The 115,343-nt window shown below is 61.5% G+C and carries 96 protein-coding genes, 3 pseudogenes and 1 riboswitch (1 of these 100 running past the window's edge); of the genes and pseudogenes, 40 read left to right on the top strand and 59 right to left on the bottom strand.

The window, feature by feature from the left end; genetic code table 11:
- Positions 1–275 precede the first annotated feature (275 nt).
- Positions 276–2,279: an RNA polymerase sigma factor RpoD gene (gene rpoD / locus M0D67_RS07220; RefSeq protein WP_175049914.1), complete on the top strand. Its 2,004-nt coding sequence runs from the start codon at positions 276–278 to the stop codon at positions 2,277–2,279.
- Positions 2,280–2,342: 63 nt separating this feature from the next.
- Here the strand turns inward: rpoD and M0D67_RS07215 are convergent, their stop codons facing one another.
- The 15 genes and pseudogenes from M0D67_RS07215 to tssD all read right to left on the bottom strand — a co-directional run.
- Positions 2,343–2,723 carry a hypothetical protein gene (locus tag M0D67_RS07215; RefSeq protein WP_266238258.1) on the bottom strand — a complete coding sequence of 127 codons (381 nt, stop codon included), beginning with the start codon at positions 2,721–2,723 and terminating at the stop codon, positions 2,343–2,345.
- A 381-nt stretch (positions 2,724–3,104) separates the two neighbouring features.
- Positions 3,105–4,127, bottom strand: a complete 1,023-nt coding sequence (locus tag M0D67_RS07210; protein WP_266238256.1) for a M48 family metallopeptidase — start codon at positions 4,125–4,127, stop codon at positions 3,105–3,107.
- A 19-nt stretch (positions 4,128–4,146) separates the two neighbouring features.
- A complete protein-coding gene (locus tag M0D67_RS07205; protein ID WP_266238254.1) occupies positions 4,147–5,253 on the bottom strand; it encodes a YjgN family protein in 1,107 nt (368 codons plus the stop codon).
- Between the two features lie 147 nt (positions 5,254–5,400).
- Positions 5,401–6,198, bottom strand: coding sequence for a YfaP family protein (locus M0D67_RS07200; protein WP_266238252.1), 798 nt, complete (start codon positions 6,196–6,198; stop codon positions 5,401–5,403).
- A 22-nt stretch (positions 6,199–6,220) separates the two neighbouring features.
- Positions 6,221–7,000 (bottom strand): YfaP family protein, encoded by a 780-nt coding sequence (locus M0D67_RS07195; RefSeq protein ID WP_211706667.1) that lies wholly within the window; start codon positions 6,998–7,000, stop codon positions 6,221–6,223.
- A gap of 203 nt (positions 7,001–7,203) precedes the next feature.
- Positions 7,204–8,832 (bottom strand): DUF2300 domain-containing protein, encoded by a 1,629-nt coding sequence (locus M0D67_RS07190; RefSeq protein ID WP_266238250.1) that lies wholly within the window; start codon positions 8,830–8,832, stop codon positions 7,204–7,206.
- 299 nt (positions 8,833–9,131) lie between these two features.
- On the bottom strand, positions 9,132–13,925 hold the full coding sequence (locus tag M0D67_RS07185) for an alpha-2-macroglobulin (RefSeq protein WP_266238248.1): 4,794 nt from the start codon (positions 13,923–13,925) through the stop codon (positions 9,132–9,134).
- The gene (locus M0D67_RS07180; RefSeq protein ID WP_266238299.1) at positions 13,922–14,593 is read right to left on the bottom strand and encodes a DUF1175 domain-containing protein; all 672 of its coding nucleotides are present in this window, start codon (positions 14,591–14,593) and stop codon (positions 13,922–13,924) included. The genes M0D67_RS07185 and M0D67_RS07180 overlap by 4 nt, the downstream gene beginning before the upstream one ends.
- Positions 14,594–14,653: 60 nt before the next feature.
- Positions 14,654–16,444 carry a DUF2138 domain-containing protein gene (locus M0D67_RS07175; RefSeq protein WP_266238246.1) on the bottom strand — a complete coding sequence of 597 codons (1,791 nt, stop codon included), beginning with the start codon at positions 16,442–16,444 and terminating at the stop codon, positions 14,654–14,656.
- 489 nt (positions 16,445–16,933) lie between these two features.
- The gene (locus tag M0D67_RS07170) at positions 16,934–18,130 is read right to left on the bottom strand and encodes a PLP-dependent aminotransferase family protein (RefSeq protein WP_266238244.1); all 1,197 of its coding nucleotides are present in this window, start codon (positions 18,128–18,130) and stop codon (positions 16,934–16,936) included.
- 123 nt (positions 18,131–18,253) lie between these two features.
- Complete coding sequence (locus tag M0D67_RS07165; protein ID WP_266238242.1) at positions 18,254–19,426, bottom strand: FAD-binding oxidoreductase; 1,173 nt, start codon at positions 19,424–19,426, stop codon at positions 18,254–18,256.
- Positions 19,427–19,582: 156 nt separating this feature from the next.
- Positions 19,583–21,082, bottom strand: a complete 1,500-nt coding sequence (locus M0D67_RS07160; RefSeq protein WP_154557799.1) for an aldehyde dehydrogenase family protein — start codon at positions 21,080–21,082, stop codon at positions 19,583–19,585.
- Positions 21,083–21,376: 294 nt separating this feature from the next.
- Positions 21,377–21,811: a type VI secretion system baseplate subunit TssE gene (gene tssE, locus M0D67_RS07155; protein WP_266238239.1), complete on the bottom strand. Its 435-nt coding sequence runs from the start codon at positions 21,809–21,811 to the stop codon at positions 21,377–21,379.
- Positions 21,808–24,579: a type VI secretion system ATPase TssH gene (gene tssH / locus M0D67_RS07150; RefSeq protein WP_266238237.1), complete on the bottom strand. Its 2,772-nt coding sequence runs from the start codon at positions 24,577–24,579 to the stop codon at positions 21,808–21,810. The genes tssE and tssH overlap by 4 nt, the downstream gene beginning before the upstream one ends.
- Before the next feature lie 118 nt (positions 24,580–24,697).
- Positions 24,698–24,982: pseudogene (tssD, locus tag M0D67_RS07145) on the bottom strand (type VI secretion system tube protein TssD); the annotation flags it as partial.
- On the opposite strand from tssD, the pseudogene tssF reads away from it, so the two are divergent.
- The 3 genes and pseudogenes from tssF to tssJ all read left to right on the top strand — a co-directional run.
- Positions 24,972–26,021 (top strand): annotated as a pseudogene (tssF, locus tag M0D67_RS07140) (type VI secretion system baseplate subunit TssF); the annotation flags it as partial. The pseudogenes tssD and tssF overlap by 11 nt on opposite strands.
- A 101-nt stretch (positions 26,022–26,122) precedes the next feature.
- Complete coding sequence (gene tssG, locus M0D67_RS07135) at positions 26,123–27,127, top strand: type VI secretion system baseplate subunit TssG (RefSeq protein WP_266238297.1); 1,005 nt, start codon at positions 26,123–26,125, stop codon at positions 27,125–27,127.
- A gap of 121 nt (positions 27,128–27,248) precedes the next feature.
- The gene (tssJ, locus tag M0D67_RS07130) at positions 27,249–27,716 is read left to right on the top strand and encodes a type VI secretion system lipoprotein TssJ (RefSeq protein ID WP_302272581.1); all 468 of its coding nucleotides are present in this window, start codon (positions 27,249–27,251) and stop codon (positions 27,714–27,716) included.
- Here tssJ and M0D67_RS07125 read toward each other — a convergent pair.
- The gene (locus M0D67_RS07125; RefSeq protein ID WP_266238232.1) at positions 27,697–28,539 is read right to left on the bottom strand and encodes a MaoC family dehydratase N-terminal domain-containing protein; all 843 of its coding nucleotides are present in this window, start codon (positions 28,537–28,539) and stop codon (positions 27,697–27,699) included. The two genes, tssJ and M0D67_RS07125, sit on opposite strands and share 20 nt — an antisense overlap.
- Positions 28,540–28,790: 251 nt before the next feature.
- Between M0D67_RS07125 and M0D67_RS07120 the strand changes: the two genes are divergently transcribed.
- A complete protein-coding gene (locus M0D67_RS07120; RefSeq protein ID WP_266238230.1) occupies positions 28,791–29,621 on the top strand; it encodes a 2OG-Fe(II) oxygenase in 831 nt (276 codons plus the stop codon).
- 274 nt (positions 29,622–29,895) lie between these two features.
- On the opposite strand, the gene M0D67_RS07115 is transcribed toward M0D67_RS07120, so the two are convergent.
- From M0D67_RS07115 to M0D67_RS07100, 4 genes are all read right to left on the bottom strand, one after another.
- Positions 29,896–30,705, bottom strand: coding sequence for a VOC family protein (locus M0D67_RS07115; RefSeq protein WP_266238197.1), 810 nt, complete (start codon positions 30,703–30,705; stop codon positions 29,896–29,898).
- Positions 30,706–30,762: 57 nt separating this feature from the next.
- Complete coding sequence (locus M0D67_RS07110) at positions 30,763–31,947, bottom strand: ABC transporter substrate-binding protein (protein ID WP_266238195.1); 1,185 nt, start codon at positions 31,945–31,947, stop codon at positions 30,763–30,765.
- A gap of 226 nt (positions 31,948–32,173) precedes the next feature.
- Entirely contained in the window at positions 32,174–32,920 is a 747-nt protein-coding gene (locus M0D67_RS07105; RefSeq protein WP_266238193.1) for a CbtA family protein, read from the bottom strand.
- Positions 32,921–32,931: 11 nt separating this feature from the next.
- On the bottom strand, positions 32,932–33,153 hold the full coding sequence (locus tag M0D67_RS07100) for a CbtB-domain containing protein (RefSeq protein ID WP_154557807.1): 222 nt from the start codon (positions 33,151–33,153) through the stop codon (positions 32,932–32,934).
- Between the two features lie 42 nt (positions 33,154–33,195).
- Positions 33,196–33,335: riboswitch (cobalamin riboswitch) on the bottom strand.
- A 54-nt stretch (positions 33,336–33,389) separates the two neighbouring features.
- On the opposite strand from M0D67_RS07100, the gene M0D67_RS07095 reads away from it, so the two are divergent.
- On the top strand, positions 33,390–34,082 hold the full coding sequence (locus tag M0D67_RS07095) for a histidine phosphatase family protein (RefSeq protein ID WP_266238191.1): 693 nt from the start codon (positions 33,390–33,392) through the stop codon (positions 34,080–34,082).
- A 77-nt stretch (positions 34,083–34,159) separates the two neighbouring features.
- Here M0D67_RS07095 and M0D67_RS07090 read toward each other — a convergent pair whose 3' ends face one another.
- From M0D67_RS07090 to M0D67_RS07080, 3 genes are read right to left on the bottom strand one after another with little or no spacing between them, the layout of a single operon-like run.
- Positions 34,160–35,170 carry an alpha/beta hydrolase gene (locus M0D67_RS07090; protein ID WP_266238189.1) on the bottom strand — a complete coding sequence of 337 codons (1,011 nt, stop codon included), beginning with the start codon at positions 35,168–35,170 and terminating at the stop codon, positions 34,160–34,162.
- 43 nt (positions 35,171–35,213) lie between these two features.
- Positions 35,214–36,572: an MFS transporter gene (locus M0D67_RS07085; protein WP_266238187.1), complete on the bottom strand. Its 1,359-nt coding sequence runs from the start codon at positions 36,570–36,572 to the stop codon at positions 35,214–35,216.
- Positions 36,569–37,645: an alpha/beta hydrolase gene (locus M0D67_RS07080; protein ID WP_266238185.1), complete on the bottom strand. Its 1,077-nt coding sequence runs from the start codon at positions 37,643–37,645 to the stop codon at positions 36,569–36,571. Before M0D67_RS07080 ends, M0D67_RS07085 begins: the two co-directional genes overlap by 4 nt.
- Positions 37,646–37,981: 336 nt before the next feature.
- Between M0D67_RS07080 and M0D67_RS07075 the strand changes: the two genes are divergently transcribed.
- From M0D67_RS07075 to M0D67_RS07050, 6 genes and pseudogenes are all read left to right on the top strand, one after another.
- On the top strand, positions 37,982–38,890 hold the full coding sequence (locus M0D67_RS07075; RefSeq protein WP_154557813.1) for a LysR family transcriptional regulator: 909 nt from the start codon (positions 37,982–37,984) through the stop codon (positions 38,888–38,890).
- Positions 38,891–38,990: 100 nt separating this feature from the next.
- Positions 38,991–39,086 (top strand): annotated as a pseudogene (locus tag M0D67_RS07070) (MarR family transcriptional regulator); the annotation flags it as partial.
- 45 nt (positions 39,087–39,131) lie between these two features.
- On the top strand, positions 39,132–41,234 hold the full coding sequence (locus M0D67_RS07065) for an FUSC family protein (RefSeq protein WP_266238182.1): 2,103 nt from the start codon (positions 39,132–39,134) through the stop codon (positions 41,232–41,234).
- 45 nt (positions 41,235–41,279) lie between these two features.
- Entirely contained in the window at positions 41,280–41,489 is a 210-nt protein-coding gene (locus M0D67_RS07060) for a DUF1656 domain-containing protein (RefSeq protein WP_054040146.1), read from the top strand.
- Positions 41,486–42,505, top strand: a complete 1,020-nt coding sequence (locus M0D67_RS07055; protein ID WP_266238180.1) for an efflux RND transporter periplasmic adaptor subunit — start codon at positions 41,486–41,488, stop codon at positions 42,503–42,505. The genes M0D67_RS07060 and M0D67_RS07055 overlap by 4 nt, the downstream gene beginning before the upstream one ends.
- Positions 42,502–44,040, top strand: coding sequence for an efflux transporter outer membrane subunit (locus M0D67_RS07050; protein WP_266238178.1), 1,539 nt, complete (start codon positions 42,502–42,504; stop codon positions 44,038–44,040). Before M0D67_RS07055 ends, M0D67_RS07050 begins: the two co-directional genes overlap by 4 nt.
- Positions 44,041–44,299: 259 nt before the next feature.
- Here the strand turns inward: M0D67_RS07050 and M0D67_RS07045 are convergent, their stop codons facing one another.
- The 3 genes from M0D67_RS07045 to M0D67_RS07035 all read right to left on the bottom strand — a co-directional run bounded on the left by M0D67_RS07045 (position 44,300) and on the right by M0D67_RS07035 (position 48,226).
- On the bottom strand, positions 44,300–44,761 hold the full coding sequence (locus M0D67_RS07045) for a (2Fe-2S)-binding protein (RefSeq protein WP_266238176.1): 462 nt from the start codon (positions 44,759–44,761) through the stop codon (positions 44,300–44,302).
- A 25-nt stretch (positions 44,762–44,786) separates the two neighbouring features.
- Positions 44,787–47,057, bottom strand: coding sequence for a xanthine dehydrogenase family protein molybdopterin-binding subunit (locus tag M0D67_RS07040; RefSeq protein WP_266238174.1), 2,271 nt, complete (start codon positions 47,055–47,057; stop codon positions 44,787–44,789).
- A gap of 281 nt (positions 47,058–47,338) precedes the next feature.
- Positions 47,339–48,226, bottom strand: a complete 888-nt coding sequence (locus tag M0D67_RS07035; RefSeq protein WP_266238172.1) for a LysR family transcriptional regulator — start codon at positions 48,224–48,226, stop codon at positions 47,339–47,341.
- 100 nt (positions 48,227–48,326) lie between these two features.
- On the opposite strand from M0D67_RS07035, the gene M0D67_RS07030 reads away from it, so the two are divergent.
- A complete protein-coding gene (locus M0D67_RS07030) occupies positions 48,327–49,748 on the top strand; it encodes an aldehyde dehydrogenase family protein (protein ID WP_266238170.1) in 1,422 nt (473 codons plus the stop codon).
- 59 nt (positions 49,749–49,807) lie between these two features.
- On the opposite strand, the gene M0D67_RS07025 is transcribed toward M0D67_RS07030, so the two are convergent.
- The 4 genes from M0D67_RS07025 to xylA form a co-directional block, all read right to left on the bottom strand.
- The gene (locus M0D67_RS07025) at positions 49,808–51,007 is read right to left on the bottom strand and encodes a sugar ABC transporter permease (RefSeq protein ID WP_171925850.1); all 1,200 of its coding nucleotides are present in this window, start codon (positions 51,005–51,007) and stop codon (positions 49,808–49,810) included.
- Complete coding sequence (xylG, locus tag M0D67_RS07020; protein ID WP_154557821.1) at positions 51,004–52,572, bottom strand: D-xylose ABC transporter ATP-binding protein; 1,569 nt, start codon at positions 52,570–52,572, stop codon at positions 51,004–51,006. Before xylG ends, M0D67_RS07025 begins: the two co-directional genes overlap by 4 nt.
- Before the next feature lie 88 nt (positions 52,573–52,660).
- A complete protein-coding gene (gene xylF, locus M0D67_RS07015; protein ID WP_266238166.1) occupies positions 52,661–53,689 on the bottom strand; it encodes a D-xylose ABC transporter substrate-binding protein in 1,029 nt (342 codons plus the stop codon).
- 175 nt (positions 53,690–53,864) lie between these two features.
- Positions 53,865–55,187 (bottom strand): xylose isomerase, encoded by a 1,323-nt coding sequence (xylA, locus tag M0D67_RS07010; protein ID WP_266238164.1) that lies wholly within the window; start codon positions 55,185–55,187, stop codon positions 53,865–53,867.
- A 277-nt stretch (positions 55,188–55,464) separates the two neighbouring features.
- Here xylA and M0D67_RS07005 point away from each other — a divergent pair, with 277 nt between their 5' ends.
- The 6 genes from M0D67_RS07005 (at position 55,465) to M0D67_RS06980 (ending at position 60,972) form a co-directional block, all read left to right on the top strand.
- On the top strand, positions 55,465–56,682 hold the full coding sequence (locus M0D67_RS07005) for a DNA-binding transcriptional regulator (RefSeq protein WP_171925885.1): 1,218 nt from the start codon (positions 55,465–55,467) through the stop codon (positions 56,680–56,682).
- A gap of 33 nt (positions 56,683–56,715) precedes the next feature.
- Complete coding sequence (locus M0D67_RS07000) at positions 56,716–57,801, top strand: aldose epimerase family protein (RefSeq protein WP_266238162.1); 1,086 nt, start codon at positions 56,716–56,718, stop codon at positions 57,799–57,801.
- A gap of 173 nt (positions 57,802–57,974) precedes the next feature.
- The gene (locus M0D67_RS06995) at positions 57,975–58,286 is read left to right on the top strand and encodes a DUF4148 domain-containing protein (protein ID WP_266238160.1); all 312 of its coding nucleotides are present in this window, start codon (positions 57,975–57,977) and stop codon (positions 58,284–58,286) included.
- A 794-nt stretch (positions 58,287–59,080) separates the two neighbouring features.
- Entirely contained in the window at positions 59,081–60,157 is a 1,077-nt protein-coding gene (locus M0D67_RS06990; RefSeq protein WP_233464703.1) for a polyamine ABC transporter substrate-binding protein, read from the top strand.
- A gap of 126 nt (positions 60,158–60,283) precedes the next feature.
- Positions 60,284–60,646, top strand: coding sequence for a cupin domain-containing protein (locus M0D67_RS06985; RefSeq protein WP_266238158.1), 363 nt, complete (start codon positions 60,284–60,286; stop codon positions 60,644–60,646).
- 86 nt (positions 60,647–60,732) lie between these two features.
- Complete coding sequence (locus M0D67_RS06980; RefSeq protein WP_266238156.1) at positions 60,733–60,972, top strand: hypothetical protein; 240 nt, start codon at positions 60,733–60,735, stop codon at positions 60,970–60,972.
- An 89-nt stretch (positions 60,973–61,061) separates the two neighbouring features.
- On the opposite strand, the gene M0D67_RS06975 is transcribed toward M0D67_RS06980, so the two are convergent.
- The 4 genes from M0D67_RS06975 to M0D67_RS06960 all read right to left on the bottom strand — a co-directional run bounded on the left by M0D67_RS06975 (position 61,062) and on the right by M0D67_RS06960 (position 65,390).
- A complete protein-coding gene (locus M0D67_RS06975; protein WP_266238154.1) occupies positions 61,062–62,072 on the bottom strand; it encodes an Ldh family oxidoreductase in 1,011 nt (336 codons plus the stop codon).
- Positions 62,073–62,226: 154 nt separating this feature from the next.
- Positions 62,227–62,967: a FadR/GntR family transcriptional regulator gene (locus M0D67_RS06970; protein ID WP_154558010.1), complete on the bottom strand. Its 741-nt coding sequence runs from the start codon at positions 62,965–62,967 to the stop codon at positions 62,227–62,229.
- A 257-nt stretch (positions 62,968–63,224) separates the two neighbouring features.
- Positions 63,225–64,232, bottom strand: coding sequence for a trans-3-hydroxy-L-proline dehydratase (gene lhpH, locus M0D67_RS06965; RefSeq protein ID WP_266238152.1), 1,008 nt, complete (start codon positions 64,230–64,232; stop codon positions 63,225–63,227).
- Between the two features lie 36 nt (positions 64,233–64,268).
- A complete protein-coding gene (locus M0D67_RS06960; protein ID WP_154557829.1) occupies positions 64,269–65,390 on the bottom strand; it encodes a branched-chain amino acid ABC transporter substrate-binding protein in 1,122 nt (373 codons plus the stop codon).
- Positions 65,391–65,534: 144 nt separating this feature from the next.
- Between M0D67_RS06960 and M0D67_RS06955 the strand changes: the two genes are divergently transcribed.
- The gene (locus M0D67_RS06955; protein WP_266238149.1) at positions 65,535–67,778 is read left to right on the top strand and encodes a N,N-dimethylformamidase beta subunit family domain-containing protein; all 2,244 of its coding nucleotides are present in this window, start codon (positions 65,535–65,537) and stop codon (positions 67,776–67,778) included.
- Between the two features lie 29 nt (positions 67,779–67,807).
- Here M0D67_RS06955 and M0D67_RS06950 read toward each other — a convergent pair whose 3' ends face one another.
- Positions 67,808–68,410, bottom strand: a complete 603-nt coding sequence (locus M0D67_RS06950) for an NADPH-dependent F420 reductase (protein WP_266238147.1) — start codon at positions 68,408–68,410, stop codon at positions 67,808–67,810.
- Positions 68,411–68,577: 167 nt separating this feature from the next.
- Here M0D67_RS06950 and M0D67_RS06945 point away from each other — a divergent pair, with 167 nt between their 5' ends.
- The 5 genes from M0D67_RS06945 to M0D67_RS06925 all read left to right on the top strand — a co-directional run bounded on the left by M0D67_RS06945 (position 68,578) and on the right by M0D67_RS06925 (position 73,919).
- Positions 68,578–69,507, top strand: coding sequence for a LysR family transcriptional regulator (locus M0D67_RS06945; protein WP_266238145.1), 930 nt, complete (start codon positions 68,578–68,580; stop codon positions 69,505–69,507).
- A gap of 321 nt (positions 69,508–69,828) precedes the next feature.
- Complete coding sequence (locus tag M0D67_RS06940) at positions 69,829–70,668, top strand: transporter substrate-binding domain-containing protein (protein WP_171925883.1); 840 nt, start codon at positions 69,829–69,831, stop codon at positions 70,666–70,668.
- A gap of 75 nt (positions 70,669–70,743) precedes the next feature.
- Positions 70,744–72,270: an amino acid ABC transporter permease/ATP-binding protein gene (locus M0D67_RS06935; RefSeq protein WP_266238143.1), complete on the top strand. Its 1,527-nt coding sequence runs from the start codon at positions 70,744–70,746 to the stop codon at positions 72,268–72,270.
- An 8-nt stretch (positions 72,271–72,278) separates the two neighbouring features.
- Positions 72,279–72,953 (top strand): GntR family transcriptional regulator, encoded by a 675-nt coding sequence (locus M0D67_RS06930; protein WP_266238141.1) that lies wholly within the window; start codon positions 72,279–72,281, stop codon positions 72,951–72,953.
- 111 nt (positions 72,954–73,064) lie between these two features.
- Complete coding sequence (locus tag M0D67_RS06925) at positions 73,065–73,919, top strand: DUF1989 domain-containing protein (RefSeq protein ID WP_054040108.1); 855 nt, start codon at positions 73,065–73,067, stop codon at positions 73,917–73,919.
- Between the two features lie 56 nt (positions 73,920–73,975).
- Here the strand turns inward: M0D67_RS06925 and M0D67_RS06920 are convergent, their stop codons facing one another.
- From M0D67_RS06920 to M0D67_RS06895, 6 genes are all read right to left on the bottom strand, one after another.
- Positions 73,976–75,247, bottom strand: a complete 1,272-nt coding sequence (locus M0D67_RS06920; RefSeq protein ID WP_266238139.1) for an RNA polymerase sigma factor — start codon at positions 75,245–75,247, stop codon at positions 73,976–73,978.
- On the bottom strand, positions 75,244–75,615 hold the full coding sequence (locus tag M0D67_RS06915) for a YciI family protein (protein WP_154557837.1): 372 nt from the start codon (positions 75,613–75,615) through the stop codon (positions 75,244–75,246). Before M0D67_RS06915 ends, M0D67_RS06920 begins: the two co-directional genes overlap by 4 nt.
- A gap of 126 nt (positions 75,616–75,741) precedes the next feature.
- Positions 75,742–76,824, bottom strand: coding sequence for a low specificity L-threonine aldolase (locus M0D67_RS06910; protein WP_266238136.1), 1,083 nt, complete (start codon positions 76,822–76,824; stop codon positions 75,742–75,744).
- A 153-nt stretch (positions 76,825–76,977) separates the two neighbouring features.
- Positions 76,978–77,793 carry an AraC family transcriptional regulator gene (locus M0D67_RS06905; protein WP_266238134.1) on the bottom strand — a complete coding sequence of 272 codons (816 nt, stop codon included), beginning with the start codon at positions 77,791–77,793 and terminating at the stop codon, positions 76,978–76,980.
- A gap of 73 nt (positions 77,794–77,866) precedes the next feature.
- Entirely contained in the window at positions 77,867–79,084 is a 1,218-nt protein-coding gene (locus M0D67_RS06900; protein ID WP_266238132.1) for an MFS transporter, read from the bottom strand.
- 113 nt (positions 79,085–79,197) lie between these two features.
- A complete protein-coding gene (locus M0D67_RS06895) occupies positions 79,198–79,632 on the bottom strand; it encodes a helix-turn-helix domain-containing protein (protein WP_093635082.1) in 435 nt (144 codons plus the stop codon).
- A gap of 157 nt (positions 79,633–79,789) precedes the next feature.
- Between M0D67_RS06895 and M0D67_RS06890 the strand changes: the two genes are divergently transcribed.
- Positions 79,790–80,788 carry an aldo/keto reductase gene (locus M0D67_RS06890; RefSeq protein ID WP_154557842.1) on the top strand — a complete coding sequence of 333 codons (999 nt, stop codon included), beginning with the start codon at positions 79,790–79,792 and terminating at the stop codon, positions 80,786–80,788.
- A gap of 201 nt (positions 80,789–80,989) precedes the next feature.
- On the opposite strand, the gene M0D67_RS06885 is transcribed toward M0D67_RS06890, so the two are convergent.
- Together M0D67_RS06885 and M0D67_RS06880 are read right to left on the bottom strand one after the other, a co-directional pair.
- Positions 80,990–81,604, bottom strand: coding sequence for an ankyrin repeat domain-containing protein (locus M0D67_RS06885; protein ID WP_266238129.1), 615 nt, complete (start codon positions 81,602–81,604; stop codon positions 80,990–80,992).
- Between the two features lie 71 nt (positions 81,605–81,675).
- On the bottom strand, positions 81,676–83,163 hold the full coding sequence (locus M0D67_RS06880; RefSeq protein ID WP_266238290.1) for a catalase: 1,488 nt from the start codon (positions 83,161–83,163) through the stop codon (positions 81,676–81,678).
- 855 nt (positions 83,164–84,018) lie between these two features.
- Here M0D67_RS06880 and mug point away from each other — a divergent pair.
- The 5 genes from mug (at position 84,019) to M0D67_RS06855 (ending at position 94,344) form a co-directional block, all read left to right on the top strand.
- Positions 84,019–84,600: a G/U mismatch-specific DNA glycosylase gene (gene mug / locus M0D67_RS06875; protein ID WP_266238127.1), complete on the top strand. Its 582-nt coding sequence runs from the start codon at positions 84,019–84,021 to the stop codon at positions 84,598–84,600.
- Positions 84,601–85,157: 557 nt separating this feature from the next.
- Positions 85,158–86,411, top strand: a complete 1,254-nt coding sequence (locus M0D67_RS06870; protein WP_266238125.1) for an efflux RND transporter periplasmic adaptor subunit — start codon at positions 85,158–85,160, stop codon at positions 86,409–86,411.
- Between the two features lie 15 nt (positions 86,412–86,426).
- The gene (locus tag M0D67_RS06865) at positions 86,427–89,558 is read left to right on the top strand and encodes an efflux RND transporter permease subunit (protein ID WP_266238123.1); all 3,132 of its coding nucleotides are present in this window, start codon (positions 86,427–86,429) and stop codon (positions 89,556–89,558) included.
- On the top strand, positions 89,555–92,866 hold the full coding sequence (locus M0D67_RS06860) for an efflux RND transporter permease subunit (protein WP_266238121.1): 3,312 nt from the start codon (positions 89,555–89,557) through the stop codon (positions 92,864–92,866). Before M0D67_RS06865 ends, M0D67_RS06860 begins: the two co-directional genes overlap by 4 nt.
- A gap of 2 nt (positions 92,867–92,868) precedes the next feature.
- The gene (locus M0D67_RS06855) at positions 92,869–94,344 is read left to right on the top strand and encodes an efflux transporter outer membrane subunit (RefSeq protein WP_171925880.1); all 1,476 of its coding nucleotides are present in this window, start codon (positions 92,869–92,871) and stop codon (positions 94,342–94,344) included.
- A gap of 23 nt (positions 94,345–94,367) precedes the next feature.
- Here the strand turns inward: M0D67_RS06855 and M0D67_RS06850 are convergent, their stop codons facing one another.
- Entirely contained in the window at positions 94,368–95,402 is a 1,035-nt protein-coding gene (locus M0D67_RS06850) for a trans-acting enoyl reductase family protein (RefSeq protein ID WP_171925823.1), read from the bottom strand.
- Positions 95,403–95,581: 179 nt separating this feature from the next.
- Between M0D67_RS06850 and M0D67_RS06845 the strand changes: the two genes are divergently transcribed.
- Positions 95,582–96,193 (top strand): TetR/AcrR family transcriptional regulator, encoded by a 612-nt coding sequence (locus M0D67_RS06845; RefSeq protein ID WP_266238117.1) that lies wholly within the window; start codon positions 95,582–95,584, stop codon positions 96,191–96,193.
- A gap of 88 nt (positions 96,194–96,281) precedes the next feature.
- Here M0D67_RS06845 and M0D67_RS06840 read toward each other — a convergent pair whose 3' ends face one another.
- The 3 genes from M0D67_RS06840 to M0D67_RS06830 all read right to left on the bottom strand — a co-directional run bounded on the left by M0D67_RS06840 (position 96,282) and on the right by M0D67_RS06830 (position 98,408).
- Positions 96,282–96,812 (bottom strand): carboxymuconolactone decarboxylase family protein, encoded by a 531-nt coding sequence (locus tag M0D67_RS06840; RefSeq protein WP_266238116.1) that lies wholly within the window; start codon positions 96,810–96,812, stop codon positions 96,282–96,284.
- A gap of 39 nt (positions 96,813–96,851) precedes the next feature.
- Positions 96,852–97,757 (bottom strand): NmrA/HSCARG family protein, encoded by a 906-nt coding sequence (locus M0D67_RS06835; protein WP_266238115.1) that lies wholly within the window; start codon positions 97,755–97,757, stop codon positions 96,852–96,854.
- 72 nt (positions 97,758–97,829) lie between these two features.
- On the bottom strand, positions 97,830–98,408 hold the full coding sequence (locus tag M0D67_RS06830; protein ID WP_266238114.1) for a YceI family protein: 579 nt from the start codon (positions 98,406–98,408) through the stop codon (positions 97,830–97,832).
- Positions 98,409–98,600: 192 nt separating this feature from the next.
- Between M0D67_RS06830 and M0D67_RS06825 the strand changes: the two genes are divergently transcribed.
- A complete protein-coding gene (locus M0D67_RS06825; RefSeq protein WP_266238113.1) occupies positions 98,601–99,503 on the top strand; it encodes a LysR family transcriptional regulator in 903 nt (300 codons plus the stop codon).
- 23 nt (positions 99,504–99,526) lie between these two features.
- On the opposite strand, the gene M0D67_RS06820 is transcribed toward M0D67_RS06825, so the two are convergent.
- Complete coding sequence (locus tag M0D67_RS06820) at positions 99,527–99,958, bottom strand: hypothetical protein (RefSeq protein WP_266238110.1); 432 nt, start codon at positions 99,956–99,958, stop codon at positions 99,527–99,529.
- Between the two features lie 132 nt (positions 99,959–100,090).
- Positions 100,091–100,459, bottom strand: a complete 369-nt coding sequence (locus M0D67_RS06815) for an antibiotic biosynthesis monooxygenase (protein WP_154557851.1) — start codon at positions 100,457–100,459, stop codon at positions 100,091–100,093.
- A gap of 95 nt (positions 100,460–100,554) precedes the next feature.
- Here M0D67_RS06815 and M0D67_RS06810 point away from each other — a divergent pair, with 95 nt between their 5' ends.
- Entirely contained in the window at positions 100,555–101,031 is a 477-nt protein-coding gene (locus M0D67_RS06810; protein ID WP_266238108.1) for a MarR family winged helix-turn-helix transcriptional regulator, read from the top strand.
- Between the two features lie 90 nt (positions 101,032–101,121).
- Here the strand turns inward: M0D67_RS06810 and soxR are convergent, their stop codons facing one another.
- The gene (gene soxR, locus M0D67_RS06805) at positions 101,122–101,610 is read right to left on the bottom strand and encodes a redox-sensitive transcriptional activator SoxR (protein WP_154557853.1); all 489 of its coding nucleotides are present in this window, start codon (positions 101,608–101,610) and stop codon (positions 101,122–101,124) included.
- 83 nt (positions 101,611–101,693) lie between these two features.
- Here soxR and M0D67_RS06800 point away from each other — a divergent pair, with 83 nt between their 5' ends.
- Both M0D67_RS06800 and M0D67_RS06795 read left to right on the top strand, forming a co-directional pair.
- Entirely contained in the window at positions 101,694–102,707 is a 1,014-nt protein-coding gene (locus M0D67_RS06800) for a questin oxidase family protein (RefSeq protein ID WP_266238105.1), read from the top strand.
- 149 nt (positions 102,708–102,856) lie between these two features.
- Positions 102,857–103,315: a hypothetical protein gene (locus M0D67_RS06795; RefSeq protein ID WP_154557855.1), complete on the top strand. Its 459-nt coding sequence runs from the start codon at positions 102,857–102,859 to the stop codon at positions 103,313–103,315.
- 136 nt (positions 103,316–103,451) lie between these two features.
- Here the strand turns inward: M0D67_RS06795 and M0D67_RS06790 are convergent, their stop codons facing one another.
- From M0D67_RS06790 to M0D67_RS06750, 9 genes are all read right to left on the bottom strand, one after another.
- Positions 103,452–103,835: a hypothetical protein gene (locus M0D67_RS06790; protein WP_154557856.1), complete on the bottom strand. Its 384-nt coding sequence runs from the start codon at positions 103,833–103,835 to the stop codon at positions 103,452–103,454.
- A 129-nt stretch (positions 103,836–103,964) separates the two neighbouring features.
- On the bottom strand, positions 103,965–105,422 hold the full coding sequence (locus tag M0D67_RS06785; RefSeq protein ID WP_266238101.1) for an NCS1 family nucleobase:cation symporter-1: 1,458 nt from the start codon (positions 105,420–105,422) through the stop codon (positions 103,965–103,967).
- Positions 105,423–105,590: 168 nt separating this feature from the next.
- Entirely contained in the window at positions 105,591–107,057 is a 1,467-nt protein-coding gene (locus M0D67_RS06780) for a trypsin-like peptidase domain-containing protein (protein ID WP_266238288.1), read from the bottom strand.
- Between the two features lie 279 nt (positions 107,058–107,336).
- A complete protein-coding gene (locus M0D67_RS06775) occupies positions 107,337–108,536 on the bottom strand; it encodes a porin (protein ID WP_266238286.1) in 1,200 nt (399 codons plus the stop codon).
- Between the two features lie 106 nt (positions 108,537–108,642).
- Entirely contained in the window at positions 108,643–109,131 is a 489-nt protein-coding gene (locus M0D67_RS06770; RefSeq protein WP_266238284.1) for a TIGR00725 family protein, read from the bottom strand.
- Between the two features lie 58 nt (positions 109,132–109,189).
- Positions 109,190–110,020, bottom strand: a complete 831-nt coding sequence (locus M0D67_RS06765; protein ID WP_266238099.1) for an ABC transporter permease — start codon at positions 110,018–110,020, stop codon at positions 109,190–109,192.
- A gap of 10 nt (positions 110,021–110,030) precedes the next feature.
- Positions 110,031–111,122 (bottom strand): extracellular solute-binding protein, encoded by a 1,092-nt coding sequence (locus M0D67_RS06760; protein WP_266238096.1) that lies wholly within the window; start codon positions 111,120–111,122, stop codon positions 110,031–110,033.
- A gap of 30 nt (positions 111,123–111,152) precedes the next feature.
- A complete protein-coding gene (locus M0D67_RS06755) occupies positions 111,153–112,199 on the bottom strand; it encodes an ABC transporter ATP-binding protein (RefSeq protein ID WP_266238093.1) in 1,047 nt (348 codons plus the stop codon).
- A gap of 4 nt (positions 112,200–112,203) precedes the next feature.
- Positions 112,204–112,935 carry an ABC transporter permease gene (locus M0D67_RS06750; RefSeq protein WP_257021158.1) on the bottom strand — a complete coding sequence of 244 codons (732 nt, stop codon included), beginning with the start codon at positions 112,933–112,935 and terminating at the stop codon, positions 112,204–112,206.
- Between the two features lie 287 nt (positions 112,936–113,222).
- On the opposite strand from M0D67_RS06750, the gene M0D67_RS06745 reads away from it, so the two are divergent.
- The 4 genes from M0D67_RS06745 to M0D67_RS06730 form a co-directional block, all read left to right on the top strand.
- Entirely contained in the window at positions 113,223–114,107 is an 885-nt protein-coding gene (locus M0D67_RS06745) for a LysR substrate-binding domain-containing protein (RefSeq protein WP_266238090.1), read from the top strand.
- Positions 114,108–114,220: 113 nt separating this feature from the next.
- A complete protein-coding gene (locus M0D67_RS06740) occupies positions 114,221–114,739 on the top strand; it encodes a helix-turn-helix transcriptional regulator (protein WP_154557862.1) in 519 nt (172 codons plus the stop codon).
- Between the two features lie 20 nt (positions 114,740–114,759).
- The gene (locus M0D67_RS06735) at positions 114,760–115,176 is read left to right on the top strand and encodes a VOC family protein (protein ID WP_266238085.1); all 417 of its coding nucleotides are present in this window, start codon (positions 114,760–114,762) and stop codon (positions 115,174–115,176) included.
- On the top strand, positions 115,173–115,343 hold the 5' portion of the coding sequence (locus M0D67_RS06730) for a hypothetical protein (RefSeq protein WP_266238083.1). 87 nt of this gene lie beyond the right edge of the window; the window shows 171 of its 258 coding nt (coding positions 1–171); the start codon lies at positions 115,173–115,175; the stop codon falls past the right edge of the window. Before M0D67_RS06735 ends, M0D67_RS06730 begins: the two co-directional genes overlap by 4 nt.

Here is a 115,343-nt window from a genome sequence, read left to right as displayed (position 1 = left end):
AACTTACGGATGACAGGCGATGAAGGGACCCTGCGACAAGAGCGCATGACAAATTGGTGTGCTCATAATGCGCGCGAAGGCGCAAGCTCGTATATAATGCGAGCCGCGCGAATTTCGCACATTTCTATCGGCCCGCTTCGCGTGGGCTCATCTTTTTTGCTCCCCAGAGCACAGCCAAACAACCGCGTTGAGTCACTCAGGTGATGTTGAGCCATGCTCGAAACGCCTGACGGTAGCGTCTTGCGTCTCATAGCGAAGCCTCTAGAGGAGAATACGTGAACCCTTTTGATCGCGAAGATTCGCAACACGAAACTGCCGGATACACCGCCAAGGCGCCCGCTGGCCGTACGGCCAAGGGCAAAGGCGCAGGCAAAGCGATCCCCGTAGCGGCTGAACTGCCGCCGCAACAAGCTGAAGAACGCCAGCGCCAGATGCGTGCGCTGATCCAGCTGGGTAAGGAGCAAGGCTACCTGACCCACGCGCAGATCAACGACCACCTGCCCGACAACTTCGCGCAGACGGCGGCGATCGACAGCATCGTCAGCGCCTTCAACGACATGGGCGTGCAGGTCTACGAGCAGGCTCCGGATGCGGAAACCCTGCTGCTCAACTCGAACGCCCCCGCCGTAGTGTCGGACGATCAGGCAGACGAGGAAACCGAAGTCGCGTTGTCGACCGTCGATTCCGAGTTCGGCCGCACGACCGATCCCGTGCGCATGTACATGCGCGAAATGGGCGCAACTGAGCTGCTGACCCGCGCCGGCGAAATCGCGATTGCGAAGCGCATTGAAGACGGTCTTCACGAAATGGTGCAGGCGATTGCCGCTTGCCCGCTCGCGATCTCCGCCATTCTGGCCAGCGCCCAACAGGTCGCGGACGGCGAACTGCGTATCGACGAACTGGTCGACGGTCTGAATGAAGATACGGTTGCGGCGGAAGACGCCAGCGCGAGCGCGGACGCCGCAGCAGACGTTGACGCCGACGCGACCGACGATGACGACAGCGATAGCGAAGACGACGACGATGCCGGTCCGGCCGACTCCTCGGCAGCGGACGAAGCACGCCTGAAGCAACTCACCAGCGATTGCCTGGAAATCTTCGCGCAAGTCGGCATTCTGTCCGACCAGCAGAACGCCTCGCACACGCGCGGCGACGTCAGCTCGAAGGCTTACCTGCGCGCCCGCGAAGAGATTCAGCAGCACCTCGCCAAGATCCGCTTCACGGCACGCACCATCGACCGCCTGTGCGGCGACGTGCAGCACCAAGTCGCGCAAGTTCGTGCGATCGAACGCCGCATTCTGCAAATCGTCGTGACGAAGAGCGGCATGCCGCGCGAGCAGTTCATCGAATCGTTTTCGGGTCATGAAGCCGATCTGGGCTGGACCGAGCGTGCCGCGCGCGGCGCGTCGACGTTCGGCGCGGCGCTCGAGCGCCATCTGCCGGCAATCCAGTCGGAACAGCAGAAGCTGATCGACATCGAAGCAACCGTTTCGCTGCCGCTCAAGCATCTGAAAGAGATCAATCGTCAGATGGTCGCGGCCGAGTCGAAGATGCGCAAGGCCAAGAGCGAGATGATCGAGGCGAATCTGCGTCTCGTGATCTCGATCGCGAAGAAGTACGTCAACCGCGGCATGCTGTTCCTCGACCTGATCCAGGAAGGCAACATTGGTCTGATGAAGGCGGTGGACAAGTTCGAATACCGCCGCGGCTGGAAGTTTTCGACGTATGCAACGTGGTGGGTTCGTCAGGCCGTGACGCGCTCGCTCGCCGACCAGGCGCGCACGATTCGCGTGCCGGTGCACATGATCGAAACGATCAACAAACTCAACCGCATTTCGCGCGAGATCCTGCAGCAGACCGGTCAGGAAGCCCATCCGTCGGTGCTGGCAGAACGCATGGAACTGTCGGAAGAGAAGGTGCGCGGCATTCTGAAGATCGCCAAGCAGCCGGTGTCGATGGAAACGCCGGTCGGTGACGACGGCGACGCCACGCTCGGCGACATGATCGAAGATTCGGCAGCTTCCTCGCCGGCCGACGCAGCAATGCAGGCCGACTTGCGCGCCGCCATCGACGACGCGCTCGACTCACTGTCGCCGCGCGAAGCGAAGGTGCTGCGTATGCGTTACGGCATCAACACGAAGTCGGACCACACGCTCGAAGAAGTCGGCAAGCAGTTCGACGTCACGCGTGAGCGGATCCGTCAAATCGAAAGCAAGGCCATGCGTAAGCTGATGCATCCGAGCCGTGCAGATCGCCTGAAGTCGTTCCTCGACCGCTAAGCCAAGCCGGTCGTTGCGCTTGTCGTGCGTCATGCACGACAAGCGCATCTCCCTCTCCCCATTTCAAGCAAGCAACGAGATGATCCCGCCAATGGTGATTCCCGCGGCCAGCCAACGCCCAGCCGTGTAGAACGCATTACGCTCTTCATGAGGCTGATCCGGGCGTTCGAGACCCAGCGTACCGTACGCGAACAACTTGACCGCCGAGACGTCGGTTGTCGATGCGCCCTCTCCCGCTGAATCGCTTACCGCACCGTCCTGAACCGTATTGCCCTCTTGCGCCGCCGTCGCTGCGCCTTCGGCGGAGATATGGACGGCGTCGTCCTGCCCGGATGTATTTGACGCAACCGTCTGCGTGGCCGTGTCGTCCGTTGCGGACCGGCTCTTCGTCATCGCGCGATCCGATTCCGGCAGTGTCGACGACAGCGCACTGTCGATTTGCATGGCAACCTCCGTTTATTTCGCCCAACGCATGCGCCGCCTCCGGTTCGCTGTGGCAATGCAAACAGACCCATTACGCTCGCACACGGCGGTTCGACGCACGACCGCTTACAGGACCTATCGACGGCAGCAAGCCAATACTTGAGCGCCGGAAAGAAGCGGTAAGCTCCATCGGATGGCATTGCGCCATCACACGCCGATCACTCGAAGAGCCTGCCAGAAACGCATACGACGACTGCGCAACACGCGGTTCTACAGAACGGATTCCATAGTTCGATTTGTCCACAGAAACTGTTCAGAAGCCTGTGGATATCCTGAGCAAGAGTCACCCAACTCGTTGAGTACATTGGTTTTCACATCTACGCTTCCGACAGGTCGAACGGCTCACGGCTTCCCGCACATTGCGCGAACCGCTGCCCATTGCTGCGCCGTCAACGCACTTTCGCCGACTGGCGATCCCTGACTCCGCTTTTCCCGGTCGAGCGTACGCGGATGATCTGACAGAAATTCAATCGCACCGCTGGCACTGCCGCTACGCTTCTCGGTCAACGCAAAAAATGCTGCGAGCCCATCGCTGCGCAATCCACTCGCTTGCAGATAGGCAACGCCGTTCGCATCGGCGAGACGTTCCATGTCACGGCTATACGACAAACCCACTAATCGCCCCGCCAGCGAAGAAACGTCTGCGAAACCCAGATGGATACCCAAGGTTGTGCTGATCAGAGTGATACCGGCGCTGCGAAACAAAGCGGTCAACGGATCGCGCCGCGCGATATGTCCCGTCTCGTGCGCCATCACGCCGGCCAGTTGATCGGGATTGTCGACATGCTGGAACAGGCCGCGCATGACGATCATGCGTGCTCCAGGTAGCGTAAGTGCATTGACCGTCTTGCTGTCGATGACCACCACGCGTACCGGCTGCGTTATCCCCGCCGCATGGGCGAGGCGCGCTTCGAGTTGTTCGAGCGCGCGTTGTCCGTCGTCGTCGCGGCACACCCGATGCTTGCCGACCACGACCGTCTCCACCATCTCGCCAAGCCGGTTTTCCGCGCTGCGCGGCACAAGCGCCGCGCCAGCCGCAGGGAGTCGCACGACGAGTACGAATGCAAGCGCCAGCGCCGCCACGCCGATCGTGATCCAGCCCAGATAGTGCCAACGCTGCCTGCGTGGCGCCGTCATCTGCACAGGTAGTGCAAAGGCATCGGTCAACACGCGGCCCGGTTCGCCCTTGCACGCCAACGCGACCCTGCCTTCCGGGTCGGGCTCGCTGACGATCAGCCGCGCACGCGGCCAAGCCGCCAGCTCGCCCTCAACACCGTCAATCGACAGAAACGCCTCGCTCCAGCGCAGCGTTGCCACGTGAGGCGCGGCGGTATTGCCGTCGTAATAGCGTGTGCCGGTCGGCACTGAAGGTTCCACAACGGCGTCAGAACGCGCCGCCATGATCGAGCAGGTTCAGCATGCCTTCGCCCGTGCGCGGCGGTTGCTGATCGCTTTGACCGAGCGTCTGCGGGTCGAGTTGACCGGACACCTGCAGCGTATCGGCTGCGAAGCGCATCACGCGATGCAACACGATCGGAAAACCCAGACCCAGCGTAAAGACGATGATCGCCAGATTGCCCAGCATCATTCCGAGCAGACGCCCGGCGGTAATGCTGCTGCCGAAGCGCAGTTGCGTGCCAAGCGTCGTATTACCCATGACATGGCGCGTCACCAGCGCCAGATAGAAGCACTGGATCAGCAACGCACCGACGATGAACAGCACGTAGAACAGAAATATCGAGCCGAATGCTGCGAACGCGGCGGGATCATGAGCCTTCAGCGGCGCATGCCCGATGGGCAGGAACGCCATGATGCTCTTGAGGAAAACTGCCCCGAGCACGACGAACAGCGCGACGACGCCCAAAAACGTGCCGACGAACGCGCCATACAGCGCACGCGCGCGGCCTTCAAAATGAAACGGCAGGCTGCCGAAACTGCTCGCGTTGATGCGTCGCTCCGCAAGGCGCATGGACACCCACGGCACCATCTGTCCCAGAGTGACGATGCACAGCAGGCCATACAGCAATGCATACGCGCCGTAGACCCACGACGAGCCGGTCATGCCTCCGCGAATCCCACACCATTGGGTGCGGCTCAAGCGGTAACGCTGCGCGCTGAAATACGCCCCTGCTGCGATCACCGCGATCACGATGTAGAGCACAATGATCGGCACGAGAGCCAGTGCAGCGCTCCCTGTGATGGCGCGCAGAATCGCGCTAAGAATGCCAGCACCGACAATCGCGCCAAAGATAATCGCAATCGCCAGTAGAAAACCTTTGAACAGTTCGCCGCCCGTTCCGGTGTACTCAAATCGCTCACCTTGAAAACGCATGCGCGACCAGATATATCGGCGGGTATTCGTGGTGGCCCAAAAACGATAAATGCCAAGCGTGATGATCTGCAGCAACAGATTCTTGATGAATATCCCGTACAGCTCTCCAACCTTGCCGTCGTAGCTCAACAGCGGCTGCTTCTGGTCGAGTGCGTTCATTTTTTCTTCCCCCGGCTGGCAAATATACGTTTTTGAGGCCCGCATGCGCATAAGCGCATATGCACGGCGGGCGGGTGGTCTTTCCTTCGCAAAACTGACTACGACAGCGTGAAAATTTGAAATCTGGCCCGCAAGAGAGCAACTGTTTTACGGCATCACGAATGTTTTCACGAGCGTCAGCTCGCCCGGCTTACGCATCGGCACCCGAATGGTTTCGCTCTTCTCGTTCGGCGTGTTCTCGTTCGTGATGATCGTCACCTGCGCGACGGTCATATCGCTGCCGCTGCTCCCGTTACCGTAGTAATTCACATAGACCAGATACGTGCCCTTCAAGGGCGCCGCCGACGAGTAAATCTCCGGCCCGTAGCCGGTAGTCACATCCACGTCGAGTGCGCCGCCGTTCGGCGCAACCCGGTCGCCATACCAGGTGTGCACGCCGTCCGGCGACACCACGTGCAAGTCCAGATCGGTGCCGTCGGTGTCCCATGCGAGCACCACGCGCAACTTGGGTTGCGTCTTGCCGCTGTAGGCGTCGTAAAACTGCACGCGCTTGCGCGAGCCATCCGGCGCCCGCAGTTCCACGCTGTTGCTGCCGGACGGAAACGCGTAAGGCCGCGAAAACTTGCCGTCTTCCTCCACCCGCTGCGGCAACGGCGTGCCGTCGACCACCAGCGTGCCCACCGTGGTGCTTTTCTTCTTCGGCGTGTTGCGGATCTGCCCTTCGATCAACGCGAACTTCGACTGCCCTTCCGGTGTCGATACCGACACCGCCGGATAGTGCACGTCCTGCGTATAGCGCTCGCTGTCACCGCTGGTGTTGCGCCAGCCGTTCAACGGCGCGCCGAAGTCGATATCGCTCGCGTGCGCCACCGTCGCGGCCTGCAAACAGGCGACGACGAGCATCATCCAGCCAGCCTTCACCCACCCCGTCGTCTTGACCTTCATTGTCACTGCTCCCATCCCGCTGTCAGAGTCGCTCGCTTTTCACGAGCTGCAGGTCGCCGATCTTACGCAGCGGCACGACCATCGTTTCACGCCGCTCGTTCGGCGTGTTTTCATTGAACACCAGCGTCAACGTCGCGGTAATCACGTCGCGCTCGTGCGCAGCGGCGTCGAAGTTGTAGCCGGTCGAATCGAAGTTGCCCCAGTAGTTCAGAAAGAACAGCCACGTACCGTGCTCGGGCGCCGCCGACGAAAATATCCCCGGACCCGCGCCGTCCACCGAATCGACATCGAAGCCGCTGCCGTCTTCGAGAGTCGGATTGGCGAAGAACGCGTGCAGACCGTCCGGCGTGATCACGTGCAGATCCACCTGCGCTTTCGGATCATCCCACGTGACGATCGCGCGCAGCTTCGCCTGCGGCTTGCTGCGGTCGGCTTCGTAGAACTGCATGCGCTGGCGCTGCTTGCCGTCGGCGGAAATCAACTCGATGCTGTTCGAGCCTGCGCCGAATGCCCACGGGCGTGCGAATGCGCCTTCGTCGTCGGTATAGAGCGGCGTTGGATTGCCGTTGACGACCAGCGTGGGCGGCTTGCGCGCGTGTTTGTCGATGTGCTTCAGGCGCCCTTCGATCAGCGTGCGATAGCGTTGCGCGCCACGGTCGACCGGCGGCCGGGGATACGCCGCGACGAAGTGCTCGCCTTCGTTCGTCAGCCCACTGTGACGCCAGCCGCCGAACGCGCCGGTGAGGTCGGCGAGCGCCCCGCCATTACCGTCCGCGCCGGCGGCTTGCACGTTCGTCGTCATACTCGCCGCCAGCACAGCCGAGGCCACAGCAATTGCCATGTGAACTCGAACACGGCGCATAAGAGGTGGCAAGGTAACTGCCACGCGAACGCAAACTCGAACGCCCTGCCTAAGAGGCGCCAAGGCAATGGCCGCAGGAATTCGAACGTGGCGCATCACAGGAAGCGCGCGGAACACGGCGGAAAGCGAGCGCGAGACGGTGTTCATTGGATCGGATTGTCGGTACGGATCAGCGTGCGCGCGGTACGTTCGACGAATTCTTCATCGAGGCCACGCGGATGATGCTGGAACGCGAGGTGAATATATTCATGCGCCAGCGCGATACGGTCTTCTTCGGTCTGCAGGCGATACACGTACACGCGATTGCGCTGCGCATCGGCATACGGCCGACCTTCGCGCACCGCGCACACGGCAGGCAGATCGGGCGTCTCGTAGCCCGCCGCGCCGTCCATGCGCCGCGCCCACAACGGCGCGTTACGCTGCAGCCATTGCTGGGCGCCGGCCACCTGGATGCAATCGCCGGACAACGGGCTTTCGAACGACGTCAAGGTCGCTTGCGGCCAGGTGCGCGAGAGAATGGTGTCGAACGTGAGGCCGGTTTGCGCGGACGCCTTCGCGGCGAGCCAGCTCATCTGAGCGGGCGCGGCCTTGTCGTGGTGATACTGGACCGGCACGCCGGTGAGCACCAGCGCGTCGGTCAGATCCGCGGCACGACGCGCGGCGGCGGTCGGCACGCGCGGCAGGACGCGCTGCGTGCTGCTGCTGTCATCGATACGGAAGCAGCCATGATCGTGATTGCCGTGCTGCACGACGTAGGAGCGCGCCGCCACCGCCAACGCCTTGGCCGCTTCCGGTTGGCTCGTGTCGCCCTCCCGCTCGACCACTCGCGCGACGTAGTCGTTCATACCGAAGCGGCCGACCACTTGCGGTGCGCCTGAAGCGTCGCGATCGAGGCGCAGTTCGCCTCGACTTTCCACACGTGCCCAGTTGCCGTTGACGAAGCCGATCCGGAACTCGCCACGCAATGGGCCGTCCGGTACCGCAGCCGGACCTTTGTCGCCGAGCACCTGGCGAATCGGATAGCGGCTGAAGAAGTCGACCAGCACGCACGCGTTGTCGTCCGGTACGGTGACTTGTGTGAGCAACGGCGCGATGCGCGGCGCGGCGGCCGCCAGCACGCGCGCGCTGCCGCCGGCGCCGCCGAGCCACACCGGCGTGCCGTCAGCAAGCCAGCCTGCCGCACCGCCGATCGAGGCGCCAGGCCGCGCCGGATCCGGCATCGTCCAGGTTTTGGCGCGCAGCAGGCTGCCGTATAGCGACACGGTGCCTTCGCCGCGGCCGCTGGTCAGCACCGACACCAGCGTGCTCGCCGCCGCTTCGCGCGGCTTGGCCGGCATCGCCTGCAAGGCCGCGAGCAAGTCGGGCACGGGCACGCGGTGCGTCGGCGTCATCGCGTGGAGGTCGCGCAGCCAGACGGGTGCATGCGCGGCAGTCCAATACTTGCGCCAATCGGCGGGATCGAGTTGCAGGCGTGCGGGCTCGAAAAAGCGTCCGCACGATTGCACCAGCGCATGTTCGCGGTCGATGTGACCGCTCGTCATGCAGCAATACACTTCTTCAGGATCGCCGCCGCTGCAGGTGTAATCCGGCGTGGCGATATTGCGATCGACCAGATAACCGTAGACGAACAGCTTCCACACGCTGCCGAGCGGCGTCTCCAGCGTCGCGGGCAAGGGACTCGCCGACTGCGGCGCGAGGCCGTCCGCGCCGCCGCCGGCGTTGAATTGCCAAAGCTGCGATTGACCGTGGCGCAACCAGGCGAAGCGCAGCATGTTTACCGACGGTGCGGCTGACGGCGAGGTTGGCGATATGGTTGACGCCGATCCTGGCAATGAGCTTGGCGACGACGTTGACGGCACATTTAGCGATGAGCTCGTCGCCGACCTTGACGACGCGTTCGGCGCCGAGCTTGCCACCGCAGCTAGTGACGCAGTCGACAATGCCATCGCCGCAGTCGCTGCCACACCCGCGCCACTCAAAACACACCCCACTCCCACGGCGAGCGCAATCCGCAGCGTAGCTGCCAGACGATCGCGCGAGTGCCGAAGAGCGGAGAACATAGCGGTCTCGCTTACTGAATACGCAGTGTCGTCATACGATCGCTCTTGCCGCCTTCGAACGCCTTGGCGTCCGGCTGATACATGCGGAAGTAGCGCGCAGGCGGCAACGCGAACGCGCCCGGCAATGCAAAGCGCACCAGTTGCCGCAGCCTCACTGGACGATCGAGCAAAGGCACCGGCTGGTGATAGGCCAGCTCGCCCATCTCATACGAAGCGGCACGCGCAAACGGCTGCGGACCGCTTACCCCTTCCTTCTCGCCCGGCAACCCGTCAATCGACACGCCCCAGCTTGTCGCCTCCACATCGCCGCCCGGCGGCAGCGGCACGTCGAGCAGACCGTAGTGGTACGCATTGCCGGAGCGCGGTGTGAGCGTGACTTCGTCGACGTACAGCGCATTGCTGTCGATCGCATCGCCCTGCTTAACCAGGCGCGCAGTAAATGCCGAGCGACCCAGTTGGCTCTCGGCGCCACCCGCCTTCTTCGGATCGACCTTCACTTCGAGCGGCTCCAGCTTGTAGAAACGACGTTCGACGGTGATGTTCAGTCGGCTGTCCTCGCTCGTATGACTGCGGAACGAAACCAGCGCGTTCACGTCGGTGCGCGCGCCGCCTGCATCGAGCGTGGCCGGCAATGCAGCGCCGGTCCACTTCCACAGCGGCGTGCCAGTCGGGGTCGCAGCGCGCGTCCAACCCGCGCCTTGTAACGACGGCAGCGAAGCCGGCGCCGCGTCGCCACCGAGCGCTTTACGCACCCACAGCAACGTCAACGCACGATCGAGCGTCGGGTAGTCGGCGCTGCTCTTCGCGAGCAAGGCCGATGCATCGATCGCCGCGCCGCCGCCGCCACCTGTCATGTAAAGCAGGCTTTGCACGAGCGGTGCGGGATCGTTGGCCAATGCCGTGCGCGCAGCACTCGCCGCCGCATCGAAGCCGTCCGGCAGTTGAGCACTCGTGCTACGCGCCATGTTGGTGACCAGCAGCGTCGCCATCTGCTTGCCACGCGGCGAATCGGCTTGCGCGAACACGATGCTGTCCGACGCGCCATACGTGCCGTTGCGCGCCGGGGTCGAAGCATTGGCCGCGGCCGTTGCATCGCTTTGCAAGTCCGCCGCAACACCCGACACCGGCGTTGCGACCGGCAGGCCCATTTGTTGCATGAACCACAGCGCCAACGCGCGATGCAGCAGCGGCTCTTTCGCACCGGCATCGCGATAGACGTCCATCGCATGCTGCCAGTTGTCGGTGGGCAGCGTAATGCCGAGGCTGCGGCTCGCGAGCCAGTCCGCGTAATACGCGTAGGCGGTGATCAGCGAACTGCCACCGGTCGTATCGCCCCACCAGCCGAACGTGCCACCGACACCGGCCAGCATCGCCAGACGTTGGCGCTGATTACGCAGCAACGCTTCGAGTCCCTGCGTCGAACTGGCGTTATCGCCATGACCGATGGCGTCGTGCGCAAGCGCCAAAGGAATCAGGCGGCTCGACGTTTGTTCGGCGCATCCGTATGGATAATTGATCAGATCGTCGGCAACGCGCGCGAATTGGCTCGCGGCACTGCCGATGAAACGCACGCTGACGTCCTGCGCATCTTGCGGCAGATTGAGCGGCTTGTTCGAGCCGTCGAGCGCCACTGTGTTCTGATGCAGATCGAGCCAGCCGCTCGCATCGAGCCGGATGGTGGTCTGCAAGCGATCCACATCCTTACCCGCCCGACGCAAGCTCGCGTTGATCACACCCGCCTTCAACGCACCGGTCGGCAAACGCAGGTAGTTCGCGCCGCGCTTGAGCGTGACCTTCTGGTTCAACGAGAGACCGCCGCCGTCGACCACCCACTCGGCGTCCATATCCGCGTCGGTCTGATTGAAGGCGATCATGTCGATGGCCGGCTGATCGTTGACGCGGAAATGCGAAGGCCCACTCCACTTGAGATACAGCGCCTTGTCCGAACGCACATACGCGGTACGTTGTCCGACCATGCCGTCCGGCGCCGCCGCGCGCACGGTGACGCGCCAGCGGGCCAGCGAGTCCGGCATCTTGAAGGTCATGGTGGCGTGGCCATTCGCGTTGGTCTTCAGCGTACCTTCCCACGCGGCCGTGTCCTGATCGTCACGACGCGGCCGTTCGAGCACCTTCACACCGCGCTCGTTGTAGTTGGCGCGTTGCGGACCGCCCGGCGCGCCCTTCAACGGCGAGCGCGCAAGGTCGTACGTAATGAACGACAGGCTCGACGACGTCCGCACATTGTTGCGACGCGGATGATAGAAAAAGTCGACGATATTCGGTGCGATTTCCGGCTGCAGCACGTAGACCATTTCATCGACCACGCTGACCGTCAGATTCGCCGCTTCCGGCTTGCCGTTCAGCGTGCTGTCGAAGTTGAGCGTGACCGTATCGCCCGGACCGTACACCGGCTTGTCGCTCTTCACGTTCAGTTCGATCTGCGGCTGCGCGACCACGATGCCCGCATTCTGGAACACGTATTCGCCGGCATGCACGTACAGCACCGAGAACGTCATGTTCGGCGCGAATGCTTCGCCGACCTTGATGCGCGCCTTCCATTGCGAAGGCGCCACGCGTTGCAGTTGCAGCCAGTCGCCGCCGGCCGTCAGCAACGCGCGATGTTCGACGTTGTCGCGCTCCAGTGTCAGGAGGGCATCGTCGACCGGCATCGGGAAGGTAATCAGCGCTTCGGCGGTATCGCCGATCTTGTACCTGTCGCGATCGAACACGATCTCGACGCTACCTGGAATCGCCTTCAGACCATCGCCCGCCACCCAATGACTCGCGGCGGCGAGCAGATTGCCCCTGTCGTCCTTGACCGACAGCATGTACGAACCCGGTTGGTCGAATTGCACCGGGAACGACAGCTTGCCGCCCGCCGTTGCTCCCTTGATTGCGCCTTCTCCATGAGTCTGCGATTCAAGGCGTGTCCATTCCCACTTGGCCGGCGCACGCGAAGACGGATCGATCGTGCCGAGCGCCTGCAGATCGAAATTGACCGCTTCCTTCGGCTGCGAAAACGACTTGGCCGTTGACAAGCGATAAGGCGTCGCGCCGCGCGCGATCAGCACCTCACGCGTCACACGTACCTTGTAGGCCGCGCTGTCTTGCGCGAACAGGGTCAACGCATAACGGCTCGGTTCTTTTGCAGCGGGCAGCGTGAGGCTTGCATTGCCGTCGCTATCGGTTGTGAGTCCCTGCTGTTCCAGCTTGACCGGAAACAGCCCTGCGTAGCGCAGTTCACCATCGACGATCGTCACTTTCTGCGCACGCAGCGTGACCGAGACCTTGCTGTCGCGAACCGGTTTGCCGTCCGGATAGCGCAACTGGATCTTGCCCTTCAGTTGCTCGCCCGTCGCATAGTCGGTTTTATCCATCGACAGGTTGACGTCGAAATGCGGCTTCACATATTCGGCGACGCGAAATGCGCTGCCGTATACATCGCCGTTGTAATCGAAGCGCAGCGTATAGCCACCGGCGGTAGCATCGGCGGGCAACGTGACGGACGCGTCCGCGCCCGTATCGGAAGCAAAATGCACCTTGCTGGTCGCCACCGGTGCGCCGTTCGGATCGAGCACGTCGAGCTTGATATCGGCTTCTGCAGGCGCGGTGGATTGCGTCGCGTTCTGGAACGTGCGGCCGATGAACTTCACATGCACTGCGTCGCCCGGCCGGTACATCGGACGATCGGTCACAGCGTAGATCTTGGTGTTGTAGATCTCGCTGTCGTAGTAGAAATTCTCCGAAACGAATACGCCGCCTTCCGGATCGGTGCCGAGCACGTAACTGCGCTCAGGGCTCACGTGTTGCAGCACCAGTGCGCCGTCGCTGCCGGTGGCGCCGCTTTGCAGCACACCTACGCCGTCGGTCCAGTTCACGTCGGTATTCGCCACCGGCTTGCCGTTATCGCGCCGGGTGGTCCACACCAGCATGCCACTCGATGCCGCTTTCACAACCGCAACCGTGTCCGATACGAACAGCAAGGTATGCGCGCGATAGTTGCCGATCACCGCCTCGACGATATACAGCCCCGGCGGCAGCTTGCCCACCGGAATCATCACGTTGCCCGAACTCGCTTCGATGAAGTTACTGCTGCTGCCTTCGAGATTCACACCCTTCGGCGGCTCGATCACCTTCGCGTCCCAAATCGGATAGCGAAAGCGCGCGACCATGTCATAGCCCTTCAGCGGCGCGAACTGCGAGTTCCGCTGGAATTGCGTCTGTTTGCCGGTCTGCTCGCCGAGCTTGAATTGCGGCTCGGCTTCGGTTGCCTTGCTTCGCGTCGCGAACGACAGCACACGTTGCCAGGCGCGGCGCGCTTCGGTGAACCAGCGGTCCCACAGATAGGCCAGCGTATTTGCCAGCCCTTCGCCCTGATAATTCGGCGCGACGTTCAGGCGATGCAGATTCTTCTGCGCCTTCAAAAAGTCCAGCGGCTTCGGCACGCGATACACGACGATATCCGCACCGCCATACGCTTGCAGCGCATCCTTGAACTCGCGGCCGGGCGCTTCGAGACGCACCTGCGCCAACTGATCGCTGCCGAAGCTCGCATCCGAGAGCAGGAAGAACGGCTGGCCGTCGACCTTCTGCGACGCGAAGTTGCTCGATGGCGCTGTTTGCAGCGTCGGGTTCGCGGCAATGTTTGTGTCGGCGGCGCTGCTCGAGGCGGCGTCGTCGGCATGGGCCGTTGGTGCGATGGCGAGCGTCAGGGCCGCAAAGAGCGCGACCACGGTGAAGCCTGCGCGGCGTTTCAGGTTGCCGAGCCAGGCGCGCGACGCGGTGACGGAGTTCATTCGGGTCATGGTGTGAGAAAGTCCAAACGAAACACGCCAACGAAATTCGGATTGCCGTCGAGCGGCTGCCAGCGGGAATCTTTCCATTGCATCAGGTCGGAGACGGCCACGGCGCGCAGACCGGTATCGGTCGGCGTAACAGTGCCTGTGTGATAAGCGATGTAGCGATCCAGCCAGATCATCAGATGCTGGTCGTCGCCCTGGTCGAAGAACAACAGGTCGCCAGGCAGCGCCTGGTTCACGTCCTTCGAAACAAAACGGCTATTGCGTTGAATCAGTGCGATCGCCGACGCATACGCGCCGGTGGAACCGTCGAGCCGCGTCCAACGATTCGCGATTCCGCGTTGCGACGTGGACAGTTGCAATTCGGGCGGCATGCTGCTGGTGTCCGTGAGACTGGTCATGCCGTTCGCGCGCAACCATTTGGTGTCATGCGGCTTGAGCGTCTCGCCGACGGCAAAGCGCACGAGGCCTGCGCAATCGCGTTGCGTCCAGCGCGGCGTCGGACCGCGGCGCATTTGCTGGTCGACGATGCGCACGAACCACGCGCGAAATGCGGCGGATTGCTGCGGGGAGAGCGCGTCGGGGTCGGGCGATGCGGTTGTGCTGGTGAGCGCGTTGGCGTACGGCGCGAGGCTAGCTATGACGAGCGCTGAAGCAGCGCGCGCGAGCCAGATGCGGCGTGCCGTGCGGGCATTCGTCGCGAATGCCACGTCGGGGACGTGAAGGCGGCGCACTTAGTCGCCCTCAGTGCCAGGCTGATCTGCAGGCGAATCTGCTACTCCCGCGGTGGCGCCGGCGTCCGCACCCGCCTTCGCGCGATCGAACCACCACTCCACCGGGACCCAAGCTGTCGACCCCGGCAAGTTCTGCGGCAGCGTCAACGAAACCGGCGGATAGTGCGCCAGCGCATGCAGCTTCGGCACGAGATGGGTGCGCGACGCATTGCGGAACACTGCTTCCTGATCCGCCGGCAATGCCGCGCCCGCTTCGCGTTCGATCAACGCAGCCGCGGACGAAGGTGTCAGCGTGAGAATCGTGCGCGGCAGACGCTGCGGCGCGAGCGTATCGGCCAGCGCCGGATAACGCTTGTCGAGCACGGCGAGCGTGTCGTCGACCAGACGTGAATCAGGAGAGAAAATCAGATAACCGTGCGCCAGTGCGAGCGTCACCGGGAAATAGCGCTCAGCCGACAGTTGCGATGCAAACGACGCCTTGCTGGACAGCGCCGTACCGGAGAGCGCGCTGACCGGCCGTTGCCACACGGTAACGCCGGCGCCCTGATCATGCTTCGTGACCGGCAAGCGACGATAGCCCGAATCGGCATCAGCGGATTTGGCGGCCTTCACCTCATACGCGCCGATCACGTCGCCAAAGGTCTTGCCGAGCGCGGTCTGCAGCGCAGCGATGCTCGCCGCGTCCTGCGCCTTCACGCGGGCAACGAACACCGGCGCAACCAGCGTGGACTTCGCATACCAGCAGACGGCCGCGGGACCGGTGAGCTGATCGCCGATCGCAGCGGCGCCATCCGCGCCCACATCGGCCACCTTGCCCAACAATCCCGAGGCTTCTTTCCAGTCCGCCGGCAAGCTCGTGCACGCAGCCGGATTCGCCGGCAAGGCGCGCCACAGGTCGGCGCTATTCCACGCCTGCGGTAACTTGCCCGGCTCGATCAAAGCGGAAGTCTGCCAGTTCGCCGCAGCACTGCCGTTCGGCGAAAAATCGAATCGCAGTGCGTCGATACCGGAGAAAAACGCTTGATAACCAAACGACAAATAATTGGCCGACACCACCAGCCGGTGTCCCTTCGGCGCATCGCCGGGCGCGTCCAACTGATAGGCACGAGCCGCATCGTCGCGGCCTGAAGAAAGCATCTCGGACACGGCGTCGGCTCGCTCGCCCAGCAAGCTGCCTTTCGCGTCGAGCAGCACGCCCGGGGCGGACATCACGACAAGCCGGTCGTCCTTCGTGGCGAACAGAATCGTGCGGCCAACTGCCAGCTTCAACGCGTAGACCGGTACGTCGCCGGAGAGTTTGGCGACCTGGCTCAACTGCGAATCGCTTGCGGCGACGTTGCCGAAGCTTTGCAGCAGTTTCGCCAGACCGTTACGGTGCATCGACATCACCCAGTAGCCGAGACGGCCATCCGGCGAGCGCCACAGCAGCACATGCGCCGGTTCGTCGAATACGCGGCGGATCAGTTCATCGCGCCAGTCGAGTTGATGTTCGAACGCGAGACGACGCAGCGCGCCTTCTGTGGACAACCGCGTGTCGTTCGATTCGTAATAGTCGACGAAATCTTGAGTCAGCACGTCGTGCAACAGCGGCACACGCAAGATGTCGCGCGGCAAACGCGAGAGCGCTTCGCTGTCGATCACCGCATCCGGGTGATGAATATCGAGCACGATTTCGCTGGTCCCGGCGGCTTTGCGGTGCCCGAATGGACGCCACACCGCCTGAATGACGATGCCGGCCACGACCAGAAGACCGACTACCAGGATTGCAATCTTTTTTCGCGACATCTTCATCTGATTTTTTCTGGTTCGATGCGACGGTATTAACGTGGATGCCCGATGAATTAACTCACCGAAATCATTCGCCGAAGGCAGCGATGATAACCGATATTTTTAGGCCAAAACCAGCGGTACTCTCCATTTAACATTCAGCCATGTTTCAGGAGTTTGACGGAAATATTGAACGGGCGAAATTAAATCTTTAGAAAGCGGGCTCGTTCGACGCAACGGCTTGAGTTAAACGGTGGAGCAAGGCGGCGGGATACAAAGAAGGGGATGTCTACACCCGCTGCCGGTTTGAACAGCGCATAGGAGAGCGTGCGAGCATAGTCAAGCCAGGCGCGGCCTTATGCTGCTTTACGGGATCGGGATGGTTATCCCAAATCTCCGTGATTTAGCACTTGCATAAAAAAACCCGGCTACGCACTACGTGCTCACCGGGTTATTTCAGGTATTGCCCTTACCGCTTTACCGCCAATACTATGTTAGCCGCGTTAGCCGTCATCAAAACAGTGCGAGCGCCTGCTTCATTCTCTGCACACCGGTTTCGATTTCGGCGACGCCGGGCGCTGCAAATGACAGACGCAGTGCCGTCAGATCAATATTGTCTTTATAGAACGCGACGCCCGGCACGAACATGACATTGCGCTCGATACAGGCGCACAGCGTATCGGACGCATTCTGTCCACCTTTCAATTGCGCCCACACGAACATGCCGCCGGCAGGACGATGAAACGCGATGGCGTCACCCAGATGCTCATCGAGCGCGTCGCACAGCGTGCGGCACTTCACGGCGTAGGCGTCGATGATCTTCGGCAGATGACGCTCCAGCGCTCCACTCGCGAGGTATTCTGCGGCGATCGCCTGAGTCCACGGTGAACTGCACAGGTCGACGGTCTGCTTGGCGACTACACAGCGGCGCAAAATTTCCGCGTGCGCGACCATCCAGCCGACCCGCAAACCCGGCGCGACGATCTTCGACAGACTCGAAAAATGCACGACCCAGTCCCGCGAACCGGGCACCTGATCGCTCAACGCGAGCAGCGACGGCAGCGCCGCGCCGCTGAAACGCAGATCGCCATAGGGATCGTCTTCGACGATCAGAAAATGGTGACGCGCCGCGAGCTTCAACAACGCCATGCGGCGTTCGAGCGACAAGGTTGCGCCGGTTGGATTGGCAAAAGTCGGCACGGTGTAGAGCAGCTTCGGCGGCCGCGCCAATGTGCCCGCTTCGAGCAACGCGGCGAGCGCGGTGACATCGAGTCCGTCCTGATCGACCGGCACCGTCACCACAACCGCCTCCTGCAGCTTCAATGCCTGCAAGGTCGCCGGATAGGCAGGCTGTTCGACCAGCACCACGTCGCCCGGCGCGACCATCACGCGCAACAGCAGATCGAAGCCTTGCTGCGAACCAGTCGTGACGAGCAATTCCTGCGGCGTGCACGGCGTACCGCGCCGCGTCATCAAATGGGCGAGTTGTTCCTTGAGGACGGCGAGGCCGTCAGTCGGGCCATATTGTAGACAGAGCGTGGGCTGCTGCGACGCACGCGCGGCGGCCGCATCCAATCCCTCGCGATCGAACAGATCGCTCGCCGGATAGCCGCCGGCAAACGAAATCATGCCGGGTTGCGCCAGATACTTGAACAGCTCGCGGATCGGCGAACCGGTCGGCGCTTCAAATGCAGGATTGAACTTGAACATGGTGACGGGCCGCTTATCTTATCGATGGAAGATTCGCGTCGATTGTGGCCATCGTCCGGGTGGGCGGCAAACGATATCTACGCACTACGTATTGCGTTTTCCGCATCACCTCGAACGCGCGAGCTAAACCACGTTCTTCTCGACGATCGGCCGGTTTTCGAGCACACGAGTGAAACTCAGCGAACCAAGATCAAGCGTCGTATAGCGGCCATGAAGGATCAATTCGCTGACACCGCGGCCGGTTGCCGGGCCCTGCTGCAAGCCGTGCCCGCTAAAGCCATTGGCAAAAATGCAGTTATCGACGTCCGGGTGATAGCCGATGATTGCGTTCTGATCGAGCACGTTGTATTCGTAGTAGCCGGACCAGCAGTTCTGCACGCGCAGCGCCTCGAATTGCGGCACGCGGTGCGCGAGTGTCGGCCAGATCACGTCGTCGAATAGTGCGTGATCGACTTCGTCGAGCGGTAAATCGTCGGGATCGTTATCCGCTGACGGCGACGTACCGCAGATGAACGAGTTGCCCTCAGGCCGGAAATACACGCCGCTCGGATCGATCAGCAAAGGGCACTCTTCGAGCCGCGCGGGCGACGTGACATTGAAAATACTGCGGCGGCGTGCAAACACCGGAAGATCGACGCCGGCCATCTGTGCGATTTTGCGCGACCAGGCACCCGCAGCATTCACTACGAAATCGCAGGCGTAGACCTCGCCATCCGCGGTTCGCACTTGCGTGACATGCTTGCCGTCGCGATGCAGCGCGGTCACGTCGGCGGCAATGTAGCGCGCGCCGAGCGCCTGCGCTTTCTTGCGCAGCGCCTGCACGAGGCCGTAACCATCGAACCAGCCCTCACCGCTTTCGCCGAAAGCGCCGGCAACGAGGTCGTCGGTATTGAGCCAGGGAAAGCGCGCTTGCAACGCGTCTTTATCGAGCAAACTGATATCGGCGCCAAGACGCTTTTGCAGCGCGTGATTCTCACGCAGCGTCGCCTCACCGGCGGGCGTGGCGAGAAACAGATAGCCGCCTTCGTGCAGATCGATCGAGGGCTTCGAGCCGTCGATTTCGAGCCGCTCGCCGATCGAGCGCAGAAACTCGATGCCAAATAGCGACATCTGAATGGAAAGCGGTGTAGAGAATTGCTGGCGAATGGATGCCGCCGATAACGCCGACGACGAACGCGCATACGTCGGATCGCGTTCGATCACCGTGACGCTGACCGACGGATCATTAAGCCGCAGAAAATACGCAATCGAGCTGCCGATCACCCCACCGCCGACGATCACGACTTTGGAACTCACGTCTCACTCCACGAGTAGCGTGGCCGCTCTGAAACGGCGGGCGGCGCAAACGAATTGCTGAAAGAAGTTGTGAACAGCGGCGCGTGGATGCGCCGCTGCTTTCTGCTGAATGCTCTACTGATCGACTGCTTTATCGCTGTATCGCTACTGGCCGGATCAGTCGATATTGAAGTCGATGCCCTGCGCGAGCGGCAACGCCGACGAGTAGTTGACCGTATTGGTCGCGCGGCGCATATAGGCCTTCCACGCATCCGAACCCGACTCACGACCGCCGCCGGTTTCCTTCTCGCCACCGAACGCGCCGCCGATTTCCGCACCGCTCGGTCCGATGTTCACGTTAGCGATACCGCAGTCGCTGCCCGAGTCGGACAGGAAACGTTCAGCTTCGCGCAGATCGGTCGTGAACACGCACGACGACAAACCGTGCACCGCCGCATTGTTTGCATCGACCGCATCTGCGAAATCCGAATAGCGCAGCACGTAAAGAATCGGGGCGAAGGTTTCTTTCAGCACCACTGCCGTTTGCGACGGCATTTCGACGATCGCCGGACGCACGTAGTAACCGCCTTCATGGCCCTTCACCTCGACGCGCTCGCCGCCGAACACCTTGCCACCTTCGGCCGTAGCCTGCTGCAGCGCTTCCTGCATGCGAGCGTACGATTGCTTGTCGATCAGCGGTCCCATCAGCGTGCCCTTTTCGAGCGGATTGCCGATCGGCACCTTGCTATACAACTGCTTCAGACGTTCGATGGTCTTGTCGTACACGCTCTCGTGCACGAACAGACGCCGCAGCGACGTGCAACGCTGCCCCGCCGTACCCACTGCCGAGAACAGGATGCCGCGCATCGCGAGTTCGTGATCCGCCGTTTGCGCGACGATGCCCGCGTTGTTGCCACCGAGCTCGAGCAGCGAGCGGCCGAAGCGCTTCGCCACTTCAACACCGACCGTACGGCCCATTTCCGTGCTGCCCGTTGCACTGACGATCGATGCGCGCGGGTCGGCCACCAACTTCGCGCCGACATCGCGGCCACCGTTGATCAGTGCGGTCAGGCCGGCCGGCGCGTCGCCGAATTCCTTCAGTGTTTCGCTGAGAATCTGGTTGACGGCAAGCGCGGTCAACGGCGTCTTTTCCGACGGCTTCCAGATCACTGCGTTGCCGCACACCAGCGCCAGCGCCGCGTTCCACGACCACACCGCGGCCGGAAAGTTGAACGCCGAGATCACGACGCACGTACCCATCGGATGCCAGGTTTCAGCCATACGATGGCCCGGGCGTTCCGAGGCGATCGTCAGACCGTACAACTGGCGCGACAGACCGACCGCGAAGTCGCAGATGTCGATCATTTCCTGCACTTCGCCCAAGCCTTCCTGCAGGATCTTGCCGGTTTCGAGCGTGATGATGCTGCCAAGTGCGTGCTTCTTTTCACGCAGACGGTTGCCGAGCAGGCGCACCAGTTCGCCGCGGCGCGGCGCCGGAACGTTGCGCCAGGCCGTGTATGCCTCTTTCGCATTGGCGAGGGCCGCGTCGACTTCCGCCACTGTGTTGCTGGCCACACGGCCGATGAGTTCGCCGGTAATGGGCGAATGAACCGCGATGTCGCCGGCTTGCGCCGCGTGGGCGATGCCGAGGTCGGCGAGGATGGTGGAAGCGTCCATGAGAATCCCTTTAATTTCCGATGCGAAACAAGAGTAAGTTCGGAAACTATACACGCGGGATTTTGCGGCGGCAAGGGTATTTGCCCCGGGGTTGGGTGGCGGATCGGGCTGGATGGGCTTGTGAGCTTGGTGCGCCGTAGAGATGGCGGGGCGTCGGGCGGTGTCGTGGGCCACGGCTGCCGACACCCCGGCAGCGCGGTGTGGGGCGGTCAATCGTTTCTTATTGGAAATTACTGGTTTCGGCTTGGGCTTGGGTAGCCGATCGCCGACGACCGCCGCGTTTCGGCTGCGCCGTTAGTCGCGATCATGATCAGCCTTCAGCATCGTGAGTCGCGTCTGCCCATCGAACGTGAAATGCGTGCCGAAGCGGACCAGCCCTGCCTGACACAGATGACAGCACATCGTGAAACTCAGCAACATGCCTGGTTCGGTGTCTTCGATATCGATGTCGATCGATTCCAGGCGAGGCTCATACTTCAGGAGCGTCGTCTCGATTGCGCCCCTGAGCTTGTGCGCAGACGACGGCAGATGGCGATAGATTTCCGACAAATCGTCGAGTCCGTAGTCTGGAAGGTGCGCGAGGCCGCCGCGACGGCTGTTCAGGATGCGCTGGACGTTGTCCTGCACTGACAGGAAGGTCTGCGTCGCGGCATCGAAGTCATCGACAGCTGCGCCGTTCGCGAAATGACCTGTCACCGCCTCAAAGAGAGCCGGGCCACCGCGGGTCACGCCTCTGCCTCAATCGTGCTGTCAAACTCCACCGCAATGCCGCTTTCCCCGGCGAACGACAGCGTGATTCCGCGTGGCAATTGCTGCGCAGCAACGCGCACTAGCAGTTCGCGCGACAGGACCGGCAGGATCTGCTGATCGAGCAGACTGTCGATATTGCGCGCGCCGGAGTCGGGTAGTTGGCACGCACGCACAAGTTCGCGTACCACCGAGTCGTCGCATACGAGCGGCACGCCAAACCGGCGCTCGATGCGCTGCGCCACCTTGTCGAGTTTCATTCGCACGATCGACGCCAGCGCCGCGCCCGAAAGTGGCCGGTATACGACAGTCTGGAAGCGCGCGAGCAGCGCCGGCTGAAAGTGCTCGACCAGCAGCGGCCGAATCGTTTCCAAGAGCATCGAAGTGGTAACGTCACCGCCGGCTTCGGCGACGGCCTCCGTCACGGCCATGATCTGTTCGCTGCCGAGATTCGACGTCATCAGAATCACGGTATTGCGGAAGTCGATCACACGGCCTTCACCGTCGCGCATCAAGCCTCGGTCGAACACCTGATAGAACAGATTTAGCACGTCTCGATGTGCCTTCTCGACCTCATCCAGAAGAACCACGCTATACGGGCGCTGGCGCACGGCTTCCGTCAACACGCCCCCCACCCCGTATCCGACATAGCCCGGCGGAGAGCCCTTCAACTGCGAGACTGTGTGCGCTTCCTTGTATTCGGACAGGTTGATTGTGATCAGCCCACGCTCCCCGCCGAACATCAGGTCCGCCAGCGCGCGGGCCGTTTCCGTCTTGCCCACGCCGGATGGACCGACCAGCAGAAACACGCCAAGCGGCGCTTCGTCGGACTTGAGGGCGGCTTTGGCGGCGCGCAGACTCTTGCCGAGCGCGACGAGAGCGTCATCCTGACCCACTACGGCGCGGCCGATGCGCGTCTCGAGTTCGAGTAGCGTCTCGAGTTCGTCCTCCAGCAGACTACCGACCGGCACGCCGGTCCAATCCGCGATCACGCGGGCAACGGCTGCTTCGTCCACTTCCGCTTGAATCAGCGCGTCGGCGCCGTTTCCGGCTAGTACATCATGGACAACGCGGATAGATTGTTGCAGGTCGCGACGTTCGCTTTCGTCCGCGGCTGCATGCCATTGGCCACGCAGCCTTTGCAGCATGGCGACGGCGTCTTTCTGTTCGGCGAACGTCGATTCAAGTGCATCGCGTTCGACCTTAAGATTGGCGAGGCGAATGTCGATCGCGACCAGCCGCTCGCCGACATCAACGGAGGTGGCGATATGATCCTCGACTAACGCCCTGCGTTCTACCTGGAGCGCAGCCTGTTCAGCATGACATGAGGAGATCGCGACGGGTGTGGCTTCTGAACTTATACGGACGCGTGCCGCAGCGGTATCGAGCAGATCGACGGCCTTGTCCGGTAACTGGCGGCCGGTCAGGTAGCGACGCGAGAGACGCACCGCCGCGGAGACTGCCGTGTCGGTGATATGCACGCTGTGGTGCTTCGCGTAGCGCTCCTTCAGGCCGCGCAACATCAGGCATGCATTGTTATCGTCGGGTTCGTCCACCTTGACCATCTGGAAACGCCGTTCGAGCGCTGCATCGCGCTCGAAGTACTGCTTGTACTCGGACCAGGTGGTCGCGGCAATCGTACGCAGTTCGCCGCGCGCCAGCGCCGGTTTGAGCAGGTTCGCAGCATCAGCGCCGCCTGCAGTGTTGCCTGCGCCGATCAGCGTATGCGCTTCGTCGATGAACAGCAGGATCGGCGTTGGCGACCGTTGTACGGCTTCGATCACATTCTTAAGACGCTGCTCGAATTCGCCTTTGACGCCGGCGCCAGCCTGCAGCAAGCCGAGGTCGAGCGTTAGCACACTGACTTCGCGGATCACCGACGGCACGTCGCCTTCGGCGATCTTCAGCGCGAGTCCTTCGACCAGCGCGGTCTTGCCAACGCCTGGCTCGCCGACGAGAATCGGATTGTTCTTACGACGGCGCGCGAGAATGTCGACCATCTGCCGGATTTCCACATCCCGCCCGAAAACTGGATCGATTCTGCCGTCGCGCGCTTTCTGAGTGATATCGACGGCAAAACGTTGCAGCGCGTCAGATCCCAGCTGACCGGGTAAGTGTGCCCGTGGCCTGGCGGCCGACGGGGAGGCTTGATCGCTGAGGGCGGCATGCAATGCGGTTTCGTCCACGGCCGAGCCGACCGCGGCATGGCCAAGCGTTCCACTCGCGTTGACCGGCGCACTATCGGTATCGCCGTCCGGCTGTAGGGATACGCCTGCCGCTTCTACCGATATCCGGTCGAGTGCGGGCATCAAACGTCCGATCTGCGCAGCGGACACGGAGAGCAGGGGCCACGCATCCGGCGCGCGCAACAGGTGCGGCGCGTCGGCGAGCGCTGCCAGCAGATGCGCCGAGCGGATCGATGTGACACCCGCTTCAAGCGAGGCGCACATCCACGCCGCCTCCAGCAGCTCTCCAAGCCGACGGGACATACTTGGTTTGCCGCGCAATTCGTGCGGAAGCCGGTCGATCGCGCAGATCAGGCCGTTCCAGATGCCATCCGCGTCGAGTTCGTAGCGGCGCACGATCGCGACGAGGTCGCCTTCGCCCAACTCCAGCAGCTTGATCAACCAGTGTTCGATTTCGATATCTCGATGGGCTCGCATTTCGCACAGACTCGCTGCTTCGGCGAGAGCACGGGCGCAATGATCGTTGAGGCGGCGCAGGAATTGGGAAAGGTCTCGGGCGTTCATATCAAGGGATAGCAGGAGCAATACAGACAAAGAGCGCACGAACCGGATTGAGAATGGTCCGTGCGTTACAAACGGTGCCCCCAAAAGCGACGTGAAAAAGCACCGTGACTCGTCCCTTCTATGAACGTTCGTTCCAGCTATCTGCGTGGATGATGTTGCCGTCCCTGTACGACCACGTGATTTTCTCGTAACGCAGTTCGACGTCTTCCAGATGGTTGTGCTTTTCGTAGACCGGGTTCTTGATGTCCAGCATCTTCGGCTTGACCGCTACGACCTTCACGTTGTCGAGCTTCGTGTTGAAGTATTCTTTTTCCTTCCCCGCGTCGTCGATCTTGTACCACTTGATCTCGATGGACTTGAGCGTCTGACCGCTTGTTACTGCCTTGTACAGATACCAACTGCTTCTGGAATATTTCACCTTCCCGGAAAAGTTCATGTTCGTGGACCTCGTCGGTCTCGACATGCAGGCGATCCCTTCGGCCGCGGAATACTTCGACGTCGAGGTGGTGCTGGCGAAGCCATATCCGGATGACATGCGTTTCTCGTCCGACAACGTGCGCCTCTACTGCACGCCGATCATCAATCTGTTCGCGCTGGAAGCAGATCCGATCGCAGCGTCGCAGCATGAGACGGAATACCGCATACACGCGCTTGAACAACGGGGCGATCACGTCGACGTGTATTCGGTCGAGAGCGTGCGGGGTTTCGAAGCGGGCACTGGCCAGCGCTTCGAATATGCGCCGTTCACCGCATTCCGTCATCGCGGCGGCATGCTGCGCCATGAAATGCCGGAACGGTATTTCCATACGCGTATGCGACACGGCCCATCCGGGCGCTTTGACACCTGGATCGTCCTTGGCGGCCATGCGTGGGAACACCAGGAGTCGCTACCGAAGGAAACGCTGTCATTGTCCGTCACCGGCACGAACGGCATGCTGCCGCGCAAAGGCTTGCGCGACGCAGGTATTAACCGTATGCGCGGCGGCTTCACCAACATCGGCGCAGTGCGCAACCTGACCGCGCCGACCCTACCCGTGTATCCGCCAACCGGCGACCGTTTCCAGTGGCGCGTGCTGTCACATCTCGCGCCAAACTACCTGTCGCTGCTCGATGCGGAAATTTTGCGCGGGAGCCTTGCGCTGTACGACTGGACCGAGGATGAACTTAACAAGCGCAGAATTGACGCGATCACCGACGTACAACACCGGCTGCTGCAAAAGCTCGTCAAGGGCGGGCTGCAACGCGGCGTCGAGATCGAGGTGACGCTCGACAGCGCCGCATTCGCCGGCGACGGCGATGTCGAACTGTTCGGCGGGATGCTGAACCGCTTTCTCGGGCTGTACGCGACGCTGAACCTGTTCACGAAGCTGGTGATCGTGTCACAGCCAACCGGCCGTCGGATCGAATGGCCCGATACGAAAGGCGAAGGAGCACCGTTTTGAACGGCCCGCAATGGAGGGGAGCGGAGCAAGAGCTCGCGTTGGAATTTGCAAAACACGCCGACCGACCGCTGCTGCCTGCGTTGCTCGTCGACGCGGCGAGGATGAATTTCTTCCGCTTCTGCGAGCTGATCGAACTCGCCGCCCCCGACCGCCCACCCATCGGCACGACCGATTCGCCGGAGGCGGAGCCGGTGCGCTTTCGCTCGCGGGCGCGACTCGGCTTTCCGAGCCGCGAAATCGATGCGGTTGAATACGACCTCGATTGTCCGGCGACGCCGCCCGCCATACGCACGACTTTTCTCGGACTGTACGGTGTCGACGCGCGCATGCCGTCGTACTTCATCGACGAAGTAGCGCAGAATCGCGAGGGTGCCGGTTCAATGTCGGCATTCCTCGACATCTTCCATCACCGGGTAGTCACGCAGTATTACCGCGTGTGGCGCAAGTACCGGTATCCCGCTGGTTTCAGGAAAAGCGGAACAGATGAAATTTCGCGCTATCTACTGAGTTTCGCCGGCCTCGGAATCGCTTCACCTGAACTCGCTACGGTCGCCCCGCAGGGGCTTCCTTCGGGCGTCGGCACGCGCAAGCTGCTGTCGATGCTGGGACTCGCAAGCCAGAAAACGCGCACGGCCGAAGGTCTGGTTGGCGTGTTGCAACACGCTGTGCCGGATGCGCGAATCACTGTGGAGGAGTTTTACCCGGTGTGGATCAGTGCAGCAGGTTACTCGCAGACCCCGCTAGGTGAGGAATGCCTGCTTGGCCGTGGATTTTATGACTGCGCAAACACGGTGCGGATCGTCATTACCCCGCAAACACGCGAATCGGTACTCGGACTGATGCCGGAGCGGAAAAATCACAATGAGGTAATGGCACTCCTGCGCTTTTACCTGGGTTACGAAGCGCGGGCGCAACTCGAAATGCATGTGAATCCCGAGTTGATGCCCGCGCAGGCACTGAATTCGAATCAGGTCATTCTCGGTTATACGACGCAACTATTGCAGCCTCATGTACAGGACCAGCCAGTCCCGGCTACGCGAGTACAACTGGGCGCGTGGACAGGCGGCAGCAACCGGCACGCTACCCATCAACACTCAATGCACTGATGCGGCAATTCACGAACACGGAACACAAACAAAAGGGATCAACAGAACGATGCGGGTACTTCGAATTGGCGCCGTGGCGTTGACTATCCTTGCCGTCGCAGGTTGCGGAATAGGACAGGCTGTGCAAGACAGCACTGTCGATGCTGCGAAATGGGCGTTCACCACGCAGGTCAAGATGATGAATGTGGATCTTGTCAGCCGGTCGTCATTAAACCCAAACGGCGGCGGCCAATCGTTGTCAACTGTCGTGCGGATCTATCAACTGAAAACGCCACAAACGTTCCAGCAGCTCGGCTACACGCAACTGCAAACGAATGATATCGAGGCGCTAAAGGCCGATCTGCTGGCAACGACGGACGTGGTGCTTCGTCCAGATGCCAGTGCGAGCCTCAGCGAACCGATGAACAGCGACGCGGAGTATGTTGGCGTTGTCGCGTTTTTCCGGAACGCTGGCAAGGATTCGACGTGGAAGCTGGTCGTCCCCAAAAAGATGTGGAAGAAGACCGACCCGGTGAAGATCGTGGTGCAGGGCAGCGCATTGCAGTTGGTGGGCGCGACGGCAGAAACATTCAAGCAAGCGCCGCCGTAGCCCGCATAGTCAGATAACCTTCATGGTCTTTGGCCCACAGGTCGACGGTCCTACCGTCGACAGCCGGTTTGCCGCATACCGTAAAAGGCTGGCCAGCGAAGGTAGGCCGCAGCGCCTTGAACGCAAAGCTCTGCACCACCGCGTCCGGTTGTTCACGGCGCACCAGATCGACCAGGAGTGTCGCGATCAGCGGCCCGTGTACGATCAGCCCGGGATAGCCTTCCACCTCGGTCACATATGGGTAGTCGTAATGAATGCGATGGCCGTTGAAGGTCAACGCGGAGTAGCGGAACAACATCACAGCGTCCGCATCGATCGTACGAGTCCACGTTTCGCCCTCGGGTGCGAGCGCCGCTTGCGGTGGCCGGGCGCCCTCTTGTGGCGCATCGCGATAGACAATGTCGTGCTCTTCTTCGAGCTTCAGTTCACCACCAACTTCAATCGCGTGCTGCACCGTCACGAACACGAGACGGCCCGAGCGGCCGGTCTTGTCTTCGATATTGGCGATGGTCGAGGTACGTTTCGCATGCTCGCCGACTTTGAGCGGCGCATGAAACGTCAGGCGGCCACCGGCCCACATGCGGCGCGGCAACGGCACCGGTGGCAGAAAGCCACCACGCTTCGGATGACCGTCCGGACCGACCTCGGACAGCGGCGCGATCGGCAGAAAGTACAGCCAGTGCCAGAGAGGTGGCACGGTATCGCCACTTTCTTCCCGGTCCAGGGTGGCAGCCATTGCCGTCAGCGGAAACGCGGTGATGTCGTCTTCGGTCACCGCTTCCTTGTTGAGCCAATCGTCGAGTTTCTCTAGGGAAGCAGACATGGGCAAAGTCTCCAAACACACTGATTGGACGAAATAGGTCTTACGATAAACCTTGCGGCAGGTTTCGCGAAGTTTGCATTTTCGAACCGGGCCTTCGCTTTTGCTTAAGACGCTCCGGACACCCACGCGGCGGATTGGAGCGGCTCGGTCATAACGATACGGGAATTGGAGAGCAAGAGTCGGAGTGCGTGGCCTTGGGCGTGTGCTTACACTCGGTCATCGTTCGATGAATCGCCTTACGGAGAATGTTCATGAATACGGTCGCGAAGGATCTGCAGTCGCCGGAGTTGGAACTGGAACTGGAACTGGAACTGGGGTTCGAGCCCGACCTGAAACACGCTGGCGCACGGGAGTCAGGCTCCAGCACCGTCACCGGCTCGTTTACGCGGCGCGTCGACGCGATCGACTGGTTCGATGTCGAAGAAGAACTGAACGGATATGGCTGCGCGATGCTGCGCAATCTGCTCAGTGCGCAGGAATGCGACGCGCTGACAGCGCTCTATCCACGCGACGATCTGTACCGCAGCCGCGTCGTGATGGCGCGGCATGGTTTCGGTCGTGGTGAGTACAAGTACTTTGCGTATCCGCTGCCGCAGTTGGTAGCGGCGGTGCGCGCCGAGCTTTATCCGCGCCTCGCGCCGGTGGCGAATCGCTGGAACGAGGCGATGAATATCGATGTCCGCTATCCGGTCGCCCACGGCGAATTTATCGAGCGCTGTCACGCCGCCGGCCAGCTGCGTCCAACGCCCCTGATGCTTCAATACGCCAAGGACGACTACAACTGCCTGCATCAGGATCTATACGGCGAACACGTGTTCCCGCTTCAGGTCGCGATTCTGCTTTCGGAGCCAGGCAAGGATTTCACGGGCGGCGAGTTCGTCATGACGGAGCAGCGTCCGCGGATGCAGTCGCGCACGGAAGTCGTGCCGCTCGGCAAGGGCGACGCAGTGGTGTTTGCGGTTCATCACCGGCCGGTGCAGGGCACGCGCGGCGTGTATCGGGTGAATCTGCGACACGGCGTGAGCCGCCTGCGGTCGGGTCACCGGCACACGCTCGGGGTGATTTTCCACGACGCGACCTGATTGCGCTCCACACGATGACCACCCGTCCCGGCTGGACGCGCCGCCAAGCCACGGACCGGTCCCGTGTTCAATTGGGCGCTTAGGAGTAGGAGCGCGTAAGCGGCGATGGGATTTGGACTTTGTTTGTCCACGGCGTTAAGGGACGGTAGCTGTTGTGAACTTGTCCACAGAAAATGTTCGCAAGCCTGTGGATAACAACCCCACAACAGCGCCAACTACTTGATCCACTTAACTTCCTAAGCGCTGCACGCTGCGCGCCGAAAGGCGATTCCCCTCATCCCGCGACGATCTCGAACCACGCGCCATGCGTGCGATCACGGTCGAGCACTCGCGACTCCGCTTTACCATCAGCGCGCAAAGCGACACCCAACACCCCTTCCCCACGCGTGGCGAGTTGCCGGCGCAACGCCGCGCCTTCGGGGGTAACACTCGCGGCATCGACATGCACGGGGCTCAGCAACACAACCGACGCATCGCCAATCGACACCGTCGCCGACGCTGCCCCAAGTCCCGGCAAAGCCACCGTCCGCGCGTCCGCAAAACCAAGCAACGCCCGATACCGCTGCAAACTCGCCTTCAAATCCTCCACAGCGACCGTCAAGCTCGCCACCCCTCGCACACCGTTCGCATGTTCACGCACCGCGCCTTCAGCCACACGCAGATCACGCGGCGTGATATCCCCGCACAGGAATGGCAAGTCGCTGGTTTGCGGGCGGCCGGTCTGCCACTCGAGCCGCGCGCCGTCCGGGCGGACGCGCCCACCTGCCTGTGGCCCGTCGTATTGCAAGCCCCGCCCATGCGCGGCGTCAATCACAGCAGCCACGCTCGACGGCAACAACGCGTAATCAACAAATCCATCGCCATGACGCTGCCCCACATCCCACCAGCGACGCTGCGGCGCCGCCTGCAAGAAAGCGATCAGCTCGATGTAACTGCCATCGGCGAAACCGATCAGCGCGTTATGCGTCACGCCATCGGCATGTGTACCGCCTTGCTGCACGGTGAAACCGAGCGCCGTGAAATCTTCAATGGTCTGCGTCAGGTCGTGGACGCGAATCACAATGTGGTCGAGTAAAAGGCTCATGGCACAAAAGTCGTGAATGTTGTGAATGATCGGAGCGTTCGACATACAGCGAAATACCTACTTCTGGGCAACCGTCGCCTTACTCTCAAGCAACGCCCACTTGTCGTTCTTCACCACCACGTTGATGTTTTTCACGCCGATCACACGACGCGTCGCCGGATCGAAATTGGCCTTGCCGAACACGACGCTCGGAATGTCGTGCAGCTTCGGCAGCGCATCGCGCACAGCTTTGCGGTCGGGACCGCCGGCGCGCAACGCATAGGCGGCGATGATGACGGCGTCATACGCATAAGCGTTGAACGCGTCCGGCTCGCGGTGGTATTTCGCCTCGAAGCGTTTAACGAAGCTTTGCACTTCAGGCCCGGATTCACCGGGGAAGAAGCTGGTGTTGGTCGCCACGCCGTTGACGGCCTCACCGCCGAGTTCGAGGAATTTCGGCGAATACACGGAACTGGCTGCGGCGATCGGCAGGTTGATACCGCTTGTGCGCGCCTGGCGGGCGATCTGCGCGCCGTCGGAGTAGTACGAGATCAACACGATGCCATCCGGATTCGTAGCGCTCACGCGCACCAGCGTCGCGCGGAAATCTTTCTCGGCCGACTGATAGCCCTCGGCCGCCACGACTTGCGCACCGCGTTCGTTGGCGGCTTTGACGAAGACGTCCTTGCTGGTGCGTCCCCAGTCGGTGTTCAGATAGAGCACGGCGATGCGCTTGAGGCCGAGCGTTTTCACGGCGAGGTCGGCAAGCAACGGCTGCGCGTCGGCCTGGCTGACTGACGGGCTCCAGATGTAGTCGCCGCCTTTGGTGAAGTCAGGATGCGAGTTGGTGAAACCGAGTTGCACGAGGCCGGCATGCTGATAAATCGGCGACGCCGCCATCGAAGCGGGACTCGAGAAGTCGCCGAGTTCGATCAGGATGCGCGGGTCGTTGACGAATTTCTGCGCGATCGTGATGGACTGGCGCGGGTCGCTCTGGCTGTCCTCGAAGACGTAGTTCAGCGGGCGGCCGTTGATGCCGTTGTGGCTGTTGATCTCATCCAATGCAAGATCGAAGCCGGCTTTCCATTGCGCGCCGTACTGAGCGTTCTGTCCGGTCAGCGGGCCGCTGACGCCTATCAGGATCGGATCGCCCGAAGGTGGCGCTGCGATTGCCGTTGTCGTCGTTATTGCCGATGCGGCCAGCAGCAGAAGTGTCGTGATGCGAGTGGCCCATGATGGGCGCAGGTTTGATGTATTCGACATGGCTCCAGGCTCGGTTTGCTTGAGATTGGAGTGAGTGTCGGATTTGCCCCGGCTTCGGGCAACCAAGCGATTCGCATAACGTTATGCGGCCATGGAACTTGTCCACAGAAAATGTTCGCAAGCCTGTGGATAACATTCCTGCAAACGCGCCAAGTACTTGATGTATTTGGTTTCTCTCGCGCTGCACGCCGGCGTGACCGCGGCTCGCGCGGTCACGCCATTCACATCAAAGGTAAGCGGACTTCGCGGCGCTGCGGCTCGCGGGAGCCAGCAATTTGCTTCGCTCGACGAGGGCGCCGAACAGCAGCCCAACTGTCGTCCACATAACCACCTGCATGCCGATGGCCGCGACGCGGAACTTCCACAGCAGCACCGCCGGGAAAGCCGCCGGCACTTCGTTGATCGTCGGCATCGACAGTTGCACGGCAGCAATGATCACGACGAACACCAGGCCCGCCACAATCGAGCCATTCCACGCGCCCAGCTTCAGCGCCGCGCGGCGCCGAACCTTCAGCGAGAACACCATTGCGGCCAGCGAGATCGCGATCATCAGGAAGAACAAGCCGGTCCGCGTCCCGATCGTCTCGGGGTCGCCCACCGAAGGGGGATTCGCCGGGTACTTGATGTTCGGAACGATCACCAGCGCAATAAACGCGCCAAGCGCGAGCCATGCGGACAACGCGCGCGCACTCAGCGCGCCGACGCGGCCATACGCATACGCGAACACCAGCGAGAACAGGCCACCGAACGCGGCGCCGTACGTGACCACGCCAGTCAACAATCCCAGGCCCGCCTGGGTGCCGCGGCTCACCAGTTCGGGTTCGGGCGCTTCGCCTTTGGCGGCGTCGGCCTTTTCCTCGAAGGAAATCGCCTGATCGACCTGCGGTTCGCCCACCAATCTCGCGAAGCCGAACGTGAGCAATCCCGCGGCGATGCCTGCAAGCATCCCGCGTACCAACAATTTACCAACCATGTTCGACTCCGTTAGTGGCAGGGAAAGCCGAGCAGATGGCGGCCGTCGTGCACGAATTCATGCACATACATGCCAGGCACCAGCGACGTGGCACCCTGTTCCGCACCAACGAAATACAGCGCGAGCAACAGCAGCAAGCCGCCAAACACGACCCAAGGCAGCAATTCACGCAGCGGAATCGGCGTGGGTTGGGCGACAGGCTGTGTCGTGGAATCGAAAACAGCGTTGGTCATAATGGACATCTCCTGGGGGTAACGCGCCCCGATAGTCGATTGAAGAGGGATGGTGCGAAGCTCAGGTCTGGCTTTCGGCTCATGAATGCCGATTACAGTGGCGCGACCGCGCCGGGCTCTCACCGGCTTCCGTGCTTCGCAGTGACGCTATTCTACGCGCTAAACTTTGCCTCCCGGCAATACAAAGCATGTACGCGGCGTCCCGCTTTAGTCCGGTCTTTATGGAAATCAACTGAATGGACACACGGCTGTTACTGATCAGCCACGCATCGACCGCGGCGATGCGTGCGGGCCGCTTCCCCGCCGACGACCCGCTCGACGCACGCGGCCTCGCCGAAGCAGCCGCCGCACGAGCGCGCCTGTCGATTCCGGACGACGCGGCGGTTTTCGTCAGCCCGGCCGTTTGTGCGCGCGACACGGCGTCGGCCTTGGGGCTCGGTGCCGCGGCTCTGAGCCAGGGTGCATCGGTCGACGAGGGACTGGCAGACATGAACTACGGCCTGTGGCATGGCCGCCGCCTTGCCGATCTCGCAGTCGAAGCACCGCACGACATCGCCGCGTGGACACATGATCCCGACGCAGCCGCGCACGGCGGCGAGTCGTTCAGTCAACTCGTGAAGCGGGTGGGACAGTGGCTCGATGCGTTAAACGATGCGTGGAGCGAGGACGTGACCCGCGCAACAGACCGTGCATCAAATGATGGAGCGAACGAGGCAAGGAATCGTACGTTACGCGAAAAAACGAGCGTCATCCCGAGCACCACGCAAAACGTGGTCGCCGTCACGCACGCGCCAGTGATCCGGGCCGCCATTGTTCATGCGCTCGGCGCGTCGCCAGCCGTGTTTCCGCGCATCGAGATCGCGCCGCTCTCGATGGTCGAGTTGCGACGCTCGCGACGCGGCTGGACATGGTGGCCGGCGTCGCAATAACGGCGGCCGCGAGGAGTCGCGGTCTTGTTCATGTCGGCACAGTCCTTTGAAAGGTGGCCTTATGGCGGTAGCACGGTTCATGCCTTGCCGAACAACGCCGCCAGCCCCTGCACCGATGCAAAAATCCCCTTCGCATCGTGCCCAACGCCGTCGATCACAAACGTACGATGCTTCGCCGCCCCTTCCGGATGCCGCGACGCCATATAGCGCGCGTAAGCCAGTCCGCGCCCCAGCCGATGCTCGCCTTGAGTCTGCGCGGCGCATGAACGGTCGAGAGCCGAATGCTGCGGATCGCAATCCGCGCCGCCGAGCAGCACGGTGACGTCACGACGCGCATAGCGCGATTCAAGCGCATCAGCAGAGCCCGCCTCCCCGCCACTAGAAGCATAGGCCGGCAACTCTTCGAGCCCATACTTCCAGCGATTGAACGACGGACACGCCGCCGCATCGAACGCCGCGAATGCACCGGACGCGGTCGGCCGCATCGCATCGAAGTACACATACGACGAAGGATTCGCGACCACATAGCGCAGCGCGATTCCGCGCGCGACGAGCGGCGCCTCACCTCGCGTCACCACGGCATAGCGCTGCACCACCTGGCCACCACCCGAATGCCCGGCGATCACCACCTCGGTTAGCGACGCAAACTGCTCGCGCGACGCCAGCGTCTGCAGGATGGCGTCGAGCACATCGAACGAACTGAGCGGCGCCGGACCTTCGGCGTTGTCGCCGCCCATCCAGCCAGTCCAATCCCAGTGCAGCGTGGATGACGGCAACACATGCGCGCTAACGTCGGCACTCGCGAGGAATTGCGGCACGATCAGCAGCGTATCGGCTGCATCGCCACCAGCAAGTGCGCACGCGCGCTCCGCCAGATGGAAGTACGTGTCCGCGTTGCGCAGGCGTCCGTGAATCAGAATCACGGCGCGCTTGACGTCACGCGTCGGCGCAAGCCAGTCGCCGTTCGCGAACACCGGCACGGTGCCGCTGCCCGCAGGCGTCGCGACACTCAGATGCCGGCTGCCGACGACAGCGACCGGACGTTCATTCGGCGCGCGTTCGTCATCTGTGATCAAAGGCTGGGTCATGCAATAAGCTCGTGGGTCATCTAATCAGTCTGGCTAGAGGCGGTTAGCGCGTGACGAACTTCGCCGTTGCACCGCCCGGCTCACGTCCCGAACGCGTGAAATACACCATCGCGAGCGACACGCAACCGGCAAAAATCAGGTAGAACGCCGGCGTCAAACTGCTGCCGGTCAGATGCGTCAAGGCGGTGATGGTGAGCGGCGCCATGCCGCCGAACAGCGTCACCGCAATGTTGTACGACAGCGCTACGCCCGCCGAACGGCTACGCACCGGAAACAGCGTCGCGAGCATGCCGGGGTGCGAACCGGACATGGCGGCGAGGAACACCGTCGCGACCATCTGCGCGATGAACAGATGCCCCGGCGTGGGATTCGTCACGACGAAGTGATAAAGCGGATATACGCAGACCATCCACGTGATTACGATCGGATAGAACAGCCGGTACGCGCCGTAACGATCGGCAAGCTTGCCGGACAGCGGAAACAGGAACAGATTCAGCACGCCCGACACGAACGCGCCGAGCAGCGCGGTGGACAGCGGCAGATGCAATTGCCGCTCGACATACACCGACAGATACGAGTGCCACACATAATTGGTCGCCGCGCCGATGATGATCACGCCCATCGCGCAGATCGCCGCGTCGCCGTTATCGCGGAAGAACTGGCGCACCGTCACACGTGGCGGCTTATCCTTTTGATCGAGCAAGCGCTCGAACTCCGGCGATTCCGCCACGCGATGCCGGATGTAGAAACCAAACGGCCCCGCCAACGCGCCGAACAGAAACGGCAGGCGCCAACCCCATGCCACCAGTTGCTCATGCGTGAGCTGCGTGGTCAGCAGATAACCGACGCCTGACGAAAGCAGCAACGCGAACGCCTGCGCGGACATATTGAAGCTGCCGTAGAACATCTTCTTGTGCGACGGCGCATACTCGACCAGCATCGCCGAGGCCGTCGCGAACTGCCCGCCCACCGAGAGCCCTTGCAACAGCCGCGCGAGCACCACGAGCAACGGCGCCGCGATGCCGATGCTGGCATAACCCGGCGTGAGGCCCATCAACAGCGTGCTCGCCGCCATCGAAATGATCAGCAGCGAAAGCGCTTTGCGCCGCCCCGCCCGGTCCGCGTAGATACCGAACAGAATGCCGCCGATCGGTCGCACGATAAAGCCGACGGCGAACGTGGCGAGCGTCAGCATGATCGACACGAAGCCACTGCCGCCGGGAAAGAACACCAGCGCGATGATCTTCGCGAAGTAGCCGTAGATCAGAAAATCGAACCACTCGAGTCCGTTGCCGAGCACCGAGGCAAAGATCGCGCGCCGCACCATCGGCGGGCTCAGTCCGTTCGATGCCTCCGCGGTGGACGCCGCACCGTCACGCTGATTCACGCTCGCCCCACTCATTGCTCGCATCCTTGGGTGTCGAACATTGCCGACAATGCGCAGACCGACGTCAGCATGCGCGCGCCGTTGTGACCCACACCTGGCACGACATGAAAACTCTGCTTCAGCCCTTCCGGATGACGCGACTGGATGTACCGGTAATACGCCTCCGCACGCGCAACGCGCTGCGGACCTTGCGCTTCGGCGGCACAGCTTCTATCGAGCGCGCTTTGCTGCGGATCGTCGTCCGCGCCGCCGACCAGGTAGTCAATACGGCGCGACGCATAAGTCGCTTCGAGTTGTGCGGGCGAGCGGTCGTCGAGGTATGGCGGCCGATTGTCCATGCCGTATTTCCATTGATTGAAATCGGCGCATTGCGCGGCATCGAACGGCGCCGATACACCTTGCTCGGTCGGCCGTTGTGCATCGAAATACGCATACGTCGACGGGCTCGCCACCACGTAGCGCACATCGATGCCTTCGTTCGCCAGCACGTCGATGTTATGCGCCGCCACCGCGTAACGCTGCACGACCTGCCCCCCGCCTGAATGCCCGGCGAACACGACGTGCCGCAGATTCGGAAACAGCTTGCGATCCGCGAGACGCGTAACGATTGCGTCCAGCACCGCGTACGAACTGACGGGCAGCGGCGCCCGCGCCGCTTCGCCACCCATCCACGCGTCGCCGGTCCAGCGCAGCAGATCGGCCGGTTCGTCATGCACGCGCACGTCGAGCGTGGCAAGGAATTGCGGCGCGATCAGAAGCGTGCTGTCGAGATCCGCGTGGGCGGCGTCGCGTGCATTCTGTGCCGTACGGAAGTACACGTCCGCGTTGCGCAATTTGCCGTGAATCACGATCACCGCGCGCGTTACCTGCGGTTGCGCGACGTTCCAGTCTTTCGACAGGTACAGCGGAAATTCAGCTCGCCCTTGCGGCGTGTCGATCACGAACCGTGTATCCGAGATCGTCGCCACCGGCTTCAGATGCGACTCGTAGGCATGCACCGCGAATGCCGGTTGCGTGAGCATTGTCAGCATGGCGGTACCCACTGCCGCACACCCCATCGCCAGACGTCTTGAAAAATTCAATGTCATGCAGCTTGCTCCTGATCACCGTGCACTGTCTTGAACGCGGTGCATCGTCAGATCCGTCGTTGAAAAGTTCGAAAACTCAGAACCGGTGGCGGATGCCGAGCGTCACGCGGAAGGCCAGTTTGGCATGACTATCACTATCGTCTCCAGTCGATTTAGTTTTATGTCGCGGAGCGCTCGAGCCTGCTTGCCGTGGGTAACGCGGACCTCGATCGATGCGATGGACGAGATCGTAGGATTTGGCGTGGTAAATGTAAAATACCTGTTTTATGCACCATCCATATCTATACGATATGGCAATGCACAGAAAGCAAGGCACGACCGAGGAGACAGAACACGATGGAGCTTCGCCACTTGCGCTACTTCCTGGCGGTTGCCGAGGAAGGCCAATTCACGCGTGCTGCCGAGCGGCTGGCCATGCAACAGCCGCCCCTCTCGCAGCAGATTCGAACGCTGGAGGAAGAGATCGGCTTCGAACTATTTGTGCGCATGCCGCGCGGCGTAAGCTTGACGCCCGCGGGGCAGGCCTTTGCGGAAGACGCACAACGCTTGCTGCAGGACCTGCAACAGTCGGTGGACAGGGCGCACCGGATTGCGCGCGGCGAGCTCGGCACGATCTCGATCGGCCTCACCAGTTCGGCGGCGTTCCATCCTTTTACGACGGAGACGATCCGGGCTTTTCGCGCGGTGTGTCCCGAGGTCGCCGTGGAGCTTGCCGAACTCAATGCGGCGGAGATTATCGAGCGTTTGGCCGCGGGGCAGATTCAGGCCGCGTTTCTCCGCAAGCCGGTCGATGTGCGCGAGGGCGTGGCGTTCGAGTTATTGCTCGACGAGCCGATGGTGGTGGTATTGCCGGTCGGGCATCCGTTGCTGAAAGGAGCGGGCAAGAAACGGCCGCAGGTGTCGTTGAAGGCATTGGCGCACGAGGACTTCATTCTGGTGCGCCGGCCGGGCGCACCCGGCATGTATGCGGATATCCTGGCAGCATGCAGACAAGCCGGGTTCGTCCCGCGGATTGCGCGCGAGGTGCCGCGCATGGTGTCGGGGATCAATCTGGTCGCAGCAGGGTTGGGGGTGACGCTGGTGCCGGCGTCGATGCAACGTTACGACCAGGTTGGCACCGTCTATTGCACATTGACGAATCCCGCGAAGTTAAGTGCTCCGCTGCATCTTGCTTACCCTGCGGGACTGCGCAATAGCGCGGCGACCCGCTTTATCGAACTGGTGAAGGAGCGCGTTTACGGCTAAATGAGCCGGGCTTTTGCGACAGCGGCACGAAAGCCGCGCTTCACAAAAAATTCCGATTCAATAGCTTGCTAACGAATATTTAGGAAATACAATAGCGGCCATGTCGAATCTCGATACCTTGCGCCGCACCGTCAGCAGCACCCTGGTCGTCGCTGCCAGAAAATGGCGACGCACGAGCCATGGCGTGCTCACGGCCGACGCAGCGGCGCCCCCCAATCCCCGGGATGCCGGGTAACGGGTTATGGTCTATCCCTCCGTCCGCGACTGGCTCTTCTCCGTCAAGACGTTTGCCGCGGCGATGATCGCGCTTTACATCGGTCTCTCGCTCGAATTGCCACGCCCGTATTGGGCGATGGCCACCGTCTACATCGTGTCGAATCCGTTTGTAGGCGCGACCCGCTCCAAGGCGCTTTATCGTGCGCTCGGCACCATGCTGGGCGCGTCGGCCGCGGTGCTGCTGGTGCCGCCGTTCGTCGAATCGCCATATCTCTTCAGCGTGATTGTAGCGTTGTGGATCGGCACGCTGCTGTATCTGGCGGTGGCCGATCGCACCGCGCGCAGCTACGTCTTCATGCTGGCGGCCTACACCATGCCGATCATTGCGCTGCCTTCGGTGACCAATCCAGGCGGCGTGTTCGATCTGGCAATCAGCCGCACTGAGGAGATCCTGCTCGGCATCGTGTGCGCGAGCATTGTCGGCAGTTCGCTGTTTCCTAGCCGGCTCGCGCCCACCATCATCGAGCGGACCGACGCCTGGTTTCGCGACGCCGCGTTCTATGCGACCGAAACGCTGTCCGGGCGCATTGCGGGCTCGGCGATTTCGGGGGCCCGCCAGCGCATCGCGAGCACGATCAACGGGCTGGAACTGCTGCTGAGCCAGCTTGCCTACGACCACACCCGGCCGGACATCCTGGCGCGTGCTCACGAGTTGCGCGGGCGCATGCAGTTGCTGCTGCCGATAATGTCGGCGCTGGCCGATCCGCTGATCGCCCTCTACAACAGCGGCCGCCAGACATGGCCCGAGGGTCTCGAAACGTTGCTCAACGACGTCATCAAATGGTTCCATGCGCCGCTTCCTGAAGCCAGCGAAGGCTATCACCCCGACCCGGAAGCCAACGCATTGCGCGAGCGCATCGCCGCGATGCAGCCGCTGCCGGCCGCGCTGGCGACCTGGGACGGCGCGCTGCTTTCGAACGCGCTGTGGCGCATGAAACAGGTCATCGATATCTGGCAGGACTGCCGCTCGCTGCGCATCATCATCACGCGCGAAGAAGGCTCGTGGCGGCCACGTTTTCGCCATTGGCGGCTCGGTGGCACCGAGCAGTTTTTCGACCGCGGCATCATGCTGTTTTCGACGGTTTCAGCGGGCGCCGCCGTGATCATCGCGTGCAGTCTGTGGATCGGCTCAGGCTGGGCGGACGGCGCCAGCGCGGTGACGCTGGCCGCCATCGCGTGCTGCTTCTTCGCCGCGCTCGACGAACCCGCGCCCATGGTGTTCAAGTTCTTCGTCGCCACGGCGATCGCCGTGGTGGCCGCCGGTATCTATCTGTTCGCCGTGCTGCCTCACGTGCACGATTTCCCGATGCTGGTCGTCCTGTTCGCCGGGCCGTTCATCCTTGTGGGCACGCTAATTCCGCGTCCGCAGTTCAGCATGGTGACGGTGCTCGTGGCCGTCAATACGGCCACCTTCATCAGCATTCAGGATGCCTACTCGGCCGACTTCCTGATCTTCCTGAACAGCAATCTCGCGGGCCTTGCCGGCTTGCTGTATGCGTATCTATGGACCCGAGCGACGCGGCCGTTCGGCGCCGAACTCGCGGCCTCGCGGCTGTTGCGCTCGAGCTGGGCCGACGTGGTGCTGACTGCGTCCACCCGGACGATCGAAGACCCGCGCAATCTCGCCGCGCGCATGCTCGACCGCCTGATGCAATTGATCCCGCGCCTTGCGGCCACGGACGACCACCGCCATCCGTCGATCGAAAGCTTCCGCGATCTGCGCATCGCCTTCAACGCGCTCGATCTGCGCCGACTGACCAGCAAGCTCGGCGGCGAAGCGCCGGCTGCGATCGATCATGTCCTCGAAGACGTGCGCGAATACTTCGAATGGTGCATCGACCAGCGCGCGCGCCAACCGGTGCCCGAGAGCCTGATGTCGTCGATCGATGCAGCCGTGGCGCGCGTCACCGCACAAGGCCTCGCCAATGCCGGTGCGCCGGGCCCGACCGCGCAAACCTCGGCGCGCAGATTGCGCGAGGCGCTGCACGCGCTGGTCGGCTTGCGTCTTTCGCTGTTTCCGGCCACGCTAATCACACCCACGCCGCCCGAACCGGAGGCCGCTGCCTGATGCGCCCGTCCCGCAACCCAATCCTCTCCTTTGCCCGTTCCCGCGATGATCGGTGAAATCGATATTTTCGGCGTGTTCGTGCCGGCCGTGCTGGTGCTGATGTTGATCGCCTATCTGATCAACCTGGCCATTCGCACGGTGTTCGAACGCGTCGGCTTTTACCGCTTCGTCTGGCATCGCTCCATCTTCGATCTCGGCATCTATGTGCTGGTGCTGGGCCTTGTCGTCGTCGTTTCGCACAGACTAATAACGTGAAAAAAACCTGGTTCTCAGTCGGTCAAATTCTGCTGACCCTGATCGTCGTCGTGGTTGCAGCCTTCGTGCTGTGGAAACTGGTCGCCTATTACATGTTCGCGCCGTGGACTCGCGACGGTCATGTACGCGCCGACGTGATCCAGGTTGCACCGGATATCTCGGGGCTGATCTCTTCGGTCGAGGTGGTGGACAACCAGCAGGTCAAACAAGGCCAGGTGCTGTTCGTGATCGATCAGGCCCGCTACGCGCTCGCACTGCGCCAGGCACAGGCCACCGCGCAGCAACGCCGCGCTACGCTCGATCAGGCGCGCCGCGAAGATGTGCGCAATCGCCAGCTCGGCAACCTGGTTGCGGCGGAAGTCGCCGAAGAAAGCCGTTCGCGTGTCGAAACGGCGGAAGCCGCGCTCGCCGATGCGAACGTCGCGATCGATACGGCCAAACTGAATTTGCAACGCACTACCATCGTGAGTCCGGTCGACGGTTATCTGAACGACCGCGCGCCACGTACCGGCGAATTCGTCTCGGCGGGCCGTGCCGTGCTGGCGGTCGTGGATATGCATTCGTTCCGCGTCGACGGTTACTTTGAAGAGACCAAGCTGCGCGGCATCGACATCGGCCAGCGGGTCGACATCCAGGTGATGGGCGAGCCGAACGTGCTGCGCGGCCACGTGCAAAGCATCGTCGCGGGGATTGAAGACCGCGACCGCACGCAAGGATCGAATCTGCTGCCGAACGTGAACCCGGCATTCAGTTGGGTGCGGCTCGCGCAACGGATTCCGGTGCGCGTTGCGCTCGACGAGGTGCCTGCCGACTTCCGCATGATCGCCGGACGCACCGCGACGGTGTCGGTGCGCGATCTGTCGCCGACCGGCAAGCCGCGTCCGGCTGCAGGCGCTTCGGGTACGGTGGATGCATCGGCGGCTTCGGCTTCGGCTACTTCTGCTGTTCCGGCTGCCTCCGCAGCTTCTACTGCGCAACCGGGATCTGCTGCCGTCATGTCGGGCGCGTCGCAATGAAGCTGTCACGCGCCCTTCCCTTATTGCCGCTGCTGCCACTCTTGCCGTTGAGCATCGCGCTCAACGGCTGCGTGAATGTCGGCCCCGATTACGCGCTGCCGAAGCAGACGCTGGTCAACGCGCCACTCGCCAATGCGCCTATCGAAGGCGCCGATGCCAAGCTGACCACGCGGCAGAACGTGCCTGTGATCTGGTGGAAGCTCTATGACGATCCGGTGCTGAACAACCTCGTCGACGAAGCGCTGCAGTCGAATACCGACTTGCGCGTCGCGGCGGCGAACCTCGCGCGTTCGCGTGAAGCGCTGGGTGTCGCGCAGGCTCAAGGCGGCTTCTCCGGCAAGAGTTCGGTGCTGCTTGAACGCGCGCAGGAATCGGCCGAGCAGTACCTGCTCACCGAGAAGCTGCCGGTCGTCAACGAAGGCGATATCGGCATCAGCATCTCGTACGAAATCGATCTGTTCGGCAAGCTGCGCCGTGGTGTCGAAGCGGCTGCGGCGGATACGGAATCCGTGCAGGCGGCCGGCGATCTCGCGCGGATCACGGTGGTCGCGGATGTGGTGCGCTCGTATGTCGACCAATGCTCGGCCGCCGAGGAACTCAGGATCGCGCAGCAATCGCTGGCCTTGCAGAAGGAACGTGTGGACGTGTCGCGCCGATTGCGCGACGCCGGCCGCGGCAATCAGACCGATGTGACGCGCGGGCAAACCCAAGTCGATACGTTGGCGGCGGATATTCCGCGCTACACGGCGCGCCGCCAGATTGCGCAATACCGGCTCGCGGCGCTGCTCGCACGCGCACCGTCCGATTTGCCGCCAGCCGTGCTGGCCTGCAGCACGTTGCCGCAGATCCGTCAGCCGATTCCGGTCGGCGATGGCGCCGCGCTGCTCAAGCGCCGCCCGGACGTGCGCGAGGCCGAGCGTCAACTGGCAGCGTCGACGGCGCGCATCGGCGTCGCGACGGGCGCGTTGTATCCGACGGTGAGCATCGGTGCGTCGGCGGGTTTGACGGGGATTCTGGAGGACCTCGGCACCTCGCCGACGGCACGCTGGGCCTTCGGTCCGCTGATCAGTTGGACCTTCCCCACGAATGGCGCGCGGGGCCGTGTGCGTGAAGCGCAAGCTTCAAGCAATGTTGCGTTGGCAAAGTTCGACGGCGTGGTGCTGACCGCGTTGCGCGAAACCGAAACCAGCCTCGCGACCTATGCGTCCGACTATGCCCGCGCCGACGCCTTGCGTGCCGCGTTGAAGTCGGCCACCGCGTCGGCGGATGAAACGCATCGCTTGTATCGCGCCGGACGCGAGTCGTTCATTTCGGATCTGGATGCGACGCGCACGCTGACTTCGACGAAGTCTCAGGTTGCGGCCGCGGAAGGTCAGGTGGCGATCGATCAGGTCAACCTGTTCCTCGCGCTGGGCGGTGGGTGGGAGACTGATGCGCAGACTGCGCCTAGGACAGAAGTGTCTAACGCCGCGACTCCCGCTGCTGCGGCGCCGGCTAAGGCGGCCATGCCGACGGCGGCCACCAAAGCGCCCTAACCCTCCCGCCTCGTCTCATCCGGGTAAATCGCTATTATTGACAAGCTTTCTTTTACCTTTCAATTCAGGTTAAATACGAGCCTCAACATCACACGGTACGGGGTCACGTATGTCGCAATTCATGCAAGGCGCAGCCACACTGGGTGGTTGTATCGGCGTTTTCACGGTAGTGGTGGCGGTCGTGGAGATGCTGGCGAACTGAGCCCGCCGGGCTCGTGATCGGCTCACCCAGGCGTCTCTGTCTGCGGTGATGCCGGCCTTAAACGGGCCGCCGTTTCGCAGCCGCCTGGTGAATCGCCGCCCTTACCCTCGGATACGTGCCGCAACGGCACACAATGTTGGACATCGCCGCGTCGATGTCCGCATCGGTGGGATTGGGTTTCTGTTTGAGCAGCGCGCAGGCCGCCATCAGTTGCGCGCTCTGGCAATAACCGCACTGCACCACGTCGAGATCGATCCACGCCGCTTTTAACGCCTGCGCTTCGGCGCCCTGCACGCCTTCGATCGTCGTGATCTTCTGCGAGTGCAAGCTCGACATCGGTGTCTGGCAGGCAAGGCCCGCCTTGCCGTCCAAGTGGATCGTGCACGCGCCGCAAATGCCCACGCCGCAGCCGAACTTGGTGCCGGTCATGCCGAGGTCGCAGCGCAGCACCCACAGGAGCGGCATATCCGGTTCAGCTTGCACAGCAACCACGCGGCCGTTGATGTTTAGCGATCCCATGTTTTCTCCGTCAATCTGAAGCGTTTCACGCGACCCTCAACGGCAACGTGCGCAAGCGCTGGCCGGTCAGCGCGAATACCGCGTTGGCCACCGCCGGCGCAACCGGCGGCACGCCCGGTTCGCCGACGCCCTGCGGGTGCATCTGGCTCGGCATGATGTCGACTTCGATCACCGGACAGTCGTTCATCCGCACAACCGGGAAATCGACGAAGTTCTTCTGCGTCACCTGCCCGCCGACGATGGTGATTTCGTCCTGCAACGCCGTCGAGAGGCCGAATACGATGCCACCCTCCATCTGCTGACGAATCAGGTTTGGATTCACCGGCAGTCCGCAATCGATCACGCAGACCACCCGATGCACGCGAATCTGCTTGTTCGCACCGACCGATACTTCCGCCACCTGCGCGACGACACTGCCGAACGCTTCGTGCAGCGCGACGCCGCGTGCCCGCTTTGTGCCATCGGCAGCATGTGTCAAGGGATGTCCCCAATTCGATAACGCGGCAACACGCCTTAACACAGCCAGATGGCGCGGATGCTGCGCGAGCAGCGACGCGCGAAACGCAATCGGATCCTGACCGGCGGCTACGGCGAGTTCGTCGGTAAAACCCTCGGTGAAAAACGCCTGATGCGAATGGCCGACCGAGCGCCAGAATCCAATCGGGATTGGTAATTCGACGATCTTGTGCGCCACGCGCGCAGTGGGCCATTCGTAGGGCTGATCGAATGCGCCTTCGCAAGTGGTCTTGTCGATGGGGATGCGCGGCACGCCGTAGTAACGCGCAAGCGATTCCGGCACGATCGCCTGACTCGCTGAAGTGGCTTGCCACGCGACGAGCTTGCCATCTTTGTCGAGACCGGCCTTGAGTCGCGACACGCACGCCGGACGATAGAAATCGTGGGTGAAATCCTCCGCACGCGACCAGATCGTTTGCACCGGACGACCACCGCCTTCGCGCGCAATCGCCGCGGCTTGCGCGATGAAATCGAGTTCGAGACGGCGCCCGAAAGCACCGCCGAGCAATTGCGTTTGCACGTCGACCTTGTCGGCGTCGATGTCCAGCACTTTCGCGACGTGCTGCCGCGCGAGCGCCGGCATTTGCGTGGAGACCCAAACGGTGGCCGCGCCGTCCGCAACCTGCACCGTGCAATTCACCGGCTCGACCGCGCCATGTGCGAGATACGGTGCGTGGTACTCGGCGCTGATCGTTCGCGCCGCGCCGCTCAATGCGGCTTCGACATCACCGCGGTGGTAGTAGGCGTGGCCGTTGCTGTCGTCCAGTGCTTGCGTAAGCTGGGTGTCCACGTCTGCGCTCGACAGCGTGGCTGCGGGGCCGTCATTCCACACCACGTCGATCGCACTCACCGCGTTCATCGCGCGGAACGGGTTGTCGGCGATTACCGCGACGCCGCCGCTGCCACCAGCGTAGGGCTTCAGCGAAAACGCCTTGATGAAACCCGGCATGCTCTTCGCAGGCGAAGCGTCGAAATGCGCCACCGTCCCGCCCAGCGTGGGGCACATCACCACGCTCGCATAGATGAGACCGTCCGGCAGCGCGTCAATGCCGAAGCGCGCCGTGCCGTTGATTTTCGACGCGGCTTCGATACGCCGCATCGGTTTGCCGATCAGTTTGAACTCAGCGGGATCTTTCAGCGCGACCTTGCGTGGCAGCGGTTGCTGTGCGGCCATCGTGGACAGCTCGCCGAAGCTCGCCTTGTGGCCTGCTGCGTGCACTACGTAGCCGCTTTCCGTATGGCACTCGCCGGGTGACACCTTCCATTGCGCGGCCGCCGCGCCGATCAGCATCGCGCGCGCCGAGGCGCCGGCTTCACGCATCGGCGTCCATAGATCGTTCATGCTCGATGAACCGCCCGTCATCATCGTGCCGGCGTCGCGCACCAGCTTGCGGGTCATCCAGACCGTGGCGCGCTTGACCGTGCTGTCGTCGTCCGGGCGAAACGGCAGATCGTCGACGATGTTCTGCACGCTGTTGTAGATCTTGTCGATCGGCGAGTTTTCCACTCGAACCTGCGACCAGTCGGCGTCGAGTTCTTCGGCCAGCAGCATCGCAAGGCCAGTGTGGATACCCTGCCCCATTTCCGCTTTGCACACCACGATCGTCACGGTGTTGTCCGCGGCGATTTTGACCCAGCCGTTGAGTGCGACCTGGTTGCCTTCTGCCGGCAGTGGCGTGGAGGGTGTCAGACGTTGGCCCGGCGGCAGCACCGACCAGCCGACCAGCAGCACGCCGAGCGCGCCGGCGCCGCCTAGCAGGAAGGTTCTGCGCTTTAACATCGTATGGCTCGATCAGCTTGCACGGTGGCGGGGACGCTGTGAAAGCGCGGGCTGGCGCGGGAATTTGTTTCGTCGGAACAGTAGTAAGACGGGAAAGTGGGTGGGGGACTGAAAGCTAAGGGGTTTCAGCCGACCTGCACAGTGCTGGCGGATGCCCTTCGAGGAAAGGGCGAATGCAAGCCGTGTGTCAGTTCATTAAATGTTATTCGTCGCGTGGTGGCACGCTGCAGCGCAACTGGCTTGAACGGCGGAAAAATGCGAGAGGTGGCGGATTTTTGCTTTCACCCGCCCTCCCGAATCATCTCAATCAACGCCCGCAACCCCGCCGGCACATGACGCCGCCCAGGATAATAAAGACATAGCCCGTCGAACGCCGGCGTCCAATCTTCCAGCACACGCTGCAGCGTGCCCGCTTCCAGATCCGCCGCCACATTCCATTCGGTCATATACGCCAGTCCGAATCCCTCGCGGGCCGCCTCCATGATGAGCAACGGCTCATCGAGCGTCAGCATGCCCTGCACATCCACGCTGAAAGCCTCGCCGCGTCGCTCGAACTCCCAGTGATAAATACGTCCGCTCGGCATGCGCATCCGGATACAACGGTGTGCACGCAGATCGTCCGGCTTGCGCGGCTTCGGATTTTCGGCGAAATAGGCGGGACTCCCAACGACTGCAAAACGCTGCGGCCGGTTGAACGGCACGGCGATCATGTCCTGCGGCACAATCTCAGCCAACCGAATACCGGCGTCAAAACCCTCCACCACGATATCGATCATGCGCCCCTCGGTGACGAGATCCAGCTTCATCTCCGGATAACGCCGTAGGTATTCCAGTAGCAAGGGCATCACCTGGCGCGCCGCGCCCGTCGATGTGTTGATGCGCAGCGTGCCAGCGGGCGTGTCGCGATAGCTGCCGGCCTGCTCGATGGCGACGCGGATGGTCGACAACGCCGGCGCCACACTGTCGACGAATTGCGCGCCCGCTTCGGACAACGACACGCTGCGTGTCGTCCGATTAAAGAGCCGCACGCCGATGCGCGCCTCCAACGCCGCAATCGCATGGCTCAGCGCCGATGTCGACACGCCAAGTTCCGTCGCCGCTGCGCGGAAGCTGCGATGACGCGCCACCGCAAGCACGCCTTCCAGTTCACTCAAACCGGGCGTCTTCATTATCCCATCCTGCTCAACGAATCATCCTCGATTATATGGCTAGTCGGCTTAATTCATTGAGCCTATCTTTGAGGCAACAACTTCCTGGGTAGGAGCTTTCATGCAGCAAATCGACAAGGTTTATATCGACGGCGCGTTCGTCACCCCGCACGGCGAGGAGTGGTTCGATCTTCACAACCCGGCTAAGGAAACGGTGATCGGCAAGGTGCGTCTGGCCGACGCGGAAGACGCTCGCCGCGCAATCGCGGCCGCCAAACGCGCCTTTCCGGCGTTTTCCCGCACCAGCAAGGAAGAGCGGATCGCACTGCTCGAACGCATGCACGCCGCTGTTCAAGCGAGAGAAGACGACCTGTTCGAAGCAATCGTCGAGGAATACGGCGCGCCGGTGTCACGCGCGCGCTGGATGGCGAAATACCCGGCGGACGTGCTGGCGGAAGTCATCAAGGTCTTGCAGACCTATGATTTCACGCGACGCGCCGGCACGGCCGACGTCGTCATGCAGCCGCTCGGCGTCGCGGGACTGATTACGCCGTGGAATAGCAATGGCGGCTTTATCTGCGGGAAGCTGGCTGCGGCGATTGCAGCGGGCTGCACAGCCGTCATCAAGCCGAGTGAAATGAGCGCGATCCAGACACGCATCATCACCGAGGCGCTGCACGAGTCCGGCTTGCCTGCGGGCGTGTTCAATATCGTCACCGGCCGGGGCGACACGGTGGGGGCGGAAATCAGCGCACATCCGGACGTGGCGAAGATTTCCTTCACCGGATCGACGGCTGTCGGCAAAACGATTCTGCGCACCGGCGCGGAGACATTGAAACGCGTCACGTTGGAGTTGGGCGGCAAATCGCCGGTGGTCATACTCGACGACGCCGATTTCGCGGAAGCGGTGCCGTTGGCGCTCCAGGCAGGGTTCATGAACAGCGGTCAGGCGTGTATCGCCGGTACGCGGATTCTTGTGCCGAAGAGCCGCCTTACGGAATTCGAAGAGCGGGTGCGCTTTGAAGTCGCTCGCACGCAAGCCGGTGATCCGCGCGATCCGGCTACGCAGATCGGCCCGATGGTCAGCCGCAAGCAGTGGGAGCGCGTGCAGCGCTACATCGGTATCGGCATCGATGAAGGTGCGAGATTGATTGCCGGTGGCGAGGGCCGACCGGAGGGAGTGGAGCATGGCTGGTTCGTGCGTCCGACCGTATTTAGCGGTGTCAGCAACGACATGACGATTGCCCGTGAGGAGATTTTTGGGCCGGTGCTGTCGATCATTGCGTATCGCGATACCGAGGAAGCGATTGCAATCGCCAATGACACGAGCTACGGGCTGCAAGCGTACGTACTCTCAGCCGATGCGGCGCGTGCTCGCGCAGTCGCCATTCGTATCGACGCAGGACGCGTACTGATCAACACGTTGGCGCACGAGCCGGCCGCACCGTTCGGCGGCTTCAAGCAATCGGGCATCGGGCGGGAATACGGGACGTTCGGGTTGGAAGCGTTCATGGAGCCGAAGTCGTTGCTCGGCGTGAACTAAAGCGTTTGATCGCTCAGCAGGCGGTGCGTCAGCATTTGCACGACGCACCGCCGGATGTTTCACCGCCGGTTCGATCCCGACACGACATCGATCCACACGGCCAGCACAAGAATGCTGCCCTTCACGATCATCTGCCAGTACGCGTCGACATCCAGCATCGACATGCCGTTATCCAGGCTCGCCATCACCAGTGCGCCGATCAACGCACCGTAGACCGTTCCGGACCCGCCGCGCATCGACGTCCCGCCGATAAAGCACGCGGCGATCGCGTCGAGTTCACCCATCGATCCCGCCGACGGTGAGCCGGCCGCGAGTCGCGCCGTATTGACGATCCCCGCGAACGCGCACATCAGTCCCATCAGTGCAAAGATGGCCAGCTTCACGCGGTTGGTATTCACGCCGGAGAGCCGCGTCGCTTCCAGGTTCGAACCCACCGCGTAAATACGCCGCCCGAACACGGTCTGTGTAGCGATCCACGTAAAAATACCCAGCAGCGCGAGCAGCAACAAAACCGGCACGGGAATGCCGCCATAACGATCGAGCGTGGCAACAAACGCGGCCAGAATCACGCCCGCCCCGACCACTTTCGCGACGTCCTGCCAGATCGGCACCACCCGCAACTTATAACGCTCACGGTTGCTTCGTTGTCGCACGGTCAGAAAGGCCAGTACGACAAACAGCACGACAGCAAGCGTATCGCCCGCAAAACGCGGCAAATACCCCTGACCGACAAACACGAAACCATCAGAGACCGGCGCAATCGTCGAACCACCAGTAACGCCAAGCAGAATGCCGCGATATGCCAGCATGCCACCCAGGCCGACAATGAACGAAGGCACACGCCGGTACGTCGACCACCATCCGTTGAACATGCCGACGAGCACGCCAAGCAGCATTACCACAGGCACGGTGACGCCAATCGGCCAATGCCGGTTCACATCGAGAATCGCCGCGACGCCGCCGAGCAAACCCAGCAGTGACCCGACCGACAGATCGATCTCGCCCGCGATGATCACGAACACCATGCCGCACGCGAGCATGCCCGTAATCGACATCTGCCGCAGCAGATTCGACAGATTGCGCGGCGTCACGAACGCGCCGTGCGTCAGAAAGGAGAAGAAAAGCCAGATCGCGGCCACGGCGATCAGCAACGCGAGAATCTTGTAACGCGCGAACAGTTGCTGAATGCGCTGCGGGCCACCGAATGCGCCTCGCGACGCAGGGCTGTCGGCGGGTTGGGAAGTGACGTCGGGAGTCATGCGGCACTCGCTTCGGTTGGTGCGGTCGGGTTGAGGGATCGCTGCACAGGACGGATTGCGGCGCTGAGAATGTCCTCTTGCGTGAGGCCGTCGTTGACGAAATCGCCGCGTAATTCGCCTTCGCCGATGACCAGCACGCGATCGCTGATGCCAAGCACTTCAGGCAATTCGGACGACACCATCACGATCGACATGCCGCGCTGTGCCAGTTGAAAAATCAGTTTGTAGATTTCGAACTTCGCGCCGACATCGACGCCTCGCGTCGGTTCGTCGAGGATCAGTACTTTCGGGTCGGTCAGCAGCATGCGCGTCAGCACGGCCTTCTGCTGATTGCCGCCCGATAGACTCGCAATCGAGAGCATCGGATGCGCCGCGCGCACTGAAAGCCGCTTCATCTCCGTGTGAATCGTGTCGAGTTCGGCCGCGGAATCAATGCGACCGCCCTTCGCGAAACGTTGCAACACCGCAAGCGTGATGTTGTGGCCGACACTCAGACCCGGCACGATACCGTGGCGCTTTCGATCTTCCGGCACCATACCGATGCCGGCGCGAATCGCATCGACAGGGGCGCGAATTTTCACCGGCTTGCCGTCCATCACCACGGTCGCCTCGCTCACACCGGGATACGCGCCGAAGATCGCCTGCATCAGTTCTGTACGCCCCGCGCCGACCAAACCGGCAACACCGAGAATTTCGCCACGCCGCAGCGCAAACGACACATCGTTCACGCGCTTTCGGCGTGGATTGTTGACGTCAAAACAGGTCACGTGGCGCGCTTCAAAGATCACGTCGCCAATGGGATGCGGTTCACGCGGAAACAGGTTCTTGATTTCGCGCCCCACCATCAGGGAGATGATGCGGTCAGTGGTCAGCGCGCGCATGGGTTCGGTCGCGACGTGGCGGCCGTCGCGAATCACGCTGATTGTGTCGCACACCGCCGCTACTTCGTCGAGCTTGTGCGAGATGTAAACGCAGGCAACACCGCGCCGCTTCAGATCGCGCACGATATCCAGCAGGATGTGTATCTCCGTAGCGGTCAGCGACGACGACGGTTCATCGAGGATCAACAGTTTCGCGCGCTTGTTCAGCGCCTTCGCGATCTCGATCAACTGCTGGTGGCCGCCACCGTAATTCATCACTGGTTGCGCGGAGTTGATTCCGCTTATGCCGAGTTCGCGCAGCAGTTCGTCGGCACGCTGATACATCGCGGCGTAATTCATTCGGCCACCGGGCAGCGTGATTTCGTTGCCGAGAAAGATGTTCTCTGCGACCGAGAGCTCCGGCACCAGCATCAACTCCTGATGGATGATGATGATGCCCGCGCGTTCCGTGTCTCTTATGCTCGCGGCCTTCAGCGGCTCGCCTTCCCAGATGATTTCGCCGTCCCACGTGCCGTGGGGATAGACGCCGGACAGCACTTTCATCAGCGTCGATTTGCCCGCGCCGTTTTCGCCGCACAAGCCGACGCACTCGCCAGGCGCCACCGTCAGGTCGATGCCGTCGAGCGCCTTCACGCCGGAAAACGCTTTAACGATGCCGCGCATCGTCAGTAATGGTTCACTCATTCGCTATGCCTCGCTGCAGGGCGCGCGGTCGCGCCGATGTGCCTGACGCATACCAGGCACATCGGCTTGAACTACGCACACGTTACGCTCATTGGCTCGCGAGCTGGGCCTGGGTGTAGAAGCCGTCCTTGACGACCACATCAACATTGCTCTTGGTGAGCAACGTGGGTTGCAGAAGCACCGTGTCGACCTTCTTCTTGCCGTTGTCGTACTGTGCATTGAAGGCTGGCTTTTCGCCCTTCGCAAGCGCGACGGAGAGTTTCGCCGCTTCGCCTGCAATCAGCTTCAGCGGTTTGTACACGGTCATCGTCTGCGTGCCGGCGATCACGCGTTTCACAGCAGCCAGATCAGCGTCTTGTCCCGACACCGGCACCTTGCCTGCCATGTGCTGTGCGGCAAGCGCCTGGATCGCGCCGCCTGCGGTGCCGTCGTTCGAAGCGACGATTGCGTCGATCTTGTTGTTGTTCGCCGTGAGCGCATCTTCAACGATACGCAGCGCCGTCGATGCGCTCCATTCCGGTACCCATTGCTGACCGACGATCTTGATGTCGCCCTTGTCTATCGCGGGCTTCAACACCTTGAGCTGGCCTTCACGCAGCATCTTGGCGTTGTTGTCGGTCGGCGCGCCGCCGAGCATGAAGTAGTTACCCTTCGGTTGCGCGTTGAAGACACCTTGTGCTTGCAGCTCGCCAACCTTCTCGTTGTCGAACGAGATATAGGCATCCACGTCGGCGTCGAGAATCAGGCGGTCGTACGAGACGACCTTGATGCCTGCTTTCTTGGCTTCGGCGACCACATTGCCGAGCGTCTTCGAATTAAACGGCACGATCACGATCACGTCGACGCCGCGCGAGATCAGGTTTTCAATCTGCGAAATCTGTCGCTCTTCGCTCGCGTCGGCGGATTGCACCGATACTTTGGCGCCGAGCTTTTCTGCCGCTGCAACGAAATAGTCACGATCGCGCGACCAGCGCTCGACGCGCAGATCGTCGATACAGAAGCCAATTTCCGGGTGGTCCTTGCTTGCGTGCGCGAGCGGCGCAGCAAGCGACAGGCTGGCGAGCATCGCTCCACACACGAGCGAACTCAGTACGGTACGACGCGTTGCGAATTTCATGTCTCACTCCTTGTTCTGATAGCCGGAATACCGGATTGGACGGTCTGCGCTGCGAGCCGCAGAACCGGACAAGCGACAACCCAAAGCTTCTTTTATTCGCGCGGTCAACGTGGCCGCGCGGTTTTTATGTCTTACTGCGTGCCCTTTTTCGGGCGGTTACTTCATGACTGCCTTTTTAGCGTCGGCTGTATATCGCCTGATTTACAACGTTTTCCAGTTGCTCCTGTCTGCCACTCACATGCTGCGGATTCAGGCCGCGCGTCAATGCATCCGCAGCCAGCGTCGAGAGCGAATAGTCGCCCTTCAGAATCTTGCGGCCGAACTCCGACTCCCAGCCCGCGTAGCGTTGACGTTTGAACGCTTCGAGCCGGTCGTTTTCGATCAGTGTCGCCGCACGCTCGACGGCGAGCGCCAGGTTATCGATTGCACCGATATGACCGAAGAACAGATCTTCCGCATCGACGCTCTGCCGCCGCACTTTAGCGTCGAAGTTCATACCGCCGGTGGTGAAGCCGCCGTGCTTGAGGATTTCGTAGAAAGCGAGAGTCAATTCTTCGACGCTGTTCGGAAACTGGTCCGTGTCCCAGCCGTTTTGTTGATCGCCGCGATTCGCGTCGACGCTGCCGAAAATGCCCAGCGCGTAGGCCGTGGCGATCTCGTGATGGAACGAGTGGCCAGCAAGCGTGGCGTGATTGGCTTCGATGTTCACGCGAATTTCTTTTTCGAGCCCGTATTGCAGCAGGAAACCGTGTACGGTCGCCACGTCGTAGTCGAATTGATGCTTGGTCGGCTCCTGCGGCTTCGGCTCGATCAGCAATGCGCCTTTGAAGCCGATCTTGTGCTTGTGCTCGACCACCATGTGCAGGAAACGGGCAAGCTGATCACGTTCGCGTACGAGATCGGTATTGAGCAGTGTGTCGTAGCCTTCACGGCCGCCCCACAACACATAATTTTCGCCACCGAGCAGTTGGGTCGCGTCGAGCGCATGGCGAACCTGCGTCGCAGCGAACGCGAAAATCTCGGGATCAGGACTAGTCGCCGCGCCTGCTGCATAACGCGGATGCGAGAACAGATTGGCCGTGCCCCACAGCAATTTGACGCCGGTGTCCTGCTGCTTGCGCGCCAGATAGTCGGCGATGCGGGTGAAGTTCTCGCTGTAGGTTTTCAGGCTGTCGCCTTCCGGCGCAACGTCGGTATCATGAAACGTGTAATACGGCGTGCCGAGCTTCGAGAAAAACTCAAACGCGGAATCCGCCTTTTGCTGCGCCCGTTCCATTGCGTCGCCGGCTTGCTGCCATGGACGCCGAAACGTCCCTTGCCCGAAAATATCGACGCCCGGCCAGACAAACGTATGCCAGTAGCACACAGCGATGCGAAGATGTTCTTCGAGTGTCTTGCCGAGCACCCGCTTACTCTTGTCGTAATGGCGATACGCAAGCGGGTTATCCGATTGCGGGCCCTCGTAGCGGATCTCGGGAATGTGTTCGAAGTAGGACATCAGCGTCTCCTGTTTTATGCTGCACTGCAACCCGTGCGACATCGCCGCGCCGGTCGACAAGGTGACGCCATGCTGCCGCTTGCAAGGTGCACCGGCAATTGCGAAATTGCGCAGCGTGCTTGATGTTTCTTACCGCCCATGCGTTTGTTTCACACCGGCGCGATCTTCGCGGCCTAGAATAACCAGACTCTTAAAAACGGTGCTGCCTTCAGAGCACACCCAACAACAGGAGACGAAGGCGCTGCGAATCCCAACGATTCGCACGCCACCCACTGCCATGACCCGTCCGCAAACACCACAGACGACCCATCGGATCGCGCTGCTGTTCAACGCGAACAAGGTGTATGACCGCGAGATCATCACCGGCATCGGCAATTACCTGCTGTCGACGCGCGTGGCGTGGGATCTCTTCCTCGAAGAAGATTTCCGCTGCCGGTTGACGGGTATCGAGCGTTTCGACGGCGACGGCATCATCGCGGATTTCGACGATCCCGCTGTGGGTGAAGCGCTGCGAGATTGTCCGTTGCCGGTGGTGGCGGTCGGTTCATCATTCGAAGATCCGGCGCACTACCCCCCGGACTTACCCTATATCGCGACCGATAACGCCAAGCTCGTTTCGCTTGCCTACACGCATCTGATCGGCGCGGGACTCGAGCACTTCGCTTTGTATAGCCTGCCGCAAGCGCAGGAGAATCGCTGGGCGCAGCAACGTGAGTTGGCATTCGCTCACCTGCGCAGCACGGACGGCCATAGCGCCGAGCAGATCGGCACCGAGATCTATCGTGGCCTGTCGACCAGCGCGCCGTCGTGGAATCAGGCAACCGAGCAGCTCACCGCTTGGCTCGCCCAGTTGCCGAAGCCGGTCGGCATCATCGCCGTCACCGACGCCCGCGCACGGCATCTGCTGCAGGCATGCTTGATCGCGGGTATTCCCGTGCCTGAAGAAGTGGCGATCATCGGCATCGACAACGATCCGCTCACGCGAACGTTGACCCGCATTCCGCTTTCCTCCGTGATTCAAGGCACCGAGGAAATGGGCCGCACCGCCGCTCACTTGTTGCATCAAATGCTGCACGGCGCGCGTTTTCCGGGGCGGCGCATTCTCGTACCGCCGGTGGGCATCAATGTGCTCGAATCGACGAAACACCAGCCGCTCGCGAGTCCGTATGTGATGCGTGCGCGGCACTTCATCCGCCAGTACGCATGCCAGGGCATTCGCACCGAACAGGTTGCCGATTACGTGGGCGTGTCGAGATCGTCTCTCGAAGAGTACTTCCGGCGCGAACGGCAGTGCACCGTGCATCAGGAAATCCTGCGCCATAAACTCGATGTCGCGAAAGCGCTGCTGGCGAAGCGCGATGCGTCGAGTGCCGAGGTGGCGATCCGTTGCGGCTTCACGTCACTGCAATACATGTACGCGGTGTTTCGCCGCGAACTCGGCTGTACGCCGCGCGAATACCAGGACCGTGTGAATTCGACGGCAGAGCCCGGCTGAGCATGCCTTTCACCTTCTCTTTCTACCGACGACATGATCAGCATCGCACCACTTTCCTCTGAGCCATGGGGCACGCTGCCCGGCGGCGATCCTGTGCGGCTCTTTACGCTGCGCAATGCGCACGGCATGAAAGTCGCCATCAGCGACCTGGGCGCGACGCTGGTCTCGTGGCATGCGCCGGACCGCGCGGGTCGTCTCGGCGACATCCTACTCGGCCACGACACGCCCGCCGAATACGTTGCGGCCACAACCTACATGGGCGGATTGATCGGCCGTTGGGCGAACCGCATTGCCGATGCGCGTTTCACGCTCGACGGCATCGAGTACACGCTCGATCGCAATGAAGGCGCGAATCTGCTGCATGGCGGCACGCAGGGTTTTCATCGCACACTGTGGGACGTGAGCGAAGACAACGGTGCGCTGGTTATGCGTCTGGAATCGCCCGAAGGCGACGCCGGCTTTCCGGGCAACGTCACGGTGCAGGTGCGCTACACGCTCGACGACGACGGCACCTTGACGATCGCCTATGAAGCGATCACGGACGCCCCTACGCCGCTCAATCTGACGAGCCATCCGTATTTCAACCTGACGGGTCGGCGGGGTGCCGACATTCGCGGACATGTGCTGTCGATCAATGCCGACCGGTTCTTCGAAGTCGATGCGTCGATGATTCCTTGCGAGCTTGCCGAAGTGGCAGGCAATGCGTTCGACTTCAGACAGAGCGCGCCGATCGGCGCACGGCTCGATTGGCCGCATGCGCAGCTTGCGAGGGCCGGTGGCTTCGATCACTGCTATGTGCTGCGTGACGCGCCTGACGCCACGATGGCCGGACGCGAACCGCAGGTACGCGAGGTTGCATGCGCCTATGACCCCGGCAGCGGACGCGAACTGACCGTCTCGACCGATCAGCGCGGCTTACAGTTCTACACCGGCAATTTCCTGAAAGGCGACACGGGACGCGGCGGCATCGCCTATCAGGCGTACTCCGGACTGTGTCTCGAAGCGGGCGGCTTTCCGAATGAAGTCAATATGGCCGAGCAGGATCAGGTCATCGTGCGACCTGGCAGCGCATACCGGCAGATGACGGCGTACCGCGTAGGTGTACGTTCTGGAGTCTGAAGCAATTCTTCAAATCTTAGGAAGAGCATTACATAACGCCGACTTATCATTTGCTGCAAGACTGAATTACGGGTTTAGGGGTTTGCCCTAGATCGCCCGCTTCCTAGAATCCCTCCATAGGTCGCCGAACACATGTTGCGGCGCCGAATAAAACATCCTCGGAGGGACGCATCATGAAATCACTGATCAAAGCAGTCGCAGTGGTCGTTGTTCTCGCAGCCCCGGTCGCTTCGTTCGCACAGTCCGAGCAACCGCTGACCCGCGCGGAGGTCAAGGCGCAACTGATCCAGATTGAACAGGCCGGCTACAACCCCGCCGCTGCAACCGACTCGACCTACCCCGCGGACATTCAGGCAGCCGAAGCACGCGTAGCCGCACAGCATGACGCCACCGGTTATGGTTCTTCGGCAAACGGCTCATCGCAAACCGGCACACCCGTACCCGCTGCGCCCGCGGTTCAGCCCGAACCGATGGGCGGCCAGTAAAACGCTAACGTTGTCTGTTGTTGCGTAGTTCGATGCGAGCCATGCTTGTTGAAGCATGCGCTCGCATGAACGCGTTCCACTGCGCATGACTATGACAGCGCAGTGTCAGAAAATCCTTTGACGAAAATAATGGCTCATATATCCTAGGGCGGCAGTCTGGTGGTTCTCGCAGCGCGGTCAATCTGCATCAGCGAGGACTTCTACTCAACGTCGCTTCGGGTTCCATCGTGAAAGTCCGTGGTCCATTGGTGAGATATCAGCCTGGTCGGGAAAGAACCTTCCTGTCCGGCTGTTCTATCGCTCATCAGGGGAGCAACTGCGCTTCGCCATCCCGCCCCCTGTCCATCGATACCGTGTTGTCGCGTCGCTCTGTCCGTCGACACAACGTCATTGCAGCACCCGCAACTATCGGGGTGCGTACCGACGAAATCGCGTCGCTTCTGCCTTAGCCCCCTTCTCTTTTCGCGAGCAAGTGTTGCATGCGATCAGGCCGCTTTATCTAGCGGTCGAACGTCTGCAATGCATTTGTCTGTCCGCGCTTTGCATTTGTCTTGCTAGCGTTGGCCGGCTTATAGCGCTCGCCTCTCTGCGTCCCTTTTAGCTCTGCTGTGCGCTTGCGCTGCGGCAGGCGGCGTCACGTCCCTGATTCGTCCGCACTCGTGCAGGACATAAGGACGTGCGGGTCGTCACGCTCGTGCATCGGTGCCTACGCTGCGGCGAAAACTGAAGATCGAAACCAAGGAGATAGTCGAATGAAGATCCGTCATGCCAAGCTTCTCTCGCTCACCGGCACGATGCTGTGCTCGTTGACCGCCCTAACGCCGATGAACGCTGCACACGCAGCGGATACGACGATCAACGTCTACAACTGGTCGGACTACATCGCCAAAGACACGATTACCGGCTTCGAAAAGCAATCCGGCATCACGGTGAAATACGACAGCTACGATAGCGACGACACACTGCAGGCGAAACTGCTGGCAGGCAGTTCCGGGTATGACATCGTTGTGCCCACATCGAGTTATATGGCGCGCCAGATCGAAGCCGGCGTGTATCAGAAGATCGACAAATCGAAGATGCCGAACCTCGCGAACCTCGATCCGGGTTTGATGAAACTGATTGCCGATGCGGACCCCGGCAATCAATACGGTGTGCCTTGGGCCTGGGGCACGGACGGTGTCGGCTATAACGTTCAGGCCGTAAAAAAGGCTCTCGGTGCCGATGCGCCCGTTGATAGCTGGTCGCTGTTGTTCGACCCTCAGAATCTTTCCAAGCTGAAGAGTTGTGGCGTGTCTTTCCTCGACGCAGCGGCGGATGTTTTCCCGGCCGTGCTTCAGTACATGCATAAGGACCCGAACAGCACCAATCCCGGCGATTACCAGGCCGCATACGAAGTGCTGAAGAAAGTGCGACCGTATATCACGCAGTTCAATTCATCCGGCTACATCAACGATCTGGCGAACAACGATATCTGCGTGGCGTTGGGCTATTCGGGAGATGTGGGGATTGCACGGCGACGTGCGTCGGAAGCGAAGCGTTCGTATGATGTGCGGTTCTCGAACATCAAGGACGCCGGCCTGCTCTGGATGGACGTGATGGTGATTCCGAAAGATGCCCCGCATCCGGAAGCGGCGATGAAGTGGATGAACTACATCGAAGATCCGAAGGTAAGCGCGGCGATTACGAACGAAGTGTTTTATCCGACTGCGAATCGCGCGGCGAGGCAGTTTGTGACGCCGGCGATCGAGCAGGATGCGAATGTGTATCCGCCTGAAGCCGTGCTGAACAAGATGACGTTGATGCGGCCGCAGCCTGCACCGATCATGCGGCTTGAGAACCGGCTGTGGGCGCAGTTGAAGTCGGGGAGTTGAGTTCGGTTTAGCTGATGCAGTCTGCTGACGGTAGGTGTCACCTTTTGAGCGTGGCGCATGCAGTGGGTGTGTGCGCTACGCCCTTTTTGAAGCTTTGATTTTTAACTCTGTTTGCATCGAGCCATTATGAGCATTCTGAATATCGTAGATTTTGCGCAACCTGCCAAGGAAAGCGTTGAGTACATGCCGAAAGCAGAAGCGGTGCTTGCCGGCAATCCTTCGCAGCTTGTTCACACGCATTTTGCCAGTCCCTGTGGGCAGCTCGCGGCTGGCGTTTGGGAGGGAGCTTGCGGGCAATGGACGGTGAACTTCACCGAGAGTGAGTATTGCGAAATACTCGAGGGCGTGTCCGTGATTCGGGATGCGCATGGGACTAGCAAGACTGTGCGGGCTGGGGACCGGTTCTTGATTCCGGCGGGATTTAAGGGGACGTGGGAAGTGGTTGAGCCGTGTAAGAAGATTTTTGTTTCGGTGGAGTTTAAGGGGTAGGTTGCGGTGGTGGTGCTGCTTTCAGGCTTCGCTGTTGATCGCGCATCACGGGTGGAGTCTGGTCGATCGCATTCCTCGCTTTTCTGGTGACCTATCAATTCATGTTCTGGATACCGACTTTGCTCGTGTCGTACGGATTTTCGCCAGCGAGCGCGGCGTTGGGCTCCGCGGCGAGCGCAATCGGCGGCATTCTACTAACGCTTGGGTTTTCGCCGCAGCGAATCGTGTTGTTCAACTGCTTGCCGATTTTCCTGATTATTGCCTTGCTCGCGATCTCGCAGCTCTACCCGCGACGGTCGCGAGCTGGTCACGTGCGTACCGATTGACGGCGGCAAGGTCAGGAGTGTTCGTCGATCCACGCCTCGTGCAACACTTGAGATGTTGAGCCAGGATGCAACCCTATCCCCGACAGATCTCACGAAATCAAACGGGTAAGTTCGTCGTGAAGCTCCTTTGAAAGCGACACGCCGTGCTCAACGCTGCGCTGTCGCGCATCGAATCGTCGCTGAGAGGGCAGACGCGCGCCCTGACCCACGATTCCTTCAAACAGAGTCTCGGCGCGCTGCAGGTTGTCCGTAGGGGCAGCGCCGGCGAAGACTGCAGGGTCGAAAGCGATGACGATTTCACCATGACAGGGGGCCGCGCCTACGTCTTCGTCAAAAGCCAGCGATTCCGGGCTGAGCATATCGCCAATTAACGGACCAGCCAGCAACTCAACCATCGCTGAGAGCGCGGAACCCTTATAGCCTCCGAATGTAAGCATGGCACCCCTCAATGCTTTATCGGGATCATCGGTAGCTTGACCGTTTTCGTCGATCGCCCAGTCACTCGGGATCTTCGAGCCAGACCGCTTATGCAGCTCGATGTCGCCACGGGCGATTCTGCTCGTAGCCATGTCGAACACAAACGGAAAGGGGCCTGGACGTGGCCAGGCGAACGCGATCGGGTTGGTTCCAAATAGCGGCTTGTTTCCGCCAGCAGGTGCTACACAGCTATGGGTCGGTGTCATGGCCAGTGCGGCTACGCCTTCAGCAGCAATTGCCTCGACCTCCGGCCACAAAGCGCTGAAGTGAAAGCAGTTGTTGATTGCCAGGGCCGCGATACCAGATTTCTTCGCCTTTTCGACGAGTACTCGACTCCCCAGTTCAAAAGCAAGCGGAGAGAATCCGAACCGAGCATCGACTTTAACAAGCGAAGGCGAGACATCGTTTATCTGCGGTTCGGCATCAGCATTGATTTTGCCCATCTTCAGCGTTTTTACGCATCCAATAAGGCGCCATACACCGTGTGAGTGGCAATCGTCCCGTTGACCTGCAACGAGTACCTTCGCCATCGCGTCCGATTGACGCGCGCTGAGCCCATTGGATGCCAATACGTCAAAGGCCAACTTGTGCAGGTGATCAAGTGAAAGAACTATTTCTGCCATGTCTTCTGAAGTCCGTCTTTTATTAGTGGCCGCGCGGCCACGCGCATTCGATTTGTATCCAGCGTCTGGTGATGATCATCGGGGACATCGCTACTGCGATCTCTTTGTCGACGATGGTGGAGTGTTCGCGGCCAGCTAATTGATCAGGCCGGCTTTACTTGGGCGCAATATCCCGTCGCACCCGCTTGATATGCTGCTCCACGTAAAACCCTGCTGCGTCACCATCGCCGCTCACGATTGACTCGTAAATAAGCCGATGCTCGGACGCATACAGGCGTATCCGTAGCGGATCGTAAATCGCGTCGTCCTTTAGCCGCTTCCACAATGGTTGATCCATTGTTTTCGCTACCTCGTCTGCGATCTTGACGAGCAGAGCGTCACCCGTCATGACCGCCAATTGCCGGTGGAACAATCTATCGCTGTTATTCCACAGCGCACGCTCTTCGAGATTGGTGATATCGTGAATTGTCTCCATCTCTGCAAGATATTGCTCAGCCAGGCGATCGCGCTTACCTCGTGCGGCGGCTCGACGTGCGATTGCAGGTTCGAGGATGAATCGCGTTTCGAGCGTTCCCGTTGGACTGAAATCTGGCTCCGCGTTCTGAGTTCCATGATTGCCGTCGACGTTAAGCAAACGCTCAGAAGCTGCCGAGGAGACGTAGGTACCGGAATTCCGTTTCGTCACAACGAGGCCTTCATTCTGAAGAGCCCCTATTGCCTCTCGAACCGCAGGTCGGCCGACGCCATAGAGCGCTGCAAGTTCGCGTTCCGATGGCAGCCGGGACTCGGCCGCGAACCGTCCCGTGCGGATTTCTTCCTTGATCTTCTCCTCGACCTGCTCATAAATCTGCAGTGGTCTGAAATTCGATTCGAGATCCTGCCGTGTCGTACCCATCTCACTTCCTTTCATTTCCTGACGCCCGATGCGCGGGAGTTCACCTGTCATTGACGGATAATTATCATACGTCGTGGCGACATGATGCCATCTCCTGATGCGACCACGCATGAAGTGTTCCCCGTGGCTCGCACAAGGCAAAAAGCGCGGCGGCATCCCATTTCAGAATGCGCCGCGAAGGCACCAAGGAGATGGGCCAAAAGGTGTCACGCCAGTGCGGCAGTTGCCGTCGAAGCAGCGCCTGTAATCTGCCCTCTCTACCGCACCAGGAACCCGTAGGTCAAAGGATCGCGCTCGTCGATCAACCACGTTCCGTAGCCGCAGATAAACGCATTCCCTTCGATCTCAGGAATCACTGCATCGAATTCACCGCATGTCGTCTCACTCAGCACGCGGCCCTTGAAGATCGTTCCGATGATCGACTCGTTCACGAGCGTCCCATCCGGGGGTAGCTTGCCACGCTGGTAGAGCTGGGCAACGCGTCCTGCGGTGCCGGACCCTGTTGGCGATCGGTCAACCTCGCGATCGGCGAAGATGCAGCAGTTCGCCTGAGTCGATCCCGGATGGCGGGGCGTATTCGAAATGATCGTGCCGTAGAGCCCTCTGATTTCTGGAATCTCCGGATGAACGATGTCAAACGCTGCGTTAGTTGCCTGGGTGATCTCGTCGCCGAACTGCTTCAGTCGATCAACGTTGTTTTCGCCTACCGCCATATCGTACTGTGCGCCATCGACGTAGAAATAGAACGCGCCTCCGTAAGCGATGTCTCCGGACACGGGGCCGAACGTTGGCGTATTGACGGTGACGTCGTTTTTCCAGACGAATGACGGCACGTTCACAAAACGCACATTCCCTGCATTTTCGCCGTCCCACTGGACGAAAGCTTCGAGGAATCCGCAAGGCGCATCGATACCCACGCGCGTTTCTGGCGACGTGCGCTCAATCCACCCCAGTTCAACCGCTGCGGTGGCCAGCGCAATGGTCCCGTGGCCGCAATGGGGGCTGTAGTCCTTATTCTGCGTAAAGATGATGCCGAAATCCGCGCCTTCGGTCACCGGCTCAGTGAGGAAGCCTCCGTACATATCGGCATGGCCTCGAGGCTCCAGCATCATGGCGCTCCGCAACTCATCCGCATGCTTCTGGATCCACTCCCGCCGCTCCACGATGGTTTTCCCCGCGAGACGCGGGAAACCATTGGTGATGATGCGAAACGGCTCACCACCGGTGTGCATTTCGATCGTGTTAAGTGTTCTGGTAATTCGCATAGATACTCCGTCTTGCTTACTATCTTCGTTGAGACCTTAGTTGCCGTAAGTTACGACGGCGCCATCCTTGAATGTGTACACGGTCGTCGCCGAGCTTTTCAGATCATGATGTACGTCGAACGAGTACTCGCCGGCCACGCCGGTGTAGGCGGACTTGGCGAGTTGCGCACCAATTTTGGCGCGGTCGGATGTCGTGCCAGCCTTCACCATCGCGTCAGCCAACAGCTTCATGCCGTCGTAATAGCTCACGCCATACACCTGCGTATCGACGTTGAAGGTTGTCTTGTACTTTTTCAGGAACGCGCTACCTGCTGGCGTCTTGTCCAGCGAGACCCCGCCTTGGGAGCAATACGCATTCGTCGCTGCGGGACCTGCGATTTTGGCCATATCAGACGTACAGATTCCGTCGCCACCCAACAGCTTCGCCCGCAAGCCGAGCTGACGCATCTGTTTGACAAGCGGGCCGCTTTGCGACGCGTAGCCACCATAGAAGATGACGTCGGGATTCGTCGCCTTGATCTGAGAGAGGACACCCTTGAAATCGACGGCCTGACCATTCGTGTATTGCTGGTCGATAATCTTCAGCCCGCGTGCCTTGGCCACGCTCATGAACTCTTCGGCCACGCCTTGCCCGTAGGCCGACCGGTCATCCATGACTGCCGCTGTTTTCGCTTTAAGCGTATCGACGGCGAAATTCGCCATCGCACCGCCGAGTTGCCCGTCACTAGCTCCGATACGAAAGACTTCGTTAAAGCCTTGGAGAGTCAACGCCGGGTTTGACGCAACCGAAAGCATCGGGATGCCAGCGTTCTGGTAGAGCCTGGAGGCCGGAATCGCGACTCCGGAATTGTATGGGCCCAGAACTGCGGCCACCTTGGCGTCGACCAGCTTCTGCGCGACCTGCACCCCGATCCGGGGATCCGCCTGGTCATCTTGCGATACCAATTTGAATGTTACGCTTTTGCCGGAAATCGTTGTTCCGGCGCTATTCAGCTCGTCAACCGCCATGCGCGCGCCATTCTCGTTGTCTTTCCCCTCCGACGCCTGGGGGCCGGTCAAAGGCCCGGAAACTCCAACAAGAACAACCTCTTGGGCGCTTGCGCTACCGAAGACGAGAACTGCAGCGACCGTCATTGCCGAATAGACCAATTTTTTCATCGCACACCCCAAGTGGTTAAAGTACACTGGACTCGATAGTGACCACTTTTGGTTCTATTTGCAACCATTGCAAAATAAAATCTCACAGGGGGTTTCCCCTGGCCGTAGGCGGTCGCAGAGCAGCGCCTGGGACCACGACCAAGAATGATTGATCATTTGACTATGACTACTTCAGACTCCCAAACTCCCGCGATCATCGGCTATGCAACCCCGTGGAGCGCACACGCTGGTCAGGAACTGGCGTTCAAAATCAGTTCGCGCGGCGCTCGCGCCTTTACGGCAACTGTTGAGCGCATAGATTGTTGTGACCCAAACCCCGATGGGCCTGGGATGAAACTGGTCCCGATCGATGTCCGGCTGCAAAGCACCTACCCAGGACAGGAGCAGCCAATATTTCCCGGCTCCTGCGCTTACGGCCCGATGCCGGCTCTGGAGAACATTCAGCACATCAAGCTCTACCTGACGGTTCAACCCACGCTTGAAGACGCTTCCCTCCAGACATTGGTCGCTCTTCAGAACCACGATGGAACGCATGGTGTAACGATCGCTCTCACTCGCGGCGAACTTGTTTTCCAGAGCCTCGCGAACGGGGAGCTGATCACAACAGGCGTACCTGTCGCCGCCGATCTGTGGACAAATCTGCAGATATCGATCGACCGTGACGGGCACATCCGGGCGATTAGCTCCGGTACAAACGCACGCGAAGAGGCATTCAGGAACGTGGCGGACTTTGAAGTGCCGTTCTCTGCCGCCTCGTTCGACGCTACTTCCGTGTGCTTTGCGGCTGTCTGGACAGGACACCCGGAGCACGCCTTCAACGGCTTCATCGAAAGCCCGGAGTTGCGCGCGCCTAGCAACGATGCACGCGGCGATCAGCGCGAGGACATCCTGTTGGCACATTGGGACTTCACGCCAACGCTTGCTCACACGAGCGTACCGAACTGCCTTGATAGCGGAGCCCCGTTGACGCTTGTGAACGCACCAATGAGGGCAGTTCGGTCGTCGGGGTGGACCGGACGCGAGCTGGACTGGAAGCATGCACCGAATGAATACGCCGCGATCCGGTTCCACGCTGACGACCTGTCGGACTGTGGCTGGCAAACGTCGGTACATCTGAAAATTCCGGCCGACATGGCATCGGGTGTCTATGGACTGCGCGTGGACAATGGAGAAGGGGTCGATACGATTCCGTTTTACGTCACGGTTGCGCCGGAGGGGAAGCATGCGCGCATCGCGTTTCTTGCACCCACGCTGACTTACTTGGCCTACGCCAACAACGCTCGCGGAAATTTTTCGGGCGCGCTTGCCGATCGCGTGGACAAATGGGGCGGCTATCCTCACAACCCGGACGTCGTAACTGCATTTGGTACATCAACATACAACTCCCACAGTGATGGCTCAGGTATAAGCCTCTCCTCCCGCCTGCGCCCGATTCTCACAATGCGTCCAGGTTATCTGACGTTCCTTGACGAGCATGGCTCAGGTCTGCGCCACTTCTCCGCGGACTCCCATCTGACCAACTGGTTAAGGGAAAAAGGATTCGAATTTGATGTCGTTACGGACGAGGATCTCGATGAGCGAGGCGTCGACGCGTTGAAGCACTATGACGTCGTCCTGACCGGCTCTCACCCCGAATACCATACCCGCCGAATGCTCGATGCGTTCCTCGCCTATCGGTCTGCGGGTGGAAGCCTGATGTACCTTGGCGGAAACGGGTTCTACTGGAAAATCGGGCGCGCAGCGTCTGCACCGCATCTGCTTGAAATTCGTCGAGCCGAGGCGGGCATGCGGGTATGGGAAAGTCAGCCCGGTGAGTACTACAACCAGTTGGATGGCGAGTATGGGGGGATGTGGCGTCGAAACGGATTGCCGCCGCAAAAAGTTGCGGGAGTCGGGTTTACGGCGGAGGGAGATTTTCGGGGCACATTCTATCGCCGCACGCCGGCCTCGTTTGCCACCGAACATTCCTGGCTGTTCGCGGGGGTTAAAGCAGGAGCAGGAGAACCACTTGGAAACTTCGGCTTGTCTGGCGGCGGCGCTGCGGGCTTTGAAATTGATCAAACTGCGGCCGACCTCGGCACGCCCGCCTACGTGACAGTGGTCGCGTACTCCGACAATCACGACGCCAGTTTCGTGACCGTTCCCGAGGAGCTTCTCTTCAATCGAATGGTCGGCAAACCTAGAGTGCATAGCGGCATTCGAGCCCACATGATCTGCGGCTTCAGCCCGAGCGGCGGCGGACTATTCGCAGTCGGCTCAATCTCGTTTCTCGGAAGTCTCTACTGCGCCGGTTATGACAACGACGTCTCGCAAATCGTCGAGAACTGTTTGCGCCGCTTTCTGGCCGTCTCCCACAGCTCCCGCAAGTCGCCCTTAAAGCAAGTTTGAAAGGCGCGGTTTTCCGCGCCTTGGTTTGCTTATCCAAACTTGACGAAATTGTGCACCGGCAGCGGGCCGCCCGGAATTTGAACTAACTTGCCCCCGGCTTCGAGCGAACCCAGGTCGATGCCGAAGAAACCGAGCTGCTCGATCAGTCCGCTCACTGCCGCTTTCGCCTGCCCGTCGTCTCCCGCGAAGAACAACACGCGGCGTCCGCCTTCGGCCTGCGGATCCTTCGAAAGGAGATGTGCCGGAAGATGGTTGAACGCCTTCACGACGCGTGCGCCCGGCACGAGTTCCGCGAAGATTCCGCTCGACGTCCGGCCATGCAATTCAGCCGGTTTGAACAGCGGCGGCTCGATCGGGTTGTTCGCGTCGATCACGATGCGTCCGCCGAAGTCCGGCAGCCCGGCCAAGGCGGTCGGCAGCTTCGTCCAGTTGACGGCGACAAGGACGATGTCCTGCGCGGCCGCCTGTTCGCGCGTTCCCGGCGTGATCAAGGGGCCGAGCTCGCGTGCGAGGTCGGCGAGTGAGGCCGGGCCTCGGCTGTTCGCGATGACGGCTTTGAGGCCTTTGCCCGCCAGCGCTCTCGCGAACGCGGACCCGATGGCGCCTGCTCCGATGATACCGATGGTGCTCATAACGATGCTCCTGGTGAAGAGTGATCAATCAAGTGATAAGCCGGCAAGGAGAGGGACATCTGAGGTTCACTCCCGGGGCTAGGTGACTGAATGTTGCCGCCTTTATTGCTTGATGATTAGCTGTGAATCGCTTGAATTATTTTCAAGCAATGCTTTAAGATTCATGGATGGAAACCCTCGCCAACCTCAAGTCGTTTGTTCGTAGCGCCGAAACGGGCAGCTTCTCCGCGGCCGCGCGGCGTCTTGCGCTGACGCCCGCCGCGGTCAGCCGGAACGTTGCGCTGCTCGAACGCAATCTCGGCGTGCGGCTGTTCCAACGCTCGACGCGCAAGCTCACGTTGACCGAGGCGGGCGAGCGCTTTCTCGTGGAAATCGGCGGCAATCTGGACGCGCTGCAGGCGGCAATCGCGTCCGTGTCGAACGATCGCAGCGAGCCGGCCGGCGTGCTGAAAGTCAGCATGGCGCCAACGTTCGGCATCACGTACGTCATGCCGCTGCTGCCGGCGTTCCTCGCGCGCTATCCAATGATTCGTCCTGATTGGCACTTCGAGAACCGGCCGGTTGACCTGATTGAAGAGGGATACGATGCCGCGCTGGGTGGTGGCTTCGATCTCGCCCCGGGCGTCGTGTCGCGCGCATTGGCGCCTGCGCATCTCGTGGCGGTCGCGTCTCCGGCATACATGGCCGGCCGCATCACACCGGCCGATCCCGGCGATCTTGCGAACCTCGACGGCATCGTGATGCGCTCGAGCCGCACGGGCCGCGTGCGTCACCGAACCATGCGTAACGCAGTGGGCAATGAGATGCCCGCACAGCTTGGCGAGACCATCATGGTCAATGACCCGGCAGCGATGCGCGAGGCAGCGATTCTCGGACTGGGCGTGACGCTGCTGGCCGTGTCGGACGTGCTGTCGTCGATTGAACGGGGGGAACTCGTGCGATTGCTACCGCGCTGGTACGCGGACGCCGGGGCGATCTCGATCTACTACGCGACGCGAGCGCTGCTGCCGGCGAAAACACGGGTGTTTGTCGATTTCGTTGTCGAGGCGTTCGAGCGGGAGCGGTTGGCTGAGAGGTTTGCGGGCAGCATCGGGTGAGTCGCGCCGCGCAGGCACGCTCCCTTCTTCCCCACGAAATGCACCGTTCCTGAACGCGTTCGCCGGTAACACGCGCAGGCGCACGGAACCGGTGCGCCGACGACGGCCGCGCCTCCGTTAAAGACCAGCCCGCGTCTCCCTCACAGCCGCACCAGACCTACATCACGGCGCGCTCACCCACCTCCTCGTTTCCTTGGCTCGGATCCTGCTTATGCAGGAATTATTGTTGAACAATACTTTTTCTATTGTTCAACAATGTATATTACCTCCACCCCGACGAGCGAGAACTCCATGAAAGCCCAACCTGATCTGAAAACTGTCATGCCCTCCCTGCCGCGGGTCGCGAAGTGCGCCGCCGCGCTCGCGCTGTTCGCCGCGTCTCACGCGTTCGCCTCGAGCGGCGCGCCGACCGTGGCGCCCGGCAAGCTGACGATCGGCGCGGATCTGACGTATCCGCCCTACGACTACGTGCAGGACGCTGATCCCGCCGGCTTCGATCCCGCGTTCATGACGAAGCTCGCTGGGCACCTGAAGCTCCAGCCCGGCTTCGTCGACACCCGTTTCGCGAATCTGATCCTCGGCGTGAACGCCAATCGCTTCGACGTAATCGCGTCGGCGCTCTATGTGACGCCGGAGCGCGCGAAACAGATCGACTTCGTGCCCTACCTGAAAACCGGCGGGTCGCTGCTCGCCTTGAGCCACACCGGCTTTGAGCCGAAGAAGCCCGAAGATCTGTGTGGCAAGCGCGTGAGCTCGATCAAGGGTGCGTCGTGGATTCCGAAACTCAACGACGTATCGAAGCAGGTCTGTACGCCTGCCGGCCGCGGCGCAATCGACGTGCGCGAGTTCGAGACTTCGCCGGAAGCGGCCCAAGCCGTCCTCTCGCACGCCGTCGACGCGCAATTCGAAGACTCGGCCGTCGCGCAGATGACCGTCAACAAGCTCGGCGGACGCGTGGCGATTACGTCGACAACCCCGCTCTATCCGGTCGTCATCGGGCTCGGCGTCAAGAAAGGCAATGACGCGCTGCTCGCCCAATTGAAGAGCGCGTTTGCGTCGATGAAGCAGTTAGGCGAATACCAGGCGCTACTCAAGCAGTACAACGTCGCCGAACCGACCGGCAATGACATTGCCCAGGCGCTCGGTACGGCATCGAACTAACTGCACGTTGCGCGCTCAGCCTGAGGCCGGGCACTCGCCCGCGCCCTCGTGGCTGCGCGTCGTAAGGGGAAGCACATGGTATTCGACTGGCACTACACGGCTTCGCTGTTGTTCGACGCCGCCTTCTGGAAAGCCACCTGGCTCGTCGTCGAACTGAGCGCCGCGACCTGGCTGATCGGCATTGTCGCGGGCTTCGCACTCGCGCTCGGCAAACAGTCTGCGTTCATGCCGCTACGCGTGGCATGCAGCACCTACATCTGGCTCTTTCGCAGCCTGCCGCTGCTGGTGCTGCTGATCTTTGTCTATAACCTGCCGCAGGTGCTGCCCTGGACGGGCGGCCTGTTGTCCGACCCGTTCTGGGCCGGCCTGCTGGCGCTTTCGATCAGCGAAGCGGCCTACATCGCCGAGATCCATCGCGGCGGCCTGCTGTCGCTCCACAAGGGCCAGCTCGAAGCGGGCAAGGCGCTCGGAATCCGCTTCGTCGGCCTGCAGCGGCTGATCGTGCTGCCGCAGGCGTTTCGCGTCGCGCTGCCCTCGCTCATTAACGAGTACGTTACGATCGTCAAACTCACGTCGCTCGTGTCCGTCATTTCGCTCGCGGAAATCCTGCTGGTTGGCGAACGCCTGTACACGCAGAACTTCAAGGTGCTGGAGACGATGCTGGCCGTCTCGTTCTACTATGTGCTGATCGTTACGGTGTTCGGCCAGGCGCTGAAGATGCTCGAGAAGCACCTTGATGTCACGCTCCGCACGCGAGCTGCGAACGCCGTCATTCCCGTGGAAACACCGCGGCCCGTGCAGGTAGCAAAGGACGTTCGCACCGCGCGAACAAGCAGCGCGACGCGTTCGCTGGAAGCCATCGGCATCCGCAAGCGCTACGGCGATCATGAAGTGCTCAAGGGGATCGACTTGACCGTGCGCGCAGGAGAGGTGGTGTCGATCATCGGCCCGTCGGGTTCGGGCAAGACTTCGCTGATCCGCACGCTGAATGGCCTCGAGACGCTCGATGGCGGCGAGGTGCGCCTGCATGACAAGGCGTTCCTGTGGCCGCCCCGTGGGAGGCATGGCAAGGTGCCGCATGCGCAGTACATGCGCGGCATCCTCGATATCGGCATGGTGTTTCAGAGCTTCAACCTGTTTCCACACAAGACGGTGCTGCAGAATGTGACGCTCGCGCCCCGCTATCACGGGCGTTTGAACGGCGCCCCGCTCGACGAATCCGGCATGCGCCTGCTGGCAAAGGTAGGCATGGCTGCGCATGCGCACAAGTATCCGCATCAGTTGTCCGGCGGTCAGCAGCAGCGCGTCGCGATTGCGCGGGCATTGGCGATGCAGCCCTCGATTGTTCTGTTCGACGAACCGACGTCGGCGCTCGATCCGGAACTGGTCAACGAAGTACTGAAGGTCATCGAGGGACTTGCCCAGGAAGGCATGACCATGATTATCGTCACACACGAAATCAACTTTGCGTTCCGTATTTCAGACCGTATCGTGTTCATGGAAGCAGGCATGATAGTGAGCGATGCGCCGCCGCGCGAACTGGCGACGCTCGACAAGACTTCGCGTATCGCCAGCTTCCTCAAAGACGTCCACCTTGCTTAAAACACCGTATGCCCACCTCGCAATCAACTGTTACCCCCCTCACTGGGCAGGAGCCCGAGCAATCGGTCACGGACCGGATCCTGTCGACGATCCGCAACGAGATCATTGAAGGCAAATTGCCGCCGGGCACCGCACTTGTCGAGAACGATCTCACCCAAGCGCACGACGTCTCGCGCAACACGCTGCGTGAAGCGCTGCGTCTCCTGTGCCGTGAAGGGCTCGCGGTGCATTACCGGCATCGCGGCGTGATCGTGCGCACCCTGACGCGCCATGATGTGCGCGACATCTATCGGGTGCGGCGCACGCTCGAACTGCAGGCCCTGATGCGCGAGGACCCGATTGAGGAAGATGAAATCGCGGCGATGCGCGACGCAGTCGTGCACGCGCAAGCGGCGGCGGACGAAGGTGACTGGCGCAGCGTCGGCACCTACAGTTTGCTGTTTCACCGGCGCATCGTGCAGTTGCTCGGCAGCCCGCTATTCGACACATTCTTCACGACGATACTGGCGCAACTGCGCCTCGTGTTTGCCTCGGCCCCCGACGAGCGGCGCTTCCAGCGTCCCTGGATTGCGAAGGATCAGGAAATTCTCGAACTGATCGCGAGTGGGCGCACCGCCGAGGCGAGCGCCGCGCTCGCCGGTTACCTGAAGCAATCGGAGCACGCCCTGCTCGATTACCTTTGATTCGTTGCCTCTCATTCCGGCTTAGTCCACCGATTCACGGCTACTGCTCAAACAGGCGACAGTGCGTGACAAGCGCAGCCTGTCCGTGTGCTTTATCAAGGAGTCTCCATCATGTTGAATTACCCCGCCGCCTATCAATCCACCAAGGGATCCGCGCTCGACCCCGACAAGGCGTTTTATGGTCGCATCGCCTCCGAACACGATACGCGCACACTGGTCGAATCGATCGTCGTGCCCATCCGCTCGGGTCAGGCATGGACCGTACCGGCTGGTCATGTGTTTCGGATCGTCACGATTGAAGGTCCGCAAGTGGCCGACCTGAACATGTGGAATCTGCACAACCCGCGCGAGCGCATGTGGGCCTCGCGCACGCGCCAGTTGCAGCAGGCGCATGTAAGCACCTTCGACCGTTTGTGGTCGACGCTACCCTTCCTGCGTCCCATGGTGACGATCACCGACGACAGCCTCGCCGACTACGGCGTCGACGAGCATGGCGGCCGCGTTCACGACCTGCTCGGCACGCGTTGTGATCCGTACGTGAACCGCATGCTGACGGGTGAGGATTTCCATTTCCACTGCCACTCGAACCTGACGCGCGCAATTGCTCCGTATGGCTTGACCGAATACGACGTGCACGACGTGCTGAACGTGTTCCAGTGCACCGGGCTGAATCTCGAAGACAAGTACTTCATGAAAGCCTGTCCCGCGAAGAAGGGGGATTACCTCGAATTTTTCGCGGAAATCGACCTGCTTTGCGCGTTGTCGACGTGCCCGGGCGGCGATCTCTCGTTGCCGATGTGGGGACCCGACGCGCGCGATCCGCTGGAGGTATGCCGTCCGCTCGGCATCGAGATCTACCGGCTCGCTCCGCAGATGCTGGAGGGGTGGACCTCGCCCGCGGTCGCCGCGTACAAGGGGCAGCACGGGATGACACTGCAGCAGCCGCAGTGGAAGTGCGGGTGTTGAGGATTCCGCGTCGGCGCAAGGATTGCAACCTCGCGTAGCAAACGCAACGCGCCGATCTAACTTCTCGCCGAAGACAGCGCGATGCGCTTGCCCTGCAGGAACCGGCGCACGGCCGGATCACGCTCGAGTCCGATCGCGAGATCGTACGCGCCGAGCGCTTCGGCCGTCGCGCCGGCACGCGCGAGCAGATCGGCGCGCGCGGCCCAGTACGGCTGGTAGTCGGCCAGCCGCGGATCGTTCGCATACGGCGCGAGCGCGTCGAGCGCCGCCTGCGGGCCGTCCCGTTCCGCCAGGGCGAGCGCACGGTTCACCGCAACCACCGGCGATGCCGCAATCGCGAGCAGCGCATCGTAGAGCTGCACGATCTCGTCCCAGTTCGACCGATGCGTCTGACAGCGGTAAATGTGCGCTGACTGCAGCGCGGCTTCGAGCTGAAAGCGTCCGATTGCGTTGAATGTGCTTGCGCGCCGCAGCAATGCGTTGGCTGCGTCGATCATCGGCGTGTTCCATGTCGCCGGATCCTGAGCCGAAAGCGGCACGTAGTCGCCGGCCGCATCGCGTCGCGCATCGCGCCGCGCCTGCGCATACAGCATTAGCGCGAGCAGACCCAGTGCCTCTGGCTCCTCGGGCAGCAGCTCAATGAGCAGTTGTGCAAGAAACAGGGCCTCACCGACGAGATCGCGTCGCTCGGTATCACCGCCGACCGGATCGGTCCAGCCTTCCGCGTACGCCGCATAGACCGCTTCCAGCACGGCAGCGAGCCGGCCGGGCAACTCCTCGCGCTCGGGTACGCTGAACGGAATACCCGCTTCGCGGATCTTGTTCTTCGCCCGCGCGAGGCGCTTGCTCATCGCGGCGGGCGACATCAGGAACGCGGACGCAATCGTCTTCGCTTCGAGCCCCAGCACCACCTGCAGCATCAGCGGCGTGCGAATCGCGGCCTCGAGTGCAGGGTGTGTGCACGCGAACAGCAACGCAAGCCGGCGGTCGGGCAACACGCCTGCTTCATGCTCGTCGATCTCGTCGGCGAGGATCGCGAGCTGGTTTGTTACTTCGTCGCCGACATGTCGATGGCGCGCGCCATCGATCGCCCGGCGGCGCGCAACCGTCATCAGCCACGCCTCGGGATTCGCGGGGCAGCCGCGCTCGGGCCAGTCCGCGAGCGCGGCTGCAAACGCGTCGGCGAGCGCGTCCTCGGCCGCGGCGACGTCGCGCGTGCGCATCGCCAGCAGCGCGACGAGCTTGCCGTAACTGCGGCGAGCGACCGCCTCGGCAATCGAACGCGCGGCGCCGTCAGCGTCACGCCCGCCGCCGCCGGACGGACTCATGCAGCAGATGGCGCGTCGTAGGGGGCAGTCCAGACCGGGCGCACTTCCATGAGGCCGTGCGCCGCGCCGGGACAACGCGACGCCCACGCGATCGCCGCGTCCAGGTTGGGCACGTCGATCAGGTAGTAGCCGGCGAGCTGCTCCTTCGAATCGGAATACGGCCCGTCAAGCACCTGCGGCTTGCCGTCGACGAGCCGGACCGTGGTGGCCGTGTTGGTGTTCTGCAGCCGGTTGGCGCCCACCAGCACCTCCGCTTTTTTCAACGATTCGGTGTACGCGTGATACGCGGCGACGCCTTGCTGCCGCTCGCTGTCGGTCATCTGGTTCCAGCCGTTTTCTTCCGAATAGATCATCAATAGGTATTGCATATGAGCCTCCGTCATGGGGTTAGGGCGGGTGAACATATCGGGCCGCCATGACAATGACGCTCGGGCGGCATGCTAACGGACAGGTGGTGGCGAAAAATTCAGAGTGGCACGCGCGATCTGCTCCTGTCAAACGCCGTGCGCCGGCACCGCGCGCGTCACATGCGCCAGCAAATTGTCGACATCCTCAATCGTGGTGGAGAAGGAAGTCACGAACCGCACAACGTTTTGTTCCCAACGATCGTGATAGAACCCGAATCCCGCCTGAAGCAGCGATTGGATGGCCACGGAAGGCAATCGACAGAAGATAATGTTGGCCCCAGTCGCGCCGAGCACCTCAACGCCGCTCAACCCCGCGAGTCCTCGGCTCAGGTGCTGCGCGGCGTCGTTGGCCTGGCGTGCGTTGCGCAACCAGAGATCGTCGGTCAAGTATGCGTCGATCTGCGTCGAAAGAAAGCGCATCTTCGAGAACAGATGGCCCGCGCGCTTGCGACGGTAGCCCATTTCGGGTGCAAGGGATGCATCGAACAGCACGATCGCTTCCGCTGCGAACACACCATTCTTGGTCGCGCCGAACGACAAGGCATCGACCCCGGCCTTCCACGTCATCTCCGCAGGCGAACAGCCGAGGGACACTAGCGCATTGGCGAATCGTGAGCCATCCATATGAAGTTTGATGGAAGATGCCTTGCAGACGTCCCCCAGCGCTTCGATCTCGGCCAGTGTGTACACGCCACCCTCTTCCGTCGCCTGCGTGATGCTCGCGCAGGACGGCTGCGTCGAATGCACGTCGCCTACCTTCACGCGAGCCGCGCCATGAAGACTTGCGGGGTCTATCTTCGCTGATTGCCCGTCCACGGTGACCAGCTTCGCGCCATTCGTGTACCACGCGGGCGCGCCGCATTCGTCGTTGTTGATATGGCTCGACGGATGGCAATAGATGTTGCCCCAGGGCGGCGTCATCGCGCTCAGGCACAAGGAGTTGGCGGCGGTGCCGGTCGGCACGAGAAACACGTCGACTTCGCGCTCGAAGATTTCGCTCAGTTTGCGTTCGACGCGGGCAGTGAACTCATCTCCTCCATATGGGCTCGCTTGCCCGGCGCTGCTCGCCGCGATGGCTTCAATTACCTCTGGCGACGCGCCCGCGATGTTATCGCTCGTAAAACCCAGAGCCGGCGCCCTGGCAACGTGTGATCGATTACTGCTGTCCATTGTCCTATCCTCAACTCGACGGGAGGAGAACTTCCCCCCGGATTGGCGCATCCTATGTCGAGTGAGGCCGCCGGACTTGTAAAAAATTGATCAGTCGCGCAGCCATAGGGCGAGATGGCGCTGAACCTCGTGCGCCGCCGCCAACCGCGCGGCTTACGTCCTGTAGCACGACGGCGCGACGCCGTATGCCTGCCGGAAAGCGCGATTGAAGTGGCTTTGATCGTAGAACCCGACTTCCTGAGCGACTGTTGCGATCGCTTGCGAGCTTCGCGACAAAAGCGCACAAGCCCGCTCGAGACGAAGACGGAGCAGCCACGCGTGGGGCGTCATCCCGACGGTCTGCTTGAATTGCTTGAGGAACTGGAACCTGCCGAGTGAGCACAACGCGGCCAATTCGTCGAGCGTGATCTTGTCGCTGAGATGACTGAAACAGTAGTCCCTGACGCGTTCCCACTGAATGCGCGAGAGCGAGCCCTGGACCGTTTCAGGCACGATCGCGCGCGATTGACTCAACAGGCATTCCAGCAACGTGAGCCATTCCGTCTGCATCTCAAGACTGCTCGCGGCGTTGCACCGTCGCATCGCATCGTGCAGTCGAAGAAGATGGCCCGCGAGCAACGGATCCTCAAGCAAGGCGCCGGCGAATTCCGGCTCGCGATGCAGCCCGCTGATCTCCTCCGCCGCGCTTGCAACGAGTTCGCGCGAAAGGCGGAAAGTCTTGAGCGTGGATTGGCTGCCGTCCTCCACGATTCCATCGTGAATCTCGCCTGGCGGCATCAGAACGACAGTCCCGGGTGCGTGCAGTACGGTCTTTCCGTTAACTCGCTGGCGCTGCACCCCGTCCGTCACCAACCCGACGTGGAAATCGAGGTGAAAATGGCGGTCGAAACTGAAATCCGCAAAGTGTGCGGTACTCAGCACCAGGCCGGGTATCTCGGACACTTGCTGGAACTGGACATTCTCAGTCATGGAACAGGGGGGATGGCACGTGTTGGCGGACGTCAGCAAAGTATAGCGCTGCCGAATTCGAGCGGCTTCGTGTTCAGTCACCGATCACTCGCGAATCTTGCCCCGTATCCGCCTGCTCACGCATCAGCAGGAGCAGCGCGATAAGCACAAGCACTATCGTCAAACCAACGAAGAGCAACGTCGCGCGTTGAATGTCGGCGAGCTGCACGGCGATACCAAGGCCGATCACAGGTAGTGAGATCGCCACATAAAGCACGACGAAAAAGCTGGACGTGACTTCCGCTCGCCTGTGCGCCGGCGCCGCGGATGCGATCTCGCCCAACCCGGCGCGAAAGCTGATGCCTTGCCCGATTCCTGCCAGGGCGGTGCCGAGCAAAAGCGCACCGAGCGAGCGCTCCGGCACGCACAGACCAACACATATCAGTCCCACGACGAGTCCAACGCAGCCAGCCGCTTGCCTCCATCGGGCAGTAATGACCGTCTGCACGATTTGCCCGAGTGCGGAGCACGCGAACAGCAGGAACACGATCGCGCCAGTCACGATGCCGCTGTGAAAACCGAGTACGACCCGAATCAGTTGTGGAGCGACAGCCGCAAAGAAGCCCACCACGACGAAACCGGCAAACCCCGCCAGCGCGGCAGGAATAAACGCACGGCGTACTTCGGCAGGAAGCGAAATTTTCTGGATGCCGAGCTTCACGCGCGCAGACATCGTAGCGGTCTCCGGCACGCCAAGGACGACCAGCGCGGCGACACCCACCAACGCGAGATGCGCGGCATAGGGCAGGCGCATCGGCCAGGGGAATAGTTCGACGAGGATGCCGCTTAGCAAAGGACCACAACCCAGCCCGAGCATATTGGACGCCGTAGCCGCGAGCATGGCTTTGCCGCGCCACGCAGGCGGCGCGAGTTCGATCACAGCTACGGTGGCGGTTCCTGTGAAGATGCCGGCGGAGATTCCCGACAACAGGCGGCCGAGCATCAGCAGCGCCAGCCCGTCGCTGAGCAGGAACATCAGCGCTGATGCGGCCGACGCAAACAGTCCGGCCAGTAGCATGCGACGACGGCCGAGCTGATCGGACCAGTTGCCGACCAGTAGCAGTGCACCCAGCACCCCGATTGCATACGAGGCATAGATCACCGTGATGATGGTCGGGGTAAAACCATACTGCAGTTGGTAGTACCGATAGATTGCCGTCGGTAGCGTTGTGCCCATCATGTTGATCGCGAACGCCAACGCGACAGCCAGAAATGCGATCGGGGATCGCGGTGTGACAGAATCTGCTTTCATGAAACGTCCCAACGGTTGCTCGAAGACTGCGCGCAATTATGGGCAATTTCTCACGGCCTTGCTGGCGGCTCGACAGTGGCGGCCAGCTTCGATCTCGCATTACGGCGGCAGTGCTAAGCGATGGGCACGTCACGCGGACGTAGGTGATCGACCCGCTTTTCGCCGTGGTCGAACTCGCGCCGCGCCAATTCCATTTCGCTCATGTGGACTTCGACCCAATCCCATATCCCGCAGATCTTGTCGAGCAGGCTCCGCCCCAATGGCGTTAGCTGATAGTCGACCCGCGGCGGGATCACCGGATGCACGTAGCGCGTGACGAGGCCGTCACGCTCAAGCTGTCGCAATGTCTTGGTGAGCATTTTCTGGCTCACGCCCTCCACCACTTCGCGCAGCCGCGAAAAACGCATCTCGCCGTGCGTACCGAGCGCGTCGATGACGAGGATCGTCCACTTGTCCGCGATCTGCTCGATGATGTTCCGCGCCAGGTCATCGGTTTTTTTTTGCGGATTGTCGTGCGCGTAAGCGCCGTCGTAGCAATTAGTTTCCATGGGGAAAGTATGAAACCGTCAGGTGCCTTCTTGTGATCGCCGGATGCCGCTGAAATAATCGGCTCGCCTGCCCGTCCGATGGGCATGTCGCCGTTAGTCAGATCGCATTCGACCCGGATGCGGTGCTTTACGTAGTGCTTTGATTAGAGAGCTTCACATGACTATTGAAACAATCGCAATTGAAGGTTTAACGACCCCCGTCTCACGCATCGGCCTTGGCACCTGGGCGATCGGCGGATGGATGTGGGGCGGCACCGATGAGAAAGACTCGATCGCGGTGATCCGCCGGGCGCTCGACAGCGGGGTCAATCTGATCGACACAGCGCCGGTGTACGGCTTCGGCGCATCGGAGGAGATTGTCGGCAAGGCGTTGGCCGATGGATATCGGCACAAGGCGGTCATCGCGACCAAGGTCGCATTGGAATGGCACGACGGTGCGGTGTTCCGCAATTCGTCGCCAGAGCGCATTCGTCAAGAAGTAGAGGATACGCTTCGGCGCTTGCGGACAGATTACATCGATCTGTATCAGGTCCACTGGCCCGATCCGCTGGTGCCGATCGAAGAAACCGCCGCGGTGCTCGACGATCTGCGCAAGGAAGGCAAGGTACGGGCGCTGGGCGTCAGCAACTTCTCGCCTGCGCAAATGGATGCGTTCCGGCGCGTGGCGCCGCTGTCGACCACGCAACCGCCGTACAACCTGTTCGAGCGCGATATCGATCGTGATGTGCTGCCGTACGCAAAACAGCATGGGCTCGTCGCGCTTGCCTATGGGGCATTATGCCGCGGGCTGCTGGCGGGGCGCATCGGTGTCGAGACGCGTTTCGAGGGCGACGATCTGCGCCAGCGCGACCCGAAGTTTCGCGAGCCGCGTCGCGAGCAGTATGTCGCGGCCGTAAAAGCGCTGAACGTGTTCGCGCGCGATAACTTCGACAAGTCGGTGCTCGCACTGGCGGTGCGCTGGGTGCTCGATCGCGGCCCGACGATCGCGCTGTGGGGCGCACGTCGTCCGGCGCAGTTGGACGGGATCGAAGATGTGTTCGGCTGGCGCCTCGACGAGAAGGCGTTCGAGCAAATTGACGCGATTGTCGCGCAGTTCGTCAAGGATCCCGTTGGGCCGGAATTCATGGCGCCCCCGGAACGTGTGCTCGTAGCGTGACAGGGAGCCATCGAACATGCGAACCCATCGACGCACCTTCATGCTCCATTCAATCGGCGCGGCGGCGCTCGCGATTACGGGGCGCCCCGTCTGGGCAGGCAAGAGCATGAACGGCGTGCGCAGGTAGGCGATGCCAGGCAGCGCCGACGGTGGATAGTGCGTTGTTGAAGCGGGCGTGATCGGCGGTTTATCCGCCACGTCTCATTGTGTCGCGCCGGCGTGCCGCAATGCATCCTCCGCAGCCGGGTTGTGTTGTGCGATCGCCATTTGCAACGCGGTCCCGCCGCGCGCATCGACATGATTCGCGTTGGCGCCGTGCGCGACAAGCACCGGAATCATATCGAGTCGGCCGAATAGCGCGGCAAACGACAATGCCGTTTCCCCCGCGTTGTTGGTTTGATCGATGTCGCAATGCGTGTCGAGCAACATCGTTGCAATATTCGTCTCGCCTTTGAAGAGCGCCCCCATCAGTGCCGTGTTGCCATGCCGGTCGGCGGCGCAAGCGTTGGCGCCGGCAGAAAGAAGCGCCTTCAATGTCTCAGGGTGGTTGTCATACGCGCTAAGGATCAGCGCGGTATAGCCTTCGGGCGTTGTTGTCTCGAGCGGGAAATGCGCGTCGATCAACGCCTGAACGATATCCGTGCGTCCCGCACGCGCCGCGACAAACCAGTCTTCGGTGTAACGCGGCGTGTCCGTCGCGGCCGAATACGTTCCCGGCTGATACACATGCTGTGCGCAACTCGCCGTCAACAGTGCGGCCAGGGTGGCGACCGCCACGGTCCGAACAAGGCGCCGGGCAGTGAAAGAGCATTGCATTACGTTCTCCGTAAGAAAGCCTGTTTAGTCATTTGTTGGGAAGCCTGCTTGCGCAGGCTCCCGTGCATGCTTCAGTTATCGCTCAGGTGTGCGGCCGCATCCTTCACACGGGTGACATCCGCGTTGGTCGCACGCGCGAGACGGGTACCGTAGTCGGCATCAGCCTTATAGAAGTACGAGAGCATTGCGTACTTGTTCGCGTCGTTGGTCACGCGGCCAAGGTCGCCCGACAGCGCCGTGATCAGATCTGTCTTGCCGGTCTCGGACAGCGTCCGGTAATACTCGCCGGCCTGACGGAAGTCGAGCGTCTTGTGGATCGCTCTTTGCTGGGTTGTCCCCTTCAGCGGCGTCTGCACGGACTTGTACTTGTCCTGCTGTGAGATTTCGGCGACTCCGGATGGCTCGTAGTTCACTTCGCCCTTTCGATCCCCCTCATTCATGAAGCCGTCCTGGTTGTTGTTGTAGACCTGAACGACCGGGCGGTTGATCGGCAACTGGTTGTAGTTCGGGCCGAGGCGATACATCTGCGTATCGGCATAGGAGAACAGGCGACCCTGCAACATCCGGTCCTCGGAAGGCTCGATCCCCGGCACGAGCCGCGACGGCGCGAAAGCCGATTCTTCCGTGGACTCGAAATAGTTGTCCGGAACGCGGTTGAGCGTCATCGTGCCCACCTTCTGCTCCGGGATGGACGACGGCCACACCTTCGTGTCATCCAGCGCATCGAAATCGAATTTGTCCAGATCCTTCGGCGAGAGCACCTGGATGTAAAGGTCCCACTGTGGATACGAACGCGCCTTGACCGAGTTGTACAGGTCATTGGTCATCAGATTCCAGTCCGCACCGATCGAATGCGGGATATCCTGGGGACGAATGCCTTCGACACCCTGACGGCTCTTCCAGTGAAACTTCACGTAGTGAACCTCCCCTTTTGCATTGACGAACTTGAAGGCGTGCACGCCGTAGCCGTCCATGTGGCGATACGAATCCGGCATGCCCTCGTCCGTGTAGAGGTGCGTCAGCATGTTCGTCGCTTCGGGCGAATGGGCGAAAAAGTCGAACGCCAGATTCGGATCCTGCACGCCAGTCACCGCCGATGGTTTGTTCGCATGCACGAAGTCAGGAAACTTGATGGCGTCCCGAATGAAGAAGATCGGCCAGTTGATGCCGACCATGTCCCAGTTGCCTTGCTGCGTGTAGAACTTGATAGCGAAACCGCGCGGGTCTCGTGCCTGCTCGGGCGAGCCGCGATAGCCCATCACCGTCGAGAATCGGACGAAGACCGGGGTCTTCGATCCAGGCGTGAACACCTGGGCAGAGGTGAGGGAGCTGATGTCTGTAGTCGGCACGAACTCGCCATAGATACCTGTGCCACGTGCATGCACGACGCGCTCAGGTATACGCTCCCGGTCGAAGCGCTGCAGTTTCTCGATGAGATGAGAGTCCTGCAAAAGCACCGGACCTTCGGGGCCCGCCGTCTGGGAGTTCTGGTTGTCGCCGACAGGCGACCCGCTATCCTGGGTCATATCCACGGCATACGCCGGTTGAGCGATCGCCATTGCCGAGACGATCGAGAAAATGCTTGCTGCAATCTGTGTCTTCAGTATTTTCACGTTGTATTCCTGGTTCAGGGGGAAACCGGAGGAATCCTATTACTCAGACATTCGATTATCCAATCTCTTTTTCCTATCATTTCAATAGCCACTGAATTCTTTATGAAAATAAAAATTACAAAAATAAAATTGACTTAAAACACGAATTGTTCTGCGGAGCGATTGCAAACCCCATGACGAAAAAGTGAAATAAAAGATTATTCGAAATTTTGAAGAGAGAATCCGCCATGGGCCTTGCTGCATTGCCGTTTTCTCAACAATGACTCCGCATCGCGCGTGTGGTGGCCCGCGTAGGCGCCTTGCGTGGTGGTGCTGTGCACGCTTTATTCATCTCGAGTAATTTCAACTGCATTTATTATTTTTACGCATACCCTTATGATTGATATGTTTTTATCCAGCATATCTACAAGACATTTAATTGTTTTATAAATGACCTTAACTTAACCTTATCATTGCACGGAATAGCGATAATTAAATCAGGAACGCAGGCATGCGCGCCAATAGTTGGAGATGCCTTTCCTGATTTCATCACTCGTCTCGAATGTGAATTGAGGCGTTATCGATAATCATTCCCGCAACAAAGCGCTCGCCGAGTCGTTTTCGACAGAGGGGGATGCAGAGTATCGAGTTCCTGCTTGCCGATTGTGTCGGCTCCCATTGCCAGTGGTATAGACCGCCCCTGGCCAGAATCGGGGCCCGTTTGACCTCAAATCGACCCTCTTGTGGCTTGTCCGCCGTGACGGTGTAGCCCAAACTGCTGCTCTCGTGGGAGCCTCTCCCCAATAAAGGATTACACCGTCCGTGACTCGCTCCGATCCACTTCAAGGTCTTCCTGACATCCTTGAACCAGGTTTGTCGGTGGTATTTTGCGGAATCAATCCGGGCGTTCTTGCGGCATCGACCGGCCGCCACTTTGCCGGCAGAGGCAATCGGTTCTGGCGGGTCGTTCATCTGGCGGGCTTCACGCCTGAACAGATTTCTCCTGACGACGATCACACGCTCCTGCAGTATGGTTGTGGCCTCACAACCGTGGTCTCGCGTCCAACCGCACGAGCGGACGAACTATCACCCGGGGAGTTCAAAGCGGCTGCGACGGAATTCGAGCAGAAGATTGAACGCTATGCGCCGCAATGTGTTGCCTTCCTGGGGAAGATGGCGCTCTCCGCCATGTCGGGCACACGCGACATCCATTGGGGTCCACAACCGACAACGTTCGGCGGCGCCCGCGCATGGGTGTTGCCGAATCCCAGCGGACTGAACCGGACATTCAGCCTCGACGCGCTAGTGTCCGCCTACAGGGAACTTCGTCTTGCCGTCGCGCCTGCCGGGGGCGCGCTTCCTCCTTCAACGCGTGGCCCCGTTCCCTCATCGCGACTCGAATAATTTCAACAAGCTTTCATCGCGCACTCCCGCTCGCTGCGACCGCGGCCCAAAGAAAACCCCCACGATCAACCGTTCGTTGGCGCGAACTACGGGCCGAAACACACCCGACGGAGTGTTTCAGATCCCAACATGTATCACTCCGGTAACTCAAGCCTTGCGCGCCCTGGGTACATTGACGCCATGCTTGGTCTCAATGGTTGTCCACCCGCTTCCACCAAGGCGAACATGAGCACCACACGGTCTGTCAGCAAGGCCCTCGCGGCCGTCGGCGATTCGCCGCGCGCGCTATTTCGAGGGGCCACCTTGATAGAACGTTACCGCCAATTACGAAGCGCATTCATCGTCACGGATCCAGTCACCAAGCCATAACGTCGCCCTGTGCCAATCACGACGCTATACATTTTGCGCAGTCCGCTTTGCTTGCAATTAGCTAACAGCATGCCAAACGGTCGTTGGGTTGTGACAAGGCACGAGAACCATGGCATGGTCCCAACATCCCGGCAGAGAATGACTCCCCATCCGACTATCAACGGCAGCATCTGTTTTCGGAGATACCTATGAGCGAAGCCGTGTCCAAGCAACCCAAGCGCTCCCGACGCGGGCTCATTCTGTTTGCGGTTGTCGTGCTGGCGCTAGTTGCGCTTGTCGTTGTCCATTTGTTGACCCAGAAGAAACCCACGCGCGACGTCGCACCCATCGTCGTCACTGTAGCGAGCGCTACACTCGGTTCAATGCCAGTCACGTTGAGCGAACTCGGCACGGTCACGCCGACCGCCACCGTGACCGTGCTGCCACAGCTAAGCGGCTACCTCACGGCCGTCGGTTATCACGAAGGCCAGGAAGTACAGAAAGGCCAGTTCCTCGCCCAGATCGATCCACGCCAGTATCAGATCAGCAAGCAGCAGGCTCAGGCAACACTCGCCAAAGACCGCGCGACGCTGGCCCAGGCGCGTGCCGATCTGGTCCGCTTCACGCAGTTGAACGAGCGCAAGTCGATCGCCCAGCAGACCTTTGCGGATCAGCAATTCCTGGTGCAGCAGGACGAGGCCGCAGTCCAGGTCGATCTCGCCAACATCGCCCAGTTCGACCTCGACCTGATCTATTGCCGGATCACCGCGCCGGTCGCCGGCAAGGTCGGCCTGCGCCTCGTCGACCCGGGCAACTACGTGACGGCGTCATCGTCGACGGGGATTGTCGTCATCACCACCATCAAGCCGACTACCGTGCAGTTCACGGTGCCGCAAGACGCGCTGGCCTCCATCGTGCAGCGCCTGAATGGCGGCGCGACCTTGCCGGTCACCGCGTATTCCAGCGACAACGCGCGCGAGGTTGCCACAGGCGCGCTTTACGCCGTCAGCAACCAGATGGCCACGTCGACCGGCACCGTCACCTTACGCGCTACTTTCGCCAACGAGGACGAAGCGCTGTTCCCCAACGAGTTCGTCAACGTCAAGCTGCTGGTCGATACGATGCAGAATGCCGTGCTGGTGCCGACCCCCGCCGTGCAAACCGGCGCGCCGGGCGACTTCGTCTATCTGGTCAACGCGAACAATACCGTCTCCGTGCACAAGGTAAAGCTGGGTCCGAGCGACGGCAAGAACACGGTCATCCTGTCCGGCCTCGCCCAGGGCAACCAGGTGGTCACGGACGGCACGGACCGTCTGAACGACGGCGCCAAAATCCAGCCGGCCAAGTCGAAGCCCGCGGCGGCTGGTCCATCGGCCAGTGGCGCCGCCGCGGAACCTGCCGCTTCCGAACCCGCTGCGGCGTCCGCGCCAGCAGCGGCGTCGGCCAATGCTGCTTCGTCGTAGCGGGCTCACGCGCCGATGAACATTTCCCGTCTGTTTATTCTTCGACCGGTAGCCACGCTGCTGCTGATGATCGCCCTCGTGCTGGTGGGCCTCGTCGCCATGCGCGTGCTGCCGGTTTCGTCGCTGCCCAACGTCGACTATCCGACCATCCAGGTGCAGACGTTCTATCCGGGCGCGAGCCCGGACGTGATGGCCACCACGGTTACGGCGCCGCTCGAAGTGCAGTTGGGCGAGATCCCCGGCTTGCAACAGATGACGTCGTATAGCTCGGACGGCGCGTCGGTCATCACACTGCAGTTCGATCTGTCGCTGAACCTCGACATCGCCGAACAGAACGTCCAGCAGGCCATCAACGCCTCCAACAGCTATCTGCCCTCCGGTCTGCCGGCGCCGCCGACGTATGCCAAGGTCAATCCGGCCGACCAGCCGATCCTGACGCTCGCGGTCACGTCGAAATCGATGTCGCTGACCCAGCTTGAAGACATCGCCAACAACCGTCTCGGCACCAAGATTTCCGAAGTGTCGGGCGTGGGCGTGGTCACGACGAGCGGCGGCAATGTGCCGGCCATCCGCGTCGAAGCGGACCCGCACAAGCTGGCCGCCTACGGCCTGAACATCGATGATCTGCGCACGCTGCTCAGCTATGTCAACGTCAGTCAGCCGAAGGGCAATTTCGACGGCCCGGACCTCGATTACACGATCAACGGCAACGATCAGATCACCGATCCGAAGGACTATCTGGACACCGTGATCGCCTACCAGAACGGCGCCCCGGTGTTCATGCGCGACGTCGCGCGGGTCAGTCAGGCCGCTCAGGACGTCGAGCGCGGCGCCTGGTACAACGGCTCGCCGGCGATCGTGCTCAACGTGCAACGGCAACCGGGCGCGAACGTGATCGCGACCGTCAACCAGATCATGAAGCAACTGCCGCAGCTCGAGTCCACGCTGCCGGCCGGCATGAAAGTGACGGTGGTGTCGGACACCACGGGCGTGATCCGCTCGTCGGTCTCTGACGCGGCGTTCGAACTGATTCTCGCCATCGTGCTGGTGGTTGCGGTGATCTTCGTATTCCTACGTAACGTGCCCGCCACGCTCATTCCGAGCATATCGGTACCGGTGTCGCTGATCGGCACGCTGGCTGTGATGTACCAGTTGAACTACTCGATCGACAACCTCTCGCTGATGGCGCTCATCATCGCCACCGGCTTCGTGGTCGACGACTCGATCGTGATGATCGAGAACATCGTGCGTTATCTGGAGGAAGGCAAGACACCGCTCGAAGCCGCACTGGAAGGCGCGGGTCAGATCGGCTTCACGATTCTGTCGCTGACCATCTCGCTGATCGCCGTGCTGATTCCGCTGCTCTTCATGGGCGGCGTGATCGGGCGTCTGTTCAGCGAATTTGCGGTGACGCTTGCCGTCACCATTGTGATCTCCGCAATCGTGTCGCTGACCGTGGTGCCGATGCTCTGTGCGCGCATGTTGCGCGCACAGGCCGACCGTCATCCGAGCCGCTTTGAGCGGATCAGCGAGGGCCTGTTCGACAAAACGCTCGGCGCCTATGAGCGCGGGCTGCGCTGGGTGCTGGATCACCAGGTGCTGACGCTCGTGGTGGCCGTCGGTACCGTCGTGCTGACCGGCATCCTGTACGTGGTGATTCCGAAGGGCCTCTTTCCGGTGCAGGACGTCGGCGTGATCGAGGGTATTAGCGTGGCCGACAACTCGGTGTCGTACGCCGCGATGGTGAAACGCCAGGGCGCGCTCGCCGATGCGATCCTGAAAGACCCGGATGTCGTCTCGCTGACCTCCTACGTGGGTATCGACGGCACGAACTCGACGCTGAACAATGGCCGCTTCCTGATCAATCTTCGCGAGCGAGACAAGCGTTCCGACACGGCGCAAGAAGTGGCCCGGCGCCTGCAACAGGAAGTCGCCAACGTGCCGGGCGTCAGGCTCTACATGCAGCCCGAGCAGGATCTGACGCTCGACACGACAGTCTCGCCGAACCAGTACAGCTTCGTGCTGCGCGGACCGAGCCAGCAGGCGTTCCAGAAGTACGTGCCGGAACTGATAGCGAAGCTGAAGCAGATTCCGTCGCTTGCCGACGTGCAAAGCGACATGAATACCGACGGCCTCAGCGTGAACGTCGAAGTCAACCGGCAGTTGGCGGCGCGCTTCGGCATTACGCCCGCGACGATCGACAACGCGCTGTACGACGCGCTCGGCCAGCGGATCGTCTCGACCATCTTCGAACAGTCGAACCAGTACCGCGTGATTCTCGTCGCCAAACCGGAATCGTTGCCGAACGTGCAGTCGATCGGCAACCTGTATCTGCCGAGTCAGACCAGCAGCACGGGGCAGGTGCCGCTGTCGGGCATCGCGAAGATCCAGATCACGAAGTCACCGCTCGTGATCAGCCATCTGGCGCAGTTCCCATCGGTCACCATCTCGTTCAACCTCGCGAAGGATGCGTCGCTGAGCACGGCGGTCACGGCCATCCATCAAGCCGAACAATCGGTGAACCTGCCGCCGTCGATCACCTCGTCGCTGCAGGGCGCGGCCCAGGCATTCGAGGATTCGCTGTCGAGCGAAGTCTATCTGCTGATCGCGGCGCTGGTCGCGGTGTATATCGTGCTCGGCGTGCTTTATGAGAGCTTCATCCATCCGGTCACGATTCTGTCCACGCTGCCCTCGGCGGGTATCGGCGCGCTGCTCGCGCTGATGATCGCCGGCAGCGACCTGGATGTGATCGGCATTATCGGTATCGTGCTGCTCATTGGTATCGTCAAGAAGAACGCCATCATGATGGTGGACTTCGCGCTGGACGCCGAACGCAATCACGGCAAGCCGCCGCGCGAGGCGATCTTCGAGGCTTCGCTGCTGCGTTTCCGCCCGATCCTGATGACCACCCTCGCCGCCATGCTCGGCGCGCTGCCGATGCTGCTCGGCAGCGGCACGGGTTCGGAATTGCGCCGGCCGCTGGGTCTCGCGATCATCGGCGGTCTGACGCTGAGCCAGATCCTGACGCTCTTCACCACGCCTGTGATCTATCTGTTCTTCGACAGAATGGCCGAGCGTACGAGACGCTGGCGCAACCGCAATAAACCGGAGAGTTCGCCTCCTGGCGGTGCGGAGGAAACGCCTTGAACATCTCGGCGTTATTCATCCGGCGGCCTGTCGCGACCACGCTTCTGGCCGTCGCGATCCTGATCTCCGGGGCGCTCGCCTACTTCCGGCTGCCGGTTGCGCCGTTGCCGAACATCGCCTTTCCGGTCATCGTGGTGCAGGCGAACATGGCGGGCGCGAGCCCGGACATCATGGGGACCACGGTGGCCGAGCCGCTCGAGCGGCGGCTCGCCACGATTGCCGACGTTGAAGAACTGACTTCGATCAGCTCCGTCGGCTCGTCGGTGATCGTGGTCGAGTTCGGCCTGAAGCGCGACATCAACGGCGCCGCGCGCGACGTCGAAGCGGCCATCCAGGCGGCGCGCGCCGATTTGCCGACCACGCTGCGCAGCAACCCGAGCTATCGCCAGTACAACCCGGCGGATGCGCCGATCATGGTGCTCTCGCTGACGTCGGACACGCTCACCAAGGCACAGCTCTACGACTCGGCGGACTCGGTGATCCAGCAGCAACTCTCGCAAGTCCAAGGGGTGGGCCAGATCACGCTTGGCGGCGGCGCGTTGCCTTCGGTACGTGTGGAATTGCAACCGGGCAAACTGAACAGCTACGGCATCGGTTTGGAAGACGTGCGCGCGGCGATCAGCGCCGCCAACGCCGACAGCGCGAAGGGCCATCTCGACGAGGGCGACCAGCGCTACGTGGTCACGTCCAACGACCAGATCACGCATGCTGCGCCGTATCGCGACCTGGTGGTCGCCTACCGCAACGGCGCGCCGGTCCAGTTGCGAGACGTGGCCCAGGTTAGGGATTCGAACGAAAATATCCGCAATGCCGGGCTCTTCAATGGCAAGTCCGCCATCCTCGTGATCGTGTATCCAATGCCGGGCAGCAATATTGTGAGCACCGTCGCGCAGATTCGCAAAGTCCTGCCGTCAATCGAGGCGACGCTGCCAAGCAGCGTGCACGTGGGCATCGCCATCGACCGCTCGGAGTCGGTCAGATCGTCGGTGGGCGACACCGAGCGCACGCTGTTCATCGCCGTGCTGCTCGTAGTGGGCGTCGTGTTCATTTTCCTGCAATCGCCGCGCGCCACGCTGGTGCCGGCCGTCGCGCTGCCGCTGTCGATCGTGGGCACCTTCGGGCCGATGTACCTGCTCGGCTACAGCATCGACAACCTTTCGCTGATGGCGCTGACAATCGGTACCGGCTTCGTGGTGGACGATGCGGTGGTGGTACTGGAAAACATCGTGCGTCACATGGAGTTGGGGCTCAGCCCGAAAGAGGCCGCCTTGAAAGGCAGCGGCGAAGTGGGCTTCACGGTGATCTCGATGAGCCTGTCGCTGATCGCGGTGTTCCTCCCGATCATGCTGATGCCGGGCGTCGTCGGCCTGCTGTTCCATGAGTTCGCGGTCACGCTCTCCGTCGCCATCCTGATCTCGCTGGTGATTTCGCTGACGGTCACGCCGGCCATGTGCGCCTACGTGCTGAGCCGCGACAACGCGGGGCATTCGAAAGCGCGTTGGGCGATATGGGTCGAAAACCAGTTCGATCGATTCAAGAATGCCTACGCGCGCTCGCTCACGGCCGTACTGGACCATGCGCTACTGGTCATCCTGCTGTTGATCGGTCTGCTGGTGGCCAACGTGTTCCTGTTCAAGCTGGTGCCGGCCACCTTCTTTCCCGAGCAGGACACGGGCATCCTGATCGGGCAGATCATCGCCGACCAGAGCATCTCCTTTCCGGCGATGCAAAAGAAGCTCACGCAATTGCAGGAGATCGTGCAGAAGGATCCCGCAGTGGCCTCGGTAGCGGGCTTTACAGGCGGCCGCGCGCTCAACACCGCCAACGTGTTCATCGAACTCAAGCCGCTGGCGGAACGCCACGCCTCAGCCACCGAGGTCGTGAACCGCCTGCGGCCCAAGCTCAATGCGGTCTCGGGCGCCCGGCTCTTTATCCAGGCACAGCAGGATCTGCGAATCGGCGGACGGCAATCCGCCGCCGAGTATCAGTACACGCTCACCAGCGACGATTCCGCCGCGCTGTTCAAATGGACACCGCTACTCGTTGCCGCGCTCGCCAAGGAGCACGCGCAGTTGCTCGACGTGAACTCGGACTTGCAGCAAAACGGTCTGCAGACCTACGTCACCGTCAATCGCTCGACGGCGGCGCGCTACGGCTTTGCGCCGAACCAGGTCGACAACGTGCTGTATGACGCGTTTGGCCAACGGACGGTATCGACCATCTACAACCCGCTCAACCAGTATTTCGTGGTGATGGAGGTAGCGCCTGATTACTGGCAGTACCCGCAAGCGCTCAACCAGATTTACCTGAGCAGGGCGTCGGGCAACCCCACCGGCACGGCGGGCACGCAGATGCCGGGTGCCACGGTGTCGGGCGTGACTGTGGCGACCGAAGCCAGTGCGACCACGAACGCACTCAACTCGAACGCGCAAGCCAACGCGACCACCAACAGCATTGCCAATAGCAAGGGCGGCAGTTCGACCGGCAGCGCGGACAGCACGGCAGCCGAAACCATGGTGCCGCTGGCGGCGCTGGCTTCGTTCTCGAACAGCCATACGTCGACACAGGTGAACCACCAGAGCGGCCTCGTGGCCGCGACGATTTCGTTCAACCTGCCGGCGGGCGGTTCGTTGAGCAAGGCGGGCGTGGCGATCAACAACACGATCCGCGAGATCGGCATGCCCGCCAGCATCCACGGCTCGTTCGCCGGCGCGGCGGCGGCCTACTCGCAGTCCATGGGGACGGTGCCGCTGCTAATCCTGGCGGCGCTCGGCGTGGTGTATATCGTGCTCGGCGTGTTGTATGAAAGCTCGATCCACCCGCTGACCATCCTGTCGACGCTGCCGTCCGCGGGAATCGGCGCGACACTGGCCTTGCTGATTTTCGGCACACCGTTCTCGGTGATCGCGTTGATCGGCATCATCCTGCTGATCGGTATCGTCAAGAAGAACGGCATCATGATGGTCGACGTCGCGATCCATTTGCAGCGCGCCGAAGGCATGCCGGCGAGGGACGCGATTCACTCGGCCGCCGTGGTCCGTCTGCGGCCGATCATGATGACCACATTCGCGGCCGTGCTCGGCGCGGTGCCGCTCGCCATCGGCATTGGCCAGGGCGCGTCGCTGCGGCAACCGCTCGGTATCACGGTGATGGGCGGCCTGATCCTGAGTCAGGTCTTTACCTTGTACACGACGCCGGTGATCTACCTCTACCTCGACCGCTTGCGTTTCAAGCTGGTCAGATGGTCCGCCAACCTGCCATGGAATCGCGACGCGCAGCAACCCGGACAACCGGATACGAGGGCATGACGATGAAGATTTCCCGTAACCGCTTTGGCCGCCTTGGTCGCTTTGGCCCCCTTCGGCCGCTGGCCGTGGCGGCGCTGGCCTTGCTGGCCAGCGGCTGCATGGTCGGCCCGGACTACCACCGGCCGCAGGTCAACGTGGCCGCCACCTACTCGGAGTTGCCCGGCTGGACGCAAGCCGAGCCCGCGGCGGACAAACCGAAGGGCGACTGGTGGACGGCATTCAACGATCCGCTGATGGACCAGCTCGAACCGCTGGTGTCGGTGTCGAACCAGACCGTGCGCGCGGACTACGCGAACTATCAGCAAGCGCTGGCAGAAGTGCGGGCGGCGCGTGCCGGCCTGTTCCCGACCATCGATGCAACCGGTTCGGGCACCAAGGCGCGTAGCTCGGTCGGCAATGCCGCCAGAGTGGTCAACTCGGCCTCGCTGGAAGGCAACGTCAGCTGGGCGCCGGATCTGTGGGGCCAGGTGCGGCGCACGATCGAAGAAAACGCCGCGACGGCGCAATCGAGCGAAGCGACGCTCGCCAATGCGACGCTCTCCGAGCAGGTGGCGCTGGCCACGGCAATCATACAACTGCGCACCAGCGACGCGAATATCGACCTTCTGCAAAGGACGGTCGTGGCCTACCAGCACTTTCTGGACGTCGTGTCGGACCAGGATCAGGCGGGCACCATCCCGCCGTCCAACGTGATTAGTGCGCGCGCCCAGCTCGAGACGGCGCAGTCCAATCTGATCGCTCTCGGCGTGGCGCGCGCCCAAGACGCGCACGCGATCGCCGTGCTGGTGGGCAAGAATCCGGAAGAGCTTTCGATTACGCACAGCACCACGATGCCGACGCTGCCGAGTGTGCCCGTCGGCGTGCCGTCGACGCTGCTCGAACGCCGGCCCGATATCGCCGCCGCCGAGCGCAAGATGGCTGCGCAAAACGCGGCAATCGGCGTGGCGGTGTCGGCGTACTACCCGGCGATTTCCCTTTCCGGGCTGGCCGGGCTCACGCAGTCGCCGTTGTCCGGTCTGTTGAATGTGGGCAACTACGTCTGGTCGCTGGGCGGCAGCGCCACCGAAACGCTTTTCGACGGTGGCTTGCGCAGCGCCGACGTCGACGCGGCGAAGGCAGCCTACGACGCGGCCGTCGCCAACTACCGGGGCACAGTGTTGACGGCGTTCCAGAACGTTGAAGACGACTTGTCCGGATTGCGAATCCTGGCCGAGCAATCGGTCGTTCTGGATACGGCTGTACAAGATGCAACCCGCGGCGCCGAGATCGCTTTCAACGAGTACGAGGCCGGCACGGTGGACTACACGACCGTGGCGACAGCGCAGGCCACACAGTTGGCCACTCAGCAGACCGCGCTGAATGTTCAGGAGACGCGCTTGCTGGACTCGGCGTCGCTATTCGGCGATCTGGGCGGCGGCTGGTCGGCGGACCAGCTACATGATCCGCGGCATCCGGACAGGCAGGCAGCGTCGCAATGAGCGCCTGAAAGCTGGACCACCATTCACGGTATCTCCAATGCCAGATGCTCCTGATGACGCAGTGACTCCAGAAAATCACGCGCGTCGAACGCTTCGCCTGCGGTGAAAACGCCTGCCCCGTGGACCAGGCCACTGACGACACGCCTGACCGCTTCAACCACCAGGGGCGCGCTGATTGCGTAGATATCCTGACCGCTTGCCGATGCGCGACGTTCATTGCCTCCCGACCGCACCACAACGTCGACCAGGAAGGTTTGCGCGGAGCGTCCGTTTTCGTCGACCGCGACGGGCGGCGACGCATCCGGCTCCAGCAGGTCTTTAACCGCCACGGCCGTCATGTACGAGCGTATCTCGGGTGTCTTCAGATGGCGCGCGATCGTCACCGTGTCCGCCATCGTAAATTCTCCAATGACCGGTTGCGTGCCGAGCGGTGCAGGGAACTGCCATTCGCCAACCGGCGCTGCGTCCGTGCGGAACGCCATCTGCCCTTTCGTAAAGACAAGGCGCCGCCCCTCTCTACGCTGCCGCGACACCTGGCCTGCCGCCCTTGTGCCGAGCGTCGGCTTCCAGCTACTGAGCCCATAGGCGATGCAGATTTCGTCCGCTGCCGTCCAATCGCCCATCGCCGCCGTGGCAAGGAGATCGCCCAAGCCGCCGAAAAATGCCATCCCCGGCACGATCACGATGCCCGCCTCGCGCGCCCGTTCAGCGTAATGCTTGAACGTATCCAGATTGGCCTCTAACTCCGCCGCGACGTCCAGATACGGAATTCGTGCACGCAACGCGGCTTCGATCACCGGCGCGGACGTACTGGCGAAGGGACCGGCGCAATTGATCACAGCGGCCGCACCTGCAAGCGCCCGGTCGAGAGAATCCGGGTCATCTACCGACGCGGGCCGAATGTCCAGCCCGGGGTAAGCGGCGCCGAGGGCGTTCAGCTTGCTGGCATCGCGCCCGGAAAGGATAGGTCTCCAGCCACGCCTGACCAGTTCAGACACCACGAAGCGGCCGGTGTGGCCATAGGCGCCGAAGACGACCACGGTTTGATTCGACGTCATTGCAGACCTCCAGTTGTTATGGTGTTTCTTCGAATGGGGAGACAGCAGTTTGGCAAGACAACAACGCTACAGATCTGTATCTTTTTTGAAGAGTAGAGTACAGATCTGTAGCGTGTCAAGAGATATGTTGGTACAGTAATCGGTAAGCAGAAAGTTTCCGTCTCTCAAGAGGACTTGTCATGAGCAGAGGCACACCTACCACCGCAAAAGAGGCCGGGACCACCAGTTCCGCCAGCGTCCGGGAACGCATACTCGATACGGCGGCTGAGTTGTTCTATCGGGAAGGCGTCAGAGCCGTCGGCGTCGATCTCGTCGTCGAACGCTCAGGGGTTGCGAAGACCAGTCTCTATCGTCACTTCACGACCAAGGACGATCTTGTCGCTGCGGTGCTCGAGCGGGACGACGCGAATTATTGGGCCGACTGGGACAAGACCGCGACGCGCCACCGGAACGCCCCGAAAGATGAGCTCACGGCTCACCTCAAGTGGATCGCTCGCGACATCGCCGCACCGAAATACCGAGGCTGCCCTTTTCTCAACGTGGCAACGGAATTTCCCGCGCCGGATCATCCCGCGCGAGTGGTGGCCCTCAGGCATAAGGTCGAGTTGCGCCGCCGTCTCGGTACGCTAGCGAAGCAAATCGGCGTTGCCCGGCCCGACAATCTGGCTAACCAGATCGCACTTCTTATCGACGGTGCCTACGTCTACGGACAGTTGGCAAACAAAGAGGCAGCGCAGCCGCTCGTGCCGGCGGCGCTTGCTCTGATCTCGGTCGCGGACAGTCCTGGCTGAGCCGACGGTCGGGCACGAGCGGAGCATGGGGGCCGACATTCATGGGGCACCCTGCAGGTATTTTGCTTGCCGTCGATGACGTGCCTGATCAGATATCCGAATCAGTTTGCGCGTAGTTGAGGAAGTATCCCGTGAACATCGTCAGCCCCAGGAACGCGAATGCCTCGGTCAGGTGCTCATCGCTCCAGCCCGCTTGTTGAGCGGCCTTCCATGTGGCGTCGGTGACGTTTCCCGAATTGGCAGTCGCTTCCTTGACCACGCGAGTCAGCGCGTCGACCTTGACGTCGCCCGTCGTCGTGCCTGTCCGCAGAGCGGCGATCTGTGCTTCGGTCCAACCGTTCATGCCGGCGAATCGACTGGCGATGCCAATCATGTAGTCGTTTCCGACCGTCGCCGCAGTGGCGAGATTGAGCGCCCAGCTCACTTTCGGATCCAGGGTGCCGTGCTCGGCGGTCACGGCACGCAGCGATGCGTACGCCGCCAGCACCGCCGGAGAATGCGCCATCTGGGCATGCAGGTTCAGGGGACGTCCCGTCGGCGCAGACTGGGCAATCTTTTGCAGAAGCGGGCGCGACGCATCGGGCGCGCTCTCGACTGTGTGGGTAGGAATTCGGCTCATGGCTATTAGCTCGTTCGTGGTTTGATCAGTGCACTTCGTTCAGGTGGCTGCCGGGATCGCGAAGTTCGCCTTGGCCCATGCGGCAAACTTGGTCGGCTGCTGCCCGGCGACTTTGTTGGCGAGCGCGATCGCGTCGCGCGAATCCGAGCCAAGATAGGTGTGCGCTTCAAAGTAGGCGAGCATCGCCGCGATACCGTCGGCGTGCGGAAACCAGCCGGCAAAAACCTCGCGCGGGACCTGCTTGAACGAGAGCGCGTTTCCTTGTTGATTCAGGCTGGCGATGATCTCGTTGAAGCTCAGGAAGTCACCGACCAGCGCCAAATGTTCGCCGCGCCCCACGAGTTCCGGCTGCGCGAACGCGCCGGCCACGAGGCGACCGAGTTCAGTGATGTCACCCATATGGATGACACGCCGCTCCGGATCAAGCGGCAGCGCCCAACCCACGGCGCCGTCCGCTTGTTTCTGCGGAGCCATCAGGCCGATCAGGTTCTGGTAATAAAACGGCGCGATCACGAACGTGTGGTACGGAAATCCGGCGTCACTCACGATGGGTTCGATTTTCGCCTTGGCCGTGAAGTGCGGGACATTGATCGTGCCACCGCTGATCGTCTCCACATTGGGAAGCGTCGACCAGATGAAGTGCTGCACGCCGGCGTCTTTCGCCGCGTTGACTGCCGCGAGCGCCTGCTTGGGCTCGTCATCTTGTGCTTCCCAGGAATTGGTCACCAGGAAAACGCCGTGTACGCCGGCAAATGCGGCTTTAAGCGTTTCCGGACGATTGAAATCCGCCAGAACGACTTCGTCGCCCAGCTTCGGATGCTTGCCCGGATTGCGCGTCAACGCGCGCACTTTGAACTGACCGCTCGCCTGCAGCGCGCGCACAACGGCGCCGCCTTGCTGGCCGGTTGCGCCCACGACGGCGATGAGCTTCTGGGTGTTCGACATGGTTGTTTTCCATGGGGGTATTTTGTTAGGACGGTTCTACATCACGCGGCGAGCTCGGTAGTCCGAACAGGATTACTGCTTCAGTGCCTCAGCCGAGATGAGCAGCCTGGTCTTCATACTGAAGCCGTACGCCTTGCCAAAGTCGACGCCGAAGTCGCTGCGATCGAATTCGCCCACTGCGTCGACACCGCACACTTCGCGCTTGAGCATCGGATGCGGCATGCACTTGAACGAGTCGATTTTCAGCGTCAGCGGTTTGGTCACGCCGTGCATCGTCAGATTGCCGACGACAGAGGCCGGCTTGTCGCCCTTGAACTTGATCGTGCCCTTGTAGGTCGCGTCCGGGAACTTCGACGCGTCGAAGAACTGATCCGACTGCAGGTTCTGGTCGAGCTTCGTGCTACCCGTGTGGATCGACGCAATGCCGGTCGTCACTTCAACCGTGCCGGTCTCTGCAGCGCGGTCGAGCGTCACCGTGCCCTGCGACTTGTCGAACTTGCCACGCCAGACCGACAGGCCGCCGATGTGGTCGGCCTCGAAACTCGGGTACGTGTGGTCCGGATCAAGCTGGTACGTCGACACGTCCGCGAAGGCCGAAAACGACAGTGTGGCGGCGAGTGCACCGGCCGCAATCATCAGATGCTTCTTCAAATCGATGTCCTTGAATCATTAAGTTGCCGCGCCCGTGCGCGGTATCGGGGATATGCAATGCCACCGTAGAGTGGAGCGGGAGAATGGCTTTTTACGGCCGCCTCCTGTGTGACACACAAAGTATGGGGATTAAAGGCGCTTCACACTAGATGGTAAAATCGGATTTGATTAATCCATTTATGGAGAGATGTCATGCTCGATCTGAATGATCTGGCGATGTTCGTTCAGGTCGTCCGCGCCGGCAGCTTCTCCGAGGCAGCGCGGCGTCTGCAGATGCCGGCAAATACGCTTAGCCGGCGCATCGATCAGCTCGAAGGGCAACTCGGCACACGTCTGCTGCATCGCTCGACTCGCAAACTCGCGCCGAGCACGGAAGGTCAGGCGCTGTTCGAGCGCTATGCACCGGCGCTTGACCAGATCCTCGAGATCGGGCGACTCCATGCAGACGAACAGACACCGTCCGGCTCGGTTCGCGTCACCGCGATGGCCGGCCTGTTCGAATTCTTCCGCATGGAATGGTTGGTCGAGTTCTACGCGCGCTATCCAAACATCAGCGTCGACTTTCTGCTCGACGATACGCCTACCGATCTGATCGCCGAGCGCGTCGATCTGGCCTTGCGCATGGGCATTGAGAGCCGTAGTGGCCTTAAGGTACGTCGGCTGGCGCCGAGTGCAATGATCCTTGCGGCGAGTCCGGCCTATCTGGAACGGCGCGCTGCACCTCGCACGCTGCGTGAACTGGCCGAACACGACTGTCTGACGATTTCCAATCGTCAGAGTCGCAGCACATGGCGTCTGCAGGGGCCACGCGGTAGCCAGGAAGTGTCGATCAACAGCCGGTTCGCGGTCAACGATATGCGCGTGCTGGCGCAGGCTTGTATAGCGGGACTGGGCATTGCGCTGCTGCCGCAGTTAATAGTTGAGCCAATCATCGCGCAGGGGAAACTGGTACGCGTGCTGCCAGCCTATCGGCGCGCCGGCACCGGCCTCGGTCTGCAGCTCGTCTACACGAGCCGCCCACCGGTGCCGCCTGCGGTAGCGGTCTTCGCTGAATTTCTTTTGGAGAAACTGGACAAGGTGATGACAAACCCGTAAGGGCGATAGAAGTGCGCGCGCAATCAATGGTACGTCGTCGTAGACGACTGCAGCTTCGTCAGCACGCCGCGTTTGAACCGGAACCAACCTTGCGAGCTTTGCATCACGACTTCATCGCTTTGCCAGAACACGCGCTTGACCGTCATGCGCTCACCCAAGCGCTGCACAAGTGGCGGATGGTGACGAAAATCGTACAGCACCGGGCCGGAATCAGTTTGCACGAGCATGCGCGTGACGGTGTCATTTGCGCTGTCGACATCGTCGAAGTGTGCGAGCGTGTTCGCACCGAAGCGATCGAACATTTCCTTGTCGAGCGTCCCCACGAAATCGCGGTCGACGCGCTCGAACTGCAGCTTTCCCGCGGGCGTGACGAGCGGTCCGGATTCGTTGCTTTGCGCATGAACGCAAGTCGCGAAAGAGGTGGCTGCGAGTGCAGCGAGGAATAGTCGTTTCATGCTTCCTTTTGGGTTCGGCGGCGTCTCCGACAACGGAGCACAATCCGCAATTTTTCTTGGGAGCATTGTCGTCAATTTTGGTCGACATGTCGAACGCTCGCATCTGGTCGAACCCAGTCCGACGGGGCGCCCCTAACCCACGCAAATACCTGGTACTGCGACCTTCTGGAACAGGTGCGGAGAAGCGATCGCCGATGAGGGATACGCGGTGAGCTTCGCTTTGAATTCCGGATGAGTGAACGCCGCCCGGAAGTGGGCGGTGGACTCCCACACTGCATAGTTCAGGTACGTCGGACTTTCACCGACTGCGCGGTGAAGTTGTGTCGAAATGAAGCCGGGCTGCTGCTTCATAAACGCCGCATCGTCCTGCCAGACCTGAAGAAAAATCTGCTCGTCAGCCTTGTCTAGGGTGAAGACGTTGACAAGAACGACAGGGGCGGCGTCAGTGGCAAGTTGACGTTCGATCGGGAAAGAAGGGTCAAGTGGACGCAATTGCGGCATAGTAGCTCTCCAAGTTTGGTTGCATAATGTCAATTTGACATGATTGATTTATAGTGCGTTGACACTATGATGTCAACTTACTTCAATGGTGACAGATGCGTAAGACGAAGAGAACGCCAGCCGGCGAGACCCTGACGAGCTTCATACTCGATTTTTTCAGGCTGAATAGCCGACTTCTGACCGCGGGCGATCGCCTGGTTGCGGAGCTCGGGCTCACGAGCGCCCGCTGGCAGATCCTTGGCGCAATCACCGCGGCGCAGCAGCCTCAGCCAGTCGCGTGGATCGCTCGGGACCTGGGTGCCAATCGCCAGAACGTGCAGCGAATAGTCAATGACCTGGAAGAGGAAGGGTTAGTTAGATTCGAGGTCAACCCCCACCATCGCCGCGCGCAACTTGTCGTTTTGACGGACAAGGGGAGGCAAGCATTTGACGCTGCCATGGGCCTTCAGGTCGCTTGGGTCAACCGCCTCTCTGACGGGTTATCTGTCGAGGACATTGATGCAGCAAGCCGCGTCATGATGAGACTGCGAAAAAATCTGGAGGACAGTATGGACCCAGAAAATCTGGAGTGATTGCGCGAAGGTCTTGGCGGCTGACGCATCGAGCCGTGACGACGGAGGCCGGCGTGAGCGCTTCACTAGCGAGTTATCACTGCCGCCGCATCACGTCTTCTGCTTATCCGCGACATCGTCCGCCAACACAGCGCGCGAGGTGTCGCCCAACAGATATCGCGGACCGCTTCCCCGCCGTCGGGCAACATCGTCGGGATTGTAGAGAGAACAGGACTTCAGCGAAAGGCACCCGCAACCTACGCAGGATGCAAGCTGATCGCGCAATGCAATAAGACCGTCGATGCGTTCCTGAAGCAGAGGCTGCCAGGCGCGAGAGAGACGCTGCCAATCCTGCCTGGTCGGCGTGCGTTGCCCGGGCAACGTCTCAAGGGCAGAACGAATCTCCGAAAGGTTCAATCCGACAGCCTGTGCGGCGCGGATGAACCCTACGCGACGGAGGACCTCCCTTCGATACTGCCGATGACCACCTTCTGTTCGGGTACTGCTGATCAGCCCCTGTTCCTCATAGAAGCGGATCGCACTCGCGGCTACGCCCGAGCGTCTGGCAAGTTCACCAATTGTAATCGTCGTCTCGTTCATGACGTTTCCACGTTTTCTCTCTTGACTTCAAGTTTACTTGAACTTTCACAATGGATTCGTTCCTTTGATCGAGAGACGGCAATATGCGCAATGACCCCGTTAAGCTCAAATTGAACGAGCTTCTGGATGCAAACGCTCGCTTCGACCTGATGGCCAGAGGTACAACCAACCATTGTCCGATGGCGCTTGTCGCGTTGGCCGGGATGGGGGCGTCGCCTGCTCGACTGCAGGAGTTCTTCGATATGTGGGAGCGCGAATATGCATTAAGCGCGGCGCCTGTCGACACAATCGTCAGCCGTCACGAATGGTCGCGGCAACTCGGCAATGCCGCCGCATTCGGCGCCTTGCGCCTGTGTTTTCTAGACTGGATCGTCGAAGCCGGCTCCGTCCCGGTCATCGCGGCAGTGCTGGAAGAGGTGCCGTTCGCACCGGCAACGCAGGCCTTTCACGCGCTTATCCGCTTGGCATACGGCATCGAGGCTACGCATCCCGGCGAAATCGCCTCCGGCCTGGCCGCGTTAATCTCGTCGCATCTGCCGATTGACGCCTGTTTCGACGGGTCCCGCACCGCAGAAAACGTCGATGCCAGGTTTGACAGCGTCGTACGTGCAATAGACGACAGTGTTGTACAGGGCGACTCGATCACGTCACGCTTGCGCGCCGTTGCATGCGATGTGCGGTTCAGGCAGGCTGTGCTTGCGCCTCCGGTTACTGTGTCCTTACTCGACGACCTGGCGCGGGCGACGATTAGCGCCTACTGGCGCTCGCCAGACTTCACGGTGCTTCACACGGTTACTGCGACACACGCGGCGCGAATCCTCCTGGCACAATTGCCCGACGCGTTGGCGGAACAATTGCTGCCCGGCTTGTGGATTGCACTGTGCGCGGCGTATGCAACGGTTCGCAGGCCCGCGAACGTTGAAACAGATTCGCCTGACGCTGTCACTGGCTGGGACGACGTGTGCCGGATGGCCGTGGCGTCAAACGACGATCATGTGATCAAGCTGGCGTACACGTGTCTTTGCGAGAACCGTCGCAATCCATCACCTCTTTACCTGGCGTCAGCGGCGCGCATAGTCACAGGGTCGTCTGGCTGAACGCAGTCAGTTGTCGAACTATTCCGTGCGACGAAAACGTCACCGGGAGTGCAAGTGCGTGTAAATTCGAATCCAGTGGTTTTCGACCCGCCACTGGTCTTCGAATCGGTCGTCATCGGCGTTGGTCTTATGGACTTACAGGAGCCGGTATGAGCACGAAGCACAACAAAAAAGATCATCTTGAAGCCGCCGCGTCACATCACGAGCAGGCAGCGCGATTTCACCGCGGGGCGTCGCGGCATTTCGAGGCGGGTAAAGACTATGCCCACGCCGCACATCAGGCGATGATGGCCCATGGCCATACCTTGCACGCGATCGATCAGGCACACGACGCCGGCGCACACAGCGCGAACACGCCGCCGGTCGCACCGGCATCGACCGGCTCTGGCGCAGATAACACGAACGCCGCAAAACAGCACGCAATGGCGGCCGAGCTTCACGATCAGGCGGCCCAGCATATGCGCCACGCCGTCAAGCTCTTCGATCAGGACCGTAGTGCGGTCGCCCACGATGCGCAGCTAGCGCTCACCCTTGCACTGCGCGCTTTGTCGCACGGCAACGAAGCAGCGAAACTATTTATCAAGCTCGCTCCCGTCGATGCGCCGTGAGTGATGTCGACCTTCGCTGCGCCGGCACCGGCGCTGATCAACACCCTGTTGTCGCGTCGCGCGGAACTACGGTCATGGGCCAGCCGTCAGGAGCCGCGCACGGTGTGCGCGGCTGAATCCAGCGTTGCGCTCGGGACTAGGCCTTTCGGTCCAGCAAGTCTGCCGCAATAGACTTCGCATGCGCGACAGCCTGGTTCGGGTCTGGGAATACACCGAGCTGTTCCCAGTGTTCTTCGACTGCGTAAGTCCCTTTCATACCGAGTGCCCTTTGCACGCGCAATTGCGCCGCGTACTTGCCGTCCTCCAACGGTCGAGCCGTTGCAATCACCTTGTGCGGGAGACCGGATCTCTCCGGTTGAACCAACTCAACGTGACCGCCCGGCTCACCGATATCCTTTAACGCGTTCCTCGTTTTGCAGTCTGGGCAGTAGAAGCACCACCCCGCGTCCTCGTGAATGGATCTAACCTGCCCGCGGGCCAGCACGGCGCGACATTCAACGTTTTCGCAGATGAACGGCATAGCAGTCTCCGGAGTTGTTTGCGAGAAATCCTAGCATGACCGGCGACGGCCAACCATAAGCATTGTTGCCGTGCCTGTTCCGCGCGCCAGAGGCCGGGAGCCGCCCCCACCGGCGCGCCAGGAAAACCTTCAGGCACGGGTCGGCGCGATCGCTGCACGCGGCCGCAGCGTGGCCATGATCAGGTACATGCCGCCGCCGATCACCACGCCGAAGAACCATCCATAGGTATTCCACCAGACCGGCAGCAGATTGGTGAAGTTTGGCAGGAAGGTCGAAAACACGCTGCCGACCGCCGCGGAGACCAGTGCGTTGACGTTCCAGCCACCTTCGTAGCGATACTCGCCATGCTCCTGATAGAGCGCTGCAACATTGATATTGCCTTTGGCCACCAGGTAGTAGTCCACCAGAATGATCCCCAGCAGCGGGCCCATCGTGGCGCCGATGGCATTGACGAAATGCGCGGCGTTGCCTTCCCACGGCGCGAAAGGATAGAGCACCAGCGCGATGGCCGCGGCGATGTAGCCCCCCCTTTTGAAGCTGATCCGTTTGGGGAACGTGTTGGAGATGTCGAACGCCGCCGAGACGAAATTGGCCACCACGTTAATCCCCAGCGTGGCGACCGCGAAGGTCAGTGCCGCGATAAGCGCCAGCACCCAACTGTCGAACTTGGCCGAAATCTGTTCGGGGTGAAGCAGCACCTCGCCGTACACCTTGAAGGCGGCGATGGTGGTCACGCCGGCGACCAGCGAGAACGCGATCAGGTTGACCGGCAGGCCCCACAAATTTCCTTTTTTCACTGCGTCGCGATTTTTCGCGTAGCGCGAGAAGTCGCAAAAGTTCAGGTAGAGCGCTGCGAAGTAGGTGATCCAGGTCGCGCCCACGGCCATCAGCGCCCAGAACGAGCCGGGCTCGCCGCTGACGCCGGCGTCGCCGGTCTTCTGGAGCAGTACGTCCATCGGAATGCCATGGGTGAACGAGAAGCCGCCGGCCTTCACACACAGGCCGATCGCCAGAATCAGCATCGCGACCCACACCGCCGGACCGGCCCAGTCCTGGAACTTGCGCACCGTTTCCATGCCCTTCTGGATGATGAGCAACTGCAGCGCCCAGATGATCACGTAGCAGATCACCTCCAGCCCTGAGTGGCCCAGTACCTGCGTGCCCTTGTGGAACGCCATCAGGCTGTCGCTGCGAATCAGCAGCGCGACCATCGCGCCCGATGCGGCCGCCGTCTGAGCGCCGTACCAGAAGCAGGCCACCACCGCGCGCACCATTGCTGCCAGGTTAGCGCCCCACACGCCAAAGGAGGCGCGCGCCAGCACCGGATAAGGCACGCCGGTCTTCTCGCCGGCGTAGCCGATCAGGTTCATGAGCGCGAAAATCACCAGCGAGCCGAGCCCGATCGCCAGCACGAAGTTGATAAAGCTGCCGCACAGCAGGAACAGGCTGGCGGCGAGGTAGTAACCCCAGAGGCTGTGCACGTCCGAGGTCCAGACGTTGAAGATGCTGAACGCACCCCAGTTGCGCTGCCTGGCGGGTGCGAGATCTTCGTTGTAGAGGCCGGGGGAAGGATCGCGGATTTCCATCTGTCATCTCCTTTGATCTCGTGGAACCAAGGAAACACCGCCGGACACGCCGGGCGGAGATCTACCCGCGTCTGAAGCCTGCTGGTATGTCAGAACTGTATGTGCTTTGCCGCCTCGTTTCGAATGGGTTAACCCTGGTCGAGATGCGTGCTGGCGCAAGCCTGCTGATCATCTAACCGCGACCGAAACGAAACTGCGGGCGTGATTGCGCTGGATCAGCACGGCGACCTGTTTCCCTGCTTTTGCTTCCAGCGCGGCCACGTCCGCCTGCGTTTCGACCAGCGTGTCATTGAGCGACAGGACGATATCGCCAGGCTGGATGCCGGCGCTTGCCGCCGGCCCATCAACGCCGTCCACCATCAGACCAACGGCCAGGTCGTTCGCGCGCCGCTCGTCCTCATTCAGCGGATGCATGCTCAAGCCCAGGCGATCCCCTGAGCCTGAGCCGCCTTCGCTTGGTCGAGCTTTGGGGCTTTCCGCGGACGCGCCGACCATAACCGTGATGGTCATCGGCCTTCGATTGCGGATCAGCTTCAGTGTGGTTTTCGTCCCAGGCGGTAAAGCGGCCGCATCCTCGCCGAGTTCGGTCGAGCGATCAATCGGCTTGTCGCCGATCCGGACGATCACGTCGCCTGGCTTGAGGCCGCTCGCGGCGGCCGTTGTGCCGGGCGCGACGGAATTGACCAGCGCACCTGCCGGTCGCGGCAGGCCAAAGGCCACGGCGAGTCCAGGGCCGACGTCCTGCACCTCCACGCCAAGACCGCCAGGAGAGGTCGCTTTCGCGGCTTGCACCTGCGATCGCACCTTGGCCGCCATGTTGATCGGAATGGCAAAGGCCAGGCTGGGGGACCTGTCCGAGTCCGCGTAAATCTGCACATCGATGCCGACCACCTCGCCGGCACGGTTAAACAGTGGGCCGCCCGAATTGTCCGGATTGGCAGCGATATCGGTTTGAAAGAAAGGAAAACTGCTCCCGTCCAGGAGCGTGCGGGACGTGGCACTGACAATGCCGGCGGTAACAGTATTCGCGAAGCTGTCGGGCGAGCCGATCGCCAGGACCGATTCGCCGACGCGCACCCGCGACGAGTCGCCAAGTTTGACGGTCGGAAGCTTCGTGGCATCGATCTGAATCAATGCGACATCGCTCTGCGCATCGACCGCCAGGACCTTTGCCTTGAACTCGCGTCGATCGGTAAGTCTGACCGTCACTTCGTCGGCTTGATCCACCACGTGGGCGGTGGTCAGAATGAGGCCGTCGGGGCTGACGATAAAGCCGGAGCCCATACCCGTGATGGCGCGTGCTGAACCGTCCTGAGACGCCTGCGATTTCGGCGTCACATGCTTGACGAAAGCAAGAATGGGATCGTCAGCATCGACCGCTGCGGGAGCGGGTATCGACGATGACTGCTCAGACGCGGTCGCGCTGATATTCACGACGGCGGGCCCGTATCGCTCCACGATGGTAGGGAAGTCGACCGGTGCCGAAGCGCTGGCCGGCGAAACCCGCTTCTCCTTCACAGGCGGCGGAGCGACGGCCGCGGCATTCGCCGCCGGAGGCAGGCACAGATAGCCGGAGAGAAACGCCGCTATCAGGGCAGCTTGGAGCAACGTGCGCGCAAGAGTCGGGGCAAACACAGTGCACCTCCATGGCGGTGTGATGCCAGGGACAGGCGCGCGATCACAGGCCGGTCGATACATGAATGCATCGACCGTGCCGGTACGACAATACGCAGCCCTCCCCTACTATGATTTATAGCGGAGAGGCGGGGAAATTAAAGGGAGTGCTAATCCTGGGGTACGGTCACGGCCGGCACAGCGAGTCGCGGCAGCGCCGCGACCCAGCCTTTTGCGCGTGTCGGCTATCCGGTTCACGTGACGGATATCGGTGAGGCGGCGACGTGCGCCGCCCGCGCCCTAGAACGTCTGCCGGATACCCACTCGAACGAGTGTTTGCACATTGTTCGCCGACGAAATTCCGTTCCCCACGTCGCCGACCGAGGCCGTCGCGTTGACCGTATTGCCGAATGCGTCGAGCGTCTTGCCGCTCGCCTTCTGGTAACCGACCAGTCCGTAAAGTGCCGTGCGCTTGGACAGGAAATAATACGAGGCAAGGTTGAACTGGTTGTACTTCGGCGCCGACTCGCCTTTGATAGAACTGCCCTGCGTGTAGTCGTAACCTGCGGCGACGCGCAGCGCCGACGTCGCCTGCCAGGACACCGTCGCGCCCGCCGAGTTGAACGTCTCTTTGCCGGAGAACAACGAGAAGCTGCCGGCCTGGTATTGCGTATTGCTGTACGACACACCGAGCGTCACCGAGTCGATCTGATACGTGCTTGCAGCGGCAATGATCTGCTGGTTCTTTGCCGACGCAAAGCCTTCGTTGATCGACGAAGCGAATGTGCCGTCATACGCGCTGGTCCAAGCGCCGCCATTGGCCCCGTAAGCGTTGGTCGCCTGCATGTAGGCCGCGCCGATGGCGAACGGACCGCGGGTATATTGGCCGCCCAAACTCCACGTGCTCTGATTCTTGACGCTGCCCGCCTGACCGCCGAAACCGTACAGTGCGCCGAACTGAAGCCCCGAAAATACCGGGCTCGTGTACTTGATCGAGTTGCTCTCGCGCGCCTGATTGTCGATGTTATCCAGATCGCCGGGGTGCGCTCCCATGCCCGTCAGAAAGGTCCCCGCGCTGATGCTGCCGACGAAGTCGACGATCGGATCGTACTGGCGACCCAGCGTGAGCTTGCCGAGTTTCGTGCTCGACAATCCCATCCATGCCTGACGACCGAACTCGCGGCCGCCCTGACCGAGCTGCCCCGTACCGATGTTAAAGCCGTTCTCCAACTGGAACACCGCCGACAGGCCGTCACCCAGGTCTTCGTTGCCCTTCAGCCCCCAGCGATCGCCTGACCAGGTGCCGCTCGCAAACCCATAGCTCGATCCGTTACTGTAGACGGCCGGCTTGCCTGCCGCCCCCTTGGTCTGCAAGACGCGTTGGCCGCTCGTATAGCCAAGACCTGCGTCGACAATCCCGTACAGGGTCACGCTGCTCTGCGCGTGTGCGGTGAGCGACAGGCTGCTCATCGCGAGCAATGTCACGGTGGTTTTTTTCATCATGATAAGGATGCCTATTTATTAGAGAGAAATGATCAAACTGATTTGAATACCTGTTACGTCAGAGCTTCGGACGCGAGTCGGTGACTCGCGCCCGCATTCCGTTTCACTCTTTGGCTGTTTGCGTCTGTCTCGCGGTTACAAGCCAGTTCGCCACACTGGCGACGAGCGTATCAACATCGTCGAACACCTCGGCCCCCCGTACCAAAGGTGCGCCTAGCAGGGTGAAGACGGGCTTGTTCCACTGCAGGCCAAGCGCCATCTCCGACAACGTGCCCAGCCCGCCTCCAATCGCGATGAGACAGAGCGAAGCGCGCGCAATCAACGCATTTCTTGTGATGCCCAATCCGGTTGGCAGCGCCACCGTAAGAAACGGGTTAGCCTCGTTCGCATCGTCCTCGGGCAGCAGGCCGATCACGATGCCGCCCGCGCGTTTTGCGCCGAACGCGGCCGCTTCCATCACCCCGCCTTTGCCGCCGCAGAGAATCGTCATGCCGGTGCCCGCTAACGCGTAGCTCAGGTTTCTCGCCGCCTGCAGTTGTTCCGGTGTGGCCTCCCTAGGACCGATCAATCCGACCGGCATCGCATGCCGCATTGGCCCCGTCTGGTGAACTGCCAATCTCTGCAGCGCCAGATACGCTGCGTTGGACCATTCAGTGTCGTCGTTGCCGTGCAAGGCATTCTCCTAGTGCCAGAACGCACGTACAGACCGCCATCAACACCAACGAAAGCGCGGCTGCCTGCGGAAAATCCGTCTGTCCGTCTGAAAGTTTCAGGTACATCAGTAGCGGCAAGATATTGATCTGCGTCCCGGCGAGCGCGAGTGCGGTACCGTAGGTTCCCAGTGCAATCGATGTGACGAGACACCAGGCCGCGGCGACCGATGGCCACAGTTCCCGCAACGCCACGTCGAAGAGCGCTCGCAGCGGCGACGCGCCCAGTGTCAGCGCGGCTTCGATCGGACGGCGGTCCAGGTTGGCAATCGCCGGATAGAGCATCAGCGCCACGCGTGGGATCAGGTAGTACGCATAGGCAGCGACCAGACCCGCGGTCGTATAGATCAGCGCCCCGACCGTGGCCGGGTCGGCGCCGAGGCGAGCGACGATGCTCGTCACGAAGCCGGCGCGGCCGAAGGCGAGAATGAACCCGTACGCAATCACCAGGCCGGAAAACGCCAACGGCACGCCGAGCAACGCGAGCAACCAGCCGCGCCGCTTCGGCGGCTGTCCGGCCAGCACCATCGCAAGCGGCAGCCCTACCGCAAGCGACATAGTGCCGGCAGCGAACGCCAGCGCCAGCGAGTGACCGAGCGCACTGACCACCAGCGGATCATGGGCCAGGCGCACGAAGGCCGCGCCGTTCCCCTCGGCCGCCGAGACCAGCAATGCGCCGAGCGGCAGCGCAAAGAACAGGGCAAGGAGGAGGCCCGCCGGAACCGCGCCGAAGCGCCGCGCGAGCCCTTCGTTCATCGAGGAAGTCCCCATCTGCCGCCCCTTATTTCGCGAGCGCGGCCTGCGCCCACAACTGGTCGACTTCCGCCTTCTTCGCCGCGGCCTTGACCACGTCGAGCGGATGCATCTGCGGCACGTCGGGCATCTTCGCGCGGATGTCCGCGGAGAGTTGCACGTCAGGCACCGCGGGACGCACGTAGCCTTGCGCGAACAGCGCCTGGCCGACGTCGCTCATGACCAGGTTCAACCACAGACGCGCCGCGTTCGGATTCGGGCCGTCCTTCACGAGGCTGATGGCGTACGGTGCGGACACCGTCGCTTCCTTCGGGATCACCACCTCGACGGCGTCGCCCATGCCGTCGGCATACTTCGCTTTGAGACCGTCGTTTTCGTAGCCGATCAGGATCGGAATCTCGCCCTTGACGAACTTCGCGTACGGGGTGGTGCCTTCAACGCGCATCACGTTGCCCGCTTCACGCAACTTGCCGAAAAAATCGGCACCCGGCTTCGGATTGTCGACGCTGCCGCCGAACGCATAAGCCGCAGCGAAGACCGCGACCTGTCCCTGTCCGGTCGAACGCGGATCCAGATAGACCACCGAGTTACGGTACTCGGGCTTGAGCAGGTCGGCCCAACCCTGCGGGACGTCCTTGATCAGTTTCCGGTTGACCAGCAGAGCGATGTTCAGCGAATGGACCGTGAACCAGCGGCCATCGCGCTCGCGAAACACCGGCGGTAGTTTGTCGAAATTGAGCGGCTTGAACGGCGCCACCACGTCCTTGTTGACGGCGTCCAGTGCGGACGCGGCAAAGTAGTACGCAGTGTCGGCCTGCGGGCGCCGCCGCGATTTGTCCAGCGCCACCACCGTCGCAGCCGAGCCGATGTCGTTGTACGTAATCTCGACCTTCGGATAGCGCTTTCTGAACTCGGCGAACAGCGCCTTCCAGTTGGCCCATTCGGGACCGGTGTCGAACGACACGACGAGCCCTTCATCCGCCGCCTTTGCGTACAACGCGTCCTCTCCGGGGTAAAGCGGCGCGGCATGAGCGCCAGACGCGGCAGTCAGTACCGACAATGCGCAAACGACTCCGGCGATACGGCGGACTCGCGACAAAAGACTAAGCCCTGCAAACATTCTGGTTCTCCGTCAGACAAGGAAGGTGAATTAGCAAAATTGACTGGTCGGCGCGGGCAGCACGCGCAAATGTTCGGGGTCGACGGCGATAGCGTGTTCGGCAAGACGGCGCCCTTCGCACAGAAGCGGCTTCTGCGTGGAATCCGGAACGAAGTCGTAGCGGCACGTCGCCCCGAAGTAGCGCACCTCGGCGCGGCGGCCCGCGAGCCGGTTGACCGCGTTCGCCGGCGGATCGGGCTGCACGTGCTCGGGACGAAGCAGCACCTCGACCTGATCGCCGGGGCGAAAATCGCGAGTATCGGCAGACAGCAGCGCAAAGGAAACGTCGACCGTGCCGTTCGCTAACACGCGTCCGGGCATCACGCTCGAATGACCAACGAAGCGCGCGACCTGGGTCGATACCGGCTGCTCGTAGAGACGTTCAGGCGTATCCACCTGCAAGACACGCCCGCCGTCGACCACGGCCACGCGGTCCGCAAGACTCAACGCTTCGTCCTGATCGTGCGTGACCAGCAGGGTGGTGGCGCCGCATGCGCGTTGCAGCGTGCGAATCTCGTCGCGTAGTTGCTGTCGGATGCCTGCGTCGAGCGCCGCAAGCGGTTCGTCGAGCAGCAGCACCTTCGGTTCGAACGCCAGCGCGCGAGCCAGCGCGACGCGTTGCTGTTGCCCGCCCGACAGCAAGGTCGTACGCCGCCCGGCATGCTCGGCAAGACCGACCCGTTCGAGCATGTCGAGCGCGCGAGCCCGGCGTTTCGCGGCATCGATGCCGCGCATCCGCAGCCCGTAGGCCACGTTGTCCAGCACGTTCAGATGCGGGAAAAGCGCGTATTGCTGGAACACCATGCCGACCTCGCGGCGCCACACAGGAACACCCGCGACGTCGCGCCCGTCGATCGCAATCCGTCCTCGATAGCCGTCCAGCAGACCCGCGGTCAGCCGCAGGATCGTCGACTTGCCGGAACCGCTGCGGCCCATCACGGCGAGCAGTTCGCCCGGCGTGACCGACAGCGTGACGGCTTCGATGCCGTGTTGCGCGCCAGGATAAGTAAAGCTCACGTTGTCGAAATGGAGGCTCATCGTTTTACTTCAGTCGTTGAACAGTGTTGATCGATACCAGGGTCGCGATCACCGCGAGGCAAAGCAGCACCACGGTGGCGGCACACGCCATGCCGGTCGCGCCGTAAAACGCCTGCAACAGCACGACCGGATAGTTCCGGTAGCGAAAGCCGGCGATCAGGTTGGACACCTGAAACTCCCCGATCGACAGTGCGGCCACCATGACGAGTCCCGAGAACAGGCTCTGCCGGAGGTTGGGCAAGACGATCGTGAAGAACTGCCGCAGCGGTGTGGCGCCGAGCGTCGCAGCGCACGCTTCGAGGCGCGCGATATCGAGGTGGCGCAAGTCGCTAAGCAGTGTTTGCGTGAGGTACGGCAAGGTCAGCACCGTATGGGCGGCGATCAGCAACGGCAACGATCCGAGCCAGGGCAGCGTGTCGCCGCTGAAGATGGCGATGTAACCGAAACCCAGCGTGAGCGCGGGCACCCCGACCGGCAGCAACGCGACCAGCCGCGCGGTCATGCCGCGCCCGGAGAGCGAGCGGTAGTGCAGCGCATACGCGAGCGGCAAACCGATCACGGCAGCCGCGCAGCAACACGCCAATGCGACCATCAGGCTCACGCCGAAAGCGCGCCGGAAACTCGTGTTGGCGGCGAGGTCGGCGAACCAGTGTCCAGTGACGCCGGTCGGCAGCAATGTGTTGGTCCACGTTTCACCGAACGCGCCGATCAGCAGCAGAGCGATCGGCAGCAGCATGTAGATCGCGAAGAGCACCACCACGGCATGAAGCGCGACGCGCTGGATCGACGCAAAGCCCCCGCTGCTGTGACGAGCGGGAACATGGGGCTGGATGACCGGTGCGGCAGGCGTTTGCATGCAAGCTTTCCTCGTGAAACGGACGGAAACCCGCGCGCCCTGACAGGACGGGGCGCAAGATTTCGATTTGCTTGCAAGTGTGCGGATGCGACATGGTGTCGTCATGAAAAAAACGTACAAAACACGCATTGCGCTGTGCGCATCCGGAATACTTCGACGCCTGACCGATGAAACACCTTTACCCGAACGTCACCGAATTACTCGCCTTTACAAGCTCCGCCAAGCATCTGAACTTCTCCAGAGCTGCGCGTGAACTGGGACTGACGCCCAGCGCAGTCAGCCGGCAGATCGCCAGCCTGGAAGATTCATTCGGTGTGCAGCTTTTCATTCGGGACGGCCGCAATCTTGCGCTCACCCGGGCGGGCAGCCTTTACCTCGCGCGCGTGGCCACCCCGTTGCGCGACTTGGGCAACGCGTCGCTCGAACTCATGAGCGCCGCCGGGCAGAGTGACGTGCTGACGATCGCGAGCGTGCCGACATTCACGACCAAATGGCTGATTCCGCGGCTACCTGAATTCCTGTCAAGCACCCCGGGACTCACGATCAGCTTCAGCCGGCACCTGGCGCACGGCGATCCGTTTCCGCTGGATCTGGACGCGGCTATCCGCTATGGCGATGGAAGTTGGGAGGGCGTCCAATGCGATTACGTCGACGGGCGTACTTTTCTGCTGGTCTGCGCGCCTGAATGTCAGCAAAGGTATGCGTTACGACGGTTGCAGGATGCCGCGCGTGTGCCCCGGCTGTTGCACAGCCAGGCTGAACAGGTATGGAGTCAATGGGCCGAGTTCTACGATGTACGCGATATGCATGTGCTTGCAGGCCCGCGTTTCGAGCAATACTCCGTGCTGATCCAGGCAGCTCAGGCCGGTTTGGGACTGGCGCTCATCCCAGCCTTTCTCGTGCGCGACAACCTCGCGGCCGGCACCCTCGTTGAGCCGCTGACGGCTCCGATCGACGTCGATCATGGACACTATCTCTGCTATTTCCCGGGGCGCATCGAAACACAACCGGGGTTGAAGCGTTTCCGGGAATGGATGTTGTCCAAGGTCTGAGACTCAATGCGCCAGAACACGCGTTGTCGGCCTCAGCGGGCGCCAGTGCGCCGCTTTGCGGGTGCCCGCGTTGAGCCTAAACTACCCGCATCCCGTCGGCCCTCCCGGAACTCATGCCCCTTCGCGAAGACCATCACGCCCAGCCGCTTGCCTCGTCCCCCACACCGGTCGGCGCCGACGCGTTGCAAGACCCGGCCCTGCTGCGCCGACTGCTACGCGCCAAAGACCGCATGGACGCCGCCTCCCACGAAGCCTGGCCCGTCAAACGACTCGCCGAGGTCAGCGGCGTCTCTGAAGCCCATTTCGCACGGTCCTTCAAGCGGGCCTTCGGCCTCCCACCGCACCGCTACCTGCTGACACGGCGCATCGAACAGGCCACCACCCTCCTGCGCGACACCGAGCTCAGCATCACGGAAATTGCCTTCGCCACCGGCTGGGAGAGCCTGGGCACCTTCGGCCGCATCTTCCGCGACATCACCGGCCAAAGCCCCAGCGCCCTGCGCCTCGAGGCTCAGGCCAACATGCCTCAACTCGACCGTGTGCCCGCCTGCGTCCTCAAGGCCGCGCAGCGACCCGACCTCAACATCGCAGTTTTGGAGAAGCGCCGCCGCGTGGCCAAAGATACATTCTGACCATCAACCAGGGAGGTGCCATGAACCAAGGTGTAAATGTTGTGGGCTTGTACGTCGATAACCAGGACGAAGCGCTCACGTTCTATGTCGACAAGCTCGGATTCCGCGTCCACACGGACGTGCGCAACGGTCCCTACCGCTGGCTCACGGTCCAGCATCCGGATCAGCCCTCGTTCCAGCTCGGCCTGTTCACACCCGGCCCGCCCATCCACGACGACGCCACTGCGCAAACCTTGCGCGCCATGGTCGCCAAGGGGGCCATGCCGCCTCTGGTTCTCTCTGTGACCGACTGCCGCGCCAGCTACGCCAAGTTGAAAGCCCGCGGCGTGGAATTCACCCAGGAGCCGGTAGACCGCTTCGGCAGCGTCGATGCCGGTTTCCGCGACCCCGCCGGCAACGGCTGGAAGATGATCCAGGCCCCGAGGAGCACGACATGAGTACCAGCAGCTGGATTCGTCGGTCTCACCGGTGGGTATCCATCGCCTTCACGCTGACGGTTATCGCCAACTTTGCCGCCATGGCCCAGGGAAGCGGTGTCCCGCCGCCCTGGATCACCTACGCGCCGCTGCTGCCGCTGGCCCTTCTGCTGTTCTCGGGGCTGTAC

The sequence above is a fragment of the Paraburkholderia sp. SECH4 genome, from assembly GCF_030511745.1.
GTDB classification, from domain to species: domain Bacteria; phylum Pseudomonadota; class Gammaproteobacteria; order Burkholderiales; family Burkholderiaceae; genus Paraburkholderia; species Paraburkholderia madseniana.
This window is presented reverse-complemented; position numbering and strand designations above follow the sequence as displayed.

Bases quoted from the DNA above. Each gene is read 5' to 3' on its own strand.
- M0D67_RS07215 (WP_266238258.1), bottom strand. From the start codon at position 2,723: ATGCAAATCGACAGTGCGCTGTCGTCGACACTGCCGGAATCGGATCGC.
- M0D67_RS07205 (WP_266238254.1), bottom strand. From the start codon at position 5,253: ATGAACGCACTCGACCAGAAGCAGCCGCTGTTGAGCTACGACGGCAAG.
- M0D67_RS07200 (WP_266238252.1), bottom strand. From the start codon at position 6,198: ATGAAGGTCAAGACGACGGGGTGGGTGAAGGCTGGCTGGATGATGCTC.
- M0D67_RS07195 (WP_211706667.1), bottom strand. From the start codon at position 7,000: ATGACGACGAACGTGCAAGCCGCCGGCGCGGACGGTAATGGCGGGGCG.
- M0D67_RS07190 (WP_266238250.1), bottom strand. From the start codon at position 8,832: ATGCTGCGCTTCGCCTGGTTGCGCCACGGTCAATCGCAGCTTTGGCAA.
- M0D67_RS07185 (WP_266238248.1), bottom strand. From the start codon at position 13,925: ATGACCCGAATGAACTCCGTCACCGCGTCGCGCGCCTGGCTCGGCAAC.
- M0D67_RS07175 (WP_266238246.1), bottom strand. From the start codon at position 16,444: ATGAAGATGTCGCGAAAAAAGATTGCAATCCTGGTAGTCGGTCTTCTG.
- M0D67_RS07170 (WP_266238244.1), bottom strand. From the start codon at position 18,130: ATGTTCAAGTTCAATCCTGCATTTGAAGCGCCGACCGGTTCGCCGATC.
- M0D67_RS07160 (WP_154557799.1), bottom strand. From the start codon at position 21,082: ATGGACGCTTCCACCATCCTCGCCGACCTCGGCATCGCCCACGCGGCG.
- tssH (WP_266238237.1), bottom strand. From the start codon at position 24,579: ATGAACGCCCGAGACCTTTCCCAATTCCTGCGCCGCCTCAACGATCAT.
- tssG (WP_266238297.1), top strand. From the start codon at position 26,123: ATGAATTTCTTCCGCTTCTGCGAGCTGATCGAACTCGCCGCCCCCGAC.
- M0D67_RS07125 (WP_266238232.1), bottom strand. From the start codon at position 28,539: ATGTCTGCTTCCCTAGAGAAACTCGACGATTGGCTCAACAAGGAAGCG.
- M0D67_RS07120 (WP_266238230.1), top strand. From the start codon at position 28,791: ATGAATACGGTCGCGAAGGATCTGCAGTCGCCGGAGTTGGAACTGGAA.
- M0D67_RS07115 (WP_266238197.1), bottom strand. From the start codon at position 30,705: ATGAGCCTTTTACTCGACCACATTGTGATTCGCGTCCACGACCTGACG.
- M0D67_RS07110 (WP_266238195.1), bottom strand. From the start codon at position 31,947: ATGTCGAATACATCAAACCTGCGCCCATCATGGGCCACTCGCATCACG.
- M0D67_RS07105 (WP_266238193.1), bottom strand. From the start codon at position 32,920: ATGGTTGGTAAATTGTTGGTACGCGGGATGCTTGCAGGCATCGCCGCG.
- M0D67_RS07100 (WP_154557807.1), bottom strand. From the start codon at position 33,153: ATGACCAACGCTGTTTTCGATTCCACGACACAGCCTGTCGCCCAACCC.
- M0D67_RS07095 (WP_266238191.1), top strand. From the start codon at position 33,390: ATGGACACACGGCTGTTACTGATCAGCCACGCATCGACCGCGGCGATG.
- M0D67_RS07090 (WP_266238189.1), bottom strand. From the start codon at position 35,170: ATGACCCAGCCTTTGATCACAGATGACGAACGCGCGCCGAATGAACGT.
- M0D67_RS07085 (WP_266238187.1), bottom strand. From the start codon at position 36,572: ATGAGTGGGGCGAGCGTGAATCAGCGTGACGGTGCGGCGTCCACCGCG.
- M0D67_RS07080 (WP_266238185.1), bottom strand. From the start codon at position 37,645: ATGACATTGAATTTTTCAAGACGTCTGGCGATGGGGTGTGCGGCAGTG.
- M0D67_RS07075 (WP_154557813.1), top strand. From the start codon at position 37,982: ATGGAGCTTCGCCACTTGCGCTACTTCCTGGCGGTTGCCGAGGAAGGC.
- M0D67_RS07065 (WP_266238182.1), top strand. From the start codon at position 39,132: ATGGTCTATCCCTCCGTCCGCGACTGGCTCTTCTCCGTCAAGACGTTT.
- M0D67_RS07060 (WP_054040146.1), top strand. From the start codon at position 41,280: ATGATCGGTGAAATCGATATTTTCGGCGTGTTCGTGCCGGCCGTGCTG.
- M0D67_RS07050 (WP_266238178.1), top strand. From the start codon at position 42,502: ATGAAGCTGTCACGCGCCCTTCCCTTATTGCCGCTGCTGCCACTCTTG.
- M0D67_RS07045 (WP_266238176.1), bottom strand. From the start codon at position 44,761: ATGGGATCGCTAAACATCAACGGCCGCGTGGTTGCTGTGCAAGCTGAA.
- M0D67_RS07040 (WP_266238174.1), bottom strand. From the start codon at position 47,057: ATGTTAAAGCGCAGAACCTTCCTGCTAGGCGGCGCCGGCGCGCTCGGC.
- M0D67_RS07035 (WP_266238172.1), bottom strand. From the start codon at position 48,226: ATGAAGACGCCCGGTTTGAGTGAACTGGAAGGCGTGCTTGCGGTGGCG.
- M0D67_RS07030 (WP_266238170.1), top strand. From the start codon at position 48,327: ATGCAGCAAATCGACAAGGTTTATATCGACGGCGCGTTCGTCACCCCG.
- M0D67_RS07025 (WP_171925850.1), bottom strand. From the start codon at position 51,007: ATGACTCCCGACGTCACTTCCCAACCCGCCGACAGCCCTGCGTCGCGA.
- xylG (WP_154557821.1), bottom strand. From the start codon at position 52,572: ATGAGTGAACCATTACTGACGATGCGCGGCATCGTTAAAGCGTTTTCC.
- xylF (WP_266238166.1), bottom strand. From the start codon at position 53,689: ATGAAATTCGCAACGCGTCGTACCGTACTGAGTTCGCTCGTGTGTGGA.
- xylA (WP_266238164.1), bottom strand. From the start codon at position 55,187: ATGTCCTACTTCGAACACATTCCCGAGATCCGCTACGAGGGCCCGCAA.
- M0D67_RS07005 (WP_171925885.1), top strand. From the start codon at position 55,465: ATGACCCGTCCGCAAACACCACAGACGACCCATCGGATCGCGCTGCTG.
- M0D67_RS07000 (WP_266238162.1), top strand. From the start codon at position 56,716: ATGATCAGCATCGCACCACTTTCCTCTGAGCCATGGGGCACGCTGCCC.
- M0D67_RS06995 (WP_266238160.1), top strand. From the start codon at position 57,975: ATGAAATCACTGATCAAAGCAGTCGCAGTGGTCGTTGTTCTCGCAGCC.
- M0D67_RS06990 (WP_233464703.1), top strand. From the start codon at position 59,081: ATGCTGTGCTCGTTGACCGCCCTAACGCCGATGAACGCTGCACACGCA.
- M0D67_RS06985 (WP_266238158.1), top strand. From the start codon at position 60,284: ATGAGCATTCTGAATATCGTAGATTTTGCGCAACCTGCCAAGGAAAGC.
- M0D67_RS06975 (WP_266238154.1), bottom strand. From the start codon at position 62,072: ATGGCAGAAATAGTTCTTTCACTTGATCACCTGCACAAGTTGGCCTTT.
- M0D67_RS06970 (WP_154558010.1), bottom strand. From the start codon at position 62,967: ATGGGTACGACACGGCAGGATCTCGAATCGAATTTCAGACCACTGCAG.
- lhpH (WP_266238152.1), bottom strand. From the start codon at position 64,232: ATGCGAATTACCAGAACACTTAACACGATCGAAATGCACACCGGTGGT.
- M0D67_RS06960 (WP_154557829.1), bottom strand. From the start codon at position 65,390: ATGAAAAAATTGGTCTATTCGGCAATGACGGTCGCTGCAGTTCTCGTC.
- M0D67_RS06955 (WP_266238149.1), top strand. From the start codon at position 65,535: ATGATTGATCATTTGACTATGACTACTTCAGACTCCCAAACTCCCGCG.
- M0D67_RS06950 (WP_266238147.1), bottom strand. From the start codon at position 68,410: ATGAGCACCATCGGTATCATCGGAGCAGGCGCCATCGGGTCCGCGTTC.
- M0D67_RS06945 (WP_266238145.1), top strand. From the start codon at position 68,578: ATGGAAACCCTCGCCAACCTCAAGTCGTTTGTTCGTAGCGCCGAAACG.
- M0D67_RS06940 (WP_171925883.1), top strand. From the start codon at position 69,829: ATGCCCTCCCTGCCGCGGGTCGCGAAGTGCGCCGCCGCGCTCGCGCTG.
- M0D67_RS06935 (WP_266238143.1), top strand. From the start codon at position 70,744: ATGGTATTCGACTGGCACTACACGGCTTCGCTGTTGTTCGACGCCGCC.
- M0D67_RS06930 (WP_266238141.1), top strand. From the start codon at position 72,279: ATGCCCACCTCGCAATCAACTGTTACCCCCCTCACTGGGCAGGAGCCC.
- M0D67_RS06925 (WP_054040108.1), top strand. From the start codon at position 73,065: ATGTTGAATTACCCCGCCGCCTATCAATCCACCAAGGGATCCGCGCTC.
- M0D67_RS06920 (WP_266238139.1), bottom strand. From the start codon at position 75,247: ATGAGTCCGTCCGGCGGCGGCGGGCGTGACGCTGACGGCGCCGCGCGT.
- M0D67_RS06915 (WP_154557837.1), bottom strand. From the start codon at position 75,615: ATGCAATACCTATTGATGATCTATTCGGAAGAAAACGGCTGGAACCAG.
- M0D67_RS06910 (WP_266238136.1), bottom strand. From the start codon at position 76,824: ATGGACAGCAGTAATCGATCACACGTTGCCAGGGCGCCGGCTCTGGGT.
- M0D67_RS06905 (WP_266238134.1), bottom strand. From the start codon at position 77,793: ATGACTGAGAATGTCCAGTTCCAGCAAGTGTCCGAGATACCCGGCCTG.
- M0D67_RS06900 (WP_266238132.1), bottom strand. From the start codon at position 79,084: ATGAAAGCAGATTCTGTCACACCGCGATCCCCGATCGCATTTCTGGCT.
- M0D67_RS06895 (WP_093635082.1), bottom strand. From the start codon at position 79,632: ATGGAAACTAATTGCTACGACGGCGCTTACGCGCACGACAATCCGCAA.
- M0D67_RS06890 (WP_154557842.1), top strand. From the start codon at position 79,790: ATGACTATTGAAACAATCGCAATTGAAGGTTTAACGACCCCCGTCTCA.
- M0D67_RS06885 (WP_266238129.1), bottom strand. From the start codon at position 81,604: ATGCAATGCTCTTTCACTGCCCGGCGCCTTGTTCGGACCGTGGCGGTC.
- M0D67_RS06880 (WP_266238290.1), bottom strand. From the start codon at position 83,163: ATGGCGATCGCTCAACCGGCGTATGCCGTGGATATGACCCAGGATAGC.
- M0D67_RS06870 (WP_266238125.1), top strand. From the start codon at position 85,158: ATGAGCGAAGCCGTGTCCAAGCAACCCAAGCGCTCCCGACGCGGGCTC.
- M0D67_RS06865 (WP_266238123.1), top strand. From the start codon at position 86,427: ATGAACATTTCCCGTCTGTTTATTCTTCGACCGGTAGCCACGCTGCTG.
- M0D67_RS06855 (WP_171925880.1), top strand. From the start codon at position 92,869: ATGAAGATTTCCCGTAACCGCTTTGGCCGCCTTGGTCGCTTTGGCCCC.
- M0D67_RS06850 (WP_171925823.1), bottom strand. From the start codon at position 95,402: ATGACGTCGAATCAAACCGTGGTCGTCTTCGGCGCCTATGGCCACACC.
- M0D67_RS06845 (WP_266238117.1), top strand. From the start codon at position 95,582: ATGAGCAGAGGCACACCTACCACCGCAAAAGAGGCCGGGACCACCAGT.
- M0D67_RS06840 (WP_266238116.1), bottom strand. From the start codon at position 96,812: ATGAGCCGAATTCCTACCCACACAGTCGAGAGCGCGCCCGATGCGTCG.
- M0D67_RS06835 (WP_266238115.1), bottom strand. From the start codon at position 97,757: ATGTCGAACACCCAGAAGCTCATCGCCGTCGTGGGCGCAACCGGCCAG.
- M0D67_RS06825 (WP_266238113.1), top strand. From the start codon at position 98,601: ATGCTCGATCTGAATGATCTGGCGATGTTCGTTCAGGTCGTCCGCGCC.
- M0D67_RS06820 (WP_266238110.1), bottom strand. From the start codon at position 99,958: ATGAAACGACTATTCCTCGCTGCACTCGCAGCCACCTCTTTCGCGACT.
- M0D67_RS06815 (WP_154557851.1), bottom strand. From the start codon at position 100,459: ATGCCGCAATTGCGTCCACTTGACCCTTCTTTCCCGATCGAACGTCAA.
- M0D67_RS06810 (WP_266238108.1), top strand. From the start codon at position 100,555: ATGCGTAAGACGAAGAGAACGCCAGCCGGCGAGACCCTGACGAGCTTC.
- soxR (WP_154557853.1), bottom strand. From the start codon at position 101,610: ATGAACGAGACGACGATTACAATTGGTGAACTTGCCAGACGCTCGGGC.
- M0D67_RS06800 (WP_266238105.1), top strand. From the start codon at position 101,694: ATGCGCAATGACCCCGTTAAGCTCAAATTGAACGAGCTTCTGGATGCA.
- M0D67_RS06795 (WP_154557855.1), top strand. From the start codon at position 102,857: ATGAGCACGAAGCACAACAAAAAAGATCATCTTGAAGCCGCCGCGTCA.
- M0D67_RS06790 (WP_154557856.1), bottom strand. From the start codon at position 103,835: ATGCCGTTCATCTGCGAAAACGTTGAATGTCGCGCCGTGCTGGCCCGC.
- M0D67_RS06785 (WP_266238101.1), bottom strand. From the start codon at position 105,422: ATGGAAATCCGCGATCCTTCCCCCGGCCTCTACAACGAAGATCTCGCA.
- M0D67_RS06775 (WP_266238286.1), bottom strand. From the start codon at position 108,536: ATGAAAAAAACCACCGTGACATTGCTCGCGATGAGCAGCCTGTCGCTC.
- M0D67_RS06770 (WP_266238284.1), bottom strand. From the start codon at position 109,131: ATGCGGCATGCGATGCCGGTCGGATTGATCGGTCCTAGGGAGGCCACA.
- M0D67_RS06765 (WP_266238099.1), bottom strand. From the start codon at position 110,020: ATGGGGACTTCCTCGATGAACGAAGGGCTCGCGCGGCGCTTCGGCGCG.
- M0D67_RS06760 (WP_266238096.1), bottom strand. From the start codon at position 111,122: ATGTTTGCAGGGCTTAGTCTTTTGTCGCGAGTCCGCCGTATCGCCGGA.
- M0D67_RS06755 (WP_266238093.1), bottom strand. From the start codon at position 112,199: ATGAGCCTCCATTTCGACAACGTGAGCTTTACTTATCCTGGCGCGCAA.
- M0D67_RS06750 (WP_257021158.1), bottom strand. From the start codon at position 112,935: ATGCTGCTGCCGATCGCTCTGCTGCTGATCGGCGCGTTCGGTGAAACG.
- M0D67_RS06745 (WP_266238090.1), top strand. From the start codon at position 113,223: ATGAAACACCTTTACCCGAACGTCACCGAATTACTCGCCTTTACAAGC.
- M0D67_RS06740 (WP_154557862.1), top strand. From the start codon at position 114,221: ATGCCCCTTCGCGAAGACCATCACGCCCAGCCGCTTGCCTCGTCCCCC.
- M0D67_RS06735 (WP_266238085.1), top strand. From the start codon at position 114,760: ATGAACCAAGGTGTAAATGTTGTGGGCTTGTACGTCGATAACCAGGAC.